Origin of the sequence: Klebsiella sp. S69 (assembly GCF_016516145.1) — a bacterium.
In the GTDB taxonomy this organism is placed as follows: Bacteria; Pseudomonadota; Gammaproteobacteria; order Enterobacterales; family Enterobacteriaceae; genus Klebsiella; species Klebsiella oxytoca.
Map to the genome: position 1 here is coordinate 115344 of NZ_JACVUU010000002.1, position 115343 is coordinate 230686.

Annotated in this window: 122 protein-coding genes and 2 pseudogenes (2 of these 124 cut by a window edge); 51 read left to right on the forward strand and 73 right to left on the reverse strand. The window is 51.1% G+C overall.

Going from position 1 to position 115343, the window contains the following annotated elements; all coding sequences use genetic code 11:
• The 10 genes from phnM to IAE27_RS02820 all read right to left on the reverse strand — a co-directional run.
• On the reverse strand, positions 1-624 hold the 5' portion of the coding sequence (phnM, locus tag IAE27_RS02775) for an alpha-D-ribose 1-methylphosphonate 5-triphosphate diphosphatase (protein ID WP_108704305.1). It extends 513 nt beyond the left edge of the window; 624 of the gene's 1137 nt are visible here — the first part of the coding sequence; its start codon is at positions 622-624; the stop codon falls past the left edge of the window.
• Entirely contained in the window at positions 621-1307 is a 687-nt protein-coding gene (gene phnL, locus IAE27_RS02780) for a phosphonate C-P lyase system protein PhnL (RefSeq protein WP_070557065.1), read from the reverse strand. The genes phnM and phnL overlap by 4 nt, the downstream gene beginning before the upstream one ends.
• 195 nt (positions 1308-1502) lie before the next feature.
• Complete coding sequence (gene phnK, locus IAE27_RS02785) at positions 1503-2261, reverse strand: phosphonate C-P lyase system protein PhnK (RefSeq protein ID WP_017145112.1); 759 nt, start codon at positions 2259-2261, stop codon at positions 1503-1505.
• Positions 2258-3106, reverse strand: coding sequence for an alpha-D-ribose 1-methylphosphonate 5-phosphate C-P-lyase PhnJ (locus tag IAE27_RS02790; RefSeq protein WP_004109398.1), 849 nt, complete (start codon positions 3104-3106; stop codon positions 2258-2260). Before IAE27_RS02790 ends, phnK begins: the two co-directional genes overlap by 4 nt.
• Positions 3099-4163, reverse strand: coding sequence for a carbon-phosphorus lyase complex subunit PhnI (locus IAE27_RS02795; RefSeq protein WP_004109397.1), 1065 nt, complete (start codon positions 4161-4163; stop codon positions 3099-3101). The genes IAE27_RS02790 and IAE27_RS02795 overlap by 8 nt, the downstream gene beginning before the upstream one ends.
• Positions 4163-4747, reverse strand: coding sequence for a phosphonate C-P lyase system protein PhnH (gene phnH / locus IAE27_RS02800; protein WP_004109396.1), 585 nt, complete (start codon positions 4745-4747; stop codon positions 4163-4165). The genes IAE27_RS02795 and phnH overlap by 1 nt, the downstream gene beginning before the upstream one ends.
• Positions 4744-5196 (reverse strand): phosphonate C-P lyase system protein PhnG, encoded by a 453-nt coding sequence (phnG, locus tag IAE27_RS02805; RefSeq protein ID WP_004109395.1) that lies wholly within the window; start codon positions 5194-5196, stop codon positions 4744-4746. Before phnG ends, phnH begins: the two co-directional genes overlap by 4 nt.
• Positions 5197-5922: a phosphonate metabolism transcriptional regulator PhnF gene (gene phnF, locus IAE27_RS02810; protein ID WP_023329131.1), complete on the reverse strand. Its 726-nt coding sequence runs from the start codon at positions 5920-5922 to the stop codon at positions 5197-5199. It abuts the gene before it with no gap.
• A 293-nt stretch (positions 5923-6215) separates the two neighbouring features.
• Positions 6216-6650 (reverse strand): VOC family metalloprotein YjdN, encoded by a 435-nt coding sequence (gene yjdN, locus IAE27_RS02815; RefSeq protein ID WP_108704304.1) that lies wholly within the window; start codon positions 6648-6650, stop codon positions 6216-6218.
• Positions 6651-6820: 170 nt separating this feature from the next.
• Entirely contained in the window at positions 6821-7156 is a 336-nt protein-coding gene (locus IAE27_RS02820; RefSeq protein ID WP_004109392.1) for a zinc ribbon domain-containing protein YjdM, read from the reverse strand.
• 539 nt (positions 7157-7695) lie between these two features.
• Between IAE27_RS02820 and proP the strand changes: the two genes are divergently transcribed.
• Positions 7696-9198 carry a glycine betaine/L-proline transporter ProP gene (gene proP, locus IAE27_RS02825; RefSeq protein WP_004109391.1) on the forward strand — a complete coding sequence of 501 codons (1503 nt, stop codon included), beginning with the start codon at positions 7696-7698 and terminating at the stop codon, positions 9196-9198.
• 51 nt (positions 9199-9249) lie between these two features.
• On the opposite strand, the gene melR is transcribed toward proP, so the two are convergent.
• Positions 9250-10191, reverse strand: coding sequence for a transcriptional regulator MelR (melR, locus tag IAE27_RS02830; protein ID WP_064343618.1), 942 nt, complete (start codon positions 10189-10191; stop codon positions 9250-9252).
• Between the two features lie 238 nt (positions 10192-10429).
• On the opposite strand from melR, the gene IAE27_RS02835 reads away from it, so the two are divergent.
• Positions 10430-11776, forward strand: a complete 1347-nt coding sequence (locus IAE27_RS02835; protein WP_004109389.1) for an alpha-glucosidase/alpha-galactosidase — start codon at positions 10430-10432, stop codon at positions 11774-11776.
• A gap of 382 nt (positions 11777-12158) precedes the next feature.
• Here IAE27_RS02835 and cbpM read toward each other — a convergent pair whose 3' ends face one another.
• The 3 genes from cbpM to IAE27_RS02850 form a co-directional block, all read right to left on the reverse strand.
• The gene (cbpM, locus tag IAE27_RS02840) at positions 12159-12464 is read right to left on the reverse strand and encodes a chaperone modulator CbpM (protein ID WP_004109388.1); all 306 of its coding nucleotides are present in this window, start codon (positions 12462-12464) and stop codon (positions 12159-12161) included.
• Positions 12464-13384, reverse strand: a complete 921-nt coding sequence (gene cbpA / locus IAE27_RS02845; RefSeq protein ID WP_023320189.1) for a curved DNA-binding protein — start codon at positions 13382-13384, stop codon at positions 12464-12466. Before cbpA ends, cbpM begins: the two co-directional genes overlap by 1 nt.
• A 149-nt stretch (positions 13385-13533) precedes the next feature.
• A complete protein-coding gene (locus tag IAE27_RS02850) occupies positions 13534-14217 on the reverse strand; it encodes a TerC family protein (protein WP_004109381.1) in 684 nt (227 codons plus the stop codon).
• Positions 14218-14440: 223 nt separating this feature from the next.
• Here IAE27_RS02850 and IAE27_RS02855 point away from each other — a divergent pair, with 223 nt between their 5' ends.
• Positions 14441-15223, forward strand: a complete 783-nt coding sequence (locus IAE27_RS02855; RefSeq protein WP_108704302.1) for a DsbA family protein — start codon at positions 14441-14443, stop codon at positions 15221-15223.
• 68 nt (positions 15224-15291) lie between these two features.
• On the opposite strand, the gene IAE27_RS02860 is transcribed toward IAE27_RS02855, so the two are convergent.
• Positions 15292-15912: a TetR/AcrR family transcriptional regulator gene (locus IAE27_RS02860; RefSeq protein ID WP_154022934.1), complete on the reverse strand. Its 621-nt coding sequence runs from the start codon at positions 15910-15912 to the stop codon at positions 15292-15294.
• A 115-nt stretch (positions 15913-16027) separates the two neighbouring features.
• On the opposite strand from IAE27_RS02860, the gene IAE27_RS02865 reads away from it, so the two are divergent.
• Complete coding sequence (locus IAE27_RS02865) at positions 16028-16615, forward strand: NAD(P)H-dependent oxidoreductase (RefSeq protein ID WP_004117316.1); 588 nt, start codon at positions 16028-16030, stop codon at positions 16613-16615.
• 408 nt (positions 16616-17023) lie between these two features.
• On the opposite strand, the gene IAE27_RS02870 is transcribed toward IAE27_RS02865, so the two are convergent.
• The 14 genes from IAE27_RS02870 to IAE27_RS02935 all read right to left on the reverse strand — a co-directional run bounded on the left by IAE27_RS02870 (position 17024) and on the right by IAE27_RS02935 (position 24467).
• Positions 17024-17872, reverse strand: a complete 849-nt coding sequence (locus IAE27_RS02870) for a DUF4942 domain-containing protein (RefSeq protein ID WP_200091707.1) — start codon at positions 17870-17872, stop codon at positions 17024-17026.
• 132 nt (positions 17873-18004) lie between these two features.
• The gene (locus IAE27_RS02875; RefSeq protein WP_200091710.1) at positions 18005-18496 is read right to left on the reverse strand and encodes a DUF5983 family protein; all 492 of its coding nucleotides are present in this window, start codon (positions 18494-18496) and stop codon (positions 18005-18007) included.
• Positions 18493-18870, reverse strand: a complete 378-nt coding sequence (locus tag IAE27_RS02880) for a TA system toxin CbtA family protein (protein WP_200091714.1) — start codon at positions 18868-18870, stop codon at positions 18493-18495. Before IAE27_RS02880 ends, IAE27_RS02875 begins: the two co-directional genes overlap by 4 nt.
• 40 nt (positions 18871-18910) lie before the next feature.
• On the reverse strand, positions 18911-19270 hold the full coding sequence (locus IAE27_RS02885) for a type IV toxin-antitoxin system YeeU family antitoxin (protein ID WP_200091723.1): 360 nt from the start codon (positions 19268-19270) through the stop codon (positions 18911-18913).
• Positions 19271-19292: 22 nt separating this feature from the next.
• A complete protein-coding gene (locus IAE27_RS02890) occupies positions 19293-19514 on the reverse strand; it encodes a DUF987 domain-containing protein (protein ID WP_200091726.1) in 222 nt (73 codons plus the stop codon).
• A gap of 11 nt (positions 19515-19525) precedes the next feature.
• Positions 19526-20005, reverse strand: coding sequence for a RadC family protein (gene radC / locus IAE27_RS02895; RefSeq protein WP_200091728.1), 480 nt, complete (start codon positions 20003-20005; stop codon positions 19526-19528).
• A gap of 9 nt (positions 20006-20014) precedes the next feature.
• The gene (locus IAE27_RS02900; protein WP_200091743.1) at positions 20015-20479 is read right to left on the reverse strand and encodes an antirestriction protein; all 465 of its coding nucleotides are present in this window, start codon (positions 20477-20479) and stop codon (positions 20015-20017) included.
• 63 nt (positions 20480-20542) lie between these two features.
• Positions 20543-21361 carry a DUF932 domain-containing protein gene (locus IAE27_RS02905; RefSeq protein ID WP_200091746.1) on the reverse strand — a complete coding sequence of 273 codons (819 nt, stop codon included), beginning with the start codon at positions 21359-21361 and terminating at the stop codon, positions 20543-20545.
• 109 nt (positions 21362-21470) lie between these two features.
• Entirely contained in the window at positions 21471-21746 is a 276-nt protein-coding gene (locus IAE27_RS02910; RefSeq protein WP_200091749.1) for a DUF905 domain-containing protein, read from the reverse strand.
• Positions 21747-21817: 71 nt separating this feature from the next.
• Entirely contained in the window at positions 21818-22030 is a 213-nt protein-coding gene (locus IAE27_RS02915) for a hypothetical protein (protein WP_200091750.1), read from the reverse strand.
• A 79-nt stretch (positions 22031-22109) separates the two neighbouring features.
• Positions 22110-22472, reverse strand: coding sequence for a hypothetical protein (locus tag IAE27_RS02920; protein ID WP_200091752.1), 363 nt, complete (start codon positions 22470-22472; stop codon positions 22110-22112).
• Between the two features lie 83 nt (positions 22473-22555).
• Complete coding sequence (locus IAE27_RS02925; RefSeq protein WP_413785470.1) at positions 22556-23023, reverse strand: hypothetical protein; 468 nt, start codon at positions 23021-23023, stop codon at positions 22556-22558.
• Positions 23024-23133: 110 nt separating this feature from the next.
• Positions 23134-23445 (reverse strand): hypothetical protein, encoded by a 312-nt coding sequence (locus IAE27_RS02930; protein WP_200091755.1) that lies wholly within the window; start codon positions 23443-23445, stop codon positions 23134-23136.
• A 797-nt stretch (positions 23446-24242) separates the two neighbouring features.
• On the reverse strand, positions 24243-24467 hold the full coding sequence (locus tag IAE27_RS02935) for a hypothetical protein (protein WP_200091757.1): 225 nt from the start codon (positions 24465-24467) through the stop codon (positions 24243-24245).
• Between the two features lie 167 nt (positions 24468-24634).
• Here IAE27_RS02935 and IAE27_RS02940 point away from each other — a divergent pair, with 167 nt between their 5' ends.
• The 5 genes from IAE27_RS02940 (at position 24635) to IAE27_RS02960 (ending at position 30137) form a co-directional block, all read left to right on the forward strand.
• On the forward strand, positions 24635-26089 hold the full coding sequence (locus IAE27_RS02940; protein WP_320159725.1) for a YfjI family protein: 1455 nt from the start codon (positions 24635-24637) through the stop codon (positions 26087-26089).
• 183 nt (positions 26090-26272) lie between these two features.
• Positions 26273-27295, forward strand: coding sequence for a DUF6387 family protein (locus IAE27_RS02945; RefSeq protein ID WP_200091761.1), 1023 nt, complete (start codon positions 26273-26275; stop codon positions 27293-27295).
• 131 nt (positions 27296-27426) lie between these two features.
• Positions 27427-27630: a helix-turn-helix transcriptional regulator gene (locus IAE27_RS02950; RefSeq protein ID WP_038423993.1), complete on the forward strand. Its 204-nt coding sequence runs from the start codon at positions 27427-27429 to the stop codon at positions 27628-27630.
• 387 nt (positions 27631-28017) lie between these two features.
• Complete coding sequence (locus IAE27_RS02955; RefSeq protein ID WP_200091763.1) at positions 28018-29028, forward strand: inovirus-type Gp2 protein; 1011 nt, start codon at positions 28018-28020, stop codon at positions 29026-29028.
• Between the two features lie 383 nt (positions 29029-29411).
• Entirely contained in the window at positions 29412-30137 is a 726-nt protein-coding gene (locus IAE27_RS02960) for a ParB/Srx family N-terminal domain-containing protein (protein ID WP_200091765.1), read from the forward strand.
• A 159-nt stretch (positions 30138-30296) separates the two neighbouring features.
• Here the strand turns inward: IAE27_RS02960 and IAE27_RS02965 are convergent, their stop codons facing one another.
• From IAE27_RS02965 to rpiB, 32 genes are all read right to left on the reverse strand, one after another.
• Positions 30297-31166 carry a PocR ligand-binding domain-containing protein gene (locus tag IAE27_RS02965; RefSeq protein ID WP_200091767.1) on the reverse strand — a complete coding sequence of 290 codons (870 nt, stop codon included), beginning with the start codon at positions 31164-31166 and terminating at the stop codon, positions 30297-30299.
• A 366-nt stretch (positions 31167-31532) separates the two neighbouring features.
• Positions 31533-32645 (reverse strand): 1-propanol dehydrogenase PduQ, encoded by a 1113-nt coding sequence (locus tag IAE27_RS02970; protein ID WP_200091769.1) that lies wholly within the window; start codon positions 32643-32645, stop codon positions 31533-31535.
• Between the two features lie 15 nt (positions 32646-32660).
• Complete coding sequence (locus IAE27_RS02975) at positions 32661-34055, reverse strand: aldehyde dehydrogenase family protein (RefSeq protein WP_109240477.1); 1395 nt, start codon at positions 34053-34055, stop codon at positions 32661-32663.
• On the reverse strand, positions 34052-34561 hold the full coding sequence (locus IAE27_RS02980; protein ID WP_011787811.1) for a heme-binding protein: 510 nt from the start codon (positions 34559-34561) through the stop codon (positions 34052-34054). Before IAE27_RS02980 ends, IAE27_RS02975 begins: the two co-directional genes overlap by 4 nt.
• A gap of 32 nt (positions 34562-34593) precedes the next feature.
• A complete protein-coding gene (locus IAE27_RS02985; RefSeq protein ID WP_011918378.1) occupies positions 34594-34872 on the reverse strand; it encodes a EutN/CcmL family microcompartment protein in 279 nt (92 codons plus the stop codon).
• Positions 34873-34876: 4 nt separating this feature from the next.
• Positions 34877-35356, reverse strand: a complete 480-nt coding sequence (gene pduM / locus IAE27_RS02990) for a microcompartment protein PduM (RefSeq protein ID WP_109240478.1) — start codon at positions 35354-35356, stop codon at positions 34877-34879.
• A gap of 13 nt (positions 35357-35369) precedes the next feature.
• Positions 35370-36005 carry a phosphate propanoyltransferase gene (locus IAE27_RS02995; protein ID WP_109240479.1) on the reverse strand — a complete coding sequence of 212 codons (636 nt, stop codon included), beginning with the start codon at positions 36003-36005 and terminating at the stop codon, positions 35370-35372.
• Between the two features lie 4 nt (positions 36006-36009).
• Positions 36010-36876, reverse strand: coding sequence for a BMC domain-containing protein (locus IAE27_RS03000; protein WP_109240480.1), 867 nt, complete (start codon positions 36874-36876; stop codon positions 36010-36012).
• A 27-nt stretch (positions 36877-36903) separates the two neighbouring features.
• Entirely contained in the window at positions 36904-37194 is a 291-nt protein-coding gene (locus IAE27_RS03005; RefSeq protein WP_011787816.1) for a BMC domain-containing protein, read from the reverse strand.
• A gap of 71 nt (positions 37195-37265) precedes the next feature.
• Positions 37266-38093: an MIP/aquaporin family protein gene (locus tag IAE27_RS03010; protein WP_109240481.1), complete on the reverse strand. Its 828-nt coding sequence runs from the start codon at positions 38091-38093 to the stop codon at positions 37266-37268.
• A gap of 34 nt (positions 38094-38127) precedes the next feature.
• The gene (locus tag IAE27_RS03015; RefSeq protein ID WP_109240536.1) at positions 38128-39048 is read right to left on the reverse strand and encodes a glycyl-radical enzyme activating protein; all 921 of its coding nucleotides are present in this window, start codon (positions 39046-39048) and stop codon (positions 38128-38130) included.
• A 138-nt stretch (positions 39049-39186) separates the two neighbouring features.
• Entirely contained in the window at positions 39187-41730 is a 2544-nt protein-coding gene (locus IAE27_RS03020) for a glycyl radical protein (protein ID WP_109240482.1), read from the reverse strand.
• Between the two features lie 24 nt (positions 41731-41754).
• Positions 41755-42570: a propanediol utilization microcompartment protein PduB gene (gene pduB, locus IAE27_RS03025; RefSeq protein WP_011787820.1), complete on the reverse strand. Its 816-nt coding sequence runs from the start codon at positions 42568-42570 to the stop codon at positions 41755-41757.
• Positions 42567-42869 (reverse strand): propanediol utilization microcompartment protein PduA, encoded by a 303-nt coding sequence (pduA, locus tag IAE27_RS03030; RefSeq protein ID WP_011918380.1) that lies wholly within the window; start codon positions 42867-42869, stop codon positions 42567-42569. Before pduA ends, pduB begins: the two co-directional genes overlap by 4 nt.
• 1012 nt (positions 42870-43881) lie before the next feature.
• Positions 43882-44742, reverse strand: a complete 861-nt coding sequence (locus IAE27_RS03035; protein WP_109240483.1) for a mannose/fructose/sorbose PTS transporter subunit IID — start codon at positions 44740-44742, stop codon at positions 43882-43884.
• Positions 44743-44752: 10 nt separating this feature from the next.
• Complete coding sequence (locus IAE27_RS03040) at positions 44753-45550, reverse strand: PTS mannose/fructose/sorbose transporter subunit IIC (RefSeq protein WP_011787823.1); 798 nt, start codon at positions 45548-45550, stop codon at positions 44753-44755.
• 15 nt (positions 45551-45565) lie between these two features.
• Positions 45566-46042, reverse strand: coding sequence for a PTS system mannose/fructose/N-acetylgalactosamine-transporter subunit IIB (locus IAE27_RS03045; RefSeq protein WP_109240484.1), 477 nt, complete (start codon positions 46040-46042; stop codon positions 45566-45568).
• A 1-nt stretch (position 46043) separates the two neighbouring features.
• Positions 46044-46472, reverse strand: a complete 429-nt coding sequence (locus IAE27_RS03050; RefSeq protein ID WP_109240485.1) for a mannose/fructose/sorbose PTS transporter subunit IIA — start codon at positions 46470-46472, stop codon at positions 46044-46046.
• 178 nt (positions 46473-46650) lie between these two features.
• On the reverse strand, positions 46651-49509 hold the full coding sequence (locus tag IAE27_RS03055; RefSeq protein WP_109240486.1) for a sigma-54-dependent transcriptional regulator: 2859 nt from the start codon (positions 49507-49509) through the stop codon (positions 46651-46653).
• Between the two features lie 496 nt (positions 49510-50005).
• Positions 50006-51997 carry a transketolase gene (gene tkt, locus IAE27_RS03060; RefSeq protein ID WP_200091778.1) on the reverse strand — a complete coding sequence of 664 codons (1992 nt, stop codon included), beginning with the start codon at positions 51995-51997 and terminating at the stop codon, positions 50006-50008.
• A 46-nt stretch (positions 51998-52043) separates the two neighbouring features.
• Complete coding sequence (gene pfkA, locus IAE27_RS03065; RefSeq protein ID WP_110276330.1) at positions 52044-53006, reverse strand: 6-phosphofructokinase; 963 nt, start codon at positions 53004-53006, stop codon at positions 52044-52046.
• Positions 53007-53201: 195 nt separating this feature from the next.
• Positions 53202-54293, reverse strand: coding sequence for a glycerol dehydrogenase (locus tag IAE27_RS03070; protein ID WP_109240489.1), 1092 nt, complete (start codon positions 54291-54293; stop codon positions 53202-53204).
• An 18-nt stretch (positions 54294-54311) separates the two neighbouring features.
• Complete coding sequence (locus tag IAE27_RS03075; protein WP_109240490.1) at positions 54312-57011, reverse strand: sigma-54-dependent transcriptional regulator; 2700 nt, start codon at positions 57009-57011, stop codon at positions 54312-54314.
• A 152-nt stretch (positions 57012-57163) separates the two neighbouring features.
• Positions 57164-57724: a 6-phospho-3-hexuloisomerase gene (gene hxlB, locus IAE27_RS03080; protein WP_109240491.1), complete on the reverse strand. Its 561-nt coding sequence runs from the start codon at positions 57722-57724 to the stop codon at positions 57164-57166.
• 1 nt (position 57725) lies between these two features.
• Entirely contained in the window at positions 57726-58361 is a 636-nt protein-coding gene (hxlA, locus tag IAE27_RS03085) for a 3-hexulose-6-phosphate synthase (protein ID WP_109240492.1), read from the reverse strand.
• A gap of 16 nt (positions 58362-58377) precedes the next feature.
• On the reverse strand, positions 58378-59529 hold the full coding sequence (locus IAE27_RS03090; protein ID WP_109240493.1) for a mannitol-1-phosphate 5-dehydrogenase: 1152 nt from the start codon (positions 59527-59529) through the stop codon (positions 58378-58380).
• Positions 59526-59960 carry a PTS sugar transporter subunit IIA gene (locus IAE27_RS03095; protein WP_109240494.1) on the reverse strand — a complete coding sequence of 145 codons (435 nt, stop codon included), beginning with the start codon at positions 59958-59960 and terminating at the stop codon, positions 59526-59528. The genes IAE27_RS03090 and IAE27_RS03095 overlap by 4 nt, the downstream gene beginning before the upstream one ends.
• 13 nt (positions 59961-59973) lie before the next feature.
• Positions 59974-61413 carry a PTS mannitol transporter subunit IICB gene (locus IAE27_RS03100; RefSeq protein ID WP_109240495.1) on the reverse strand — a complete coding sequence of 480 codons (1440 nt, stop codon included), beginning with the start codon at positions 61411-61413 and terminating at the stop codon, positions 59974-59976.
• A gap of 50 nt (positions 61414-61463) precedes the next feature.
• A complete protein-coding gene (locus IAE27_RS03105; protein WP_109240496.1) occupies positions 61464-61763 on the reverse strand; it encodes a PTS sugar transporter subunit IIB in 300 nt (99 codons plus the stop codon).
• 21 nt (positions 61764-61784) lie between these two features.
• Positions 61785-62060, reverse strand: a complete 276-nt coding sequence (locus IAE27_RS03110; protein WP_200091780.1) for an HPr family phosphocarrier protein — start codon at positions 62058-62060, stop codon at positions 61785-61787.
• Between the two features lie 320 nt (positions 62061-62380).
• Positions 62381-63373 (reverse strand): transaldolase, encoded by a 993-nt coding sequence (gene tal, locus IAE27_RS03115; protein WP_227685221.1) that lies wholly within the window; start codon positions 63371-63373, stop codon positions 62381-62383.
• A gap of 16 nt (positions 63374-63389) precedes the next feature.
• Positions 63390-63872, reverse strand: a complete 483-nt coding sequence (rpiB, locus tag IAE27_RS03120; RefSeq protein ID WP_109240499.1) for a ribose 5-phosphate isomerase B — start codon at positions 63870-63872, stop codon at positions 63390-63392.
• Positions 63873-64205: 333 nt separating this feature from the next.
• Between rpiB and IAE27_RS03125 the strand changes: the two genes are divergently transcribed.
• The 3 genes from IAE27_RS03125 to IAE27_RS03135 all read left to right on the forward strand — a co-directional run bounded on the left by IAE27_RS03125 (position 64206) and on the right by IAE27_RS03135 (position 67787).
• Positions 64206-65966: a dihydroxyacetone kinase family protein gene (locus tag IAE27_RS03125; RefSeq protein ID WP_109240500.1), complete on the forward strand. Its 1761-nt coding sequence runs from the start codon at positions 64206-64208 to the stop codon at positions 65964-65966.
• Entirely contained in the window at positions 65963-66721 is a 759-nt protein-coding gene (locus IAE27_RS03130; RefSeq protein ID WP_109240501.1) for a triose-phosphate isomerase family protein, read from the forward strand. Before IAE27_RS03125 ends, IAE27_RS03130 begins: the two co-directional genes overlap by 4 nt.
• A 103-nt stretch (positions 66722-66824) precedes the next feature.
• Entirely contained in the window at positions 66825-67787 is a 963-nt protein-coding gene (locus tag IAE27_RS03135; protein ID WP_109240502.1) for a sugar-binding transcriptional regulator, read from the forward strand.
• A 107-nt stretch (positions 67788-67894) separates the two neighbouring features.
• On the opposite strand, the gene IAE27_RS03140 is transcribed toward IAE27_RS03135, so the two are convergent.
• The 5 genes from IAE27_RS03140 to IAE27_RS03160 form a co-directional block, all read right to left on the reverse strand.
• A complete protein-coding gene (locus IAE27_RS03140) occupies positions 67895-69313 on the reverse strand; it encodes an L-fucose/L-arabinose isomerase family protein (protein ID WP_109240503.1) in 1419 nt (472 codons plus the stop codon).
• Between the two features lie 153 nt (positions 69314-69466).
• Positions 69467-70327 carry a ketose-bisphosphate aldolase gene (locus IAE27_RS03145; RefSeq protein ID WP_109240504.1) on the reverse strand — a complete coding sequence of 287 codons (861 nt, stop codon included), beginning with the start codon at positions 70325-70327 and terminating at the stop codon, positions 69467-69469.
• Between the two features lie 3 nt (positions 70328-70330).
• The gene (locus IAE27_RS03150) at positions 70331-71743 is read right to left on the reverse strand and encodes a PTS fructose transporter subunit IIC (RefSeq protein ID WP_109240505.1); all 1413 of its coding nucleotides are present in this window, start codon (positions 71741-71743) and stop codon (positions 70331-70333) included.
• 22 nt (positions 71744-71765) lie between these two features.
• A complete protein-coding gene (locus tag IAE27_RS03155) occupies positions 71766-72239 on the reverse strand; it encodes a PTS sugar transporter subunit IIA (protein ID WP_109240506.1) in 474 nt (157 codons plus the stop codon).
• Positions 72240-72242: 3 nt separating this feature from the next.
• Complete coding sequence (locus IAE27_RS03160; protein ID WP_265092161.1) at positions 72243-73754, reverse strand: BglG family transcription antiterminator; 1512 nt, start codon at positions 73752-73754, stop codon at positions 72243-72245.
• Positions 73755-74250: 496 nt separating this feature from the next.
• On the opposite strand from IAE27_RS03160, the pseudogene IAE27_RS03165 reads away from it, so the two are divergent.
• A pseudogene (locus tag IAE27_RS03165) lies at positions 74251-75030 on the forward strand (transposase); the annotation flags it as partial.
• A gap of 294 nt (positions 75031-75324) precedes the next feature.
• On the opposite strand, the gene hxlB (IAE27_RS03170) reads toward IAE27_RS03165, so the two are convergent.
• Both hxlB (IAE27_RS03170) and IAE27_RS03175 read right to left on the reverse strand, forming a co-directional pair.
• On the reverse strand, positions 75325-75882 hold the full coding sequence (hxlB, locus tag IAE27_RS03170; RefSeq protein WP_109240507.1) for a 6-phospho-3-hexuloisomerase: 558 nt from the start codon (positions 75880-75882) through the stop codon (positions 75325-75327).
• A complete protein-coding gene (locus IAE27_RS03175; protein ID WP_109240508.1) occupies positions 75882-76577 on the reverse strand; it encodes a ribulose-phosphate 3-epimerase in 696 nt (231 codons plus the stop codon). Before IAE27_RS03175 ends, hxlB (IAE27_RS03170) begins: the two co-directional genes overlap by 1 nt.
• A gap of 288 nt (positions 76578-76865) precedes the next feature.
• Between IAE27_RS03175 and IAE27_RS03180 the strand changes: the two genes are divergently transcribed.
• Positions 76866-77636 carry a DeoR/GlpR family DNA-binding transcription regulator gene (locus IAE27_RS03180; RefSeq protein WP_109240509.1) on the forward strand — a complete coding sequence of 257 codons (771 nt, stop codon included), beginning with the start codon at positions 76866-76868 and terminating at the stop codon, positions 77634-77636.
• 131 nt (positions 77637-77767) lie between these two features.
• Here the strand turns inward: IAE27_RS03180 and IAE27_RS03185 are convergent.
• A pseudogene (locus tag IAE27_RS03185) lies at positions 77768-78766 on the reverse strand (IS110 family transposase).
• A 520-nt stretch (positions 78767-79286) separates the two neighbouring features.
• On the opposite strand from IAE27_RS03185, the gene IAE27_RS03190 reads away from it, so the two are divergent.
• Positions 79287-80024: a hypothetical protein gene (locus IAE27_RS03190; RefSeq protein ID WP_200091782.1), complete on the forward strand. Its 738-nt coding sequence runs from the start codon at positions 79287-79289 to the stop codon at positions 80022-80024.
• Between the two features lie 371 nt (positions 80025-80395).
• Here IAE27_RS03190 and IAE27_RS03195 read toward each other — a convergent pair whose 3' ends face one another.
• From IAE27_RS03195 to IAE27_RS03210, 4 genes are all read right to left on the reverse strand, one after another.
• Entirely contained in the window at positions 80396-81037 is a 642-nt protein-coding gene (locus IAE27_RS03195) for a hypothetical protein (RefSeq protein WP_109240511.1), read from the reverse strand.
• A gap of 141 nt (positions 81038-81178) precedes the next feature.
• Positions 81179-82657 (reverse strand): hypothetical protein, encoded by a 1479-nt coding sequence (locus IAE27_RS03200; RefSeq protein WP_109240512.1) that lies wholly within the window; start codon positions 82655-82657, stop codon positions 81179-81181.
• Positions 82629-83690, reverse strand: a complete 1062-nt coding sequence (locus IAE27_RS03205; RefSeq protein WP_109240513.1) for a nucleoid-associated protein — start codon at positions 83688-83690, stop codon at positions 82629-82631. The genes IAE27_RS03200 and IAE27_RS03205 overlap by 29 nt, the downstream gene beginning before the upstream one ends.
• Positions 83691-83901: 211 nt before the next feature.
• Positions 83902-85158, reverse strand: a complete 1257-nt coding sequence (locus tag IAE27_RS03210; protein ID WP_200091784.1) for a tyrosine-type recombinase/integrase — start codon at positions 85156-85158, stop codon at positions 83902-83904.
• Positions 85159-85461: 303 nt separating this feature from the next.
• On the opposite strand from IAE27_RS03210, the gene IAE27_RS03215 reads away from it, so the two are divergent.
• The 36 genes from IAE27_RS03215 to IAE27_RS03390 form a co-directional block, all read left to right on the forward strand.
• Positions 85462-86337 carry a ParA family protein gene (locus IAE27_RS03215; RefSeq protein ID WP_200091786.1) on the forward strand — a complete coding sequence of 292 codons (876 nt, stop codon included), beginning with the start codon at positions 85462-85464 and terminating at the stop codon, positions 86335-86337.
• Positions 86330-87700, forward strand: a complete 1371-nt coding sequence (gene dnaB-PI, locus IAE27_RS03220; RefSeq protein WP_200091808.1) for an SPI-7-type island replicative DNA helicase — start codon at positions 86330-86332, stop codon at positions 87698-87700. Before IAE27_RS03215 ends, dnaB-PI begins: the two co-directional genes overlap by 8 nt.
• Complete coding sequence (locus IAE27_RS03225) at positions 87697-89397, forward strand: ParB family protein (protein WP_200091811.1); 1701 nt, start codon at positions 87697-87699, stop codon at positions 89395-89397. Before dnaB-PI ends, IAE27_RS03225 begins: the two co-directional genes overlap by 4 nt.
• Complete coding sequence (locus IAE27_RS03230) at positions 89390-90100, forward strand: DUF2786 domain-containing protein (RefSeq protein WP_200091814.1); 711 nt, start codon at positions 89390-89392, stop codon at positions 90098-90100. The genes IAE27_RS03225 and IAE27_RS03230 overlap by 8 nt, the downstream gene beginning before the upstream one ends.
• A gap of 6 nt (positions 90101-90106) precedes the next feature.
• Positions 90107-90703, forward strand: coding sequence for a DUF2857 domain-containing protein (locus IAE27_RS03235; RefSeq protein ID WP_200091816.1), 597 nt, complete (start codon positions 90107-90109; stop codon positions 90701-90703).
• Positions 90700-90948: a hypothetical protein gene (locus IAE27_RS03240; RefSeq protein ID WP_102891651.1), complete on the forward strand. Its 249-nt coding sequence runs from the start codon at positions 90700-90702 to the stop codon at positions 90946-90948. Before IAE27_RS03235 ends, IAE27_RS03240 begins: the two co-directional genes overlap by 4 nt.
• Before the next feature lie 100 nt (positions 90949-91048).
• On the forward strand, positions 91049-92287 hold the full coding sequence (locus IAE27_RS03245) for an STY4528 family pathogenicity island replication protein (RefSeq protein WP_200091958.1): 1239 nt from the start codon (positions 91049-91051) through the stop codon (positions 92285-92287).
• A 319-nt stretch (positions 92288-92606) separates the two neighbouring features.
• On the forward strand, positions 92607-93332 hold the full coding sequence (locus IAE27_RS03250; protein ID WP_200091819.1) for a PFL_4669 family integrating conjugative element protein: 726 nt from the start codon (positions 92607-92609) through the stop codon (positions 93330-93332).
• Position 93333: 1 nt separating this feature from the next.
• Complete coding sequence (locus tag IAE27_RS03255; RefSeq protein ID WP_161616373.1) at positions 93334-93888, forward strand: hypothetical protein; 555 nt, start codon at positions 93334-93336, stop codon at positions 93886-93888.
• Between the two features lie 15 nt (positions 93889-93903).
• The gene (locus tag IAE27_RS03260; protein ID WP_200091821.1) at positions 93904-95913 is read left to right on the forward strand and encodes a DNA topoisomerase III; all 2010 of its coding nucleotides are present in this window, start codon (positions 93904-93906) and stop codon (positions 95911-95913) included.
• Between the two features lie 634 nt (positions 95914-96547).
• Positions 96548-97018, forward strand: a complete 471-nt coding sequence (locus IAE27_RS03265; protein WP_010615554.1) for an STY4534 family ICE replication protein — start codon at positions 96548-96550, stop codon at positions 97016-97018.
• 60 nt (positions 97019-97078) lie between these two features.
• Positions 97079-97615, forward strand: coding sequence for a single-stranded DNA-binding protein (locus IAE27_RS03270; protein ID WP_200091823.1), 537 nt, complete (start codon positions 97079-97081; stop codon positions 97613-97615).
• 64 nt (positions 97616-97679) lie between these two features.
• Positions 97680-97922: a DUF4160 domain-containing protein gene (locus IAE27_RS03275; protein ID WP_016807972.1), complete on the forward strand. Its 243-nt coding sequence runs from the start codon at positions 97680-97682 to the stop codon at positions 97920-97922.
• Complete coding sequence (locus IAE27_RS03280; protein ID WP_029593099.1) at positions 97906-98154, forward strand: DUF2442 domain-containing protein; 249 nt, start codon at positions 97906-97908, stop codon at positions 98152-98154. Before IAE27_RS03275 ends, IAE27_RS03280 begins: the two co-directional genes overlap by 17 nt.
• A 136-nt stretch (positions 98155-98290) precedes the next feature.
• A complete protein-coding gene (locus IAE27_RS03285) occupies positions 98291-98956 on the forward strand; it encodes a PilL N-terminal domain-containing protein (protein ID WP_200091826.1) in 666 nt (221 codons plus the stop codon).
• A 236-nt stretch (positions 98957-99192) separates the two neighbouring features.
• Positions 99193-99699 carry a hypothetical protein gene (locus tag IAE27_RS29545; protein ID WP_320159726.1) on the forward strand — a complete coding sequence of 169 codons (507 nt, stop codon included), beginning with the start codon at positions 99193-99195 and terminating at the stop codon, positions 99697-99699.
• An 11-nt stretch (positions 99700-99710) separates the two neighbouring features.
• On the forward strand, positions 99711-100433 hold the full coding sequence (locus IAE27_RS03295; protein WP_200091960.1) for a TIGR03759 family integrating conjugative element protein: 723 nt from the start codon (positions 99711-99713) through the stop codon (positions 100431-100433).
• A complete protein-coding gene (locus tag IAE27_RS03300) occupies positions 100412-101047 on the forward strand; it encodes a lytic transglycosylase domain-containing protein (RefSeq protein ID WP_200091832.1) in 636 nt (211 codons plus the stop codon). Before IAE27_RS03295 ends, IAE27_RS03300 begins: the two co-directional genes overlap by 22 nt.
• Before the next feature lie 5 nt (positions 101048-101052).
• Positions 101053-101586: an integrating conjugative element protein gene (locus IAE27_RS03305; RefSeq protein WP_200091835.1), complete on the forward strand. Its 534-nt coding sequence runs from the start codon at positions 101053-101055 to the stop codon at positions 101584-101586.
• Positions 101586-102158: a restriction endonuclease gene (locus IAE27_RS03310; RefSeq protein WP_200091838.1), complete on the forward strand. Its 573-nt coding sequence runs from the start codon at positions 101586-101588 to the stop codon at positions 102156-102158. Before IAE27_RS03305 ends, IAE27_RS03310 begins: the two co-directional genes overlap by 1 nt.
• A 10-nt stretch (positions 102159-102168) precedes the next feature.
• A complete protein-coding gene (locus IAE27_RS03315; RefSeq protein WP_200091841.1) occupies positions 102169-102657 on the forward strand; it encodes a hypothetical protein in 489 nt (162 codons plus the stop codon).
• Positions 102650-104749, forward strand: a complete 2100-nt coding sequence (traD, locus tag IAE27_RS03320) for a type IV conjugative transfer system coupling protein TraD (RefSeq protein ID WP_200091844.1) — start codon at positions 102650-102652, stop codon at positions 104747-104749. Before IAE27_RS03315 ends, traD begins: the two co-directional genes overlap by 8 nt.
• Positions 104742-105500, forward strand: coding sequence for a TIGR03747 family integrating conjugative element membrane protein (locus tag IAE27_RS03325; protein WP_200091962.1), 759 nt, complete (start codon positions 104742-104744; stop codon positions 105498-105500). The genes traD and IAE27_RS03325 overlap by 8 nt, the downstream gene beginning before the upstream one ends.
• A 232-nt stretch (positions 105501-105732) precedes the next feature.
• Entirely contained in the window at positions 105733-106104 is a 372-nt protein-coding gene (locus tag IAE27_RS03330) for a TIR domain-containing protein (protein WP_200091847.1), read from the forward strand.
• Between the two features lie 8 nt (positions 106105-106112).
• Positions 106113-107105, forward strand: a complete 993-nt coding sequence (locus IAE27_RS03335; RefSeq protein ID WP_200091850.1) for a caspase family protein — start codon at positions 106113-106115, stop codon at positions 107103-107105.
• 7 nt (positions 107106-107112) lie between these two features.
• Complete coding sequence (locus IAE27_RS03340) at positions 107113-107388, forward strand: hypothetical protein (RefSeq protein WP_200091854.1); 276 nt, start codon at positions 107113-107115, stop codon at positions 107386-107388.
• Between the two features lie 149 nt (positions 107389-107537).
• Complete coding sequence (locus IAE27_RS03345) at positions 107538-107885, forward strand: RAQPRD family integrative conjugative element protein (RefSeq protein ID WP_200091857.1); 348 nt, start codon at positions 107538-107540, stop codon at positions 107883-107885.
• Complete coding sequence (locus IAE27_RS03350; protein WP_003029734.1) at positions 107885-108127, forward strand: TIGR03758 family integrating conjugative element protein; 243 nt, start codon at positions 107885-107887, stop codon at positions 108125-108127. Before IAE27_RS03345 ends, IAE27_RS03350 begins: the two co-directional genes overlap by 1 nt.
• Before the next feature lie 35 nt (positions 108128-108162).
• Positions 108163-108549 carry a TIGR03745 family integrating conjugative element membrane protein gene (locus IAE27_RS03355; protein WP_161616387.1) on the forward strand — a complete coding sequence of 129 codons (387 nt, stop codon included), beginning with the start codon at positions 108163-108165 and terminating at the stop codon, positions 108547-108549.
• 12 nt (positions 108550-108561) lie between these two features.
• Positions 108562-108918, forward strand: a complete 357-nt coding sequence (locus tag IAE27_RS03360; protein ID WP_200091859.1) for a TIGR03750 family conjugal transfer protein — start codon at positions 108562-108564, stop codon at positions 108916-108918.
• Complete coding sequence (locus IAE27_RS03365; protein ID WP_161616389.1) at positions 108915-109574, forward strand: PFL_4703 family integrating conjugative element protein; 660 nt, start codon at positions 108915-108917, stop codon at positions 109572-109574. Before IAE27_RS03360 ends, IAE27_RS03365 begins: the two co-directional genes overlap by 4 nt.
• A complete protein-coding gene (locus IAE27_RS03370; RefSeq protein WP_200091965.1) occupies positions 109574-110524 on the forward strand; it encodes a TIGR03749 family integrating conjugative element protein in 951 nt (316 codons plus the stop codon). Before IAE27_RS03365 ends, IAE27_RS03370 begins: the two co-directional genes overlap by 1 nt.
• Positions 110514-112013: a TIGR03752 family integrating conjugative element protein gene (locus IAE27_RS03375; protein WP_200091863.1), complete on the forward strand. Its 1500-nt coding sequence runs from the start codon at positions 110514-110516 to the stop codon at positions 112011-112013. The genes IAE27_RS03370 and IAE27_RS03375 overlap by 11 nt, the downstream gene beginning before the upstream one ends.
• 10 nt (positions 112014-112023) lie before the next feature.
• The gene (locus IAE27_RS03380; protein ID WP_200091866.1) at positions 112024-112392 is read left to right on the forward strand and encodes a hypothetical protein; all 369 of its coding nucleotides are present in this window, start codon (positions 112024-112026) and stop codon (positions 112390-112392) included.
• The gene (locus IAE27_RS03385) at positions 112392-112802 is read left to right on the forward strand and encodes a TIGR03751 family conjugal transfer lipoprotein (RefSeq protein ID WP_006785978.1); all 411 of its coding nucleotides are present in this window, start codon (positions 112392-112394) and stop codon (positions 112800-112802) included. Before IAE27_RS03380 ends, IAE27_RS03385 begins: the two co-directional genes overlap by 1 nt.
• Positions 112802-115343: the 5' portion of a conjugative transfer ATPase gene (locus tag IAE27_RS03390; RefSeq protein ID WP_200091869.1), read on the forward strand. Its footprint extends 299 nt past the window's final position; only the first 2542 of its 2841 coding nucleotides appear in the window; the start codon lies at positions 112802-112804; its stop codon lies off the right edge, out of view. The genes IAE27_RS03385 and IAE27_RS03390 overlap by 1 nt, the downstream gene beginning before the upstream one ends.

Below are 115343 nucleotides of genomic sequence, written 5' to 3' on the forward strand. Positions count from 1 at the left end.
TGACCAGGCAGCCGCCAGCGCCATCTGCTCCTCTTCGAAGGCGTCCATCTGTTCGTTGGTCAGATGGTATTTGCCCTGGTAGTAGTCGCGGTATTTGCTGCGGTCGGCGTACTGGCGCTGGCCAGGGGAGTGATCCATCAGGGAGACCATGCTCACCGGTTCGCGGCCAACCAGCTTCTCGAACAGCGGCAGAGTGGTGTGATGCGGCAGTTCGCAGCGCAGATGCAGCCGGTGTTCGGCGCGGTTGAGGCCTCGCTTTTGCGTCTCCTCCACGGCGTTGATCATCTTTTCCAGGTTCTCCAGACGATCGCCGCCGTCGCGGACATCGCCAATAGCCACGGCATCCAGCACGGTGGTGATGCCGCTGGCGACCATCAGCGCGTCGTGGCTGCTCATCGCCGAGTGGGCGGGCCAGTCCACCTTCGGTCGCGGGGTGAAAAACTTGTCCAGGTTGTCGGTATGGAGCTCGATAAGTCCCGGCAGCAGCCAGCCGCCGTCGCCGTCAATGGCCTCCGCCAGCCGGCTCTGGCTTTCGGCAAAGGCTGAAATTCTGCCGTCCCGCACCTTCAGCGAACCGTTAACCACCTCGTCTTCGAGGACCAGCTTTACGTTGTTGATAATCATGCTGAAATCCCCATGGGGTGCAGGCGGTCGGCGACCTGTTTACGCGTGGCCTCGTCGTGGAAAATGCCGACGATCGACGCGCCGCGGGCTTTGGCTTCCTGGATCAGTTCCACCACGGCGGCGCGGTTTTTGTTGTCCAGCGAGGCGGTGGGTTCGTCGAGAAGCAAGATCGGGTAGTCCACCGCGAAGCCGCGGGCGATATTGACCCGCTGCTGTTCGCCGCCGGAAAAGGTCGAGGGGGCGAGGTGCCACAGACGTTCGGGCACGTTCAGGCGCGTCAGCAGGCGGGCGGCTTTACCGGCGCTCTCTTCGCGCGGGATGCCCAGCTCGAGCAGCGGCTGCATGACGACGTCGAGGGCGGAGATGCGCGGGATCACTCGCAGAAACTGGCTAACCCAGCCGATGGTGGTTTTACGCACTTCCAGGACTTGGCGCGGCGTGGCAGTGACCAGATCCACCCATTCATCGCCGTGGCGGATATAGATGTGGCCGCTATCGGGGAGATAGTTGGCGTACAGCGAACGCAGCAGGGTCGATTTTCCGCTGCCGGAGTGGCCGTGCAGCACCACGCATTCGCCGACGTTTACGCTCAGCGAGGCGTCGGCGAGTACCGGCAGACGCACGCCGTTCTGCTGGTGCAGAACAAAGGTTTTATGGATGTTTTCCACGCGAATGGCGTTCATTTTTAGCCTCATCGTGCCTGAATTTCCCCGGATCGCGGCGTGAACGCCTTATCCGGGCTACCTGATGCATTAATTCACGAAGCGCGACCGGGGATCGCCGGAGACGGCGCGTTGCGCCTGTCCGTGCTACTGGCTCGCAGACGGTCCGTCACCCGTAGCACGGTCAGCGCAGCGCCGCCGGGAGTGGACATACGCTCAGTTCTGCAATACCGACGACACCAGCAGCTGGGTGTAAGGATGATGGGGATCATCGAGCACCCGGTCGGTTAAGCCGCTTTCCACCACCTGCCCCTGTTTCATCACCAGCAGACGGTTAGCCAGCAGGCGGGCAACGCCGAGATCGTGGGTCACAATGACTACCGCCAGATTGAGCTCCACGACCAGGCCGCGCAGCAGATCGAGCAGGCGCGCCTGCACCGACACGTCCAGCCCGCCGGTAGGTTCATCCATAAACACTAGCTTCGGCTGCGTCACCAGATTGCGGGCGATTTGCAGACGCTGCTGCATGCCGCCGGAAAAGGTGGTGGGCAGGTCGTCAATGCGCGAAGGCGGGATCTCCACCTCCTGTAACCACTGCCCGGCGGTGGTGCGAATGTGGCCGTAGTGACGGGCGCCGATCGCCATCAGGCGCTCGCCGATATTGCCGCCGGCCGACACCTGGCGACGCAGCCCGTCCATCGGATGCTGATGCACCACGCCCCACTCGGTGCGCAGCAGGCGGCGGCGATCCGCTTCGCTCATCGCGTACAGAGAACGATTCTGGTACCGCACTTCACCCTGCTGCGGCCTCAGGCGGGCGGAAATCGCCTGTAGAAGGGTGGTTTTACCGGAGCCGGACTCGCCAACGATACCCAGCACTTCTCCCGGCCACAGCTCGAACGATACGTCGCTGAAGCCTTTACCCGGCGCATAGAGGTGGGTCAGGTTATTCACCGCCAGTAACGGATAGCTCATTTTTTCTGCTCCTCGCACTGTTGGCGGCAATAGTCGGTATCGGAGCAGACAAACATTCGCTTGCCGCTGTCGTCGAGCACCACTTCATCAAGATAGCTGTGGCGTGAGCCGCAGATAGCACAGGGTTCATCCCACTCCTGAACGGTAAACGGATGATCGTCGAAATCGAGGCTCTCCACCGGGGTATAAGGCGGCACCGCATAGATGCGTTTTTCGCGCCCGGCGCCGAACAGCTGTAGCGCAGGCATCATATGCATCTTCGGATTATCAAATTTCGGAATCGGCGATGGGTCCATGACGTAGCGGCCGTTGACCTTCACCGGGTAGGCGTAGGTGGTGGCGATATGGCCGAAGCGGGCGATATCTTCGTACAGCTTCACCTGCATTACGCCGTACTCCTCCAGCGCATGCATGGTGCGGGTTTCGGTTTCGCGCGGCTCGATAAAGCGCAGCGGTTCCGGGATCGGCACCTGGAAGATGAGAATCTGATCTTCGGTTAGCGGCGTTTCCGGGATCCGGTGGCGGGTCTGGATCAGCGTGGCGTCCTCGGTACGTTCGGTGGTTGCGACGCCGGTTACGCGTTTGAAAAACTGACGAATCGATACCGCGTTGGTGGTGTCGTCGGCGCCCTGATCGATCACCTTCAGCACATCATTTTCGCCGATAATGCTGGCAGTAAGCTGAATACCGCCGGTTCCCCAGCCGTAGGGCATCGGCATCTCGCGACCGCCGAAGGGTACCTGGTAGCCGGGGATGGCTACCGCTTTCAGGATGGCGCGGCGGATCATGCGTTTGGTTTGCTCGTCGAGGTAGGCAAAGTTGTAGCCGGTCAGTGCGTTAGCCACGTTGATTCTCCCGTTGCAGGCGTTTAAGTAGCGCCAGTTCGGCCTGGAAATCGACATAGTGGGGAAGTTTTAAGTGCGAAACGAAACCGGCCGCCTCGACGTTATCGGCATGAGCCAGCACAAACTCTTCGTCCTGGGCCGGACCCGCCGCCTCTTCGCCGTACTCCGGCGCCTGGAGCGCGCGGTCAACCAGCGCCATCGCCATCGCTTTGCGCTCGCTCATGCCAAACGTCAGGCCGTAGCCGCGGGTGAAGTGCGGCGGTTCATCCTGAGGGTCGACAAAGCCGTTGACCATTTCGCATTCGGTCATCAACAGTTCGCCAATAGTGACGGTGAAGCCCAGCTCTTCCGGGACGATCTCCACCGCGACGTAGCCGCTGCGAATTTCCCCGGCAAACGGATGGTTGCGTCCGTAGCCGCGCTGGGTGGAGTAGGCCAGCGCCAGCAGGTAACCCTCGTCGCCGCGCACCAGCTGCTGCAGGCGCGACGAGCGCGAACAGGGATAAACCGGCGGATGGCGGGTGATGTCGTCGGGCTGCGCGTCAGTATCCTGCTCCGCCTTCGCCAGTCCCTGCTGGACGAGCAGATTAAAAACGTGCGGCGTGGCTTCCTGCGGCGCGCTATCGGTCGCCAGCGGCGGCGTTTCGCCGTTGGCCAGTAGGGTAAAATCGAGCAGACGGTGGGTGTAATCGTAGGTCGGGCCGAGCATCTGGCCGCCGGGGATATCTTTATAGACCGCCGAGATCCGGCGCTCAAGGCGCATAGCGGCGGTGTCGACAGGCTCGCTGACCGCCAGTCTTTGCAGCGTGGTGCGGTAAGCGCGCAGCAGAAAAATCGCTTCGACGCTATCGCCGCTGGCCTGCTTCAGCGCCAGCGCCGCCAGCTCCCGGTCGGCGATACCACCTTCGGTCATCACCCGATCCACCGCCAGATTGAGCTGTTGGCTAATCTGGTCAACGCTGATTTCAGGAAGCCGTCCATCGCCTCGGCGTTGCTGTTCCTGTAGGGCGTGAGCGGCGACGATCGCCTTCTCGCCGCCTTTGACGGCTACGTACATTAGCAGACCTCGACGTGAGTGGTGCGCGGAATCGCCAGCAGGCGTTCGCCGCAGGTGAGAATCAGATCGATACCCAGCGGGAACGGATGCGGGCGCTCGGTTAACTCTGCAATAATGCATTCCGGCAGCTGCGGGGCGATCATCCGCTCCTCGGCGATCCCGGCGCCGGTCAGGCGCAGCATCCGGCCGCCGCTGAGGCTGGCGAGCTGAACAATCAGCGTAACGCCGGTCTCCGGGGCGACGACGGTACCGGCGGAGAGCACGTTGAGCTGTTCGGCGCTGATGCTGTCACTGGCGACGGCGAAGGTTGCCTGCTGCGGCTGCTCAACCAGCGGCGCGCCGGTATGAAAGCGTAAATTCTGGCCGACCAGATCGTTATGCAGCGTCGGAGCGAGCCAGACCGGCGTCTCGTGATCCACCAGCGTCAGCAGCAGGCTGGTGGTGGCGACGTTCAGCGGCTGCCAGCCGTGCTGAAGCTGCTGCAGGGAGACAATCACGCCCGGCTCGCTCATCGCTTTCAGCAGGCGGCGGAAACTGTGCTGGGCATCCTGCACAGCCAGGGTAAAAGCGGGTTGTAAGGTCATGCGTTATCTCCGCGAACCAGAGTAAAGAAGTCGACCCGGCTGGCGTTGACTTCGGCGCGTCGGGCTTCAATGCGCGCGCTACGTTGTTCTTCCAGCGGGGTTATCAGGGTTTCCATCAGGGTGTGAAAATGGTGTGGCGACTGCATCAGGGCATCGATGGCCGCGCAACGTTCAGCGTGCGGACGATCGCGGCCTAAAATCCAGCTATAGCCGAGCGTGCCGTCGGCCAGGCGGATAGCGGCGCGGGTTAAGGTGGCGTCTCCGGCGAAAAATCGATCGCCGATGCCGCCCATGCGCGCCTGCAGCTGGACCAGCCCGGTTTCCGGGGCGCGAATCAGTTCATACTGCGGCGCGAGCTGCAGCGTTTGCATCCGCGCCGCCAGTTCTTGTGGGTCACTGTGGGCCAGCACGGACATCCAGCGCTGGCGGGTAGCGGTATCAAAGTGCATTCAGTGCTCCATGGTGAATTCAATCATGTCGGCGCGGGTCAGGCTGACGGAGTACTCCGTCGCGCTCTGCTCGCCCTGGCGATGATTCAGGGTGCGCACGCACAGCAGCGGCGCCATATTGGGAATGCCGAGAATGCGGCTCTCTTTGGCCTGCGCGCGGCGGGCGCTGATTTTGGTGCGTACGCGGGTCAGTTCGATATCAAGACGATTGCGCAACAGATCATGGAGCGAGCCGTGGGTAAAGGTTTGCAGAACCGGCCATAGCTGCAGGTCGGCAAAGTAGTGGTCTATCAGACACAGGGCGACGCCGTTCACGCGGCGCAGGGTGCGCAGGTGAATGACGTTATCGCCTTCACTGATGGCAAACGCGTCGGCAACTTGGCTACTGGCCGGACGCAGCACCGACAGCAGCTTTTCGCTGGTCGGGTGGCTGCCCTGTTCGAGAAGATTCTGGCTAAAGCGCGCCTGGGCGCTGAGCGGGTAATCTATCGGGCGCATCAGTACCAGCACGCCGACGCCCTGACGGCGCTGGACCCAGCCGCGCTCGACAAGCTGATCGATGGCCCGGCGCAGGGTATGGCGGTTAACCTCAAAGCGGGACGCCAGCTGCTGCTCGGCGGGCAGATAGTCGCCGCAGCGGTAATGATGGCAAAGCTCTTGCTCCAGTTTGGCGGCAATTTCCTGATATCGCGTGGGGTAACTGGTCGGATGTCTGGATAAGTACATGGCAATCGAGCCTCACTAAGGACAAGAAGGAGTTTTCCTCTGAGCGTGAGCCAATCCTGACGGTTTTTTGTTACGTTTCGGTTAACTCCTGATGACCGGGGGATGAAGAGTTAACGCAGAAGGGATGACAGGTAAGCGGGGATGAACGCACAGATGCCCCCTCCTGAAGGGAAGAGGGGAAACCGGGGGCGGAGTCAGCTGTGCGTGGGGCTGCCGAGCGGCGCAGGGGTAACAAACTGCACCGCCGGATTCTCTTTCCCTTTCGGGGAGAGGGTGAGGGGAAAAGGTCAGCGTTAAGGTTCTTTCACCACGTTGACCATCCACGGGACGCCAAAGCGGTCGATCACTTTACCGAAGCCGTGCGCCCAGAATGTCTCCTGCCAGACCATCTCTATCTGCCCGCCATCGGCGAGGCCGTCAAACCAGCGTTTACCCTCGATAACATCTTGCGGATCAAGCACGATAGTAAACCCGGCGTAGCGCTCCATTTTTCTGGAGGGGCTGTCGCTGAGCATCAGGATGCTGTCGGCGATGCGCAGACTGGCGTGGGCGATGCCGTCGGCGGCCAGATGCTGGCCGGAGGGGCAGCCATCCTCGGCGTCATGAATATCCTGCGGCATTTCGCCCCAGGTAATTTTATGGAGCAGTTCAGCGCCCAGCGCCTGCTGGTAGAACGCGATGGCGGCCGCGCAGTTGCCGCTAAAAGCGATATAGGGACTCAGGGGCATAAGCATTACCTCAGGTAACGAATATTCCATTAAGCGTAGAAGGGGATTGCAAAATTAAGCCAGGCGGCAGCGAGGGAAGACGCAAGAAGAGGCGGAAGACGATCGGACAATTCGCATAACGGCACGGGAAAATATATTTCCCCCCGACGACAGGCGCCGGGGGAATAAAATCAGTTCTTTTTAACAAATTCGGATTTTAGCTTCATCGGGCCAAAACCATCAATTTTGCAGTCAATATTATGATCGCCTTCAACCAGGCGGATATTCTTCACTTTAGTACCGATTTTTAGCATTGAAGAACTGCCTTTAACCTTAAGATCTTTTACTACGGTGACGCTGTCGCCGTCGGTGAGTAAATTACCGTTGGCATCTTTGACCACCAGCGCGTCGTTATCATCCGCAGGCTCGGCATTGTTCCATTCATGGGCGCATTCCGGGCAGATAAACATGCCGCCATCTTCATAAGTGTATTCAGAATGGCATTTCGGGCAGTGTGGCAGTTGCATGACGTTCCTCGCGATTACTGGGTAAAACAGGACGTTGGTCCATTAAATGGCGGCTGATAGCCGAAAGTGTAAGTGATTATAGCGCAATCCCGCACTTTTGTCGGGCCTTTTTTATGAGCTACTGCAGGGAAGAAAATGAATATACCCCGTGAAGAACGACGGGGTTATTTCCATAAAAACCGCCAGATATTTCCGGAAATGTATCGCTAAGTTCCAATATTCATTGAACTTATTGGTTTTCGCCGACTCTGTTTAAGGGTAGGTAAATTTTTGTGAAGTTGATCCCAAATTTAAACGCTGTTAGGGTAAAAAGGCGAGAACGCAAATTCACTACACTTATTAGCGGCCCCGCATATTCATTATGGCCAGAGCAGGCGTCAACAGGTTCGGTTGTACGGACTGTCAGCAGACAGTGCAGGCAAACCTGCTACGCTTGAAATGTGGAGCACAGCAATTCGCCGCTCCCAACGCATGACGCGAATGACCTTGTCATTCGGCGGAGATTCGTGCGCTCAAGGCGAGAGCAAAAGAGGATAATTATGCTTAAAAGGAAAAAAGTAAAACCCATCACGCTTCGGGATGTGACCATCATTGATGATAGCAAACTGAAGAAAGCGATTACCGCAGCGTCGCTGGGTAACGCGATGGAGTGGTTCGATTTTGGGGTATATGGTTTTGTTGCGTATGCTCTTGGTAAGGTCTTTTTCCCCGATGCCAACCCCAGCGTGCAGATGATTGCCGCGCTCGGTACTTTCTCGGTTCCCTTCTTAATTCGTCCATTAGGCGGCCTGTTCTTCGGGATGCTGGGCGATAAATATGGTCGACAAAAAATTCTGGCGATAACCATCGTCATTATGTCGATAAGTACATTCTGTATCGGTCTTATTCCGTCGTATGCCACCATTGGTATCTGGGCGCCGATTCTGCTGCTGCTGTGTAAAATGGCGCAGGGATTCTCGGTGGGCGGAGAATATACCGGGGCATCGATCTTTGTGGCGGAATACTCGCCTGACCGTAAACGCGGCTTTATGGGCAGCTGGCTGGACTTCGGTTCGATAGCGGGCTTCGTGATGGGCGCGGGCGTGGTGGTACTCATTTCCAGCATGGTAGGCGAAGAGAACTTCCTCGACTGGGGCTGGCGTATTCCGTTCTTCCTCGCGCTGCCGTTAGGCATTATTGGTCTTTATCTGCGCCATGCGCTGGAAGAGACGCCGGCGTTCCAGCAGCACGTTGATAAAATGGAGCAGGGCGACCGCGAGGGCCTGCAGGACGGGCCGAAAGTCTCCTTTAAAGAGATTGCCACTAAACACTGGCGTAGCCTGCTGACCTGTATCGGTCTGGTGATTTCCACCAACGTGACCTACTACATGCTGCTGACCTACATGCCGAGCTACCTGTCGCATAACCTGCACTATTCAGAAGACCACGGGGTGCTGATCATCATCGCCATCATGGTCGGGATGCTGTTCGTTCAGCCGGTTATCGGTATGCTCAGCGACCGTTTTGGCCGTCGCCCGTTCATTCTGATTGGTAGCGTGGCGCTGTTCGCGCTGTCGATTCCGGCATTCATCATGATTAACAGTAACGTTCTCGGCCTGATTTTCGCCGGTCTGCTGGTGCTGGCGGTTGTGCTGAACTGCTTTATCGGAGTGATGGCTTCGTCGCTGCCGGCGATGTTCCCGACCCACATTCGTTTTAGCGCCCTGGCCAGCGCCTTCAACATCTCGGTGCTGATTGCCGGTCTGACGCCAACCCTGGCGGCGTGGCTGGTAGAAAGCACGCAGAACCTGATGATGCCGGCTTACTATCTGATGGTAATTGCAGTTATCGGTCTGATTACCGGCCTGTCGATGAAAGAGACCGCCAATCGTCCGCTGAAAGGGGCGACGCCAGCGGCTTCGGATATTCAGGAAGCGAAAGAAATTCTCGGCGAGCACTACGATAACATCGAGCATAAAATCGAAGATATCGATCAGGAGATCGCCGATCTGCAGGAAAAACGTTCTCGTCTGGTGCAGCAGCATCCGCGCATCAACGACTAAACCGTTTTGCTGTTAATCAATGCCGCCGTGGGCTTCCCCGGCGGCATTTTTTTATGCCCCGGCGGGCGCCAGATTATGGCGACGCTGCTGGCTCAGCCTGCGATACTGCTGCGGCGGCATGCCGACATATTTATTAAAAGTGCTGTAAAAGCGGCTGCTGGAGCCGAAACCGGCGGTCAGGGCGATATCGAGGATGGTCTTATCGGTGTCGCTGAGCAGCGCCCGAACGTGATTAATGCGCATCGCGGTAATGTACTGCTTCATGGTTTGCTGCATCACCCGCTGAAAAATCCCCATCGCGTAGTTGGCATTCAGCTTCACATGCTCGGCGACATCGTTGACGGTGAGCGCCCGATCGTAGTGGATGGCAATATATTCCAGCATCTGGCTGACGTAAAACTGGGCGTGGCGCGAAACGCTGTTCTTGTGCGTGCGTGAAGTCTTATTCACCAGAATCGGCTGCCAGCCGGAGAGGCTCAGGCGCTTGAGCATCAGAGCGATTTCATCGATCGCTAACTGGCGGATTTGCTCATTATCGCTGTTCAGCTCCTGCTGCCAGCGCTGGATTTCAAATACGCTGAGCTGCTGGGCAGCCAGCGATTTCACCACCATACCGTGGGTGACGTGGTTAATAAGCTCCCGATCCAGCGGCCAGGATAAAAACAGATGCATCGGCAGGTTGAAGATAGCCATCTGCCTGCAGGCCCCTGGTCGGGTAAGGCGATGGGGCGTACAGGCCCAGAACAGGGTGATATAGCCCTGCTCGATACGTACCGCTTCATCGTTGATCAGATACTCGACATCGCCGTCGAAGGGGACGTTCACCTCCACCTGACCGTGCCAGTGGCTGGCGGTCATGGCATAAGGAGTACGCAGCTCGATATCCATCCGCTGGTATTCAGAGTAGAGCGCCAGCGGGCTGCGGGGCAGTCGATCGTCGCTGCTGCTCATATACGCGTCGGCGGGATGCGCTGCGCGGGGTTTATCGATCATGATGTGGATTCCTGAATCATCATTCTTGCCGATTTTTGACGCCAGTCAGCGCTTATCTTAGTCGAATTAAAGGCCCGTTTTCTCTTCTTTTTCGCCCATTTATTCCCGAAAAATCAGTTTTCATGCTTGCCGGTAGCCGATCTGAGTTTTCGGGAATTCTCCGGCGGGAAGAGGGCAGCCCGCCGGTAGTCCGGCATGCCACTCTATTACCGTTCACTAACCCTACGGAGAGCACCCTATGTCTGCCCCCAAAATTACCTTTATCGGCGCCGGTTCGACGGTATTCGTCAAAAATATACTCGGCGATGTGTTTCAGCGCCCGGCGCTAAAGTCCGCGCATATCGCCCTGATGGATATCGATGCGACTCGCCTGGAGGAGTCGCATATTGTGGTGCGCAAACTGATGGATTCTCTGGGCGCGGAGGGGGAAATCAGCTGCCATCGCGACCAGAAAGCGGCGCTGCAGGACGCGGATTTTGTGGTGGTGGCCTTCCAGATTGGCGGCTATCAGCCCTGTACGGTCACCGATTTTGAAGTCTGTAAGCTGCATGGCGTGGAGCAAACTATTGCCGATACGCTTGGCCCGGGCGGAATTATGCGCGCGCTGCGCACCATTCCGCACCTGTGGCGCATCTGCGACGATATGACCGAAGTTTGCCCGAATGCCACTATGCTTAACTACGTCAATCCGATGGCGATGAATACCTGGGCGATGTACGCCCGCTATCCGCATATTAAGCAGGTCGGACTGTGTCATTCGGTGCAGGGGACGGCGGAGGAGCTGGCCCACGATCTGGATCTCGACCCGGCGGATTTACGCTACCGCTGCGCCGGTATCAATCATATGGCCTTTTACCTGTCGCTGGAGAAAAAGCTCAGCGACGGCAGCTATGTCAGTATTTACCCGGAGATGCTGCAGGCATTTGCCGAAGGACGCGCGCCGAAGCATCGCGAAGATTCGCGCTGCCAGAACATCGTCCGCTATGAGATGTTTAAAAAGCTGGGCTATTTTGTCACGGAGTCGTCCGAGCACTTCGCGGAATACACTCCCTGGTTTATCAAGCCGGGGCGTGAGGATCTGATTGCGCGCTATCAGGTGCCGCTGGATGAGTATCCGAAACGTTGCGTAGAGCAGGTGGCGAACTGGCACAAAGAGCTGGAGCGGTATAAAACCAGCGAGCGTATTGAGGTCAAACCCTCGCGCGAGTACGCCAGCACCATTATGAACGCCATCTGGACAGGCGAGCCGAGCGTGATCTACGGCAACGTGCGTAACGATAATCTTATCGATAACCTGCCGCAGGGCTGCTGCGTGGAGGTGGCCTGTCTGGTGGACGCTAACGGCATTCAACCGACCAAAGCGGGCAAGCTGCCTGCCCATCTGGCGGCAATGATGCAAACCAATATCAACGTTCAGACCCTGCTGACGGAGGCGATACTCACGGAAAATCGCGACTATATCTACTATGCGACGATGATGGACCCGCATACGGCGGCGGTGCTGGGCATTGAGGAGATCTATGCGCTGGTGGACGATCTGATCGACAGCCACGGCGACTGGCTGCCGGCGTGGGTGCATGGCTAATCAGGTATTGTGCCGGATGACGGCTAGCGCCTTATCCGCCTGGAGGTGGCTTTGCGTTTTTCTCCCGGCTCGCGCTGCGCTTAGCCGGGCTACGGGTTCACCACCGTCTTTCCCGATGGCGCTGTGTATGACCGGGCTACGGGTTTACCGCCATCTGCGTACACGTAGCCCGGACAAGGCGCGTCAAGCGCCGCCTCCGGGGAACAGCGCGCAATGTTGTTTCAGATTATCTTCCCGGTGGCGCTGCGCTGACCGGGCTACGGGTTCACCACCGTCTGAGGACAGGTAGCCCGGACAAGGCGCGCAATGCTGCTTCAGATTATCTTCCCTGTGGCGCTGCGCTTAACCGGACTACGGATTTACCACCGTCTGCGGATGGGGTTTAACCATGCGTCAGAAAGCGCGCCAGCCGCTGCTGCAGAATTTGATTTTCACGGCTCAGGCGCGCGTTCTCGTCAAGCAGCGTCAAGGCGACGGCGATCCCCGGCCAGTCCAGCTCCAGCTCTTTGCGTAAGCGTACTGCGCGGTGAACAATTGTCACCGCACTATCGTCAAACAGCCATTTTTCCCGCTGCGGCTGGCGCGGCTCGATCATGCCGAGGCCGACAATTTCGTTCAGCTCCTCCTCGGAAAGGCCGGTGTGGAGACAAAACTCGGTAATCGTAAACGTCACTGTTATCTTAGCCATCAGGCTTTCCCCCATGTCTTACGCGGCTCGAAGCTGGATTGCGCATCGGCCAGCTGCTGCCAGAGCTCGCGGCTCTTCTCATCCGGTTTTGGCGGCATAACGATTTTAATCACGGCGTACAGATCGCCAGTGGTGGTTTTGCTGGCCAGCCCTTTGCCCTTAACGCGCAGGCGCTGTCCGGCCTGGCTGCCCGGCGGGATGGTCAACAGAATGCTCTCTTTGAGCGTCGGGATAGTGACTTTGGTGCCTAATGCCGCTTCCCATGGCGCCAGCGGCAGGACAATTTCAAGGTTATGGCCGACGATATCAAACAGCGGATGCGGGGCGATATGTATCACCAGCCACAGGTCGCCGTTCGGGCCGCCATTCTCGCCGGGGGTACCCTGACCTTTCAGGCGGATGCGCTGGCCGTCGACGACGCCTGCGGGAATTTTTACGTTCAGGGTTTTCGGCGTTTCGCTTTCAACCATGCCAAAGACGTTATACACCGGCAGCTTATAGCTGATAGTGCGCGTCTGTTCGGCTAAAGTCTCTTCAAGGAAAACCGCGACTTCTATCTCTAAATCATGGCCGCGCACGCCCTGCTGGCGGCGGCTATGATGCGCCTGCTGGCCAAACATGGAGGAGAAAATGTCGTCAAAGTCCTGCTGGCTGTAGCTCTGCTCGTGGGAGTGTTGTTGCTGACGGCCAAAGTGCGGATCGTTGCGGTGCTGCCACAGTTGGTCGTATTCAGCGCGGCGCTGGTCATCTTTAAGCACTTCCCAGGCTTCGGCGAGATCTTTGAACCTGGCTTCGGCATCGTTTTCTTTACTGACATCGGGGTGATATTTGCGTGCCAGACGGCGATAGGCGGTCTTAATGGTTTTCAGATCGTCCGTTGGCTGAACCCCTAAAATGGCATAATAATCCTTTAATTCCATGATGTTATCTCATTTATGCGCAATATTACGGTTACAGATCCCTGGAACAGGTGTCTTTATTAAGCGTAGGGCAAATGAGGACGGATGTGGTGGAAAAGTGGCGCAAACTTGACGCCGTCGGGATCGACGGCGACAGAACGTGGCTAACCCTATTCGGCAGAAGGCCTGCTGCGGTTCCTGCGCAGCCCTTCCAGCAGCACCAGGGCAGCGCCAATGGCGCCGCCGATCAACGGAAGGGCGGCTGGCGCGTTGGGGAACAGATGAACGATGGTGACATCGCTCACCATCATTGAGCCGGCTATCCAGCCGATAAGCGCGCCTCCCAGCATCACCACCGACGGGAAGCGGTTAAGGATCGCCAACACCAGTTTACTGCCCGCGACAATAATCGGGATGCTGATCAGCACCCCCAGGGCAACCAGCAGCAGATGGCCTTTTCCGGCGGCGGCGACGGCCAGTACGTTGTCCAGCGACATAATGACATCGGCAACGGTAATGGTGACCGCAGTACGCCACAGGCTGCTGGAGCTGCTGATTTCATTCTCTTCTTCCTGATTGGTGACCAGCTTGATACCGATCCACAACAGCATCAGAGCGCCAACCACTTTCAACCACGGCAATGAGAGCAAATAAATAGCCACGGCCAGCAGCAGCACGCGCGCCGCTATCGCACCAAAGGTGCCGATAATAATCGCTTTGGTCCGCTGATGCGGCGGCAGCTTACGGCAGGCCATCGCGATCACCACCGCGTTGTCGCCGCCTAATAACAGGTCGATAGCGATAATTTGCAGCAGGATAACCGCTACGTCCCACTGACTGAAAAACTCATTCATACCTAACTCATCTAACTAAAAAGAGGCCCTGGGGGGAAAAGCAGGGGGCGAAGCGTACTCCCGTTCACGCGCGTTGACCACCCGCTAAATCGCGAGGGCGCGTTGAGTTATTGAAAAATATAGTTACTAATCATTGCCTCGTCCGGGGATGATTCGCGGGCAAAGGATGATATTTTGTTCGTAAAGACACACCTGCCGTTCACCCATCGCAAGGACTACCCACATGCCCGGCCATAAGAATTTACTGACACTCGCCTTTATTAGCGCCGCACTGCTTCCGGTGATGGCAACTGCCGCTGATGCACCCACCTTCACGCCCGAACAGGAAGCCCGTATCGGCAAAATTGCCGCGGACTATTTAGTCGCGCATCCGGAAGTGCTGCTGCAGGCCAGCCAGAAGCTGCAGCAAATTCAGGAACAGCAGCAGGCCAGCGCTGCGACGCAGGCGGTACTGAAGAACGCGGCTGCGCTGACGCAGGATAAAAACACCCCAACCTATGGCCCGAAAGAGGGCAAAGTGACCGTTATTGAATTCTTTGATTATCAATGCGTTTACTGCAGCCGTCTGGCTCCGGTCATGGAGCAGGTTATTAAAGAGAACCCGCAGACCCGCTTTGCTTTCAAAGAGTGGCCAATTTTTGGCAGCCGTTGGGAAACCTCGCTGGAGGCGGCGAAAACCGGGCTGCAGATTTATCAGCAGAAGGGCGCAGAGGCCTATTTGACCTACCATAACGGCATCTATTCCACCGGGCATAACGAAGGCAAGCTAACTGCCGCTGACGTGCAGCAGCAGGCGAAGAAGGTCAATTTCGATGCGAAGAAAGCGGCGGACGTTGAGTCGGTACTGGAAAGTACCAACCAGCTGGCGCAGGAGATCGGTTTAAGCGGTACGCCCGGCGTTATCGTAATGCCGACGACCGGCGCCACGGAGGCGACGATCACCGTATTCCCTGGGCTGGCGGATAAAGCCTCGCTGGATGCGGCGATTAAGAAAGCGGGCGGCTGATAATTAAAGCCGCCCACGGAAAACTCATCATCAGATGATCTGATAAGTTTTGTCGGCCATATAAAGCGCTAGCCGCTACCCGGTAGCGCTTCTTCGCCACGGCAGCAGCGCTGCAGCATCGACATAATCACCTGAAATAGCTCATCTTTCGCCTGCAGCTCCGTGATGACGCCGTTTACTACCGCAGCCGATAGCCCGTCGGCGGATCCAAGCATGGCGTGAATGGCTGCTTCGCTGAGGTTTTCACTCTCGCAAAGCGGCGAAAAATATTGCCGGCATTTCGCGGTAAATGCGGTTATGCACTCCTGCTTGATCTTCTCCAGCTCAGGCGTCCCGGCCAGCGCGGCCATCACGCTGGGCATTTCGCGGCCCTGGAGCAGGACGCACTCAATGTAGGCATTAGCGATCGCCGAAGCCAGTGTCTCTGCCCTGGGTTCGGTGTTGCGCAGAATTTCATCCATCTTTACGCTCTGACGCTGGTCGTATTCCTCATACAGCGTCGCGAAAAGCCCCGAACGGCTGTCAAAATGATCGTAAACCACCGGTTTAGTCACCCCCGCCTGGGTCGCCAGATAGCCCAGCGTCAGGGCATCGGTTCCTTCCTCGCGAATAATATGCCAGGCGACGTCTATTAGCTGCTTGCGCCGCTCTTCTCGCGTTAAACGCTGCCGTACGAGGGGTTGAGACATAAAAGGATTCTCCCGTTGACATGCTAATATACCAAAGGTAAGTTACCATGAGTAGGTTACTGTTAGTATATTAGACTACGTCCAATATCGTTATCGCGCAACTGGGGTATCCGTCATGCATGCATTAATCGTGGTTTCTCATCCTCTTAATACTTCTCTGACTCACAGCGTAGCGACGGCTATTGCGCAAGGGATTGCCGAATCCGGCCAGCAGCACACTGCTGAAATAGCAGATTTAACGCAGGAAGGCTTTAACCCGGTGTTTACTGAGCCGGATATCGCCGCATTTCTGCAAACCGGCGCCACGCCGCCCGATGTGGTTGCTGAGCAGGCCAGACTCGATCGAGCCGACGCACTGGTGCTGGTCTTTCCCGTTTACTGGTGGTCGATGCCTGCGCTGCTGAAGGGCTGGATCGACCGCGTGTTTGCCAACGGCTGGGCCTATGAGGAAACCGCCGGGGGCGAGGTGGTGAAGAAGCTCGGGCGCCTGCGAGTGCACCTGGTTGCGTTAGGCGCAGCCAATCAGAAAACGTATGATAAGCATGGGTTTACCGCTGCTTTTCATGCGCAGATCGCCCACGGCATTTTTGATTACTGCGGGGCGACGGTGGCCAGTTCGCAGCTGCTGCTGTTACCGGAGCTGGAAACGGCGAAAGCGCATCTTGAGGCGGGGTATCAGCTAGGGAAGACGATATTTAACTGAAAGCATAAAAGCAAAAACCCAGCCATAGGCTGGGTTCTCTGAATAGTGGTGCCGGACTCGGAATCGATGTTTTGGTTTATTTTGATGATTTATAAATGAATTTCTTGATTTGATTAAATTTGTACCCTCATTTGTGCCCTCGGTCCCGGTTGATATGAATCGGAAACTCGAATCGGGGACGGTAAGGGAATGGTCATCTGAGGATGATGTGTAGGTACTTCATGGTGGTCTTTTATCTGGCGACGCACCTGGTGCGTCACAAGGATCCAGTAACAAACCACCAGAAGAAAAGCACCAGGTGCACCAGCATTATTTTGGCCATAAGTAGAAGAGCCTGGCAAGGAATTTGTTTAGTCCCTGCACTGGTAATGAAATTCCACTTATGCGCAGGCCGGTAAATCATCCTGACTACCGTCTGGATGCCAGCATGCCAGGGTAGTGGCGGGCGATGATGTTATTCAGCTTATCGACCAGTTCTGGCCGCTTAAACATGATATGGACTGTTCCCTTCTGAAAGTATTTGATCGCAAACATCTCATCCTCGTAACGGTTGCTGTGCCTGTTCTCATGGATATGATCGCCGAGACGACGGATAACGTCAGCGCGATTGTCGGGAACCGGTTTCCCGTCCAGAAGCATCAGCATGCGTTCAAGATCAGCTAATCGGTCGCGCTGCCTGCCCCAGTTCAGCCCAAACCCCCACCTGTCGAATTTGACCAGCCCTGTGACGATGATTTTCACCCCAAACTTGCAGGGCGAGTTCGTCTTAAAATTCCAGCTTAAGCCTTTGAACACATTAATCACTCCGCGCTCAAACACCTCGCCTTTATTCAGATGCAGTTGCTCAAACGTGCTCAGAATATTGGCTTCACTGACTGCAGGAATATCGTCCTTTTCCAGGCTGTTGTACCACTCGTCACGGGCCTGTGCGTCCATCAGGCTCAGCATACCCGACTTCTCCATCAGGTCTCGCCATATACCGCGATCGAGATTGCGGGTAATGGCTTTCATGGCTGCTTCTGGTTTTCCCATCAGCCAGCAGCCACAGCGAAAGTCCTGTTTCATGGCCCAGTCGATGGCAGCTTTCCCCCCGATACTGCGGGTCAGCGTCGAGATATCATTGAGTTGTTGTATCAGCGCTTCAATCTGCGCCAGTGCGGCGTTACGCCCGCTGACGATGCGTTCAATACTGGTTGAACAAATCACGTCGGTATTGTCGGTTAACACTTCTGGTTCGGTGAGAGTCAGTTCTGACATAGTTTATGTCCTTTATATAAAGCAAAACGCCAGCCGGTGAGGGCTGGCGTTTATGCGTGTGGCGAATACAGGGAGGGCTGTGATTCTTCTGAGTGGATGTGTTGCAGAGACTGGGCATGCTGGAATGAGGGCCTACCAGTTGAAGGTGCTAAAACCCGGCAACAGATCACCCGCTGCATCCAGATGTAGCATATCGATCCCGTAACGTCGTATCAGCGTGGTCACTAACATACGGCAGCCCTTTGAAAGCCCCATTCTCTTTAGTTCCAGTACCGGGTATAAGCGAGCGTTAAGTCTGAGCAGGTAACCGTAGCCGGTGTACAGTATCCAGTCGCTGTTGCCGCCGTCATGGCGTTGAAGAGTGACGTGGTCGAGGATAGCGTTATCTTCACACGTGATATGCGCGGTACTGCACTGGATCCCGTTCAGGCGGGCAGTACGTGGTAGCGGATCTTCAAAAACCAGCTTTCCGGGAGTATCAGCAACACGAAGCGAATAACCGTTATCACTGATCTCACTAATCAGGTCGGCCAGTTCAATCCCGTCAATATCTACGGCGATCCGGCCTATATTGAGGGCCAGTACGTTGATGGCATCCGCTTCCATTGTCAGAGAGAGTTTCATTGCCCGGCCTCACTGTATTTACCCGTCGTGATGTCGGTAACCGCTCTGTAGTCATGACGGGTCATCAGTCCGGTCGCTTTTCGGGCCCGTAGGATATCGATACTGCCGATAAGCGGTGACTGTGTGTCTGCGCTGAAACCGTGACGATCGAGACGGATCAGTTCGTACTTTTCAACGATAAAATTCACCGCATCATACAGGGCGATCCCGGCGCCAATGTGCTCCTGGATCACGCCGTCGTGGCCAAACGGTGTGTCGTTAAGCGTAAGACCGTAGTGCTGATCCAGCAGGTATGTCAGCAGAGTCTGCCAGATTTCAACGGGAGACGGGCGTGACGATGCCGCCCGTGTGGGGGAGTCAGATCGTGTTTTCATGGTGTGTCTCTTTATAGATGGTGCTCTACGGCGCAGGGGGTTATGCGGTTGTTGTCAACGTTGGGTAAATCGCGAGGTAAAGGTAACCGTGTGAGCCGAGGGTGTCGGCTTCGCAGGTCAGCCCCTTTGCATACAGCGTGACACCGTGCTGATGGCGGGGATTAAGCTCACCGCGGGTCAGCATGAGTTCAAGTTGTTTTAACAACAATGGAAAGGCCTGGTCGAGATGACGCAAATCCGCCTCGCTGAATGTCCCGCTGATATTGCTGCGGTCAGCCAGGTAATGGAGCCGGTTGCCCTCCTGTACCAGTCGCGCACCAAAACAGGGGGTGACATGGCGTTGCAGCCCCCACCAGGGCTCTGCAGCATCATGAGTTGTTACGGGGGTTGTATGAGACAATTGTCGTTCTCCTTACATCAAGTTAATTCAGGGTTACGCTGCGCAGGATGACATAGGGACCGTTGCGGTCCTGGCGGCGTTCCGCGAAGACGGCCAGCACACCGCTGATATCCGGAACGTCCCGGCCTGCGTAGTGGCAGATACTGCCTGACCATGTGTATTTGCCGGTACAGAAGCGAAACAGCCGGGACTGCGGATGCTGACGGTAAATCGCCATGGCCTGACGTTTACTGATAATTTTCATCACCGCTCCCCTTACAGCCAGCCACGTTCAGCGAGCGAGACGATTTCCATGCCGCCCACCACCAGATGATCCAGCAGGCGGATATCCACCAGAGCCAGCGCCTGCTTAAGCCGTTCTGTGATCCGTCTGTCTGCATCGCTGGGCTCTGCATGTCCTGAAGGATGGCAGTGCGCAACGAGCATGGCTGCAGCATTATGTTTCAGTGCTGCCTTCACCACCTCCCGGGGATGGACCTGCGTATGGTTGATGGTGCCGGTGAAGAGGGTTTCATGCGCAATCAGCCGGTGCTGGTTATCGAGGAAGAGCGCGGTAAATTCTTCGCGTTCCTGTGTGGCAAGCTGCAGGCGTAACCAGTCCCGGACGACGTGGCTGGAGGTAAATGACGCGCCGGGTTCGCGTAGCTGACGTTCCAGCAGGGTGAGTGCCTCCCGGATGGTCCGCTGTGCAGAGGCTGGAAGGTCTGAGGCAAATAAAGGTAACTGTTGTTCCATGGGTATTCCTCAGTCGATGATGTGCATGATGGCGCTGCATTCCGGATGGTTGAGCGCGTGGTCACGCAGACGGTAGTAGTGTTCTGTCATGGCATCGCATTCGGTGCGCATGGCATGGTGGCTGTAAGCTATCAGACAGACCGCTATACCGGCAGCCTCCGGGCTCATCTCCGTGCCGTTACCGTTCATCGGGTTAAACAGCGTCCATTTTTCATTGTCGTCACCATCGGGCTCCGGGGCCATAAACGCACCGCCATTACTGAGTGTGTAAAAGTTCCAGATGCCCCCGCTGTAATCCGCGCAGAAGCGGTCCATCCAGGCGAATATATGTGGCTCCAGGGTTATCCACTGTGGGATGGAGCCAAAGTGTTGTGGCCAGAAGCCGATTCGCTGCTCATCGGGCAGTAACGTGGCGGTGAGAGGACTGGCGTTTTCGGTGTCTGGAAATGTTTGCAGATTTTTGGTGTTATTCATCGGTTATTCCTTTTGAATGTCTATAAGTGCGGTTCAGGTGAGCATTCGCAGAAACTTGCTGCATCAGCTCAGTGCCTGCTGCAGTTCTTCTGCCATCACCCACAAGGCACGGTTTAGCCTGATATCGCCGTCGATACCGTTGACGGCGCGGGTACGGCTACGCTTACCCTGCGCGGAACGTCCGGTCAGTCCGCCTTTGCTCAGGTTCTCCTGCAGGCGGTTGTAGACGGTCCACAGGTCATTGCTCTCGTCCTGCCAGCGTCGGGCACTCAGTGTCTGGGATTCAGTAACGGGCTGGTGCTCTTCGCCAAATCGGTAGGCCAGCGCCGCTTTCGCAAACGCCAGTTGCGCCGGTGGTGGTAACTGCAGTGACTGCATGGCATCACGTTGCTCCTCCACCCGGTCAAACACCCCGAGTACCTCGTAAGCCCCCTCAATGACTTTTTCCACCACGTCGCCCTTATGAGGCACCCTGACTTCACCAAACGACTGACCGCAGACCAGACCGTTGGCGCAGACTGCGCGGAATAATCCCGGCAACATCTGGTAGCTGGAACTGCCGTCATGGCTGTTGAGCAGGATGATTTCCGGCACCTGTTTGTCGGCTATCTGCCCTGCGCGTCGCAGGCGCACCATATGTTTAGTATGCTCGCGGCGACTCTGGTCTCTGACGCGGGTCTGACAGGCGAAGAACGGCTCAAAGCCCTCCCGTTTCAGGTTCTCAAGCAGAGTGATGGTGGGAATATGGGTGTAGCGTTCACTGCGGGAGGTGTGTTTGTCGCTGCCGAAGACGCTGGGAACATGGAGCATCAGCTCATCGTGGGTCAGCGGGCGGTTGCGGCGGATCTGGTTGATACGGCCAAAGTGGCTGGCTAATCGCATAATAAAACTCCTTGATTAAACGACATAAAAGTAAAAAGGCCACACTCCCGAAAGGAAGCGTGGCCCGGTGGTCTGCGTGGCGATGAGGAGGAAAGAACGGTTGTTGTCGTTATTGCGATAGTGGGGACGAGCATGCCTTGATGCCAGCAGCGGGTGCCATTGGGATACCATGGCTGGCAATATAGCGGTTGAGCATTACTCCGGCCTCCGGGGCAAAGTTCCAGTCCCGCCAGATAAGCATGCCGTCGGTATCGCGGATAACCAGACGAAAGTGGGTGCCCTGATCATCTTCAATGGCCACGTTGGTGTACTTTGCTGCAATGGCGTCCGCCTGTGCCCGGGTGAACGGGCCGGGAGGAAGTGGTATATCGTCAGTGTGTGTCATATATGAACCCGCGTTGTGGGAAAGAAAAGACCTCACCCGGAGGGGTAAGGTCCTGTCGGGCGGTACCGGTGTCAGGTGCGTCCCAGTAACCGGAGTATCTGTGTCATCAGCGCGGTCATCAGCGCCGTGACCAGCAGGGTCACCGCTTCCCGGGCATTATCCAGGGCGTCATCGTCATAACCGGCCTGACGAAAACAACGCTCGATAAACTGCCGGGCCCGGTGGCTGCCCCACCAGGACAGGGCCTGTCCCAGTGCGGCTATCAGCATGTTCAGAATGGTCATAAAACGAGCCTCCGGGCAGCGCCAGGGCCGCCCGTGATGGAGAGAAATAAAGGGAAATTCAGGAGTGTGCGGGCAGGGTTCAGTCGTAGGTGATGCGCCAGGCACCTTTATCCGTGGTGACCACCACTTCGGAGGCCACGCAGTTATTATAAAAATTCACTTTGACCGACTCACCGTACTGCAGGGTGGCGGGCAGAATGGTGTCCTTTTTACTGGAATACAGGTATTTCTGGTTATCAATGCGACAGTGACCGCGGTTGACGTCGATGTTTTTGACGGTCACGGTGTCATCCCGTGCCGTCACGACCACGGTGGCATAGCGGGTGCCCGCCGGGTGGACATGGTTGCTGGTTTCGACTTTGACGGGAACAGGGGGTTGCGCTGCCATTGCCGGGACTGAGCAACACAACAGCGCGGACAGCAGAGACAGAGGGAATTTCATTGCGGTTCCTTAATGTGAGCGGGAGTGGAAGAAAATATGCCGGGTATACCCGGAGTACCGGGGTGACCGGTACCCGTTGACGGTCAGACCGATGCGGCGGAGACGCAGCCATGCGTGCCGAATGCCGGCAGTACCTCGCGGGCACCCTTCAGCGTGAAGGTGGTGGGGGTAACACCGGTTCCGGAGACCGTCACCTGTTTACCCCGGCGCAACTGACCCCAGGCAAAATCGAGATTGTTCTCACCCACCCGGCTACCTGAGTCACTGATATCGACGGGCTCCTGCTGGTCGATTCTGACCTGCAGTTCGGCATCTGTATCCATACTGACCTGGCGTCCCCGGGCATCGGTCAGGGTGATGGTGGCCGCTCGGAGGCCCTCATCCTCACAGGACAACAACAGCTGTGACAGTCCCTTCCCGGTGATGACAAACTCTGAGACTCCCTGACCCCAGCCGCGGGTCCAGGTGTCAGGATTACCGAAAGCGTGTGACGTGACGGGGAGCAGCGCGGTCAGACAGAGGGCCATCAGCCCTGTTTTCTTCATATTCATGGTGTATTTCCTTTGTGTGAGTGGTCGAAAACGCGGTCCAGCCGGCGAGAGAACGGCACCGGCCGTCGCGAAAAGTCAGAGGAGGATGTGCCGCATCAGGGAGTGGCGGTTTACATCAGCTGTTTTCCCACCACCATTAACCCGGCCAGCCAGCCGAGGCTCTGGGGGCCTGCCAGCCAGAACAGGCGGGCTTTCAGCATCCCGGTCATGCCTTCACTGGTGTATACCGCATCCGGCATCAGCCACTGGCGCAGTGCCGCCCCGATGGTCATGCCGGCACCGGGGCCAAGGGTCATCCAGAACAAATAGCCCAGCCCCTGCCCGAAGCTGCGGATTTCGCCGGTGGCGCTGAACACGTTAAACAGCACAACGGCCAGCGCAATCACCAGCGCGATAATGAAGTACTTAATAATGAGAGCCATTAAGCGTTTACCTTATTTTCTGCACTGTCTGGCTGCAGACAGCATGTTGTCCATAAACCCCGGGGGGACATAACCGGTCCGCTGGTTCATTTTCTCCAGCTCCCCGGAGGGATATTTCGTTTTAAGGTCATCGTAAATACAGCCGCAGATAGCGGTGGTTCCACCACCTGATTGACAACCGCGGATAAATTCGCGTTCGGTTTTGTCGCCGCAGCCACTCAGGAAAAGCGCTGAAAGCAGAAGACCCGGAAGCCACCCTGTAAATGACCTCTTTTGTGTGGTGTACATCATTGTGTCCTTACTGATTAAGAAGAAAGAAGGTGACGGCAGTGGTCTGAGCCACCCGGTTCCTGAAACCCCTTAAAATAAGAGGCCTTTACGGGGGAGTAAAATGGTTAAAACCGATCGAATTACGATAATCGATCGGTTTAATCTATAGTTTTTAGTGATCGTTGTGTTTATATTGATTTGTATAGGCTATCAAATAATGACATTCGATCGTTTATACAGATCAATACAGTAGCCTGATGCCCACCGGAAAGAGAGAAAGGCGACAGTGAAAATCACCATCGGGCCTTATCGGTTTTGTGTGAATGACATTAGGCCTGACTCAGGGCGGGCTTGCCAGGGCCCGGAGGTTAAATGACGGGGCCGGTGGAGCGCCATTTCTTCGCCCGGGAGAGAGCGTCTCATCCGGCTAAAACAGCTCACCTTATTATCTCATGATGGTGTCATTATTCTGGCCTCTGTATTTCATGTTATTTCCAGAAGTATGTTGCTAATACATTCTGGTTATTTTAAGGGGGGGGTGGAAAATAATTAATCCGTAATGCAGGAAGGGTTTGGTTATACATGAGAGTAATATATATCTGAATGTTTTCTGAAACGGGATGGGGATATTCCATCAGCAAATGGAAGGTTTTTCGGATGGCTTCAGGATTTGTTATTTGATTTCCATATTCTGTGATTTTTATTTTCTTTGCGAAAATAAAACCGTAATGCAGGGCCTTAGCTTCAGTCACTATCTGAAACAGACTCCTTCTTCCTCAGATTCTGTGGAAATATACCGATATCCACCGGTGTCAATAGCGTAAAACGGATACCGGTAATGTGTTGTAAAAAATAAACGATATGCTTTCAATACAGGTCAGGAGGTGCTGTTCATTAACAAAAAAAGAAAGGAGATTTTGTGAGTCATTTATATACGTCAGGTTTATTACATGGAGGATCCTCTTTCCCTCTGGAGTGTGTACCGGACATTATCCGTGATGCCATCAACGGTGCGGCCAGTAAAACCAGGGCACCGGTACCGCTGATTTTTGCATCCGCCATGGCGCCGGTTTCTCTGCTGTGTCAGGGACTCACGGATGTCAGTCCGGCTGAAGGGCTGACCTTCCCGGTATCCTGTAATTTTTGCACCATAGCGGAATCAGGAGAGCGTAAGTCTACGGTGGATAAGCTTTTTATGGCCCCGGTACATGAGTTCGAATATGAGGCCGGGATACGGTACGAAAACGCCATGCAACAGTATGCGACTGAACTGGATATATGGGAGGAAGAACTGAAGGCGCTGAAAAGCGTGTTGAAAAAACAGACAAAACATCAACAACCACTGGAGGAGATAAAAGAACGTATCCGGGAACACCGGAGTGACAGGCCGGAGGAGCCGGCACGGGAACAACTGCTCGGCAGTGATATCACTCCGGCAGCACTGCAGTATCAGTTGTACAAAGGCGGCGGCTCAATGGCGTTGCATTCTGCAGAGGGCGATATCATTCTGGGTGGGCAGGCCATACAGAATCTGGGGATGCTTAATGACCTGTGGGATGGCGCTCCTTTTACCGTCACCCGCCGGAGCTCAGAAAGCTTCACCGTCCATGACGCCAGACTCAGTGCGAGTCTGATGGTTCAGGATGCGCCGCTGCGTAAGTATTTCAGCCGGGCACAGCAGCAGGCCAGGGGCAGTGGCTTTCTTGCCCGTTTCTTTTTTGCCCGCCCGGAGAGCGCTATCGGGACCCGGACGGGTCACACTCCGGAGAATTACCGGCAATTACTGGTGCCGTATCACGGACGTCTCGGGGCTTTACTGGAGGCTTATTCGGCTGAAACCGCAAAAAACGCCCCGTCTGATCGACAGAAGCTGACATTCACGCCGGAGGCTCAGTTGCGGTGGATGGATATGTGTGACTATTTTGAACGGCAGATGGCAGAAAATGGCTGGTATTACCATTTACGCGATTTTGCTTCCAAAGAGGGAAACAAGGTGGCGCGACTGGCAGCTCTTTTTCACTATTTCAGTGGTGCTGAAGGGAATATCCCGGAAGCTACCGTGATGAGTGCACAGAAAATCAGCGAATGGTACCTGAACGAGGCACTTGCCCTGTTCGGCCCGGTACCGGAGGTGCCGCAGCATATTCAGGATGCAGAGTTGTTATGGCAATGGCTGGATGAGCATTTTATGGATAATAACGGTCAGCCTTTAAAGCGTAGCTGGGCCACCCCCCGCGTACCCCAAAGGATCCGTTATTCCGGGCGACTGCGGCCGGCGTTACAGTATCTTTGTCAGATCCAGCGCATTACGTTCTGGCGGGAGCACAAGACGACATGGATTGCCCCTTACGGCTGGATGCCGTATGCCCGCTGAGCGTTCAGGCAGGCTCTCTCTGGCATTTCTGAAGTAAAGCGAGGGACATAACGCTGCTAAATCTGCTAAATAAAGCAGATTTAGCAGCTTACTGATGTGGCACAGGATTGAAAAGCGTTCATCTGCGATACCATTGGCTGCTGATTTCAATGCCTTTCAGCGCAGGTGCATAGAGGAGAAGACATGCAGGAGACCGGAAAAGCGAAACAGCCAGGGCAGACACACGCTCACCCGGACTGCTATTACCAGCAGTTATTACATCAGGCCCGCTGCCGGAAGAATATCGCCGTCAGACCCGAGGAGCTCGCCTGGTTTGATATCGGACATTATCAATACGTGCGTCACCTGACCCTGCGGGAGCTCATGACCGAACTGGTGGTGCGGGGAAGCCTGTGTACCGCGCCTGACATCGTGACATGGGACGGGGCGGTGCTGGGACCGGGTGAGGTCTTTCAGACCTGCTACCCGAACATCATTGCGGGTGAGCCGGCGCTGCACAAGCTGTTTATCTCTCATGAGAAGATACCGGAACTGAATTACCTTCGCCCCACTGAAGATGTTGCTTCTCCGGCGCTGGACCTCCCGGTGCGGGAGCTGAGTATCGGTGATATCGACGCCTGCTATCATGCGTTGTCTGCGGCGGAGACGGACGAGGCGACATTTTCGCTGGAAACATCCCGGCATCCCTGTTACCTCGGGCATATCCGTAAAAGCGAACTCGAGCCGGAGACCCGGCTGACGCGCCTTCAGACACAGGCTTTTGGCAGTCATATTGAGCAGATATACCTGGCGGTGGACCCTTCCTTCTCAAAGTCCCAGCTTATCGATGCGTTCAGCGCGTTATTAACTGACCTCGATAACCAGTACGGGTTGTTTACACCGTCTGCCGCGCGTCATGGCGGGTTACGCAAAAAACTCCTTTACGATATCCAGGCATGCCACCTCATTCCGTTGATTGATTTGCTGCTGTGGCAAATCAGGAACGGAAAGATCCTCCCGTTAAGGGTTGTCGGTAATTTGCTGGAAAAGCGTCCCTTTGATGCCTCGTCAGCCAGCACGGGCTATTCCGAAACCAATTTCCGCAACCGTTATCTGAGGACCTTCAATCAGGTGATGAACCAGGGCAATCCCGGAGAGATACTGAGTCGGCTGCTGGAGAACACGGATGATTATGATGCATCGTATTATGACACCACGCATGCCTGAACCTTACCGCTTCCTGATTCATAAAAAAGGTCTGATGGCAATCTTTTTTTGACGGGAATAATACAGAAAGAAGCGCTCTCCTCTGTCTGAAAGAATGGCCGTGTATTCAGAACACGACAAAGGAGAGCCTGATGAAAGACGATAAGCTGAACGAGAGCAACCCACTCAAACTGGTGGACTTAAAATTTATCTGTGAAAATACCGGGCTTTCCCGGGCGTATATTTACAAACTGATGAGTAATGACCTGTTCCCGAAACCCCTGAAACTGGGGCGTGCCAGCCGCTGGTACCTCAGTGAACTCAGGGGCTGGCTGGAGAGTCGTGAAAGGATGTAGATGCGGTGCACTAACTTGCCATGGTATCGGTACGGGTCCGTTAGTCTCCCGTAATGGGTATAGACATGGTTTTATTAATATAAGAGATAAAGTTAATAGCCCGGAATTATGGTTCTTATATTATTAAATTAAATTAATTACATCTAACTAATATTGATTAATGCATTATTGATATCAGTATTAACTGGTATGTCACTGGTATTGATATTAATTGGTGTTGGCTACCAATGTCATTGGTATCGTACATTATCAATGTGGTGTTGCATTGATTTTTATAGAGCTATAAGTACTGCTATTTCATATGATGTTAACCCAGGTATTGTCACTATCGTAATGGTATGCCGGTTATCAATGATAAGGTTGTAGTAATACAGAGACAGGATATTTATGGACATTATCACCGACAGTTATCTGGATTTTGAGTCAAGCAGTATGCATGATGCTGACCATGATACTACATTTATTATTACTGAAGACTGGGATATCGTGCAGACACAACGCCAGCTGCTTTCTGTGTTAAATAAACTGGTCAATGCTGACACTGAAATATTCAGGCTTACGAAATCCGGGCGTTATAATAAAACAGGTTATTTGCTTCAGGAAGCCTTCAGCGCACTGGCTGAACTGGAGGGCTGTATCAGTGAGTGTCAGCAGTTACACCCCACGATACAGCTCTTCAGTACGATCCTTAAAGCCTCCGGTCTGACTGCGCTACCCGAGTCCGGTGATGATGTAATCAACAGCCTGTTGAAACGGTTTCGGGAAGAAGCACAATCAGTGGCCCATAAGCGACGGCTACGTAACTTCCAGCGGGCAGCCAGTAAAAACCTGGCGGGTGCATTATCTTATGTAGACAACCTGTTTGAGCATCATGCCCGTTTGCTGGTCGTCCGTGTTGATTTGTCCTGGCAGAAGGACATGGTCAGGCATAAAACCATTTCTGCAGACCTGGTCCGACTGCATCGCAGGCGCTTGTTTAAGCGGGTACAGTCACTCCCTTTGTTTAAGCACTGTCTGGGGTATATCTGGAAACTTGAATACGGGCAGTACAAAGGATTTCACTACCATACGTGCTTTTTCTTTGACGGGAGTCAGGTCAGGGGGGATGTCACACTGGCCCGATGCATTGGAGAATACTGGAAAAGGGAAATCACAGCCGGTCAGGGGCTGTACTTTAACTGCAATGCGATAGCGAGTACTTACGCTCAGTCAGGCATCGGTGACATTCATTACACAGACCTGGCGAAGCGTAAGGTATTACAGAAGGTTATCACTTATATCGCCAAAGTTGATACCGCTGTGCGTTTGAATTTACCGGAGGGGGCGAGGACATTCGGGCGTGGCGAATGTATTGTACAGATCGGAGAAAAACGGGGGCGTTCACGCTCAGGTAAATAATGAGGGAGATAAAGATACCTATAACCTACAATTTAGCGCATCATTCATCACTCTCCAACCTGTTCTTACCACAAGGAAAGTAGCAAGGATTCGATCACATTGATGCTGCTCCCTGAAAATTAGCTCTGAATTTAAAACAAACACTTAAAAATTTGCTAAATTATTGGCTGAAGAAGCGCACTCTACTATTATAGGAAAGACGTTAGGAAACATACTGGCAGATCAGTAGTAAACGCGTCTCTGCATGGAAAAACCAGCTCGCATGTCGGGATTGTGGGGTCACTCCAAGCCCTGTCTACGGATGTCCACAACGATGCGGCGCTTTATATTTACACACTGCTTTGATAGTTTAGGCATTCTACACACAGTAAGGATGCCTATTCGTGAAAAGAGATATCCGATCAATAAATTTCAATCTCATTAAACTTGACCAAGAAAATGTCAGGTTTGGTGGCGATATTGCACAAAATCAACGTGAAGCTATTGAGTTGATGCTTGCAGACCCTGAAGATGCAAAGAAAATTCTAAAATTGGCAGAGCACATTGCTCTTTATGGTCTTGATCCCACAGAATTACAGCTTGTAACTCCTGATCATGAGGGAAACTACATCGTGCTTGAAGGAAACAGGCGATTAACTGCGTTGAAGTTGTTACAACGTCCAGATTTGTGCACACAAGAAAAATACTACAGAGATTTTCTGGCTGCCCATAATGAAATTGTAAGGAACTTCCCTAACGAAATCGAATGTAGTGTAGTTGCTACTAGAGAAGATGGTGATGTTTGGATAGAGCTGAAACATACTGGTCAAAACGGTGGCGCTGGACGTGTACCGTGGGATAGTGATATTCGTGATGAGCGCCGAGCAAGGCAAACTGGTGTTGAATCTATAGGGCGACAAATACGAGAGATTGTCCGAGATAATCCTGCAATATTTAATGAAATAGCCATCAGCGACATTTATCAAATCCCTGTAACTACACTCACACGTCTTTTTGCTTCTAAAAGGGCTCAGGATGCCTTTGCAGTATTTATCAACGGGGAGCAGGTCATCGTTTCATCGGAGTTAAGAATGTTATGGATGAGTTCCTCACATTCCAGTTGCTTTTGAACTTCCAAAAGTAACTGAACGGAAAAGCGGTGTACTGGGAGTGAAGTACTCAGGATAGGTGGAGGGGCTGAGCTGATATTCGGTGAATCATATCCTCAGGAAACATAATAAATTTGTTGGAGGATCTCTAAAAGTGAATGGACAGGTTAATCGAGATATTTACACGGAAAAGCCTGAAGAATGATTTCGGAATTCTGATGCAGACCTATTGAACGTTTTCTTAAAGAGACGGGAAAAATAATGGACATCATTATAACCGACACTCCGTGCTATTTTTTCAATACTCCAGTTTGTTTGTTCAAGGAGGCAATGAGCTTCCGTCATCCTTTTATTTGTTAAATAAGCAGTGAAGCCAGTTCCTGTTAGCTCCTTAAACGTTCGGGAAAAATAAAACATGCTTAGATTTGCTTTGGCGGACATTTGTTCAAGATTGAGATTGTCAGAAAAATTCTGATTTATGTGATTGAGTATCATTTCCATTGTTGCCTGATGTCGACCCAATGTCTCCAGTTTCTGATTTTTAACAGGACTGACATTTTTTACTATACGTAAATTAAGGTAGTTCTCTATAATAAGGTTCAGGAGCTGTGCAGCAGACTTGATTTTCATCAGGCTCAGTTCAGGCACCTCATGATATAGTTCGATAAGTTTTGATTCTGTTGGTAAGTTTTTATCGTTTTCCACTATTTTTGGTAATGGTAAGTTTTCTGCAACACGTGCTTGTCCACAAGAAACAAACCCTGTCAGATTACCGTTAATGAAAATAGGAATGGAAAAATCTACGAGTCCGGCGTGACAGCGATAACATTGAATCTGTTTTGCTTTCGTACTTTCAAAACCACCACAGCGATCGCATTGTTGGCAATAGGGATGGTAAGCTGCGATTTGCCTGACTTGCTGGCAGAAAGAAGTAAAATTATACCATGGGGATATCTCTTTGCCATTCAGATCTACGGCAACAGAACCCAGACCGGTGGCATTGGCAAAGTCGTATACAATATTGTCAAGTATATCGTGGGCGTTTCTCATTTTTTACCTGGCAATAAAAGTTGTAATCCGTTAGTTATTCTTGGTTTTTCACAAAGATAAATCCATTACATTCGTGACTATATCATATAAAAATTATACTCTTTTTAAAATCGTTGTAAATTGTACTACATCACATTTTCTTGCCTGAGCTTTAAAGTATTGATTTATTGATCTGAGTCATTTTCATTGAATGACCATCATTTAGTTGGATTGATTTAAAGGGGGTTATTCTGTAATGGTAATCCAGTATCTAGGAAACGGATATGATTTATATAACATGTTCGGAGGATTGAAAATTAAAAAAGAAGCCGGAAAAAATCACGTAACTTAACAGTTTTTTCCGGCTTAAATTTTCTGATCCTGACTCTATATAATCGCTCTAAGAATAGCACGTATATCCGTATCCGATACGGTTACCGGATTGGTGGATAGACAGGCATCTTGTAAAGCGGCTGTAATCATGGCATTTTCAGCAGTCGTTACCTGTTCGCGAGTGATGTTTAATGCGCTAAGGTTGTCCGCGACATTAACCTGCTTCATGAGATTGTGCAGATGGGTGATTAGACTCGCGACACAATACTCATCCGCCGAATGGAAGTTTGCCAGGCCACACAGTTTACTTAACCGTGCATATTTTGCACGAACGGCTAAATCACGACTGTTGAACCGGATCACGTGGCACAGCAACAGCGCGTTGGCAAGTCCATGGGGTATGTGCAGTTGACCACCCAGTTGATGAGCAATGGCATGGTTCATTCCCAGCCCGGCCTGGCTGAAGGCAATACCGGCCAGCGTGGAAGCATTATGCATCCGGGTTCGAGCTTCCAGTTCATTACCGTCCCGATATACGACGGGCAGGAAACTGATGACCAGTTGTGCTGCTTTTTCTGCCAGTGCATCAGTAAAGTCCGTTGCGCCTTTGGCCACATATGCCTCAAGTGCATGCGTCAGTACGTCAAGCCCGGTATTGGCTGTTACAGCTGGTGGTACGCTTAGCACCAGTCGCGGTTCAAGAAGCGCTATATCAGGGTAAAGACTGTCATCAAACAACGGGTATTTTATTCTGCTGGCCGGATCGCTGATAACACTGGCGCTGGTGACTTCAGAACCCGTACCACTGGTAGTGGGGATTGCAACGAAGTTCTCAACCATAATGCCAAGCTTGCGGCCAAAGAAAATTATCGCCTTTGCTGAATCCAGTGCCGACCCACCGCCGAAACCGATCACTACATCCGGCTGTATCGCACTCATAGCCTCAATACCAGCCGCCACTGTAGCGATAGGCGGATCGGGGATGATATCGCTAAACAGACCGACAGTGTTGTCCTCGTGGATATTGTCGGTGACCATTTTCAGATTGGGGCTGCCAGCCAGAAAACCATCGCAGACAATCCAGATCTTTTTACCGTGGAGCGTTCTGAGCCAGGCTAAACTGTCGGCTCCGCTATATACCCGCGTTTTTACCGTGAACAGGGACATCTTCACATCCTCCACTTAGCGGATGGAAAATCCATTGGTCAGCACACAACGGCGTTTACGGGCGAAGCTCCGTGCTGATGTTGTCCCTTCGCCAGTGGGTGTCGCAATAGTAAAGGTGGTAAAACCCTCGGCACCTATGCCCAGTCCGGCATAGGAAGGGCCATTTTTCACAAATATTGAAGTCTGCATGGTCTTCGCAGCCAGGTTCAGACGGGTAACATTCTGAGAATGCATTATGGCGGTATGGTGCTGCTCGTTTTCCACCTTCAGAGCCAGTGCCAGCCCGGTCTCGAAATCGCTGACCCGTACAACAGGCAGAACTGGCATTAATTGTTCGACCATCACCAGCGGATCGTCCTGCTCCACTTCCACAATAATCAGTCGCGGTGCTGTTGATGTGTTCAGATCAGCAGCCTGCAGGATCACTGCCGGACTTTTACCTACCAGTTTCTTGTTTGCTTCTCCTTTGTCATTGATAACGACCTTGCGCAGTTTGGCAATATCACCGGGCGTTTTTACCAAGAAGGCATCGTTTTTCTGCATATTATCCATGAGGCGATCGGCGATGCTATCTACTACGATGACGCATTTTTCGGCGATACAAAGGACGTTATGATCGAAAGAGGCACCATCAACGATATCTTTGGCTGCCTTGACCGGACAGGCAGTCTCATCCACCAGTACAGGGGGGTTACCAGGGCCAGCACCGATAACTTTTTTACCGGTTTTCATGGCCATATTGACAATTGCCGGACCACCTGTGACCGCAAGCAGAGCAATGCGCGGATCTGACATCATTTCGCGAGTAGCGTCAAAGGTGGGCTCTGCTACGGTGGTAACCAGATTGCGGATCCCGCTTACCCGATAAATGATGTCTTCGATTTTTTCAATAAGCCACAAGGATACCTTTTTTGCGCCCGGATGGGGGCTGAAGTAGACAGCATTACCAGCGGCCAGCATACTGATGGTGTTGTTAATGATAGTTTCGGTCGGATTGGTGCTGGGGGCGATAGCGCCAATGACTCCGAAGGGAGATAGTTCGAATAAAACCATGCCACCATCACCAGTCAGGGCGCTTGTGGTCAAATCCTCAATCCCCGGAGTATTATTCAGTGCCGCAGTGTTTTTACTGATTTTGTCGGGTGCATTACCCATGCCGGTTTCTTCTGCGGCGCGTTCGGACATCTCTTTGATCCAGGGGGCCAGCTCTTCCTTCAGGGCTGTAATGATCCTGGTTCGAAGTGCCAGAGGTTCTGCCATGTATTTTTTATAGGCATCGTAGCTGGCAGTGATAGCATCTTCCACACGAGCGAAGATAGTGTGCTGAATGTTTCCAGGGGCAGTAGCGGTCCCTTTCAGATTATCAGCAAGAATATTGCGGATCATATTCTCCAGTTCAATGGTATTCATTTTTGACTCCCTGATTTAAGGCTGTCGACAGCCCGTAATGCAATAAGATGATTTTTTTCAGCGGATGCGCCGCTAATTCCGATCCCGCCGATCACTTTCCCCGCACAATACACGACACAGCCTCCGCGGGAGGTATCAATCCCGCCAATAACGTTATGTAGTGTGGGGTCAATGATCTGTTTATTTTCTTTAGCGAAACTTACCGCGGCTTCGGCTGCACGCCCGGCGACAGCAATATCTTCTGCCGATGTACCTGGCATGCGGTAAGTCAGAACACATTCGCCTTTTTCGTCACACAAGGTGATAACTACCATGGCGCTTTGCTGCCACGCCTCTGCCAGAACAGTATCGATAATGTTTTTCAACTGCTCTGAACTGAAAATGTGCTTACTGAAGTTTTCCGATGGCGAAAGTGACTGCGGGTACCGACGGATAACTTCGCGGACGGCCTCCTCCAGCAATATGCGATGCTCGCTGATAAGGGATGCTATATCCTGTTCTGGCATAGCTCTGTTTCTCCTGTAACAGCCGACCGGGGCTAAAACCGGTCGATGGTATCGACGATGCCGACGATGGCAAGATCAATGGCCTGATTTGGTTCCGGAAAGATCTTTCTGGCTGAAGAGCCACGGCTGACCAGAACCAGCTCACCTTCACCTGCTCCCATAGAATCCACAGCAACCTCCTGGGTGTTTTCCTGGAAAAGCGGTGTGGAGCCGTCCAGATTAACTAAAGTAACGACCATCAATTTTTTACCTGTCAGGGACGCAGATTTTTGCGTCGACACCACTGACCCTACGACTTTCGCCAGTTGCATTGCATTACTCCTGCCATATTAGTTTGATGTTCTGTCTTTCCATTACTTCCCGGGCGAGGGCGGTAATCAGCGTCTGCTTTTCCAGTAAAACCCAGCAATCGTGCCAGTGAATAACGCTGGCATAGCTGAGGCCAGCTGCAGCTGCCAGTTGCACCGGTGTACTCATATGGTCAGTGAGTGTGACCGGAAGGCGGCGTAACTCTCGCAGTGGCAGTGCGGTCAGTAATTGCTGGTGGATCTGAAGGTGTAACCTTACGCCATATGCCCATGCTTCCAGGACAGTCGCCACTGCCGGGTGGTGGTGATCATAGGCAACCAGACTCTGAATAAAAGCCAGATCAGGTAAGGGCAATATCAGTTGTGCATTATGCAAATAAACCGTTTTTGATAAGCCTGCCGCCAGCTCGGCCTGGGTCACCCGTAAACTCCGGCTTTCCCTTCCCTGTAAAAGTGTAATGACCCTTGAGACGATCATGTCCAGCATAGACACACCTGCATTAGCGTTTTGTCAGGAGAAGTCTTGCCACTGCCTGGCCTCCATCAATACCGGCAGCATTCGCTTCATCAGTATCAATATGCATTTCAAGACGCATATCCTCAGCAACCCGGATACAGACATCATCAAAAATCAGTTTTCGATCGGTGCCCTCAATCCCGACTTTCACCGTTTCTCCTTGTGTTACGCCAAATATTGCAGCGTCCAGTGGCGACATATGAATATGTCTGCGAGCGATGATTACTCCCTCGGTGAGATTAATTTCTCCGCCCTCGCTTTTGAGTGTGACAGAGACACTTCCGGTCAGATCACCTGACAGGCGGAGTGGCGCCGTCAGGCCAATTTGCCTGGCATCGGTGTACGAGATTTCCACCTGTGTTTGTCCCCGCAACGGCCCCAGTATCCGTACGTTTTTCAACTGACCTCTTGGACCGATTAAGGAAACGGTCTGCTCTGCCGCAAATTGCCCGGGCTGACCAAGGGGCTTTTTAATTTTCAGAGTCTGCCCGGGAAACAGACTCTGGTAATCTTTTTCCGACAAATGAACATGCCGGTTTGATATACCCAGCGGAATCGTTCGTTGCCGCATCTGCGCAATTACCTGACCGGTCAGTTTTGTGATCAGATCGTGATCCATTGATTTACCTCAATACCGATTTCTGATTGTGAATACATCTACTGCGTGGCTGGCCCTTATGTCGCGGACATGAAGGATCTCCACAGATTTTGCATGTCACCAGTAATTTTGCTGATATGGCGACAGCCTGTTTTGTTTCACCTGTCTGTTGGCTACCCGCATCTGCAGTTTCATCATCAGGTTTTTCCTGATAATGAAACTGATGCAGAGATATTCCGGGTTTGACCTGCTGCGCAACGGCAACGGATCTCGCTGACGCTGTCGGAATATCGTGGTCAGCAGCGATATCTCCCATGACCGGAAATGCTTTGACCGTCGCCACAGATTGTTTTTCACCATATTCAGCAGGAGGAGACTTTGCTGAAGCGTTTGGTTTACTGATTTCCCTGGCCGTTTCCACAGGATCATTGATAGCATCGACCTGAATGATATTGTCTGTGCTTCCCTCGACAGCCTCCCTGATCGGGGGGACTGCCTTTTCTGCGTCCGGATCCTCCTGAACGGATTCAGGTCCGGTTGTGGTATGGGCGGCGGATGCCGTGAGGGCAACGGCCGGGAGAGCGGTTATCTTCTGAACAGGCTCAGCTCGGGGCGGTTTAGTTGTTGAAACCAGTTCACCGGTTCCTTTTGCTGGCCGGGCGATTGTGGTGCAGGCAACAAATCCCTGGTGTGCTCTGGCTGTTTCTTCTCCGGCCGATAGAGCCGTACGCACTGCAGCAACATCGCCTGCAATTTTCACCAGCATCCAGCCAGACCCGATGGTTCTTTCCACGCCGATCAGTCTGATCTGGGCAGTTTTCGCCATCACATCAGCAACAGTTATCGCCAGAGACATACCCGAGACTTCGATAAGGCCAAGAGAATGTTGCACAAGCTCCCCCTTTTCCTTGTTAATTTTTCACTCGGCTGTTGCGGTCTGATAAACCGGCAAAAGCGTTTCCACCTCATTATGAGGACGTGGGATGACGTGAGTTGATTTCACCTGGCCCACACCGGCTGCAGCTGCGGAGCCCGCCTCCACCGAAGCTTTTACCGCACCGACATCACCTCGTACCATGACGGTAACCAGGCCGGAACCAATTTTTTCGTAACCCACCAACTGGACGTTTGCCGATTTGACCATGGCATCTGCACCTACGATGGCGCCAATCAGTCCATAGGTTTCGATCATTCCAAGCGCATTGTTCATTTCTCTTTTACTCCTTAGTTTCTTGTGTAAAGTTCATCTTCAGCTCCCGTCCCTGACGGGACGGGAGATAATTATTCCGGCAGCGACAGACTTTTTCCCTGGCCCCCCTTGCCCGGCAGAAGTGGTAACCTGGTCAGACCGCGATACAGCGCGGCGCCAAGGCAGGCTCCGAAGATCGGTGCGACGAGTGGTATAATGAAGTAGGGGAATGCACGTCCGCCTGTTAAAGCATTACTACCCCAGCCAGCCAGATAGCTGAACAGACGGGGCCCTAAATCCCTTGCCGGATTCAGCGCAAAACCCGTCAGTGCACCGATGGCAACCCCAATCAGGGCCACGGAAATCCCAATCAGTAGCGGCGCCAGCGGACCGCGAGGAACACCGTTGCCGTCGTCGGTAAGCGCCATGATCAGGCACATCAGCGTCAGCGTTCCGATGGTTTCACTGGCAAAAGCCTGAAGCAGATTAATTTCCGGATGGGGAAACGTCGTGAAAATACCCGCCTCTGCAAGGCTGTCCATGCTGCCGCGTTGAATATGGTGTGTTAGTTCATAATCAATAAACAGATTGTGGTAAAGCAGGTAGACCACCATGGCGCCGCCAAAAGCGCCCATAATCTGGCACAGGATGTAAGGTAAGACCTTATGGGCACTGAAATTGCCGAAAAGCCACAATGCGATAGTGACTGCCGGATTAAGATGCCCTCCGGATATTCCCGCAGTGAGGTAAACACCGAGTGCGACACTCAGTCCCCAGACAATACAGATCTCCCACAAACCGAAACTGGCGCCAGCCAGTTTCATCGCTGCGAGGCAACTGATACCAAGAAACAGAAAGAGTCCGGTGCCCAGAAATTCGGCAAGGCACTCCTGCTTTAATGTCGGTAAGGTTGTGTTCATAATCGTTTCCTGCAAAAGTTTAAAAAACTACCGGTTACCCACCGATGACGCAGTCGATTCCTAGGGATGTCACAATATCTTTATATTTATGCATACGACTTTCTTCCGGTGGTTTTATTTCAATCATGTCGTACGTTCTGCCAAGCAGGTTATATTTATTCTGGCCATAGTTGTGATAGGGTAATAAATGTAATCGCGATACATTTTTCATGTGCGTAACAAATCTGGCAATAGCTTCGATACTTTGTTCATCATCATTAAATCCAGGAATTACCGGGATCCGAACGGCGACATTCTTTGCCAGTTCTGAAATTGTCAGTGCATTACGTAAAACCGTCTCATTCGGATGTCCCGTAAATTCCTTATGCCGTTCACTATAAAAGGTTTTGATGTCGAGCAATACGATATCAAGCAATGGGATAACCTTTTCCAGCACGGCCCGGGAGGCTATTCCGGTGGTTTCCATCGCTGTATGCCATCCTCTGGCTTTGCAGGCGGCCAGCAATGCTGCTGCAAATGCTGGCTGAGCCAGTGCCTCGCCACCGGACAATGTAATACCTCCACCGGAGCGGCGGTAATGCGTCTCATCTTTACGCAGTTCGTCTATAACCTCCACCACCGACATTCTCTTACCTGACTGAACCATCGCACCAGCCGGGCAGGCCTCAGCGCAAGCTCCACAATGAATACAGGCATTCCGGTCAATAAGCCCTTGACGTGAGGCATCGATAGCCCCAACAGGGCAGGCGGATACGCAGCGTCCGCAATGGATACAATTGCGATCGTAGTAAAATATTTCCGGTTCAGTGTGCTGTGATTCCGGATTACTGCACCATTTACATGCCAGATAACAGCCTTTCAGGAATACAATGGTGCGTATTCCCGGGCCATCATGTAAGGAGAATTTTTGTATATTAAATACGGTGCCAGTCTGCGCGTAATCAATTTCCGCCATGTCAATACCTTTATTTCTTTTCTTCATGCTGATGTTCAGCATGTTATTGGCCGGATGTGTTTTCCTTGTCTGTAAAAACAAGGAAAATAATCATCATCAGATAATATCCTTATGTTGAAAAATCCGGCCAACTGTCAATTAAAAGACATGTTCGGTTCGCAGGATAATATCGTCCTGTACGCTTTTATCCAGTGAGACAAATTGCGCACTGTAACCCGCCACACGCACAACCAGATCACGATATTTTTCTGGTTCTTTTTGTGCTGCCAGCAGTGTATTACGGTCGATCACATTGAACTGAACATGCATGCCTTTCTGATCGAAATAACCACGCAGTAAGGCCGCCAGATGGTGTAATCCCTCATCGCCTTTCAGAGCTGCCGGATGGAATTTCTGATTAAACAGCGTGCCATTTGAGGCCAGGAAGTGATCCAGCTTGGCTACTGAGTTGGCGGCAGCGGTTGGACCTTTTGTATCCATGCCCCTGCTGGGCGACACCCCATCGGGAAGCGGCTGGCCGGCCAGACGGCCATCCGGAGTTGCCCCGACGCTCTCACCGAGAGCCACATTAGCGGATACCGGATATAAGCCAGCCTGGAATAAACCGCCACGTGGGTTGGTGTATTTTTCTACCTCGCGACAGTAAATTTCAGCACCAGTACGGGCCAGCATATCCACTTCGTCAATGTCATTACCGAACTTGGGGGCGCCATTAATGAGTAACTGACGCACTGCTGTCAGCCCGGCATCAGCCCCTTTGACAGGCTCCGGTGGGTTGCTATTGAGTGAGGTGAGTGCAAGTGCGCCGCTTTCGCCCAGCACTTTCTTCACGGCCTCAAGGACTAGTTCATAGGTTGCATCCTGTTTCGGCGCACTTTCAGTGGCTATAGTGTCAGGTTTCTCTATCCCGCCAGATACACCGAAATTGGCATCCAGTGCTTCTTTCAGATGACCCAACGATAATTGGCCTTCTTCAAATACCAGACGTTTGATAGCCATCAGCGAGTCGCCCACATTGGCAACTCCGACACCTTGGGGACCCGTGAAGTTATAATGGGCACCGCCTTCCTGAACGCTTTTACCGCGACTAATACAGTCATCCACCATACAGGACAGGAACGGCAGGGGGGCCCGATCCATATGAGCAAGGTCAACACTGTTATCGGCCATTGCCAGATGATAGACAAAATATTCGTTCTGTTTACGATAAGCTTCAATGATGTCTTCAATACTCTGGAATGAATCCAGCTCACCAGTTTTGGGGCCGAGTTGTTTATCCCCGCAGCGCCCGTTGTTCAGGGTTATTTCCAGTACCTTACTCATGTTATAGAACGCGGCGTCGTGCCAGCCTTCTGTTTTTCCCGGACGTTGAGGTTCGACGCAGCCGATGATGCCGTATTCCCGCGCATCTTCCAGGGTCAGGCCGCGGTTAATCAATGCAGGGATAACAACTTCATCGTTGTAATAGGCCGGGATCCCCATACCAAGACGACTGACTTCACAGGCTTTCAGTAACAAATCGTCCGGAGATTTTGACCAGACACGTACTGACAGTGAAGGTTCATGCAGACGAACATGGGCGGTAGCCGTCATGGCCATAAAGGACAGTCTGTTAGTGGCGTCCTGTCCGCCGCTGGTTTGACCGCCAACGATCAGGTTCTGGAACATCGGATAGCCACCAAAACCTTTGGTCGAGCCTTCATCACGAACCTTGTTAACGTCGTTGAACTTGAGCCACAGACAATCCAGCAATTCCTGCGCCTGTTCCTCGCTCAGGGAGCTGTCCTTTTCCAGGTAAGGGTACATGTACTGATCGAAACGCGCCGGGGAGATAGAATGCCCGTTGGATTCAAGTTGAATAATGGCATGGGCAAACCAGAATGACTGGCAGGCTTCATAGAAATTACTTGCACCATTTTCAGGTACTTTGTCACAGATTTCAGCAATTTTCAGCAGCTCTTTTTTACGGACTGGTGAGGCCTGTTCCGCGAGAGTACGAGCTTTAACCGCGTAACGATGAGCAAAATTGATTGCTGCGTTACAGGAAATAATGACCGCCTTGTAGAATGATTCTTTTTTCAGAAAAGCGGGGTCTTTTTTATCAGCACTGGCCATTGCGGCGGCAACATCCTGGATGATGCCTTTGTATCCACGAGCGAGAACACGCGCGTAGTCCACGGCTATATGACCGACGCCATTAAAGTAATAGTTGCCGACAGTGAAGACATTTTCTGCCATGCAATCAAGCGTTTCAGGCAACATATAGGATGTAGCCAGTTCATTCGTCGTTTTCCCTCGCCAGTAGCCAAATACGCTATCCAGCTGCTGTTTCGCTTCATCGGTTATGGTAAAACGGTCACCTTTACGCAGATTCAGACGATCGAATTCATCCTGAAGCCAGCTATTTGAGTACTCCGGGTAAATTTGTGTGGAATGAGGAGTGACCGTCAGACTACCAACGATCAGTTCACCTGCCCGGATGGTGACCGGCAATTCCGCAAGGATCTTCTCAAGCGCTTTGGCACGACGGATGATCATGGGCAGGGATTCCGTTTCCTTATAGGACTCGGTGATCAGGCGGGCACGATCCGTCTCAATGCAGGGGGTCGTATCAAGGATTTGTTCCCGTAAGGCACAAATTCGGTCAGTTGGTTCACCAAAAGCCTGTGATATTTGGCTCATTTCTTGTTCTCCACTACATGGAAATCAGATATAGGGGGTTGTGGCTGAAGGCGCTTTGCCACCCATCGTTTCCAGCAGAGTCAGACCTACATCACGTGCAGAACGCACCGCCTGGCGCACAGCACCGGAGTCACCGGAAACAATCAGAATAACTTCGTTAGTAAAGCTGGTGCCTTTTGCCGGGGAGTTGTAAGCCACCACATCCACATTGGCAGATTTAATCGCCGTGTCTGCCATCAGCACACCAATCGCTGCCGGGGCACCGACAATCACGCCACAGGCGCGTCCAAGGGGGGCGCCAAATGCTTTTTCCAGAGCGTAGCTGGCGCGTGCGGTGTACTGGAGTTCCACATGACCTGCTGCGTTGGCGTAAATGTCACCGAAAGTACGCTCAAGTTCGCCTAGCGCCACTTCCACAGCCCGTTTCACATCGGAAACATCCTGACCACCGAACAGCACCAGTGAACCGTGTCCTGCGCCGCCTTTAGTGTCGCGGGCCAGTTCAATTGCAACGACTTCAGTATTTGTGGCTTTGACAGCTTCATCAGCCGCCATGATCTGTGGGCCCGCACCAGTACGTGCACCAAGGATGCCTATTGAACGGTATTTCTTCTCCAGATGCATGGCATCCAGCAAGGCGCTGTCAACGTTGGCAATTACAAGGCCGATACTGTCGCCCGTTGCCGTCCCGACGAACTCGGTTAAACCGCAAAGTTTTCTTGGGATAGCGGGCTCCTGCTGAGATATCCCCGGCTGGGATGCGGCGGACGGGGTTTTCAAATCCCCGACTTTTCCGAGCACCTCGGCGATAATATTTTCTACGAGGTTATCGCTACTCATTGTTTAACTCCTTCAGATGGTTTAAGGCCTGCTGGCAGGAGTTTTTCAACATCAGAATGCGGACGTGGAATGACATGGGTAGCGATGACATCGCCGATCTGACGAGCAGAGGCACAACCGGCATCGGTGGCGGCTTTGACTGCACCCACATCTCCGCGTACGAGCACTGTTATCAGACCAGAACCAATTTTTTCGTAACCAATGAGCACGACATTGGCTGATTTGACCATCGCATCAGCAGCTTCTATTGCTGCAGTCAGACCTTTGGTCTCGACCATACCTAACGCTTCTTGTTGCATATTGTTCTCCTTCCGGGAGGAAATCGTCTGTGGGGGATAATTCACCCGGAAAGGGTAAGGGATTGGATTTTAAAATAATTGCGGGGATCTTTTTTTTTGAAGCATCATTATTGCGTTTTCAGGTGTTGATTTGCCATTTTTTAATGTATGTGATTGTTTTTTAAATTAAATAATATTTAACTGATGGTGTGTTCTTGCGTTGGCGAAGAAAATAATTTTAATTTATTTGTTGCATTATGTTGTCGAGTGTGGTTGCTTCTGCCCACGAGGCAGAGCTTGTATGTCCGCGGTTTAGCATAGAAAAGAGGTCTCTGATTATTTCGTAGATGTTGATATTGCCAGACCTTCTCTTTTTCATGATTGTATTATGACCAACCTTACTTGCGAATAGTGAGGCGACAGGAGGATACAAATATCAAAAAATGAATATATATAATCTTAGAGGTAATACCAAATTTAGGTAAAGTCATGAGACAAGATAATGGATGCGTGATATGCGCGGTATGCCATTGATATCTAATGATTTAATTTTATAGCAGCGTCAAAATTTATTCTTATTAAATAAATGTACCCCCAGGATCGTTTCTCAATATTTAATTTTCATGAGTGTTTAATGTTAAATAAAATATAATAATGGCCGCGTGTCAAAATACTGCTGCTGAGGATGTGTGTATATTAAGGTGATGGGGGTTTTCTAAGAAATAGAAATACTTTTTGGTATTATATAAAAATCGTCTGTGGGTAGGTCTGAATTCAGTCTGGAATTCCAATTCATGCTTTTTTATGTTTTGCGGTACATCGGAGTTACAAAAGGTTGTGCTAGCGTCACAAAACTTAAACCCTTCTCGTCACACGTATGATTTTCATTGGGGATAAATCTTTAATGAATTTCATATTGAGAGTAAGTAACAATTTAATAAAACAGGTGTTGTTTATGGAGTTGAATTTTTTATGAAGAAATGATGGAGGCTCCCCCGATGACAGGGGAGCTCCAAGTTTTTGTGTTTTATTATTAAGCCAATATTCCAGCCCAGTAACCCAGAATACCGAATGCAAAAATAAGCATAATCAATAGTAGGGGACTCAGTTTCTTCCTGAGCAATCTTGCAACTAACAATGTAAGAGCCAAAGGAAGCATTCCCGGAAGTAACTGATCGAAGATGTTCTGCAGCGTTGTTACTGTGACATGGCCATCTGCCTGTGTGACACGGGATACAACAATCGGTACATTAATTGTCGTCCACTTACAAACCAGGGCGCCAATAACGAACAGTCCCAGAATTGATGCACCTTCTGTCAGTTTCTGAAGGCGATCCCCACCCAAATCCTTAAGAATTTCTCTTCCTTTCTGGTATCCGTAATTTAAACCATAGTATTTCAGTGCTAAACGGATTGCGTTGAACAATACAAAAAAAATGATTGGGCCAAGGATATTTCCGGTTAACGCAAGAGAGGCTCCCAGGGCAGCAAGAACGGGTCTGATAGTCCCCCAAAAAATAGGATCTCCAACACCTGCGAAGGGACCCATCAAACCGATTTTTACACCACTGATACTATTCCCTTCAATCTGTGCACCGTTTGCTTTTTCCTCTTCCATCGCCGCCGCAACACCCAATATGGGGGAGGCGCAGTAGGGCTGAGTATTAAACCACTCCAGATGTCTTTTAAGAGCTTCTATTCTTTCCGGACCCGGCGCATACAACCGTTTTATGGCAGGAATCATGATATAGCAAATACCCAGATTCTGTACACGTTCAAAGTTTGCTGAAGCCAGAAGGACGTTTGATCTTAAAAACATACTGCTAAGGTCGCCAGAGGTAAGGCGTTTATTTTCGGTAACAGTAGTGTCTTTATTGGTATTATCGATTGACATGATTGGCTCCTCAGGAATCGAGATCGTCTTCATCAGACAAGGTTGCTTTCGATGGGCTACTTACCGCTTTACTGGCCGCAGAAAATCTTGGATTTACCTGAAGGTAAATAATGGCGGCAACTAACCCCATCCCTCCAAGTCCAACCAGATTGAAATTGGTGAAAGCCGCAATCAGAAAACCCGCAAACAGGAATGGCATCAAATGTCTGACATTCATCATATTGACAACCATTGCATAACCCACAACGACAACAATGCCACCTCCGATCTGGAGACCTTTTGTGACGACTTCCGGGATACTGTTGAGAACGTTCTGAACGGTGGTAACATCAAGCATCAGTACGGCCAGCGTGGGGAGTGCAACGCGTAATGCCTGTAATGACAGCGCACTGATATGCATGAACTCGATACCTCGAATATTGCCGGACTCGGCATAGGTATCTGCCTTGTGGACAAAGAATACCGCTATCGTTCTGATAAAAATAGTTAAGACCTGACCTGCTGCTGCCAGGGCGACTGCGATGGCAATACCTTGCCCAATGCCCTGATGGGTCGTAATGACGAGGATAGTTGAAATGACGGAAGCAATGGCGGTATCTGGCGCCATTGCAAGCCCGACGTTCATCCAGCCCAGGGCCATCATTTCAAGTGTACCGCCTAAGATAATACCGGTTTTAATATCACCCAGAACGATCCCGACCAGCGTACAAACCACAAGTGGGCGGTGGGTCTGAGCTTCGTCCAGCACACTCCCTATCCCCGCTAAAGCAGCTACCATGACCAGTGCAATAATTTGATATGTTTCCATGTCATTTAACCTTCATTATTCAATTTTAGAATAAAAATCAACCGCGGAATCAGAGGGTAATTGCCGTAGTTCAAGCTGAACACCTTTCTCATGCAGTTTTTTAAACGCCGCGATGTCTTCAGGAGTTGCGCTGACGGATTTCGTGAGTTGTTTACGACCCTCTTCATAAATCATTCCTCCAATATTTACTGAAGGAATTTTAACTCCGCCCTCAACAAGATGAAGAACATCTGTTGGATTACCAAATAAAAGAAAAGCGGTAACACCTTCATAACGTTCACTGTGATATGCTTTTATCATCTTTTCAACGGTGACCACGCTGGCCTTCATGTGGCTGGGAGCAACAGAGAGTAGCAGCGACTTACGTAACTCGTCGTTAGCCACCTTATCTGAAACGACAATAATTCGCTCTGCCGGATAGTCTTTTACCCAGCGAGTCACAACCTGGCCATGAATGTATCGGTCATCAATTCTGGAAATTAAGATATTCATATTATAAATCTTCCTCCTGGTTATTAAATTCCATGTCCTGGTTCATACTCAATATTCCGGCTATACCGGAATTTTTGGCGATATCAGCAAGGTCAGAGAAATTTTGCACCGTATTTCTGTCCATAAAACAATCAATTAACATTGGGATATTTACCCCACTCACTACATCAGAGTGATTTTGTTCTGAACTTACGAGCATTGCGGCATTGAACGGACTGCCACCAAATACATCTACAAGGAACAAAACACCATTATCTGTGTTTAACGGGGGCAGTGACTGTCTGATCTTAATGGCGAGAGAATCAACATTTTCGCCAGGGAAAAAATCCAGTACGGCCAGATTCTCCTGCTGACCAACGATCATCTCTGCCGTTTTGCAAAGAGGCGCGGCACTCGAACCATGGGTAATGACGACAATAGCTATTTCCATCTTCGTTCCTTTGAGGTTTCTTCATCCCTGTAAGTAATGCAAAGAGAGGGCCAGTTTTGTGCTTTAATAAATTATGCAATAAATCAGTGGGTTACAAGAAGAAAAACAGAAAGTTGATGAGATGAAACACAACCAGATACGCAGGTCAGGAGACTGTACCTGCGTACCGGGATATGTTCTAAAGGTCAGGGGCTTCAGAAGAGGAATTATTTTTGCTGCTGTGTAATTCATCAATCATTTCGATGACGAAAGCGAGTTCGGTATCATTAAGCCGGAGGCCTATTTTTTGTTCAAACAATGAAGAAGCTGTTTTATATTCGGCAAGTCTTTCCTGGAGGGATGCCGGGACCGTGGAGGTAAGTTGTGTATTCAATATCACTCTTTCCAGAGCATTAGCCACATGTAATCCAAGGCTAATTTTGAGGGCGGTGGAAAAATTTTTGCATTCTATTTTTTCGATACACTGTATGAAATCAATAATGATATCCACGACTTTATGAGGGTTTAAAAAAGTCATGACTTCGCGTAATGACTCATGCAGTACGTTACGAATCATTGTAGGTTGCCTTTGTATATGATGGATAAGCTCACCAGTATTCATCAGTGATTTTATCGTTGACTCGCCCTCCGCTGTAAATATTTGCTCCAAAGAAACAAAGGGAGCGTTATATTCTGGATCCTTAATCCCGATGGTAAATATCACATTGTATTTTTTAAGAATATCTGTTTTTCTGAGATTTGCATTAGCCAGAGACAAAGTGATGACTTGTATGTCACTATCACCCGACTCTTCCAGAATATCTTCAACAAGCTTTTTCAGCTTAACAGCGGTCCCGACACCACTTGAACAGATAGCGACAATCGCTCTGGCTTTTTCGGAGCTAAAGGGCGTGGTGAGAGTGACACTTGCGGGAATTGTATGAGTAATGTCATAACCACGGAAATTTTGCAATGAAGTATAAACATCATTAAGTTCTGAACCATTTAACGTGGCTTTCCTGACTGCTTCGATAAGCAACGGTGTTGAAACCATAGGGATGGTACGGATTTTAATTCCGGTATCATGAGTTATCATGTCTCCAAAATTAACCAGAGACCCCATATCAACCAGTAAAAGGACACCTTTATTATTGCTGATTTTTTGGATTTTATTCTTTACCAGTTCCAGAGCAACATCCGGGCTCATATCGAGAGGCATATCAACAGCATACACTTCTTTTTCATCGAGAAGTTCCTTGACCACGTTAACCATGCTTGTCGCGGTGGTGGAACCATGCATAATAACCAGTACTGATACGTGTTCGGAGAAACTATCTGATCTGAGTGCATTAATCAGTAGGGCAATATAGCAAACTTCATTTTTGTGGACTGTTATATGGTATTCGAATTCAATGTATTCAACAACTTCTCGGGCGCAATTTTGAATATTGATAGGGATTTGATCGTACGTATTCTGAAACGTAAGGGGGCGATAGTCTTTTTTCTGACGCGATTCCATGTATGCACTCAGATGCAGGCTAAACGCGACCAGAAAACGATCGTCGAAAAACTGATTTAACCTTGCAGATACCATCTGGCGAACATTCTCAGCTGAGTGCAGTAAGTCCGGACTGACCAGTCGTAACAGTTTTTCTCGTGATGATTCACTGTTGTTGAATTTTTTAGTAATTAATGACAGGCTTTGTTCAATGTCAATAGTGATATATTTGAAAGCATCTTCTTTAGAAACTCCCAGATGAGTCAGAGTCTCATTCTTTTCTTCAATGATACGATATAAATTAAACTTCAGTTCATACTCATCATTAATATGTTGTGGTGGTGTATCAATGTATTTAATTTCAATGTCAATCTGATCATTTATCAGCCTTGTAAGCTCCCGGGTTTCGTCAGATGTCCGGTTGAGTTCATAAATCCCCTTTTTTAGGTGGAAAGGCAGATCCTCGAAATTGATATGTAATCTTTCTTCATTGATTGCACGCATAAACACATTTGCACAAATCAGTTGAATATTGGATTTCATTTGGCCGACGTTACCGGTTCGAGTGTTGCCTATGATGGATTTTAAAGAGGCAGAGTCGATGGTGATAGGTTTGTTGACACGCAGTGCTTCTTGTTTCAGCAAAGCACATGAGAGCTCAAATTTCTCTTGTGCGCTTCTGGCATGTAAGGCTGGGAGAGTTATGATTGCCGGCAATCTACGTACAAATGTTTTTAATAATGCTGATTCAGGATCCTCAGTAGTTGCACAGATAAACCGGAATCTTGATGTTCTGGTTCTTTCCGTTTCGCCAAGACGTGAAAAATTTCCGCTGTCCAGAGTGTAAAAAACCATCTCCTGGCCTTCTGGGGGTAATCGATGGATTTCATCGAGGAAAAGGACGCCACCGTTAGCTTTTTCGATTAACCCCTCCTTATCCGAAGTGGCGCCAGTAAATGCCCCTTTGATGTGGCCGAATAAATGGCTTATCAGAAGCTGAGGGTTATTATAATAATCAGCACAGTTAAACAGGATAAAATCGCCGTTAATTAAATCTTCGTCCCTGGCAAAATCATACATAAGCCGGGCGAAAAGACTTTTTCCCACCCCTGTCGCACCGATAATGAGTGTAGGTAAGCCATAGGGTGGGTACATTACCGCTGCTTTTGCCTGCTCAACCGGTGTTTTAAGACTTTGATCGCATCCTATCATTTCGGAAAAAACATCGTTTCCGGACACTGACTTACCGGGAGGAGGAATAATATCATGCTTCTTCAGCATTTCATTAATATCATGGTAAATCGCGGTTCCTTCTATACTTACGCCAAATAAATTTTCAACTTTTTGTTTATCGATAAACCTGACCGGACGTTTTTTTATTTTGACAACCAGACCATCCTCTGCCAGTTTATTCAGATCAAAGCTGACATTACTGCGCAGATAACCCAGAGCCTCACTGAGTTCCTCTGTCGTTATCCCCTGTGTTTCCAGAATTTTCTTCTTGTCCAACCCTTCAGATAATGAAATCAGTAACTGATGTATTTTATTGATTCTTTTCATTTTTATTCACTTCAGATGTTTTTGTTGTGTAGGGGGTATGACTGGGTAAAGTTACGGTACTACATTACGGCATTAGCTTTAAAGAAAGGATTGTTGGATAGAATATCAGGCATGGCAGGCTTCCATCCTGCCAGTAAGAATCAGGATGGCTTAGCGGTACTGCAGTTATCCGCGAGATAGCCCAGAGAGGTCTGGTAAATTTTATCGATACAGGCCTCCAGTTCTGGCAGGCTTTTGTTAAATTTCATAAATTCCTCAACAAGCCATAGTATCTCTGCGTGAGTAATCCTGGAAAAAGACTTTCTCTTCTGTGCGGTATATAACCAATTGATGATGAATCTTTTTCTTTGATTATCTGATTCAAAGGGTACGATTTTTTGTCGTAATCGCAGGGCAACTAACAGACAGTAATAAAAATGGTTAATGTCCAACAAATCTTTTTGCAGATTCATAACTCAGATTCATGAATTGCCCCCGTCAGGGGGCAATAATTTAGTTACAGAAGTGAGACAGCAGCATTAAATACTCTGTCTGCAGTGATGCCAAATACCTCGAACAGCTGTTCTGCAGGTGCTGATTCCCCAAATGTAGTCATTCCGACAACGATGCCGTTCAGACCAACATATTTATACCAGTAGTCAGCAATGCCGGCTTCCACTGCCACGCGGGCAGTAACCGCCTTCGGCAGCACTGATTCACGGTAAGCCGCATCCTGTTTATCAAACGTATCAGTTGATGGCAGGGACACCACCCGTGCTCGCACACCTTCCGCGGTCAGTTTTTCCCATGCAGTGACAGCCAGCTCTACTTCAGAGCCTGTAGCAATGATAATGACTTCTGGCTCCCGGTTGCTGTCTTTCAGCACGTAGCCGCCGCGGGCGACATTCGCCAGCTGCTCTTCCGTACGCTCCTGCTGCGCCAGGTTCTGACGGGAGAGGATCAGCGCAGTTGGGCCGTCCTGACGTTCAATCCCATATTTCCAGGCTACCGCCGATTCCACCTGATCACACGGACGCCAGGTGCTCATGTTCGGGGTCAGACGCAGGGAAGCCACCTGCTCGACCGGCTGGTGCGTCGGGCCGTCTTCCCCCAGTCCGATGGAGTCGTGGGTATAGACCATCACCTGACGTTGTTTCATCAGCGCCGCCATACGCACTGCGTTGCGCGCGTATTCCACGAACATCAGGAACGTGGAGGTGTACGGCAGGAAACCGCCGTGCAGGGAGATACCGTTGGCAATCGCGGTCATCCCGAACTCACGCACGCCGTAGTGGATGTAGTTACCCGCGGTGTCTTCGTTGATGGCTTTCGAACCGGACCAGATGGTCAGGTTGCTTGGCGCCAGGTCAGCCGAGCCGCCGAGGAATTCAGGCAGCAGCGGGCCAAAGGCTTCAATCGCATTCTGCGACGCTTTACGGCTGGCGATTTTCGCCGGGTTAGCCTGCAGCTTCGCAATGAACGCGTTCGCTTTCGCGTCGAAGTCTGCCGGCATCTCGCCTTTCATACGACGAGTGAATTCGGCTGCGTCCTGCGGGAAGGCGTTGGCGTAGGCCGCGAACTTCTCATTCCACGCCGCTTCTTTCGCCTGACCGGCTTCTTTTGCGTCCCACTGTGCATAGATGTCAGAAGGGATTTCAAAGGCCGGGTGATCCCATCCGAGATGCCCACGCGCAGCAGTGATTTCACTGTCGCCCAGAGGGGCACCGTGGACATCATGGGTACCCGCTTTATTAGGAGAACCGAATCCAATGACGGTTTTACAGATGATAAGCGTTGGCATGGTCGTGATCGATTTTGCCACATCAATGGCAGCACGAATAGAATCTGCGTCGTGGCCGTCGACACCACGTACGACATGCCAGCCATAGGCCCCAAAACGTTTCGCGGTGTCGTCAGTAAACCAGCCTTCAACATGACCGTCGATGGAGATGCCATTGTCATCATAGAACGCAATCAGTTTACCCAGCTTCAGGGTACCGGCCAGGGAACATACTTCGTGGGAAATGCCTTCCATCATGCAGCCGTCGCCCATGAACGCATAGGTGAAGTGGTCAACGATATCGTGGCCCGGACGGTTGAACTGCGCCGCCAGGGTTTTTTCAGCAATCGCCATGCCGACCGCGTTGGCAATCCCCTGGCCCAGCGGGCCGGTGGTGGTTTCCACGCCGGCGGTGTAGCCGACTTCCGGGTGGCCCGGGGTTCTGGAGTGCAGCTGACGGAAGTTTTTCAGTTCTTCAATCGGCAGATCATAACCGGTGAGATGCAGCAGGCTGTAAATCAGCATTGAGCCGTGGCCGTTGGAGAGCACGAAACGGTCGCGATCGGCCCAGGACGGGTTCTGTGGGTTATGATTCAGGAAATCACGCCACAGGACTTCGGCAATGTCAGCCATCCCCATCGGGGCACCCGGGTGGCCTGATTTGGCTTTCTGTACGGCATCCATGCTCAGAAATCTGATTGCATTTGCCAGCGTTTTTCTGTCTTTCATAACCAACCTCTGTCATTTAAGTGATCACACTATTCATAATTACGGTTCAATATAACCGTTGCGCACACGCCAACCAGTCACTTTTAAAGGGACGTTTAAGCGAAGTCACAGCTTCTGTAATATCGTGGTGTACTAACTGCTCATTGCAGATACCAATGCAACGTCCGCCGTGGCCCTGTAATAACAGTTCAACAGCATATGCCCCCATCCTTGAAGCAAGAATTCGATCATAGGGTACCGGTGCCCCGCCTCGCTGGACGTGACCCAGAATAGTGGCTTTGGTTTCCCGGCCGGTTTTTTCCTGAATGTATGACGCCAGTTCATTCACATCACACATATGTTCAGTGATAACAACCAGCGCATGCTTCTTACCTTTTGAAATACCAAGATGGATCTGTTTGACCAATTCATCCGGGTTAAACTCGATTTCAGGGACGGCAACAAATTCACATCCCCCTGCGATGGCAGAGGAAAGGGTCAGATCGCCACAATGTCTTCCCATAATCTCAATGATATAGATCCGTTGATGGGAGCTGGAGGTGTCACGTATTCGGTCAATCGCTTCAACAGCGGTGCTCAGTGCAGTCATATAGCCGATCGTATAATCGGTACCCGCGACATCGTTATCGATGGTGCCTGGCAACCCAATGCAGGGAAAGCCCATTTGGGTAAGGCAATGGGCCCCCATATAGGATCCGTCGCCGCCGATGACCACCAGGGCATTTATGCCACGCGCCTGCAGATTTTTTATCGCGACTTGCCGAATGTGTTCTTCACGGAATTCCGGAAAACGAGCGGAGCCAAGAAATGTTCCGCCTCGATTTATCACATCGGAAACACTATAACGATCCAGCTGGATCATCCTGTTTTCGTAAAGTCCCAGATAACCGTCATAAATACCGAACACCTCCAGCCCTTCAGATAAGGCCGAGCGGGTGACGCTGCGTATGGCCGCATTCATGCCGGGGGCATCACCACCGCTTGTGAGAATACCAATCTTATTAATCACGGTTGCTCCTGAATCATTATGTGTTTACTCAACTGATGGCAGCGCCTTCAGAAAAAATCAGTTCATATCAGCATACGTTGCAGAGACCGGTTTTCCTGACAATCAGGACTGCTCAGTGCACTGTGAAAAGACTTATCCAAAGACGCTGACATAAGCCTGGTACGGCCGGTAAATCATACCGGCCTTACAGGGTCTTTACTGACGACGCACGCCATACGCATCAGCGGCTCGTAAAGCAGCCAGAATACGTTCAGGGGTCACAGCATAGGGCTCATTGTGCATTGTCTCTCCTTCCTGGCAGGAGGCCGTTGCTACGGCCAGCAACTGCTCATCAGTCACATTATTCAGACCAATTTGCGCGAGGGTCGTTGGCAAACCGACTGATTCACAGAAGGTGTATACAGTGTCAATAAGCTCAGGTTCCCTGTCGGTCAACATCAGCATGGCGAGTGTACCGAAAGCCACTTTCTCTCCGTGCCAGTAACTGTGTGTCTCCGGTAATACGGTCAACCCGTTATGAATGGCGTGAGCTGCAGCCAGGCCACCGCTTTCGAATCCGAGACCGGACAACAGCGTATTGGCTTCAACAATATGCTCCAGGGCAGGGGTGACCATCTTCTGTTCGCAGGCTGCTTTAGCAAGTACCCCATATTTCAACAGGACGTCAAAACACATACGAGCCAGGCCAAATGCTGTCATAGGCCCGGGACGCGTGGTCATATTACCGGCCCCTTTAATGCGGCAATCTTCTGCTTCAAACCAGGTCGCCAGTGCATCCCCCATTCCGGATACCAGGAAGCGGGCAGGGGCGTTCGCGATGATCTGTGTATCGACCAGAACAAGAGTGGGGTTCTGCGGGATCATCAGATAGCGTTTAAATTTGCCTTCCCGGGTATAAATCACAACCAGAGAGCTGCATGGGGCGTCGGTTGAGGCAAGCGTCGGGACGATAACAATAGGCAGGCCCAGGGCTGCACCTGTTGCTTTAGCGGTATCAAGGGTTTTTCCGCCACCGATACCGACAATAACGTCCGCTTCAAATGCTTTAGTTAAGGCCGAAATACGCTCAATTTCTTCATCACAGCATTCACTACAAAAAACCTCTGATTTTGTTGCAATTTTATTGGCCAGTAATGCATCAATACGGGGGCCAATGAGTTTATTCACCGTGGGATCCTGTACAATAAATGCACGCTGCCCCAGCCGTAAAAGCTCGTCCGCAAGGCATTCATCAATAGCATTAGCTCCTTGTACATAACGTCCCGGGAAAATCGCTGTAGTTACCATAATAATTTCCTTAAGTAATCACTTGTTGGATTGTTTAAAAAATTTCGCGATGACGTCCAGCTCCGCATTATTAACAACGACTGAATATTTTTCACATAACGGCATGATGTGGTTCATCAGTATGTTGTTGACAGGCGAGTCAGGTTTTTCCATATGCTTACAGGGATTATTATTTTTTGATGATGAAAGACGATCAATCAGACATGCCATATGCATGCAAATGCCGATGATCATATTGCTGGTAACGCTAATGTTAAGACTTTCCGCACATTGCTGAATGAAATACCGGATGTCCGGAAGGATATCGCCCGGTGAAATATTATTCAGCATGCTGCGTAAGGGTTCAATCATCAGTTGAGCCGTCGTCTCAATATCAATTAATTGCTGCAACTGATTGATACCGGCATCAGTCGACACGATATTGACGTTAAATACCGGAACCGTTAAAGAGAGCTCTAAAGGTGATATAGCAGCAATAATGATATGGGTTGATGCAATTTTCTCATACTCAAGCACAAACTGTTGTGCATCTGTGAATTCAACTGGGATCACATCCAGATAATTTTTCCGGTATGAGAACGATTCCTCAATAATGTTCTGGAGTACTTTTGCCGACCCTTCACCTGACGTACAGATAGTGAGAATGGCCAATTTCTGTTCTGCATCACCCGGTGACGGAATTGTTTCTGTTGCCTGATCAAGAATACTGAATACATTCAGCACTTCGTTATACAGGTCATCCTCTTTCAGGCCGGAAATGGATTTTTGAACAGCCTCAATGACATGCAGGGTACTGACAAGCTGGAGCGTTCTGGTCCTGATACCGGTATGCTCTTCGATAACGTTACCAATATGCGTCAGGGAACCCATATCCACAAGGAGCAGAACATCAGAGATGTGCTCTTCGCTGTTAATGAAGTCAATAATATTGTCCGTAATCAGTTGAGGCTTAACATCTAATGGCAGATTAAACCCGTGTGCAATGTTCACCCCCATCAGATGATTAGCCGTTTCAGCAATGGAAGATGCTGCCGCTTCACCATGCATCACAACGATCACTTTGGTATGCGTATCTTTCCGGTTACTGACCTCATCATAGAGTAAAATCATGGCCAGAAAACCAGCCTCATCGATTGGCAGGGTCACTTCAAGCTGACGTTCGATTAAACGTAATGAATCCAGTGCCAGATTGAACAAGCGGGGGAGTTCGACGCGAATTTTATTAAGATTAGGGTGATAAATCTTTTTGTTCGCTTTGACTCTTTCAAGCGTACTTTCGATGTGTTTAGCGAGAGCATACTTAAACTCAGGACGGAAGTTTTTATGTAACTCAGATTCACAAATCGTAATAATATCGTCAGCCAGGGTGAGAATGTTTCCGCTGATTAAGTTTTCTATTTTGTAGTTCGAGTGCTTATTGGCATGATTATAGTTTTCCCGGAAGAATGTGGTGATCGCATTCTCGACATCAACCAGTTCAGGCATGCTTTCAGGCGAGGAACTTTCAAACAACTCGTGTAAGGCATCATAGACCGTGTTGTCAGGTAATTCCCCAGTATAATCAAAGGCCTGGTCGGGATAATAAATGGATACCGAGGTTTTGGCTGGCATATAGCCATTCCATACCTTCCGGTGCTCAACATTTTCAAGCAAGGCTGCTTTCACATGCTCAGGCAGAATACGACTTACTACTGAAATGTTAGGCTTTTTACCTGAAATATATTCAGCGTATGCATTTGCACATGAGAATTTTATATCAGTACGAAGCTGACCAATATTATTTTCACACTCATAACTCATGAATGCATTCAGGCTGTTTGCCGAAACATGAATGGGTGCATTCAGGTGTTGAGCCTCTGCATTAATAAAGAAGTTGACAAGATTATTTCTTTCCTGGAAAGTTCTTTCTTTCAGAGAAGGTAATCGTAAAATCATCGGGAAGCGACGAGTAAACGTTCGCAAAAGATGCGACTCAGGTTTTTCTGTCGTTGCAGCAAAAATACGTACATCAGCCTGACGTAATGTATCCGTTTCTCCCATGCGACGAAAAGTGCCTTTATCAATGAAGGTAAAAAACATTTCCTGCCCTTCAGGTGGGAGGCGATGCACTTCATCAAGGAACAGTATTCCACCATGGGCTTTTTCAATTAATCCCACACGGTTCTCATCCAGGCCGGTGTAGGCGCCTTTTTTACTGCCGAATAGCTGGGAAACCAGTAACTGAGGGTTGTTTGCATAATCCGCGCAGTTAAAAACGATGAGATTAGAGTTATTTTTAACCAGCTGATTGTCTTTCGCAAAATCGTATAGTAATTCTGCAAACATGGACTTCCCGACACCGGTTTCGCCCAGAATAAGAATGTTCATGCCATTCGGTGGATACAGTACCGCTGCTTTAGCCTGCTCTATCGCTGCATACAGACTTGGATTATCCTGACTGAATTTCCCCAGTATGGATATTTTCTTGATATCTTTATTTTCTGTATTCAGTGACTTAAGGACTGATACAGGATGGTTTTCACTTTGACGCGGCTCAACAGGGAAGAAGCGAACGGGTTTCCCGTGAACTTTTTTCACTTTTCCGGACAACGTCAGTTTATTCAGCTCATGGCTGACATTTGCTCTTGAATAACCGAGTAAATCAGCAAGCTCCTGGGCTGTAACACCGTCCGGCACCTGCATCGACTGAAGTTTTTTAAAAATACGGTCAATTCTCATCACAAATGTTCCATCTAACGTGTAGGTAACTTACTAAAATATAACTCAATTCTAATATTTTTAATGTTAGTAATGTCGGGTATTTTGCATACTTATGTTGTTAACATTTGGCATGAGAATCAGGAGGAGGGCTAAACCCTCCTCCCGTAGAGCTACTCGAGATTGGCGTGTCGGGAGAACATTTCCTCATCCGTCATGTTTTTGCGTACCTTGATAGTCAGGATGACGCTTTCACAGGCGAGAAGAAGCAACTGCTCAAACAGAGAGCCAATGGGTTGGATCGTTTTCACAGTTCCGGTACCGAGGGTACTTTTTTGTGTGGAACCGGGCAGCACAACGGTGGTTGAAGACAACTTACCAATTGTCGACCCGGGACAAACGGTCACCAGCGCAATATTTGCCTCTTTATCAGCCGCTTTCTTCGCCATGGTAACAAGACTACCCGTTTCACCAGACCCGGAACCAATAATTAACAGGTCCCCTTTCTGGATAGACGGCGTAGTGGGTTCTCCCACAAAGAATGCAGTATACCCGAGGTGCATCAGACGGTTAACGAACGCACGAACCATAAAACCTGAACGACCCGCACCGGCAACAAAGATACGATTTGACTTTTCAATCAGATCGGCAAGGTTGTCGACGTCTTCCTGTTTTACCAGTTTTGCAGACTGCTGCAGTTCTTCAACAATCGATAACAGTACGGTGTCAGTCATATTATTTAGCTCCGTTCATGATCTGTTTGATAGCTGCAGCTTCAGCACGCGGATCTTTCTGGTGCGTGATGCCTGTACCAACAATCAGGATAGAAGGTTTCAGATCGACGTATTTCTGCGCAGTACGTGAACTGATACCACCGGCAACTGACATTTGTGCAGATTTTACGTGCTGCGCCATAATGCGCAGATCATCAATCGGCTCACGGCCAGCAGCCTGTTGATCGGCGCCAGTATGTACGGCCAGAATATGGGCACCAGTTGCTTCCATTTGTGCAATTTTGCCCGGCATATCTTCGACACAGATCATGTCGACAACAATTTTACGGTTGTATTTCTCAGCAACTTCGACGCAGCCTTTTACGGTCAGTACGTCGGTAACACCCAGAACTGTCGCGTAGTCAGCACCGGCTTCGAATGCCAGTTCCGCTTCATAATAGCCTGCGTCCATGATTTTCAGGTCGGCGAGGACTTCCTTTTCCGGGAAGAAACGCTTAATTTCGCGGACGGCACGCATCCCTTCATCGATAACAAACGGTGTTCCAACTTCAATGATGTCGATTGAGTCGTGAACTTGCTCGATCATACGAAGCGCTTTAACTAAATCCAGGTCATCTAAGGCAAGTTGTAATTTCATGATTTTTTATCCTTTTTCAATGATTAAATTTGTTAAATTCAGCCAGAACTTTTGTGAAAATGGCAGAGCCTTGTTCAAGTCCGGTGAAGTGAGTAATTGATTTTTCGATACCGTTTGCAGAAATATAATCCTGCAATTCCACGGCTTGAGCGTCATCGCTGTTTTTAAAAAGAAACACTGCCGCAATAGCTTTAGGTAAATATTTCACTTCACCAACAAGTGATTCATAAGCTTCACAGGGAGCAACCAGACGGTCTGTTTTATCCAGTTTACGGATAGGAGAGCGGCAGACGCGTTTGGTATCATCCTGTACCACGTCCATCGTGAAGCGTTTAATATTTTTCTTGATGAAATAGTCCAGTTCGTCAAATTCAAAGCCGAATTTTTTAATTAACGCATCGGCAGATTCATACATCATACCTTTGACATCTTCGAAAATATCTTTATCAGCAAAGGACTGTTGAACATACTGGTATCCTTTGATGAACCCTAAATATCCTGCAGCCGCATGCCCGCAGTTACAGATATAAAGTTTTCTTTCCAGGTACATAGTCAGGTTATCAGTGTAATCTGCACCTTTAATCGGTTCAGATTTGGTATCGACCAGACGATTCTGTTCGATGACCAGCTCAAACATAGTATCGATATCCAGGTACTCCACACCGTCTCGGACATTTGTCAACGCCAGACGGTCTACGGAGACGTTGGCGAAACAGGCAATTGCATCCAGTTCCGCTTCAGTGATGATATCGGTATGTTTAAGGACCTCGTTGCGTAAACGGTCGGACGCGTACAGCGCATTCTCACAGGCGAGTACGTTAACCTTTGGCATCCCTTTCAGCTTTCTTTCTTTCAGGCCTTTCGCAAGGATTGCGGAAATCTTCGGTAGGTTGTCAGCCCAGACCGAGGTGGTGATCAGATCAGCACCCACGACTGACTTAACCACCTCTTCGGGATGACTCACCGGAGAAATCGCACATACATTGGTTATAGTTTTCTTTTCATAGCCTTTATCGAGAAAATAGATGTCATAAGAATTGGTAGTGTTCAGGCTATCAACGATCTTCTGACCAACTTCAACAAATGTAATATGGTAGCCGCTGTCATGTAACAGGTCACCAATAAATCCACGACCGATATTTCCCGCTCCGAAATGAACTGCTTTCATTCTTCATACTCCTCGAAAATTTTCACGATTTCTTCTGCAGATTCTGCATTCAGTAATTTTTCGACATTGTCTTCATCGGAACACACCATGGCGATTTTACCGAGGATATCCATGTGAGTTCCATCTTTACCTGCAATACCAATTATGATTCGGGCCTCGTCGTCATCACTCCATTTAATTCCATGCGGGAGGCGAATCAGAGATATTCCGGATTTAAAAATCAACCCATCAGAACCTGCGATACCATGAGGAACAGCAACGCCGTTGCCAACATAGGTAGAAATAACCCCCTCACGTTTAAGCATCGCATCAATATATCCGACATCGACATAGCCATTATCGGAAAGCAATTTACCAACGGTAATGATTGCATCTTTTACAGAGTTAGCATCTGTGGTCAGATTGATGTTTCCGGCGTTGAAAATAGTCATACTTTCCTCTTGATTATCCGTTTTTCTGCACGTGTTCTAAGACACGATCATATTGTTTAGCTTCAATGAAGTTTTTGATGGATATAAACTGCGTATCTGGATTTTTGTTATTCTGACGTGCGCGATTCAGAAGGTCAGCGTGTGTTACAACGAGATCCGTGTCTTCTGGAATACTACTGACAGAAGCGTTCGCTACCGTCACGTTCAGCATGGCTTTTTTCGCTCGCGTTCTCAGCACGGAAGCCCCCATGGCACTTGAGCCCATACCCGCATCACAGGCCACAATAATCTTGTTGATTTTCCGGTCTGTCAGGTGTTCACCACCAGCGATGGTAGCACTTTCACTATTTGTAGCCGCAACAACTGGTGCCGTAGAGATGTGTGGAGTTGTTGTTTCTTCCTGGTATTCTTCCCCGTCTTCGACAGGAGATTTATCAAGTTTTAAAAGGATCCCGGCAACAATGGCCGAGACAATGAGACCTGCGAAATATCCGGCCAGGTTAACCGTGAAGTAACCTTTTGGCGTCATCATCGCAAAGGCAATAACACTGCCCGGAGACGGGACGGCTACGGTACCGCCATCGAAAGTCTGGAAAATAAATAGGGAGACCATGCTTCCCAGAATCGGAGCAAGAACCAGCTTAGGTTTCATCAGGACATATGGGAAATAAACCTCGGCGATCCCACCGAACATGACGATGATGGTCGCAGCCGGAGCGGTTTTACGCGCCAGTCCTTTTCCAAACAGGCAGTAGGCAACCATTACACCAACTAATGGACCACTGTTGCCTTCTACAAGGAACAGGATAGAACGGCCATGCTCAACAACCTGTTGTATGCCAAGTGGGGCCATAATCCCATGGTTAATGGCGTTATTCAGGAAGAGGACCTGAGCGGGGGCAACAAAAATACTCGCCAATGGGATCAGGCTGTGATTCAGTGCCCAGTTGACACCGGCGGATAAAAAGCCAAGGATGACGGAAAAAATCGGCTCAACAGCGGCATAGCCAATGACCATTAGGATCCCGCCAATAATCCCGATACTGAAGTTATCAACCAGCATTTCAAAACCGGGCTTGACCCGACCAACCAGCCAGCCGTCAAATTTCTTCATTACCCAGGCGGCCAGCGGTCCCATGACCATACCACCTATCAGCATGGTTACTGAGGCTCCAATGACAACTCCCATGGTTGCCAGAGCACCAATGACTCCCCCACGACGGCCATGGATAGCATAACCGCCCGTATAACCAATCAGTACTGGTAGAAGGTAGGTAATGGTTGGACCCACCAGTTTGGCAAGATATTCATTTGGGTACCAGCCGGTAGGAATGAAAAGAGCAGTAATAATACCCCATGCAATGAATACACCTATATTAGGCATAACCATTCCGCTAAGGAATGCGCCAAGTTTTTGGATCTTTAACTGTAAGGTATTCGGTGTTGAACTCATTTTTTATTACCTTTTTGAGGTTGGTTTGAATTCTTAAGTCCGTATTAGTTCTATTGGCTATCAGTTATTAATTTCAGTAACTGACAACCGTCCATAGTTGCGTATATGTAGTACGGGATGACAGCTAACTTCCCTTTCAACTGGTATCGGGAGGGAAGCTCTTCCTCCAGGAAAGAAAGATGAGGCCCGATTAAAATATGGTCATAGGTCTCAATCTCTTTTGTTAACGCTGTTTCAGGGCATACCGACACTTCAATGTGTAGTCCTTTTTCCTTCACAGCTGCCCGCAATTTCACCGCCATGAAACTGCTGGATGCTCCTGTACCACATATCAAAGCGACTTTAATCATTTTCAATTCTCAGATTGGGGGTTATTCACCCAGTCCACTGGCAATACCATCACTGATCGCTGCCAGCGCATGCTCTGCATCCTTGCCTTCTAAAGTGATGAGAATTTTATGACCACACTTAATTCCGCAAGTCATCAATTTCATCAGGCTTTTTGCGTTTGCCGGCTTTCCCTGTGCTGTCAGGTTTGTGATGGTAATATCGCTTTCATATTTTTTGGCGATATTCACCAGCATGGCGCCAGGTCTGGTGTGGAGACCACTTTTGTTAGCGATTACGAATTCTGCTTTCAGCTGCATAGCATTCTCACTCATCTTTAATTTCCAATATAAATTGAATCAGTTGCCATATATATAGCAGATAACGTGCCAACTTTTTTTAATCCTTTAAAATCATTGTATTGCATAAATGTGTTTCATTGGTGGGGCAATGTGTTTCGTTATATTGGGTGATCTATTTCACAAACAAAACGAATGAATCAGTGTGATTTGCGTCACATCCAAAACGCTTCCAGCTGTTTGTATTCTGGAGTCAATCCTGCTGAAATGATCAAACAGAGGCCGGAAACGGAGGAGTAGGTATACAGGGAGGAAGGTGAACTACCTCTCCCCTGTAAAGTTTACGACAGAGAGAATTGAACTGTTGCTGTTGGTTGCATTTTTGCTATTTCGTTTAACAACTTTTCTTCAAGCTTTTCCTGAGCTCGTGCGAACGAACGGATACCTTCGGCTAACTTGTCAACCGCCATCGGATCTTCGTGATGAAGCCAATAAAATTCGGATTCAGAAAGGGGGGCTGGCGGTGTCTCTGCCTGTACCGGTGGCGTCAACATTCGGATAACCTCACCCTCCTGATGAGAGAGTTCTGCAAGCAGGTCAGGAGAAATAGTCAATCGGTCACAGCCGGCCAGAGCCAGTATCTGCTCCACCTTACGAAAACTGGCTCCCATAACGATGGTCTGATACCGGTATTTTTTAAAATAATCATAGATACGGCGGACTGAGTGTACCCCAGGATCTGTCTGTATATCGTCCTTGTTAATACTTCCTTTTTCCTTATGCCAGTCGTAGATACGCCCGACAAAAGGCGAAATGAGCCACACCCCGGCTTCTGCACATGCCCGTGCCTGAGCAAACGAGAACAAAAGAGTAAGATTGCAATGAATGCCTTCACGCTCCAGTTGTTCAGCGGCTTTAATACCTTGCCATGTCGCCGCAAGCTTTATCAGGATCCGGGAACGGTCAACACCTTGCTGCTCATACAGACGAATTAACTTTCTCGCTTTCGCTACACACATCCCGCGATCATAAGATAAGCGCGCATCGATCTCCGTTGACACCTTCCCAGGAACCACCTTCAGCAATTCGGTTCCAATACTTACGACCAGTCTGTCGCTGGTGTTCAGTAAGATAGTTTCTTTTGACCCACCTTGTTCAAGAGCCCAGCTAACCGCCTCTTTGATGTGAGGGAGGTACAATGGTAGTGACGCAGCATTCAGTATCAGAGAAGGGTTGGTCGTTGCATCTTCAGGTAAGAACTGCCGTATAGCCGAAATATCACCCGTATCCGCAACGACTGTCGTGAACCTTCTCAGATTATTGAGGATGGACATAATTGTGGCTTCCTTATCAATTCTGGTTTTCCCGTGTCAGGCGGCCAGATTTAATTAACGTTTCGTAATGTTCGATTCGTTCTACTTTAGGTTGTGAGCGACCCGCTTCAAATTCAGAATCCAGCCATGTATCTACCAACATTAATGCGAGTTCTGTACCAATGACCCGTGCACCCATGGTCATAATTTGGGCATCATTACTTTTTCGCGCTCTTGATGCGGAATAAGTATCGTGGCATTGCGCAGCCCGAACACCGGGAACTTTATTCGCAACAATCGCCATTCCGATCCCCGTACCGCACAACAAAATGCCACGTTCAAACTCCCCATCATGGATTGCTGTCGCAAGGTTAAACGCGATATCCGGATAAATCAGATCGTTTCCTGAAACATCGTGACTGAAATCAATAACTTCAATGCCTTTGTACTGAAGATGTCCCTTAACTGCGTTTTTGAGTGTGGTAGCTGCATCATCTGCGCCGATTGCGATTTTTAACATATGACTTTCGCCTCATTTAGTATGGCTTGAAGGTGTCGTTCGATTGTTCTCTCGTAGCCATGTGATGATTGATAACTGGAGAGGATATTCAATAAATCGATCGTATGTTCAATGCTAGATCTTATGGTCATTATTTATCAATAGCAAAAATATGCGAAAGCAGCTTTTAAGTGCTAATTTGGTAGATTTTAGATTGAATTATGAACTAAATCACATTTTTAACGGGTGTTCATATGAGCTTGTGTTGTTAATTGGTATTGTTGGCTTGTGATGATTGTGTACATGCCCTGCAACCGGGTAACTGGAGATAACGCAAACATTGGGGAGTAAAAAATGACCTGGATTTATAACCGTCCATCGGAATTTGCCAAAGACATGATCGAGGGGTTTGCCAGTGCTCATGCCTCTTTGGTTCGCCGTGTTCCTGGTGGCGTCGTCCGGAACACATTAAGCCAATCAAACACGGTAGCCGTCGTGGTAGGAGGAGGGTCTGGTCACTATCCGGCCTTCGCCGGTTTTGTGGGGCAGGGGCTTGCGCATGGTGCGGTGATGGGAAATCTGTTCGCATCTCCTTCAGCCCAACAAATATGCTCCGTCGCAAGAGCAGCGAATAACGGCGCTGGGGTCCTTTTACTTTACGGTAACTATGCAGGAGATGTGCTTCATTTTGGTCTGGCCTGCGAGCGACTTCGATCTGAAGGCATTCCATGCGAAGCCCTTGCGATAACTGATGATATTACCAGTGCCTCTTCACAGGAGCGAAACAAGCGCAGGGGCGTTGCCGGGGACTTGGTCATATTCAAAATAGCAGCGGCAGCTGCAGAAAAAGGCCATTCATTAGCTGAGGTCTTCGCTATCGCGCAACATTCAAATGAACGCACACGGACTCTGGGCCTTGCGTTTAGTGGCTGCACTTTGCCGGGCGCGGAACACCCGTTGTTTACCGTACCCGAAGGGATCATGGGATTTGGCATGGGGATCCATGGAGAACCCGGAATAAGTGAGATGCTGGTTCCACGCGCGGAACCGCTGGCAAAAATGCTGATTGACTCTTTAATGGGCGAAGTTCCGGATGATGTAGAGACAGCAAAAGGCGCACGTATTGCCGTCATCATAAATGGACTGGGCTCTGTAAAATATGAAGAGCTGTTTGTGCTATGGCGTTTTGTTCGCCCCCTCTTAATCGAGACAGGCGCCGAGATAGCTGATGTGCAGATCGGCGAGTTTGTCACCAGTTTTGACATGGCCGGCATGTCTCTGACAGTTGCCTGGCTAGATAATGAACTGGAAAGCTTATGGTTGGCTCCAGCCTGCAGTCCTGCATTCACCCGCGGCTCAGCAATACAACATATCCCCCTTACTACTGAGTTGCTCCAGCAAAACACAGCAACTGTTCTGGCGAGGGGAAGCGCAGCATCCCAGAAAACCGCTCAGCTAATAATGGATATTCTCAGCGCTGCTGCAGAAACGATCACACACAATGTTGATGAGCTGGGACGAATCGATGCTATTGCAGGCGATGGTGACCATGGTATAGGGATGGAACGAGGTATTCATGCGGCCCGAAATGCCGCCGAGAAGGCAGTGAAAGAAGGCGCCGGTGCTGGTGCGCTACTACAATTCGCTGCCGATGCCTGGGCTGATGATGCTGGCGGAACATCGGGTGCGATCTGGGGAGTCATTCTGAATACAATAGGAACGGTACTTGGCAATCAGTATGAACCTGACGCCGGAACTGTTTCCCGGGCAGTGAAGCAGGCAAGTGATGGAGTAATGCATTTCGGGAAAGCCAAACCGGGCGATAAAACGCTGGTTGATGTATTACACCCATTCAGTAATGCATTATCGGAAGCTGTAACGTCAGGCGCATCGCTCAGCGACTCATGGAAAAAAGCTGCAGAAGTGGCCAGAAAATGTGTGAGTGAAACCGCTGACATGGTTCCGAGAATTGGTCGAGCTCGGCCGCTGGCCGAACGAAGCGTTGGCACACCGGATGCAGGCGCTGTTTCCATGTCAATGGTCATTGACGTAGTCAGTAGATTTTTTATGAAGGAACAGCAAAAACAGACAAATAATCAGGAAACTCATCTATGAGCATTGTGATTGGGGTTAGTCATAAAAGCTATTTTGGCTGGGAGAGAACGCTTGAGTGGAATCAGAAAGTGGTAGAGATCATCAGGAAAGGCCCTACCGACGGTTCTCTGGAGCTTTTTACATTTCCTGCAATTCCAGCCATATCAGCATCATTAGAATGTTTTGCTAATACCCCAATGGCTATCGGGGCGCAAGACATCTGTGCAGAAGCGCCTGGAGCGTGGACGGGGGAAATCAGTGCAGCAATAGTTCAGGAAATGGGATGTCAGTATGCAGAAATAGGGCACGCTGAAAGACGCCGTTTTTTTAATGAAACGATCGACATTATCAATAAAAAAATTGATATGGCATTTTCCTGCCACTTAACCCCTGTTATCTGCATTGGTGAACCAGAGCGGATGGCGCTATCTGATGCGGCAGCATATGCGATAGCCCAGGCTAAAGAGCTGCTTGATCAACGCTCCGGGCCGGTTCCAGGGGTGGTTTTTGCCTGGGAGCCTCAATGGGCGATCGGGGCTCCCAAACCAGCCAGTGATGAATATATCAAATATGTCTGTCACGCTTTGCGTGGTTTTTTGCATCAACATTATGGGACTCAGTGTAAGGTCATATACGGTGGGAGTGCTGGTCCCGGTCTTCTGGAGCGACTCTGGCCACATGTAGATGGATTGTTCCTTGGACGCTTTGCCCATCAGCCTGATTCGTTTGCTCTCATACTTGAAGAAGCGCAACGTCTTCTCTCTGAGTCAACCTGATGAGAAAAGGGAAGGGAATCCCTCTCTTCCCTTACCATCCCACATAAATCAGTATGACGGCTGTTATACTGTCCGGAAATTAGTTACGTCAAAAGGTGTCTGAATGGATAAGACAGGAGTGTCGCAAGAATACGAGCTGTTAACAGAAATAGCCGTTGCCTACTACTGCGATGAAATTACTCAGGAAGAGATCGCCAATAAATTTGGATTCTCTCGTATAAAAGTAGGGCGTCTGCTCAAAAAAGCAAAAGAAGAGGGGATTGTAGAAATTAGTGTCAGATACCATCCCGTCTTCAGTACGCAGTTGGAAAAACAGCTGAAAGAGCGCTTTCCTATCAGCCGCGCTCTGATTGCACTGGATCATCAGGATGTCGATGAGCAGCGTCGTCAGGTTGCCGCACTGGTTTCCGCTCACCTCAATAACGTTCTTAAAGATGATATCGTTATCGCAGTCGGCCAGGGGCGCAATGTGGCCTCCGTTGCTGAATTATTCGGCACTGTACAACCTAAAAATTGTCGTTTTATTTGTGGGATCGGAGGAACTCATCGACCGGGTGATGTGATCAATGCAGATCATATCAGCAGATTACTGGCCAAAAAGTATGGGGGTAGCAGTGAATCTTTATATGCGCCGGCTTATGTGGAAAATATGCAGCTAAAAGAACTCTTGTTACAGAACAGTACGATAAGGAAGACGCTGGATCGTGCCAGAAAAGCTGACATTGCCCTTGTAGGGATAGGTGATATGAATGAAGAGAGCTATATGGTCAAGCTTGGCTGGTTTACACCGCAGGAGATCAATGACGCCAGCCTCAATCAGGGGGTGATTGGTGATATCGCGGGATATGACTTCTTTAATTCGCGTGGTGAACATGTAAATACCGTGATGGATAACCGGGTTATTGGCCTCAGCATTGATGAACTTCGGCAAATTCCTTGTGTTATTGCAATTGCATCAGAAAACACGAAGGCTATGGCAATCATGGGTGCATTACGCACGGGAGCTATAGATATTATTGCTACCAGTGTAAGAAATATCAGAACGATTCTTAACCTGAGCCAGTAGGTCTTACGGCGTATAAAATGACTGTGGATTTCAGGGAAGTAGATCAGAATAATTTGGTCCATCTCCCTGAAAAGGTTACAAAAAGTCACTTTCTACATCGGTAAAGATTATTTATGATGATAAGTCTCAATACCCAGATAGAGGGTGAATGCTTCGTAAATCACCTCAGCACTGGCCGAATGATTCATGGCAACATGATGTTCATACCCCTGACGACAAATCCATGACAGCAGGTCCTCAAGATGAGGCACCTGGATCACGGCCCAGCAGCCGAATGTTTCCAGTGGATCGTCCACTGAGCGTCCTTCTCCTACATAACCCTTTATTTCCCCTGTCAAATCATCCGTACTCAGGCGCAGGTAGGTCAGCGGCCCGGTCTTCATCCGGCCATGCACGGCACCACAGGTATTTTCCTCACCAACCGACGTACCGATAAGACCGGCCGTCCCCATACGGGAGGATTCCAGACTGGCGGCAGGAAAATTACCGCAGTGAAACAGCACGCATTTATCCCGCTCATCACCAAAATTGTTATTCCAGTCAGCGATAGAAGCAGGCGCCATATTAACGCTGGCCAGTGCATACATCGAGAGTGCTCCCATCACATCGACTTCACAGGCACTGGGCATGAGTTGACCTGACATCACACTCATAATGGAGCAAACATTGATGCCAAGATTTTCCTGCAGGGATGTCCAGCACTGGATCGCCGTCGTATCAATGTCATTGGCAATAATCCAGTCACTGAGCACCACAAATAATTTTGCCATTGTGACAAGTTTATCGGCAGGTACCGATCTGGCATCAGCATTGTCCAGCAACAGCCGGCGTTTTTCGTCAACCCGGATATCGTCATTCTGCAGTCCTTTCATTCTGATAAACACCTCAGATAAATCCAGTGTTTCCACGGAAATCCCAAGGCGTTCCAGCAGTTTTTCGCTGTAGCGCACTGTATTAAATCCGGCAGGACGGGCACCTATAGCCCCCACCCGGGCACCGCGCATACTGCTGACGACCCGACAGACCTGCTGGAATCTGATCAGGTCTTTTTCAAAGACCTCACTCTTGAGCGCACAGACGTGCTGCGTTGTCAGTGAAAAGGGAATGCCGTACTGCCGTAAGTTATTACAAAGGGATATCTTTCCACAAAAACTGTCCCGGCGTGTGGCTTGCTTCATTTTGTCAGGATTGTCCTCTTCAGCCTGTATCAGCACAGGTACATTCAACCCAGACAGGCGAAGAGTTTCAGCAATCGCTTTTTCATCACCAAAATTAGGAAGCAAAACCACAACACCATGTATCTCTTCCCGGTGCCGGCGAAAGAGTTCGGCACAGGCCTTGGCATCCTGACGCGTTTCAACGCCACCAAGTTTGGTCCTGTTTTCATCTGGCATGATGATATTAATGCCCAGACGGGAAAAAAGAGCTGTAGCTTGTTCCCGTGCTTCGGTGACAAGGTGATTGGGAAAGAAACCTCTGTTGCCAATAATGATGGCCATTGTTAGTTTTTCAGGGATTCGGGCCATTATATTCTCCAGTATTATTAATAAATAACTCACATGATTTTCTATAAGATGAAAAAGAACTGAAGGATTCGTATAGAATCACATGTGGGTTATTGAAAAACATTATTAATCATGAAAGTAGTGGGAGCTATTTTAAAATAGCCCCCGATTGAATTAATTATATAGCTCAGCTTTACCGTCCGAGGAGAATAGTCGCATTTTGTGCTCAACGACTTTCCTTGCAGCCTCCATTGGCTTGACATAAAGGAACATTGGCTCATGTCCGCCGGATTTAAGTTCTTCCTCGAGGGATACAAAGAACGCTTTTTTCATATCGCTGGAAATATTAATTTTACCTACGCCATATGTGATGGCTTCCGCAACTTCGCTGTCTTTGTTGCCTGAGCCACCGTGAAGGACAAGTGGGATACTGAGACGTTTCTTGATTTCTTTTAAACGCTCGATATCAAGTTTTGGTTGCATGCCTGCAGGGTAAAGACCATGAGAGGTACCGATGGCCACAGCCAGGGTATCTACACCGGTTTCTTTGACAAACTGCTCTGCTTGCGCCGGATCTGTATAAAGAATTTCACTGTGCCCACCTTCAGCACTGCCTTCTGCAACACCAATCGTACCCAGTTCAGCTTCAACTGAGACATTCACAAGATGTGCAATGTCAGTTACCTGACGAGTAATTCTGATATTTTCTTCAAAGGGATAAGCGGAGGCATCAATCATGACAGAGGTGAACCCTGTCCGGATAGCACGCATAACCTGTTCAAGCGACTGTCCGTGATCCTGATGAATCACGACAGGCACTGATGCTTTAATACCTAACTCACGTAAATACTGGATAAATATATCCCCAGTAAACTCATGCTCATCCGGGTGAATTTCAAGAATAACCGGAGAGTTTAATTTTTCAGCAACTTCAATGACAAGTCGGCCAAACTCAGCAGACGAAATATTAAAAGCACCGACACCAAACTTATGTTCATTTGCGACTTTTAGTACATCTTTCATATTCATTAACATATGTTAGACCTCTTCAGTGGATTCCAGACTGTCTTTTTTGATTACACGGAGTATTAATGCGGTTACCACCGCACCAATGATAATGGAGAAGGCGTAGGCTAAGACATTCGTGATGACATTAGGAATGAACATAACAAATACCCCACCATGCGGTGCACGAGAAGCACAACCTAGTGCCATCGAAAGAGCGCCGGCTACACCAGAACCTATAACAATTGCCGGGATAACTCTTAAGGGGTCGGTGACTGCATAGGGAATCGCTCCTTCAGTAATAAATGACAAGCCAAGAATATATGTGACTTTTCCCGTCTCTCTTTCCTGAGATGTGAATTTACGTTTGAAAAGCGTTGTGGCCAGAGCAATTCCTAGCGGTGGTACCATTCCTGCAGCCATACATGCAGCAATAGGTTCGTAGATTCCAGTGGACATTAACCCAATCGCAAACATAACAACTGTTTTGTTAAGTGGCCCTCCCATATCAAATGCCATCATCATACCCATCAATAATCCCAGGAATGCAGCATTGACATTTCCCATATTAGTTAAAAAGGTTGTAAGAGTTTCCAGTAGATATTTAATTGGCTCCCCGACAACAACAATCATCAAGATCCCGGTCATCAAAACACTCAGAAGAGGGATAATTAAAATCGGTTTCAGACCAGCAAGCGATTTAGGTAAATTAATATATTTAGCTAGTAAAAAAGTTATATAACCCGCAAGGAAACCCGCGAAGATTGCACCCAGAAAGCCCGAACCTGTATGAATGGCCAACATGCCGCCAACAGCTCCAGACACTGTACCAATATTACCACAGATGGAACGGCTAATCCCCAGAGCTAAAATTGGAAGCATGAGGGCAAATGCAGCACCTCCTCCAATATCCGACAGCATCTTTGCGATTGGATTAAAATGAGGATCTCCAGGAGTTGATGCTGTGATCCCAAACGTAAAACTAAGTGCAATCAGAATACCACCGGCAACAACGAACGGAATCATTAAGTTAACACCGGTTACCAGATGAATATATATATTAGACAAAAAAGTAGATTTGTCATTTTCACGAGATGTTGTTTCAGATATATTTGTTCCTGATTGAACCATCATCTCCGGCACAATATTTCCTGATATAATATCATTCAATAACCCGAAAGCATCTTTTGCAGCTCGCGTCACTGACACCTTAAATATTTTTTTTCCTGCGAATCGCGACATATCGATGACTTTATCTGCCGCTATTAATACAGCGTCAGCGTTTCTGATATCATCCGAAGAAAAGATATATTCACTATCGACAGCCCCTTGAGTCTCGACGAGTATATTTAATCCCAATTTTTTTGCATTTTTCTTTAAGTTTGCTTCAGCAAGATATGTGTGGGCTATGCCTGTAGGGCAGGCAGTAATGGCAATGATGTTCATTATTCTCTCCTGAGGAAAGTATTTATTGGTCTGTGCTGTTTACTATTAAATCGTAAAGCTCCTCACTTGATTCTGATTTTATTAATTGTTCAACGATATCATCATCTCCTAAAGCAACCGAAATTTTCGCGAGTGCTTTAATATGGGCGGAGCCCTTGTCAACATCCCTTACCGCGAACAGGATAACCAGTTTTACATCAGAATCATCCATTGTTTCCCAATCTACTGAGTTTTTGAGTTTTGCTATAGCGATTCTCGTTTCTTTTACCCATGGAGATTTTCCATGTGGGATCGCAATTTGATTTTCGAAACCGGTTGAACCTAGTTCCTCTCGTTCGAGAACATCCTGAATAAACCCCTCTTTATTAGATATAATCTCTTCTGAATATAAACAATCAGTCATCTTTTGAATAACTTCAAGCTTATTGTTTGCGACAAGATCAGTAAGCACACATGATTTACTTAATAAATCAGTTATAGATACAGCATTCAGCATATTTTACTCCTTAACATTATTAATCGAACCTAAGCATTCGATCACTCTTACAACATCCTTTTTGCCAAATAATGCAGATACATAGGCGACAGGAACTTTCATCCCTTCAAGGCGAATTGTTGATATAACTAAATCACATGTTTTATTTTCTAAGGTCTCTTTTAGTTTACTCCCGGAAACAATATCAATAATATCCCACTCGGGAAAAGTTCGGATAATTCTACTGGATAACAATTGTGATGCACCAACTCCACTGGAGCATACGAGAATAACTTTCTTTCTTTCAATTGTTCTCTCTATGGCTGATTGAATATATATCGTAAGATAAGCAACCTCATCATCAGATGGAATACTTGAATTTCGCACTGAGTCAATTTTCATCACGGAGATTTTAACCGCATCAAAAACCATAGTAAGCTCGTTCTTAATATCTTCCAGTATAGGGTTGTGTATTGTGATGCCATACATCAACCGATTTAACATTGGTTTTATATGTGATATTAATTGATTCTTTAACTCATGATCACCATTAAGATCTATATTTATCAGCGTGGAAATGTTTTTTATTAATAATTTCGTATATTCCATAACAACTAAGTCAACCGGTTTATTTTGTGACAGTTCGTTATGATTCCCACCAGAAGATACAATGTATTGATAAATATAACTCACCTCAATTGCAGGGAAGGCTATTTTATAATGATCACTTAACCATTGAACTGACTTTTCAGCTACCGTCCATTCTGTTCCTTGATGTTTAATATATTCGTGTTGAATATCGATATCGTCGCTCATATTCATCACCCGTCTGATTGAAACGAGGAGATGAGAAAATAAATTTGTATAATATGGGTCGCTAATTATGCAACCTAACTCATTTTCTATAAATGAAATGAGTGATATGCAATTTGATACATTTTTCTCCCCAAACTCAGCAATGAGTTGGCTTCGGGAAAAACGGTCAATTCTGCTATCCGTTAGTTGGTAGTGACTTACAACACTTGATGTAATAATTTCTTTTAATGCCATCCTTATATTATAGTCATTTCCTTCAATAGACGTACCATTATGATTTTTTATCATCTTTAATGAAAATCTGCCTACCCAAACATCAATTTTTTTTAGGTCTTCGACTATTGAAGAACGACTTATTGAAAATTTCTCCGCCAGGTAAGTTATCGAAAATGGTGTAGGTGAATACGAAAGTAATTCAGTTAAAATGCTCACAAGCCTTCTGTTAGTTAATACGCTCTGTACCTGCACAAAATCATCTTCTGGACCATGAGGTGATGGTAAAATCCCCTGGGTTTCCAGTTTCAAACCGAGTCCAGGTTTTGTAATTATTCTGTTTTCTTTTCTTACATAAAAAGAATTTATCGACTCAACATCTCTGCGAAGAGTGCTCACAGAAATATTCAATTTTTCAGCAACTTTTGTGGCTGGGATCCAGTCATCTTGCTCTGTCAGTAAGTTGAATATTTCAAGTTGTCTTTTATTAAGCACTTTCACAATCATCCTCTCATCATATCAAAAGTAATGTTGGTGCCTGCTATGTTGAAGTTATAGTCTCTGAAATAAGTACAAGAAATACTAAATTTTGAGCACAGTATGATCATATGTATGAACACAATGAACCCATAGTGTGTGCTAACTATTTGATAAGTAAGTATTAAAATGTATATCATTATAAGTAAAGTTCATCAGGATGAGATAGTGGTCACAATATTTAAAAAATATCATTCATTATATTGAGATGACAATCACATTTTAAAATGCAGATGAAAGACTTTACTATTAGTTACTTCAACAACAATATCATTTCCAACTTATTAGCTTTGTCTAGTAAACATTCTACTAATAAATGGTTTTTAAAGAACAGCCGAGACATTTCTCAAATGCGCCCTTACGCTTATGAAACAGCACAAAAATGAATGTAAGTATCCCGGTAAACCGAACCATTCACTTTTAGAGATCTTCCGACGTACTGATTATGTCCTGTGAGCAGATCACCATGCGTAAAGCCCGATTCACCGAGAACCAGATCATTGCCGTTCTGAAGTCCGTCGAAGCCGGACATACCGTTAAGGATGTCTGCCGTGAAGCCGGTATCTCTGAAGTCAGCTATTACAACTGTAAAGCGAAGTTTGGCGGTATGGAAGCCTCTGATATCAAAAAGATGAAAGACATGGAGGATGAAAACCGTCGACTCAAACAGATGTTTGCTGGTCTCAGCCTTGAATGCCGTGCACTGAAAGACGTTATCGAAAAAAAGCTTTAAAACCAGCGATAAAACGTGAGCTCGTCGGTTACCTGATTGCGCAATTTACCATGAGCATCCGCCAGGCCAGCAGGGCGTTATCGCTGAGCAGGACGGTCTATTTTTACCAACCCGATACCCGGCATGATGATCCGGTGATCCAAGTGCTGACTGAGTTGGTAGAGCACTACCCACGGTCTGGTTTTCAGAAGCTATTCCAGTTGCTACGCAGGCAGGGTAAGGCCTGGAACCATAAACGCGTTCACCGCATTTACTGTCTTCTGAAACTGAATTTTCGCCGCAAGGGAAAGCAACGTTTGCCAGTACGCAACTCGGCGCTATCCGCTGAAGATGCGTATGGACAACGGACCAGAACTGGTCTCACTGGCGCTGGCCCAATGGGTTGAGGAACATGGTGCGTTGCTTGAATTTATCAAACCGGGAAAGCCGACAGATAACCCGTTTATTGAATCATCTTACGGTAGCCTGCGTGATGAATGTCTGAACATTCACTGGTTCCTGTCGTTGGACGATGCGTAAGGCAAACTCGATAATTGACGCAGAAATATAATCATGAGGGACGCATTTATCATTAATGGCATGACGCCAGCTGAATTTATCCAGAGTTTACAAAAAGACGAAGATGCCTGATTTAGCGTTGTACTGATTTGGATCAATATCATCTATTCAGGTGGCCAAATTAACTATGCCACTACATATCACCAGCAACTGAAGCGGAATGCAAACCTGCATTCCGGCGCCCCTCTATTCATAATATCCATCATAGGAAACATCATGATGCCTTCTGCGTATCATACGAGTGACTTTTTACTCCAGGTTAGCATGAAACTGCCACAGCGAATGAATATTAAGTTGACGTTTCTCAATAATCATCAGCGCAATGATATCCCCGACCAGCAGAAGTGACTGTTCAAAGAGACTGGTCATAGGTTGCCGTGAAACAATTTCATCAGGCAGATGTAATTTGCTGGAAACGGGTATACGAATAAAATGATCCCGGTACTCCTTCATTGAACAATCCGGGTTTGCTCCAATATGCACTACCATCGCTTTATAGGTTTTGGCTTTCCGGGCGATACCCAGAGGAAACAAAGTTTCACCACTTCCTGAGCCCACAATAAGGAGGTCATTTTCAGTAATTGCTGGTTCTGTAATTTGTCCGACGACAACAGTATTTATGCCCAGATGTGCCAGACGTTTGGCAATTGCCTGCAGAGAAAGCATGACACGACCAACCCCAACAAAAAAAACCTTATCTGCCTTCTCCATCAATCCAATCAGAAGTTCAACTTCTGCCGGGTTAATCTGCTCCATAGCATCACTAATTTCCTGCACAACACGACGTTCAGTAGTGACATAATCCATTATGCATGTCCTCCACTTTGTTGAATCAGATTTCGCAAAGCCTGTCGGTTTTCCAGAAGCGAATGGCCCTTGCGGTATAAACTGGTACTACCCAGGACAAGATTGTCCGCCCCCGCAGCAATCAGTTGAGGTATAGTGGCAAATGAAACACGTCCATCCACCTGAATACGTGGAGGTGTTGCAAGTGATTTGAGACGTTCTGCCAATTGCTGCACTTTCGTGGCGGCATAACTCACCTGCTGCTCATCTGGATTATCGGCATAACCTGGATTAATCAGCATCAACAGAACATTATCCAGCTCAGGCAGCAGAAAGTCGCAAGCTGCCAACGATGTAGCCGGATTTAGTGCTAGTCCCGCTTTTACCCCACGGCCTTTAATCATATTCACTAGGCGGTCGGTATGTAGAGCGGTCTCATAGTGAAAAGAGATTTGTTGTACTCCGATTTCAAGGATTTTCTGGACAAAAAATTCATTATCTCTTGCCATAATGTGCACATCAAAATCCAGAGTAGTGATATCCCTGAGCCGTTTGATAGTATCCAATCCAAGCGGCATTGCCGGACTAAATACCCCATCAATAATATCAATATGGAGGGCATCGATCTGCGCTTCCTCCAGTGCTTTGACAGAGGTTTTCAGGTCCAGCAAATCCGCACACATAACAGATGGTGACAGTAAGATTTTTCGTTTCATCTTGTTCCTCTCGACATCCCTTCAGAGGGATATATTACCGACAAACACAATCGCAACATAACGCAATAATTCGCAATTTTGATTTGCAGTATTAGCAATAACCCACCTCAAAACAAGAAGCTAAAACCAAAAATGAGACATTGATCACGTTATTTTGGTTGCGAATGGTTGGGCTTTCTCTCCGTGATGACAGTTATTCAGGTCTTGCACATGGTAGAATTCCTGCTAATCTTGCTCTCTTAATATTATGAGTTGGGATTGGTTGGTTTTTCTTGACAAGGTGTTTTGATGGCTTCTTCTTTGACGATTGAAAGACGAAACAAGCTTGCCCAAATCCTGATCGCGGAAGGTAGCGTGAAGGTTGGGAAAATTGCGGAAATGTTTGGGGTTTCTACCGAGACAATTCGAAAAGACTTAATTTATCTTGACAAAAAAGGTATCGCCACAAAGGGTCACGGAGGCGCAATAGCCTCCGGGAATATTCTTGCCATCGAACAACCTCTGGCCCTGAAAACCAGTGAACATCTTCAAATTAAAGAGCAAATTGCACAAATTGCAATTCAGTTGATCCCTGAACGGGGCGTGGTGATCCTTGATACAGGTAGTACTGTCCAATGTGTGGCAATGGCTTTGATGAGCAAAAGTAAATTAACAGTTATTTCTAATGCCATTAATACCATCCAGCCACTTGCTCATACAGATAATGATGTTTTTCTCGTGGGAGGGAAACTGCATGCAAACAGTCAGGCGTTGGTGGGAATGTGGGGAATTAACGCTTTTCAGTTGATTAATGCCGATATTGTCTTTCTGGGAACTGACGGATTAAAAAGCCGTAACGGTCCCTGTACCGCCTCTTATGAAGAAGCGGAAATAAAAGCTGCCATGGTGAAAAGTGCCCGCCTGAAAGTCGTCGTCAGTGACAGTACCAAGTTCACAAGTTCCGGATTGTTCCAGTTCTGCGGCTGGTCTGATATTGATTACTTCATTACCGATTCCGATATATCAGAAGATGAGTTAAATCATCTTTCAAAATTGACGGAAGTTATAGTTGCTGATTAACCTGAAAATGCTCCATACCTGAAGGAAAGTGAGCAGTTCAGTCAAGGAATGTTTCAGCTCCCCTTCCGAATAACAGTTTTGTTTTTAGTTGCGTCTCCTTTTACCTGTTTGCGGTACAGATTGCTTGCCCTCTAAGGAGTGATCAGCACCGTGCCTATAGGGGTTGGACATTGTCTGTCATCGCGCTTTTTCACACAGCGCATTCCAGACGGTGCACCATGAATAATGAGCGTTCTCAGACTCCGGTTGCCATTTTTCGTCACAGAAGACAGGAGCTGTTTTCCACCCGAACTGTGCTGGCGTGGAACCAGTCCGCACTACGCCGATAATTCTCGCCCACTCGAGAACTGTGTGGCATCAACTTCACTGAGAAACGCTGCTGCAATCAGGGGACCGACGCCTGGGATTGTTAATAGATGGAGGTACGCGATTTGTTGTGATGACAGCGCGGCAATTTCGTTATCCAGACCGGTAATTCGTTCATTTAATGCCTGCATATCTTCCCGTAGCGAGGACAGTAGTCGACGAAGGGGGAATGTCAGGCTGTTTGCGGTATCTTCAAGTAGCTCCGGTAGCTGTTGCTGGAGACGCAAGATCCCAACAGGAATAGTGAAGCTATATTTAGCGAGCAGAGAACGAAGCTGATTGACCAGCGCCGTTCTCTGCTCAACCATCAGTTGATGAGTGTTCCGAAGCGCCTTGATATCCTGTTGTTCTGTGGTTTTTACAGAAACAAAGTGAATACCCGGGCGAGATGCTGTCTCGCATATTGCCAGCGCATCATTGGCAGCATTTTTCTGGCTACGGACAAAAGCTTTTACGTGTTGTGCGGAGATGAGTCTGACGCAATAGCCTATAGATGCGAAGGTTCGCCCCCAGAAATGCGAAGTGGTACAGGCCTCCATAGCAACAAGAGTTCCAAGTTCAAACTGGCGAAGCGTATCCAGCAATTTCTGACGTGATATTTTTCTGTTCCAGACAATGGAACCATCAATCATCCAGACGCAGACCTGAAACACTGATTTGGCGATATCAATACCAACAGCTCTGATCGTACTCATGTGATTTACTCCCGTAGAAAACGCAGACAGTAAAAGTATGGCACTGGCTACGTCAGGAAGGACGTCCATCACATCACTACAGTTCCATATTTATCAACTAGAATAGGGCGATGAAAAGGTCAGTGAGTTTTACGCTATTTGGTCCGGTGATGTTAAAGAGGATAGCGTTAGGGGAGTGCTTACTCATACCCATAATGTTGTTTCTGACAACATTTCCGAAGAAGCATCTGAACGAAAATGAAGGTTATGAGCTGTTAGTCTGCTGCGGCAAATCATCTGTTGTGAGCCTATCATTCAGTGTAATTGCCGCCGTATTGGAGGTGAGCGCTCAGGTGGTCACCGAATCCGATAACAAAACGATTCATTACCATCCGTCAGTTTTATGCATCTATTCTTGCCGCTGCCAACGTGGTGCCCGTATCCGCATCTGTCGGTTTAGTACCTGACTTTTAGCTCCTACCCTCACTACCTCCTGTACTCTTCATTGAGTTACCTGACATAGTGTTGTTTTTATCGCCAATTAAGTGTGTGTTTAACCAGTACTGTATACGATCCCAGTGTCAGAGTTTAATCCAGGACAGGAGAACTAATGACCACATGCTCTGAGCGTTTTTTAAGCTACGATGATATTTGTAAACGCCCTGCTTTTGATCAAAATTATGAGATCAGCCCTGATAATTTTCATAAACTCATTGGTAAATATTCTTTTAAAGAAAGACATATTTGTCAGGTACGTACAAATAAAGGAATTTGTCGTCAGAAACATAATAATGGTTGGCTGGGTGTTTCACTGGAAGGAGTTGAAGCACTGATTGGTTGTGATTGTGCGGTAAACTATTTTTCAGCCCATAATGATTTCATCCGGGAAAAAAATCGTATTAATGATGAACTTGACCGGAAAGAAGCACTTGAGAAAATATCATTATTAATCGAAAATAAGCTGGAAACGGCGAGCTATATTGTGGACCTTGAAAAGACAGTCAAAGAGGAAGAAGGTAAGCTAAGAAAAATTTATAATACCTTCCCCAATGAGGTTTTGAGTTTTATCTACGATGCTCAGAGAACAAATAACTGGGATGTGTTTGTTGATGTGCAAAGATTAAAAACGGTTGAAGATGAAAATGGAGAATTACATACCCAGGAGATCTGGGTTAAAACTAAATTGGGAAAAATTAGTGCCATCTCTTCATCAATGGCTTTAAAACGTCTTTTAGATAACGTGACAGACCTCAGGAAATTTTATAACTCATTTGCCACGGTCAGACTTGATGATTTGGCTGACATAAAAACACCGAAGCTTAAAAACAAGTTAAGCGACTTGGTCTGAGAGATGAATATGCACAGTTGATAGTAAAATATAATGAGGAAGTTAGTGCATTTTTAAAAGAATCCAATATGGAACTTCTAATATATGTCTGTGATAGTAATAAAGAGCAATTCTTAACTACGCAGGCGTTGATGAGATTGTCTGGTTTAAAAGCCGCTCATAGTACCTATGTTGACAAACGTTTAAAAAGTATTAAAGACAAAATGGAAAAATTATTCGGGGCGATTATATAAGGAAGAGTGTTCGCTAATTACAAAAAAGAACATGCTAAAGCTCAGTCCTTTAGGGCTGAGCTTTTATGCTGCTGTATTTGTATCTTTCTGCTCATCATTGTAATCAGAGTTTCCTCGAGGTCCTTTAGGGCTTGCGGATTACCAGAGTTGTACGACAGGTTTTACCATCACACCTGTATCCGATATTTTTATAAAACCCATTTTCTTGTAATAACGAGTCAGCCGGCGTAAGGCCTTTTTTTGTTCCTGACAAAAAAGGTCGTTGGCCATTTTTTTCTGCCATTGGATATGCTCTTCATCTTCTGATGGGACCTCAAATTGCAGCGGGAACGCCTTGAGGGCAATTAACTCAGCCTGACCGCCAATACAGCGTATCCCGTCGTTAATAACCTGTAAAAAGACGTTTTTCCCTCTGAATGGTGGTAATATCTCGATACGGTCGACCAGGAGCAGGTCTGAGTTCAATATTTCAGTATCAAACAGGTTTTGAATTTTTTGTCTGAAATAACATCCACCGTTATCGAAGATTGTCCCCAGAAAATGGGCAGTATTGCTGGTGAGATCGAGGATATCCTCCGGTCGGTAGCCATTATCCATCGCATCATTAGCGTGAATCCGGTAATATTTCACTCTCCCCGCAAGTCGTTCTTCTCCGTCATCGTTACTGGCAATAATATCGCCGGTGATTGTTGTGATCCATCTGGTCTCATCGTTACCCAGAATCGATCTGGCCTGATAATTAACTGACCAGATTTCTGTGTCCTGTATTTTATTTTCCATAATGGCATTCCTGTTTGCTGAGGTGAAGGTATTACCGACCGGTCAAAATAGAACTTCTATTTGGCCACCTGAGGACTGATTACCATGAATGTTGTCCATTACCAGAGCCAGTGATGATCTCCGATTGTTTCATTTCAGCCCTTAAGGGTACACAAGAAATCCGTTCGGGCCGCACAGGGTCGTGGGTGTCAGAAGCTGTAGCGCACTCATAACCCAAGTGTAGCCAGACTGCAGAAGCATACTGAGCGACCAGAATTCACTTGCTGCTGCCGTGAGTAATAGCGTAACCAGAATGAGCACGATGGCTGACGTTATTCGCTCAACCCGGTGATATGACCGCATTGCGGTATTAACGGGAAAACCCGCCAGTTCCTGATAATCCTGTTCATCCAGAAAACCATATAACTTATTTCTCCAGGTGGTTCTGTTTTTTCCCTGCAGGGAAAGGGCATGCCGGTTGATATAGACCGACATCCCGTATGAGATGACGATATACAGGGCTAGTGCACAAAAAGCCAGAGCATACACTTTTTGCGGACCACTTGCCTTCAGAGCCTCCAGGCTGTAGCGAAGAACCAGAGTGCTGATAACCAGGGCCATATCTTTCCACAACGCGGAAGACAGGTCCCGCGACTGCTGCAGAATTTTTTGGGTATCCTCTGTCAGGCTTTTTCGCAAATCGCCCAGCGATTTCAGGGTGTCTTTTCCCCCTGTCCGGATATGGGCTTTGTAGAGCAGTCGGGCTGACTCCAGTGCCGGGGGGAGTCGACACACAATGCCTTCACAAAACGTGACACCCTCGGGCCATTCTCTGGCCAGTTCGCTGGATAGAAAGGTATGTTTAAGCTCAGTTTCGTTCCCTTCCAGAAAAATCCATTTTGCCGTTTCCTGAATGACGTCAAAGGCGGGTAGAGCCGCATGTTCTTCCCCGAAAGGGATTTTTCGTGGCGGTTTTCCGGACAATCCGACTTTTTTTATTTCGGCGGAAAAAAGCTCATTGACGAAACACTTCAACAACTCCCGGCAGGCGAGGGACGCCCAGAGCTTCATTGGTTCACCGGTCATTTTATCGCCGAATATCAGGATCCAGGGAGCAATAGTATCCGGAGGAAGAAAGTCGGTTGAAAAACATCTGATAATACTTTTTGTGACGGAGACGGTCCGAATAGGGGCGTTGGTTTCACTCCCCTCCGGCTGCATCTGTTTCCATGGCACGACCTTCCACTGTTGTGTTTCAAACGATTCGTTGACAAACAGGGCGCAGATGCGGTGATACTGACGGAGTCTGGGATCCTGGAATAAAAACGTGCGCCACCCTTCCAGGGTGAAGAGTCGCAGGATCCCGGGGATTTCATCGCTGATTATGGTGATAAAATGCTTCTGACCGGGGACACCCTGAGCGGGGTGGATATCATCCCGGCTTTCATCAACAAAGGTGATCCGGAGGTTTTCTGCATCAGTATCTATCACTTCCCCCCATAACTGAAGGGTGTCATTATCCATGCTTCCGGAAATGAATAGTTTCCGGGTGGTTGCCTGCTGATCTTCTGTGATCACCAGATCAGATGCGCGGCGTGAGCAGTCAATTGCCTTACCGATTTTTTCCAGTATCGATGTCATCTGTCACCAGCCCTGCAGTCACTATCACTATACGTTTTCGCCCGTCTTCCATCGTTTGGATATCCGGTGCATTATCCTCATCGTAGATAACAATAACATCTTCCAGAGTTTCCAGTTTTCTTTTCCGTGGCTTAGGAATGTTCTCAGGGGTGATCCGGAAAGATTCACCTGAAATTCCCAGGTCTTTTATTTTTCGGGTAAAGGATTTGACCAATGGATGATCTTCTTCCATTGGTCCAAAAATTTGGTTCAGCAGGGAAAGGGGTTCATCGGTGTTAAAATCCTGCGCCCCGTGATGTAACGTTTCATAAATCTTGTTAATACCGCTGCGTCTGATGTCGTCCGGTAACAGGTCTCGATGCTTTTTGAAGACATCCTTGAGTGCGGCAACCAGTTTGTCGCTGAGATCGGTTGTACTGTTGACGCGCTGTACCTGTAAAAAACGCTCAAAATAAACGGAGATATTGGTTCGTTTGCTGCGATCCCGTACGACAACCCGCCCTCCCTGAGAATCTTCCGTCAGGCGGACCAGAGCAATTTTCTGCATGGCTTCAGCTTTCTTGACGAAGCTTTCGCGGAAACGTTCGAGTCTGGGAACCTGAAACTCGTCTCCCTCCGCATCCAGCACGTAACGTACCACATCCTCGTTATCATATTTAATGAGGGCAAACAGTTTTTCATCGTTGAGGGTGTGAAGCTCAAAAAGAAAAAATACCCCCATACTGGCATTTTTTGTGTGGTGGTGAGACTGAAAATCGTTTGCCAGAAAGGTGGACTGCTCGGTGAAGCAGTCCGCGTCGGTATCGGCATTGTTCCTGATGAGGCGCAGAATACGCTCGGTATTGGACAATTCCGTAAAACGGAACATGTTACCGCTTAATGCAGATTTAATCCGTTCCAGGAAAAAATCGACGTGTTCAGGCGGTGATATTTCACTGAGCAGCACGGGGATCTCCAGTTCCCCACCGACGACATGAAAAATCATTCGTTTTATTGTCAGTGCATTAATTTCTTCATCCGTTAAAAAACTCATAGTGATGCCCCATTATTTCGTGTCTTATTTTATTGTTAATTGCTGTGACAATCTTTAAAGCGGGTAGTATAGGTAATCCCCCGTACATACGTAAAATATTTCAGTGCGGGGTCATGTCCCAGTTAACCCTCACCCTGTCTGTGAATAAAGGTATACCGGGAAAAGAAAAAATGAGGGAACATTCTCCCGGCAGAGATGCCGGGAGAATGGATTATAAGTATTGTTGTCTGGCGTAATCGAAAGGTGAGACCGGATTTTCACTATTTGCATCGAGAAAATCAGCCCACCACTGCAGCATCAATTTGCGTTCGTCTAAGAACTCTGCTTTATGAATATAGGCAGCCCGGACACCATTACGTTCCTGATGGCTCATCTGGCGTTCAACAGCATCCCTGGACCATAGACCAGATTCAATCAATGAACTGCAGGCCATTGCTCTGAAGCCGTGACCACAGACATCGACTTTTGTATCGTAGCCCATCAACCGCAATGCGTTATTCACGGTATTTTCACTCATAGGTCTCCAGGGATTGTGGTCGCCAGTGAAAATCAATTCATATTCTCCACTGATGGCGTGGATCTGCTTCAGTATATCCAGCGCCTGTCTGGAGAGCGGGACCAGATGCTCTGTACGCATTTTGGAACCACGGTGCGAGTACTTAACCCCTTCAATAGGTTTCCGCTCTGGAGGAATGGTCCACATGGCTTTCTTGAAGTCGATCTCTGACCATCTGGCAAAGCGTAGTTCACTGGAACGGATGAAGATAAGCAGGGTGAGTTTTGTTGCCAGTCTTGTAAGAGGCTGGCCTTTGTATGCATCAAGACGTTCAAGGAGTTCTGAAATACGACTCAGGGCAAGAGCAGGGCGGTGCTGGCGTTTCACCGTTGTTAAAGCGCCGGCCATATCCACGGCAGGGTTATAGCTGATGATGCCTGACTGGGCAGCATAGCGCATGATTGCTGTAATACGCTGCTGAAGACGGGCTGCAATTTCGTATATCTCTTTGGTTTCGGCCGCTTTGACGGGTACCAGCAAATCTGGTGTTCGCAGCGTGGTGATATCGCGTAAACCTATATAGGGAAATACGTGACCCTCAAGACTTTTGAGCACCTTCTCGCTGTGAGCTTCGGACCATTTTTTATTGCTCTTATGCCATTGACGGGCAATGAGCTCAAAAGTGTTTACGGCCTCCGGTGCAGCTTTCTTCGCTCTCCGTTGTTCACACGGGTCAATACCTTCAGATATGAGTTTTCTGGCCTCATCGCGTTTATCACGCGCTTCAGACAGTGAAACTTCGGGATACTGACCAAGCGCCAGCGTTTTCTCTTTACCAAGATGACGATAGCGCAATCGCCAGTAGCGGGAGCCATTAGGGTGAACGAGCAAAAACATGTTGCCACTGTCGGCCAGCTTATAAGGTTTTTCATCCGGTTTGGCTGCGCGGATTTTAGCGTCAGTCAGTGCCATTGCTATGTTCCTGATGTTGGATGAGGGTACAGAGTTTTATCGAATCAGACTATACCCTCATATGTACCCGCACAAGAGACTTGATGCAGGTGGAATTCGATGGAGTTCGGTGGAAACGGATGATTCGCGAGGAGCGTATTTTGGCGGGCGCAGAATGCAAAAACGGACCTCCGTGGAGGTCCGTTGATATGAATTTGGTGCCCGGACTCGGAATCGAACCAAGGACACGGGGATTTTCAATCCCTGAGTCAAAGTTAATAGTTTGTAAACAGGCGTATTTGCATACTGTAAAGAGTGTGCAAAATGACAATACTTCCCGTTATCTCTCCCAAAGGTGGAGAAGGCAAATCCACGTTTGCTGCTTACCTTGCTGGCTTTCTTGCCGATGCCGGCCTGAACACCCTTCTTGTCGATGCGGACTATTCCCAGCCGACTGCCAGCAGTATCTTTGCGCTGGAGCATGAATCCCCTTTCGGCCTCTATGAACTGCTGATGCAGATGGTCAGTGACCATACGCAGTGCATTTCTCAGACCGCCATAAAAAATCTCGATGTCATCTACTCTAACGACCCGGACGAACTGTTGCCGACCGCGATGCTCCACGCTGCAGACGGGCGTCTGCGTCTGCGTAACATACTTCAGCATCCTTTCTTTAACCGTTATGACGTCATTATTGTAGATTCGAAAGGCGCAACAGGCGTCATGACCGAGCTTTCCCTTCTGTCCTCTACCGGTAATGTGATGGGCGTTGTTAAACCCATCCTTCCGGATGTCCGGGAATTTATCCGCGGCTCCCTTCATATGCTTACCCGCCTGAAAACCTATGAAAATTACGGTATCCGCCTTCCTGATATTTCCATTCTCGTCAACTGCATCGAAAACACCCTGCTTGACCGTGAAGCGATGGACGGTCTTGCCACCATCATTAACGAAAAACACTACGATGCCGCGGCGCTGGGCAACCGTGACGTGTATCGTCTGCTCGACACCCGTATTGAGGCGCTGGATATTTTCAAACTGGGTCACGTGAAGCAGCAGCCCGTGCATCGTCTGGAGTACAAAACGCGGCGCAAAGGCCCGGCCGCAGCCGTCACTATGCACGATCTCGCGAGTGAACTGTTTCCTGAGTGGAAATCCCGCTTCAGTGACGTTCTGACCCGGGAGGTGCGCCATGTCTGAGATGATAATGCCCTGCTCCTATGAGGCAGAGCAGGCCGTGCTCGGTGGACTGATGCTTGATAATGACCGGTGGGATGAGGTGATACTGCAAATTTCCCCGGAAGATTTGTTTTCCCGGCCGCACCGTATGGTCTTCCGCGTGATGGCCGAGCTGGCCGGAGAAGGGCTACCGCTCGATCTCATCACTATTACGGAACGGCTGGAGAACAGAGGCGACCTTGAACAGTGTGGCGGCTTTGCCTATCTGGCTGAAATGAGTAAAAACACGCCGTCTGCGGCCAATATCCTGGCTTACGCCGGTGTGGTGGCGGAGAAAAGCCGCCTGCGGCAGCTGATGACGGTGGGTAACAGTCTTCTTGCCGATGTGCAGGCCCCGAAAGCGAGCTCGGCGGGCATTCTTGAGTCAGCTGAAGGTAAGCTGTTTAACATTGCCGAACAGGGAACCATGCAGCTCAACAGTGAGACCGGTGTTAACGAGTCGCTGGATAAACTGCTGACGCATCTGGAAAGCATGTCCGCCAGTGACGGCCTCACCGGGACACCGACAGGGTTCAGTGAACTGGACGCGATGACATGTGGTCTGCAACCCGGGGATCTGGCGCTTCTGGCGGCGCGCCCGTCAATGGGGAAAACCTCACTGGCGATGGCGTCCTGCACTGCGGCCGTAAGAGGAAAACCTGACGATTTCGTCTTTGTGTTCAGCCTTGAAATGCCCGCAGAGCAACTGATGATGCGCCTGCTGGCGATGGAAGGCCGGGTGGAACTGTCCCGGCTTCGCAGCGGCAACATGGATGATGAAGACTGGGCTCGCGTGTCCGCGGCTACCGGTCGCATTATTGAGTGGAAAAACCGTCTGATCATTGATGATACCAGTTACCAGACCCCGGCTACACTGCGCGCACGCGCCCGTCGCTATGTCCGCAAATACGGCAGACCCTCTCTCATCATGCTGGACTATCTGCAGCTTGTTCGCTCCCCCGAGCAGGAAAACCGCACGCAGGAAATAGCGGAAATTTCCCGTTCGCTCAAGGCGCTCGGTAAAGAACTGGGCTGTCCGGTACTGGCGCTTTCCCAGCTCAACCGGCAGGTGGAGCAGCGAGCCGATAAACGGCCCAACAATGGTGACCTGCGTGACTCCGGTGCGCTGGAGCAGGATGCGGACCTCATCATGTTTATCTACAGGGATGAGGTTTATAACCCCGGCACCCCTGATGCCGGGGTGGCTGAGATCATTGTCAGCAAGCAGCGTCAGGGTCCAACCGGCACGGTGAAAGTCAAATTTGACGGGCGCTATACGCTTTTTTCGGCGTTTCAGGAAGGCAGCTATGACTTCGGTTACCGCAGCGGGAGGAAACAGGCATGAGTCGTAAACGTTCTGAGGTGGGGGCCGCCATGCTGCAGCCGGGACGCCAGTCGCAGGCGGCCGGCAATATCAGCGTTATGCCGGCAGCCGAAATGCCCATGGTCCTGACGCTCGATCAGTTAAGCCCGAATCCTGATAATCCGCGGACTTCACGCAATCCGCGCTATGACGATATTAAGGCTTCCATCCGCTCGCGCGGGCTGGACACCGTGCCCAAGGTGACCCGGGATCCGGATGGTGAACCCGATATTTACATTTTCAGCGACGGCGGCAATACCCGCTATCAGATCCTGTCCGAACTGTGGCAGGAGACCGGCGAAGACCGGTTTTTCCGGGTCCACGTGCTGTTCAAACCGTGGCCGGGACGGCTGCAGTGCGTTATCGGCCACCTGGCTGAGAATGAAGTGCGCGGGGACCTGAGCTTTATTGAAAAGGCGAAGGGTATCCACAGCGCGCGCGCTATCTATGAAGAGCAGATGGGGAAAACGGTGTCGTTGCGTCAGTTGTCAGAGCTGCTGACCCTTGAGGGTTTGCCGGTCCATTATTCTACAGTCAGCCGCATGGAAGACGCGCTGAAATATCTTTATCCGTGGATCCCTGACCTGCTCGAATCCGGGCTCGGCAGGCCGCAGGTGGCGGCCCTGCTGGCGCTCCGGCATGATGCGGAACGCGTGTGGGATACGTTTTGCCTGATTTCAGACACAGGCGAAAAATCTTTCAGCGACGTTTTTGGTCAGTGTTGTGGCCGTTTCAACTCGCCGGAACTGTGGTCTCAGGAGATGTTTCGGGATGAACTGATCGGTGATTTACTCCAGGCCTTGCCCCATCCGGAGCTGGACTATGACCGCTGGATGATGGAGCTTGACCCCAAAGAACGCAACCGCCGGCATCACTTTGGTGACCCGGAACCGGTTGCCCTGCCTGCTACAGACAAACCTGTAAATGCTGAACCCGACCTCCCTGCAACAAAGTCAGATGAGGATGAGGGCGTCCCGCTGGCTGTCTCCGGTTCACGTCCTGAAGCCCCTGAAGGGGCGGTATCGCCCGATCAGGGTCATGCGTCTTCGCTTTCTGAAACACCGGTTAGTGAGTCTCCCCGGCATGAGGTTCAGCCGGATATGTACGGTGCGGCACCGGTTATTTCAGGTGATAGTGGGGTTATTACCGGGCTGATTACCTTCTCTGAAGGAAATGGAGAAGAGGATGGTGCGGAAGAGAATAGTGGAGAAGATGGCCTCCTTTCCCTGCTGACACCTGAACCAGAAGTTGTCCTGCAGGATGATGCGCCGGTCATTAATGACAGCATCTGGCATGTGCCGGCCCATCAGGACGATATTGAGCACCTGCAGAATACCGCCTTTCGTCTGGCATGGGAGCTGGGTGAGGTCCTTGGCTGCGAAGATGAAATTCTACCGCAACGCGACAACGACATGTCTGCCGGTTACGGCGCGGCAGGTGAGGTGTGTTCTGAAGCTGCCGCATTTCTGCTGGGCATGACCGGCGAAGCGCCTGCACTGCATCCTGCGGCAGGGGATTGTGGTCTGCCGGAGCTTTTCACCGGCGGGCCGGGTGAGGGGGAAGCACCTGCCCTGACAGATGAAGATGCTCTGAAACTGCTGCGCCTGATGCGCGTTATGCGCCGTCTCCGGGAGCTGCAACGCGGTCTGACGTACGGGGAGGATAACAGTGATGAGTAACTCACAGCGACAGTTGCGACTGCTGAATCTTGTCAGGAAACTGCTGAAGCTGGGCCGCAGCAACAGTAATGCCCATGAGGCAGGACTGGCCCTGCAGCGTGCCCAGAAGCTGATGGCCAGATACGGTATCAGCGAGCTTGACGCCGGTCTTACATCTGTGCGCGAAGCGTCTTCCCGCACGGCCCCTTCGGATGCTGAAAAAGTTCCGGAATGGATGGTGACCCTTGTCTGGGGCGTCTGTCATGCCTTTGGCTGCCGCGCTTATTACTCATGGCGTCAGACCTCTGCCGGGTATCGCCGTTCGGTAACCTTTTACGGATTCAGTGAAAAACCTGAGATAGCAGCCTATGCCTTTGATGTGCTGACGCGCCAGCTGAAAGATGCCACAAATTCTTATCTCAAAACCCAGAGCAAGCGGCTGAAACTGGCCACGCGCCGGGCGAGAGCGGAACAGTTCCGTGACGGCTGGGTATGGGGGGTGCGTGAGGTGATATCGGCGACTGACCTCAGCCGCGAAGAGCAGCAGGTGATGGGCCACTGGCTGGAAAGCCGCAGTATGAAAACAGTCACAACCCGCGAGCTGAAAGCCTGCCGCGGGGCAGATACAGCACGTTATCAGGGGTACGAGGCCGGGCAGAACGCCCGGCTTCATCAGGGTGTCAGCGGCCGGGGTCCGGCAGCCATCGGTTACCATGAGGATTAAGGGGGAATGATGAACAGTTTATCTCAGGCTGCGAACGGGCTTCTGATGCAGCTGGTAATGGATCTCAGAAGTGGCTATCTGCGCCGCTGCGAATCGCTGGGACTCAACCGGGAAGAAATGCAGATGCTGCAGGGGCTCTCGCTCGAAGAGCTGCACTACCTTTCCGGCAGTGAGGTGTCGATCATCAGTGTGGGCATCAATCACGGCAATCTGGTGCGTATGCTGCAGCAGGCCCGGACGGAACAGAAACGCCTTCAGCGAATCGACCGGGCGCTGGCGCTGGGCGGCTCCATTGAGCTGATGGCGCACTATTTCGGGCTGTCGAGCACGGACGTGGCGGCCCGCCGGCGTATTGCCGGTATCGACGTCCGGCCGGGGCGCGGTAATGCGCTCGGTGATGACGATAATGCTGCGCTCTGGCGACAGTGGCAGAAGTCAGGTGTTGACGATGCGGAAAGTGCTGACGGGCTGGACGTGATGATGCTGGCTGCAGAGCAGATGAACGTCTCGCTGACGTCGGTCTGGCACGCCGTCCGCGGCTGGCACCGTACCCGGGAGACGCAGACTCACCCTGCCCGGGCGGCGGTAAGGAAAACGGCATGAAATACAGGGTGGTTGCGCCGGGTCTGCGTGCCCCTCACGGTACGCCGCCACAGTGCTGTCAGAAGGCGTTACGGCAGGTTCGCCGCTTCCGTCAGGGGGCGCGTAATTACACCCGGCTCGATGAAAAAGGGTGTGGTTACTACAAAATCGATCTTGGCCCGTTCTGGCGGCTGCTGAGCCGCAACGAAGGCCGGACTTGGCTTCTTCTCAGCCACGAACGCTATAACAGCGCCATACGGAAATAGCGGCATACCAGTCTGTTTACCCTGCACCCGTCCGCGGGTGCAGTACTAAGCATACTGACAGAACAGAACGGCCGCGAGGGTGGCCAGAAAAGGAAGAATAATGACTCTGCCTGCAGAAAGCCTGATAGCTTACACGCTGGACAAGATGAATGCCCGTCTTGCGGCCAATCCCCGGCGGGATGAGGGGCGGATACGTAACGGCCTGCTGTTTACCGGCAATGTGCATGATGCCATTCCCCGCCGGCTGTTGCTCGACACGCGCCTGTCCCCGCTGGACAAAATGGGCTGGATGATGATCCGCCTGTATGCACAGAATAATGAAGGGGCGGTTTTCCCGAGCTATGATGAACTCCAGCTTCAGCTTGCGTCGCCCGGAAAAGGAAAGGCTTCAAGGGAGACGGTCAGCCGCGTCCTGCTGATGCTGCGAATAACCGGCTGGCTCAGTCTCTGCAAACGCGTGCGGGATGATAAAGGGCGGGTGCGGGGTAATATTTACGCCCAGCATGATGAGCCGCTGACATTCAGTGATGCGGAAGCGCTCGATCCCCGTTTTCTTGACACAGTGGCAGACGCCTGCCTGAGTAAAAACCGCACCGTCAGCCAGACCGCCCGTGACGTTCTTGACGATATAAAAAACGACCCCACCATGCGCCATTACCGTAGCCATCTTACCCTGATTGAATCGCGTCTGGGCCATCCACAGACGGCCAGCCAGATGGCAAAACGTCACGCCCGAATACCCCACCCTGCACCGGGTTCGGAATCCGGACTCAGTCAGGGCCGGCAAAAAAATGCCGCCAAAAAACCGGGTTCGGAAACCGAACTCAGTACTGAATCGTATGGAAACTTACTGAGTTCGGAATCCGTACTCCCAGTAAAATCAGGCGGTTATGACCGGGTTCGGAAACCGAACCATTACGTACGTAGTATCACACACAGTGTGAATAAAAATACGTACGTACCGGGCAAATCTGTGCTGCCTGACAGTCTGAAGGAACTGATCCCGGCAGAAGACATTGCCATGTTGACCGCTCAGCTGCAGGGACTGCCTGAGGAGCAGGCGGAACTTGTGCTGCTCAGCCTGCAGAAAGTGATGGCACGCCAGCGGCTCAGTAATCCGGTTGGCTGGTTGCTGGCCGTGATGAAAAAGGCCCGTGAGGGCAGGTTGTATGCGCCTCGTCAGGCTGATGATCTGCGTGAGCGTGCTGGGGAGAAATCCGCCCGGCGTCCTGAACAGCAGCTGTGGAAGCCAGAACCACGCACCTCTGCCCGACAGGTGTCAGAGGAAAGTATCAGGGATCTGGTCAAAAAAATCCGGAAAAAAATAATAAATTCATAATGTTGAAGGTTTTTTGAAGCAGTTGATAACGATGTCGTTCGCTTTAGCAATCAAAAGTACTGTTTAAAAAGTGAGCGCTGTTGCCAGTGGCAACACTGGTTGAAAAATGAGCGCTGTTGCCAGTGGCAACACTGGTTGAAAAATAAACACTGTTGCGCCTGACTTAAATTCGGGAGATACAGCGATTGCCATAAGACAACAGAAGGCTCTGCAAATTTGTAACGGTGACGATCTGGTTTTAGGTTGTTCATATACCCTTCTGGCCCGGACTATCTCAAGCGTGTCAAAACTCATTACCCATTAAAGAGAGGTGCCAGACATGTCTGATGGTAAAACAAAGGGCGGAACAACCGCTTCACGAGCGGGGGCACTACAGTCCTCTGTTAATATTTTGCTCCATACACATTATGCAATCCGGCTCTGGGAGGGCAGGAAACGTGATGCTCCGGACGAGGCAGGGGTGAAAAAAAAGAGACCTGAAATAATCAGCATGCCGCAAGCCATTGCGCGAGCTGGTAATGCTTCAAGAGACTCGGCTGCAGATAATCCCTATGCCGATATGGTTCTGGTACGGCTCGAAGAAGCCCTGCAACGAGCAACACGTAAAATTGATGAAAATGTCAGTTCCCTCGATGCCATATTGTCAGCCGTACCCAAAGGGGTAACGCTCTCGGAAGTTGAATCGGCCCATCCGTTAAATGTCAGTGTTTTCAGCCGTTCACCCTTAGGATACCGGTGCGTATGGCTTCTGGTTGGATATGATCAGTTAGCAATGAAAGCTTTCCAGGCCTTTCATTATGGACTGATTTCGCGTTCGCAACGTGACGCTATCCTGGACAATGGTGGCCATGCTGTCCGTCAGGTCTATGGCGTGATTCAGCCTTACAGAACACTTGCAGTGACTCGCCGTGATATTGCAGAAAAAACCACGCAAGGGCTTGTTGCGATTGAGCGAAATGGCGAACCTGATCCTGATGTGTTAAGCGGTAAAAAACGTTCTTCGTTCTCACCTCCGCTTAAAAACACCACAGCAGAGGAGGAATAATATGATTCGCTCTGTATTCCTCTTCTCTTCATTCTTTCTACTGAGTGGATGCGCAACAACAGACTGGGCTGCGATTAATAAACAGGTCAGTGACACAGCCGCAAACCTGACCAGGACTCTGGGTGGCAGCAGTAGTGGTGAAAGTGGCGGCATGCAACTGATGAGTCCGGCGGGGCAACAGGCCATGCAGTCCGTCGACAAAACGTTCTCCGTGCCGGTCGATGTGGATACTGCGGCGGCCCGCCTGAAACGACATTATAAATTTATCTCCACGCAGGAGCTTGAGACACTGCGGCAGTCCTCTAATGACGGGGACTGGAAAGCAGCGGCTGAGGATGATGCGCATCCCGTCTGGGATGCCATGCCGGGCAGCTACTACAAAATGGGGTCTGACTGGAACGGACGTGATCACCTGGATATCGAAATCGAGAAAAACGGGTCCGGCAGCAGGCTCTATGTTGTCTATCGCTCATCGTCATCCCAGCGTCTGGCCGGGTCCGGCGTCACGAAGCTGATGAATGATGTCCGCGCTGTGGCTGCGGGCGAAAAGCGCTGATGCGGGAGGCACTATATGCAACTCTTTCTGTGTGAAAAACCCTCCCAGGCAAAGGATATCGCCCGCGTGCTGGGCATCAGCAAGCGGGAGCAGGGCTTTATCAGCGGGGGTGATACCGTGGTGACCTGGGCGATTGGTCATCTGCTCGAAACTGCCAGCCCTGAAGCCTATGGCGAGCAGTATGGCAGGCCATGGCGTGCCGATGTACTGCCTGTGCTGCCTGAGGCCTGGAAAATGGTCGTCAAGGAGCAGACAAAATCGCAGTTCGCCGTTATCAGTAAGCTGCTCAAAAAGGCGTCTGAGGTGGTCATCGCAACCGACGCCGACCGCGAGGGCGAGGTGATCGCGCGTGAGCTGCTGGAATACTGCCGCTACAGTGGCGCGGTACGCCGGCTCTGGTTATCAGCCCTGGATGAGACCAGTGTGAAGGAAGCACTGTGCAGTATTCTTCCGGGAGAAAAAACAGCCCTGCTGTATGATGCCGGCAAGGGCCGGAGCCAGGCTGACTGGCTCATCGGCATGAACCTGACCCGCCTCTATACCCTCAAAGCCCGTGACTCAGGGGTGTCAGAAGTGCTGTCCGTCGGGCGGGTACAGACCCCGACGCTTGCCATGGTGGTAAACCGGGATAATGAAATCACGTCCTTCGTGCCCAAACCCTGGTGGCAGGTTCATGCGCTTATTGAAAAAGAGGGCGTCCGGTTCCGGGCGGGCTGGGTGCCCGTTGAGCAGTACTGTGACGAGGAAAAGCGTTGCATCAATCCCCAGGCCGCCCGGGCGGTGGGACAGCTGTGTCAGCAGCAGGGCAGGGCCGCGGTTCTTGAGGTAACACAGAAGCGGGAGAAAACGGCAGCGCCGCTCTGTTTTGACCTGGGCACTCTTCAGCAGGTCTGTTCCCGAAAATTCGGCATGGGCGCAAATGATGTGCTCGCTATTGCCCAGTCACTTTACGAAACCCACAAAGCGACCACCTATCCCCGGACAGACTGCGGTTTTCTGCCAACCTCTATGCAGCAGGAAATACCCGACGTGCTGGCAGCAGTGGCAAAATCCGATCCCGCTGTGGCCCCGGTACTGAATCAGTTGGACAGGCAGTTTGTCTCGCGTGTCTGGAATGACAAAAAAATCACCGCGCACCATGCCATCATTCCCACCCGACAGGCATTTGATTTGTCGCGCCTCAGCGCCGATGAGATGAAGGTTTACCAGCTGATTCGCCAGCATTATTTCGCCCAGTTCCTTCCGCTGCAGGAATCTGACGTGACGGAGACCTCTTTCAATATCGGTGGCCAGCTTTTCCGCACACGCGGGAAGGTTGGTGTGGTGACAGGCTGGAAGTCATTGTTCCAGGCTGAAAAAGATGACGATGAAGAAGACGCTGATGGTGACAGTATGGCGCTGCCGGCGCTGGCAAAAGGGGATATCTGCGCTGTTACCGGGGCTGAGGTTAAGGATATGAAAACCAGTCCACCGAAACCGTTCACGGAGGGGACGCTGATAGCTGCCATGAAGAACGCGGCCAGTTTCGTCAGTGACCCGAAGCTCAAGAAAGTGCTGCGTGATAACGCCGGTCTGGGCACAGAGGCGACGCGTGCAGGCGTGCTTGAAACCCTCTTCAAACGCCACTATCTGGAGAAAAAAGGGAAGCATATCCACTCAACGCAGATGGCCCGGGAGCTGATTGCGGCGCTGCCGGAAACGCTGACGAGCCCGGGCATGACGGCATTATGGGAGCAGGCGCTGGATGATATTTCTCAGGGAAAAATGTCGCTTGCGGTTTTTATGCAAAAGCAGTTGCAGTGGACCCGTCACCTTGTCGAAAAAGGCCGCCAGGACAGTGTGAAAATTACTGCTCCCGTCACGCCTCCCTGCCCGTTATGCAAAGGCCCCACACGTAAACGTAAAGGTAAAAATGGTGATTTCTGGGGGTGCATACGCTATCCGGACTGTGAGGGAATTATCAGTACAGGTAAGAAGAAAGCAGCGAAGCGTAAAAAAACATCGGTTAAGGCTAAAACAGAATAATCCGCGCAGTATTGAACTATTTCACTGTACAACCTCGGGTCGGGTTCTGCTATTGTTGCCAGGCTTTGATGCATAGGTGTCCCGCTGGCCACGGTGCTGTAAGGTAAACTTTAACGGGATTTACCCGCAGCAGGCCTGACAGGAAGTTATTGCACACTAACTGACCTGTAAGACGCATGCACTCCGTGAAAACCGCGTCGGGATTATTCCCCGGAGACAGATGAGACGACCGCAGGTTAAGGCACTGACCCCAGGGCACCGGAAACGGTGCCCTTTTATTTTTATGGATCACGTTTTCCATTTTGACCGTTGACATTCCGGGAGGACGGTTTAATTATAAAAGTGCTAAACCGTCGTTCATACGACCACCAATGATTCAGTAGCCTGTGAGAATCGCCTTCGGGTGGCTACAACGAAAGCTCCTGTAACCTGAAAGGGAGCAAACTTTGGTACATCTGCGCACCTTTGAAAGCAGATATCGCCTGTACAAGCGCATTACGACGCGGCGATGAAGGTTCCTTCAACATACCAGACTATCAGGATTTGCCGATCCTGACCCCCGACGGGAAACCACTCCCGTCAGGGCAGATGGTTTCTCCGTCGTACCTATTTTTACCTCCATGGAGAAAACATCATGTCTGCAAACAACACTTCTGCATCTGCAAAATCTGAGTACTTCAACCTGACTATCAAAGGCATTGGGTATCTCAGTAACATCCGCCAGGTTAACCATCAGAATGGCTCGTTCCTCAGCTGCGTAATCAATGCACTGAGTGGTCCGACTGATAATCCGGCCTACGTCCGTTTTGACATTTCTGTCGCAGGTAAAGAGGCTACCAGCCTTATCGCCCGCTGCCAGAAAGCCGTCGATGAAGACAAGAAAGTCCTGTTGGGCTTTAACCTGAGTAACCCGTCCACGGACATATTTACGCTGAACAAAGGCGACCACGCCGGCGAACAGCGCGTCAGTCTGAAAGCCCGCCTGATAAAGGTGGACTGGATCAAAATAGGCCAGGAAATGGTTTACAAGACTGAAAAATCTGACTCCGTGCCGCCACAGAATGGCTCTGCCGCACAACGCGACTACGCAGAAAACTCATTCTGATGCGCACCTGACACACCCCGTTCGCGGGGTGTTTCTTTATTCCTTACAGGAGAAATGATTATGTCCTCACGCGGCGTTAACAAGGTTATTCTTGTCGGAAACCTCGGCCAGGATCCTGAAGTTCGTTATATTCCCAACGGCAGTGCAGTTGCCACCCTTTCTCTGGCCACGTCTGAGAGCTGGCGCGATAAGCAGTCCGGCGAACAGAAAGAAGTGACCGAATGGCACCGGGTGGTTATTTTCGGCAAGCTTGCAGAAATTGCGGGTGAATATCTGCGCAAAGGCTCCCAGGTTTACATCGAGGGTCAACTGCGCACTCGCAAATGGACCGATCAGGCCGGCCAGGATAAATACACCACAGAGGTGGTGGTTAACATTGGTGGCACCATGCAGATGCTTGGCGGCCGTCAGTCCGGCAGCGGTCAGAATACGTCTTCCCGGAATGACTGGGGGCAGCCTCAGCAACCTCCAAGACCGACTCACAGTGGCCAGGCTTCCGGCAGCAGTGCCGGTGCGCCACCGATGGACTTCGATGACGATATACCGTTTATTGGATTCGGGTATGGAGTACCAAAATCAGCAATCCATGCACTCTGAACAGCCTTTATGGCAGTTGCTCTGAACTTACACATAATCCGGTCAGCATTTAAGGATAACTGACATGCCTGTTATACTGAGGATCAACGGTTTCCGGTTCTTTTTTTATTCTAATGAAGGTAACCCGCTCGAACCTGCACACATTCACGTAATGAAAGCAGGTAGTGAAGCCAAATTCTGGTTAACGCCCTCAGTGGCACTGGCCAGTAACGACGGGTTTAATTCACGGGTATTAAAAGAACTGACGGGGATCGTTGAAGATAACCAAGCATTGTTTCTGGAGGCCTGGAATGACTATTTCAGCTAAACGGGTCAGCTTCGATGAGGCCACGATGTGGGTTGAACTCAACGACGCCCGTACCATCGGTGTGCCGCTGGCATGGTTTCCACGCCTGTTGCATGCTTCAACTGAACAGCTTAACAGCTATGAACTGAGTCCCCGTGGTATCCACTGGGACGCGCTGGACGAAGACATTTCTGTTGCGGGTTTGCTTGAAGGCCGTGGCGATGTGACCCATCGTCCCCATAAAGTAGCCTGACAGCGCGCTAATAGTGAAAAACGCTGGCTTTTGCCGGCGTTTTTTTTCATCAACGGAAAATCAGTTGTTAATTGAGTGAAACCGGACCGATTCCGCACAGTGAGGGCTGTTTTATCACTGTACAGGAAAATTCCGGATGAAACGTAACACCTCTCACAACGTATTTTCACCAGGCAGGCTTGCCACGGTTCTTCCCCTGTTGTTTCTTGCGGGCTGTGTTTCCCAGCCGCAAAAGCTGCAACAGCGTGCGCCTGCCGACCCGACACCCGGCACTACCGTCACCCGCAACGTTCAGCCGGTCTCTCCCGACGAGTATGCGCGGACGCCGGAAGTGGTACGCTACGATCGTTATCTGCTGGTCAGTACCGATCCGCAGGCGGCCCAGCGCGACCCTCTCTCGCAGATTATTGATATTCGCATCCCCTCATCCCTGCATCCTACCGTGGCGGATGCGCTGCGTTACGCCCTGCGCCAGTCCGGTTATTCCCTGTGCGCGACCGGCTCCGCCAACGGCGTGCTTTACCGCCAGGCATTACCGGCAGTCCAGTACCAGCTGGGTCCGATGCGCCTGCGTACTGCCCTGCAGGTTATGGCCGGTCCGGCCTGGCAGCTGGAAGTGGACGATGTGCAGCGGGTGGTCTGCCACAGCCTGCGCGACGGCTACCAGCTGCCGGCCTCCCAGCTTCCGCCGCCGGTCAGCAGCGGGTACGTGCCTGCGCCGTCAGCCGTGTCACAACCGGCCATCAGCGCACCTCAGTCCGTACCGATTAAACCTGTCAGCGGAGGGTTTCTGAGAAAATGAGCGAACAGCAACCCTTCCATACGGACCCCGCGCCGGCCCGTAAAAGATTCAGCTGGCGTCCCCGCCGCCGCCTCATCTGGGGCGCTGCTGCAGGTGTGGGACTGGCCGGCATTGTGGCGCTGGGCTACACCGCCTTCAGTCTGGGCATATCGAACCTTGATGAGCGCCTTACACGCCTTGAATCTCAGGGCAGTACTGCGGCCACTGTTGAGACAGTCGCGGCCCTGCAGTCAGATGTGGCCACGCTCAAAACCGGTCTGCAGGATACCCGGAAAAAACTTGGTGAGATGCAGCAGGAGCTCAGCGCAGCAGCGAAACAGGCCGCCAGCGACGAAGCGGTGCGTCAGTCATTGCGAACCCTTCAGGACGCCCAGCAGGGGCTGGAAGCCCGCCTGAGTGCGCTCACTGAGCAGCTGACAGCGCTGAAATCACAGCCGGCACCCGCACCCGCCGCACCGGTCAAAAAAACTGAGCCTGCTGCAAAAAAGCCCCGTCCCGCTGACACACGTCGTGCTGCTCCGTCCCGCCGCGTGGCCCGCAGCGCGCCTTTTGTGCTGACGGGCGTGGAGAAGCGGGGGGCAGAGTCCTGGGCTGCCATCGCGCCCCGGGGCTACAGCAGCCTGTCGCAGGTGGCCCTGGTCGGAGAGGGCGAAACCGTGGCCGGATGGACGCTGGTCAGTGCCGGTTATGGTGAGGCGACGTTTCGGGTTAACGGCCGCCTGACCGTGCTCAGAGCAGAATAACGGAGCGAATGATGAAACTGAAACATGCCTTTTTAGCCGCCATGTCGCTGAGTTCCCTGACCCAGGCCGCGACCTCATCAGGGCAGACGGATGTCAGCCGGCAGGAATCAACACAACGGGCGGACTCCGCACAACAAAACCTGCAGCAGCAGGCCGGTCAGTGGGGACTGAGTGCCGACGATTATCAGCGGTATCAGCAGCTGATGAAGGGCCCCCGCGGTATCCAGTCGCCGGGCCTCGATCCGCTTTCCACCCTGGGTATTGAGGCGCAGACACCGGCAGAGCGCCGTAAGTTTGCGGAAAAGTGGGTGAAGGAAGAATTTGCCCGCACCCAGAAGGAGCTGGATTTCCAGCGTGAGGTGAACGCGGCCTGGCAGCGTCTGTATCCGGGCGCACTGCCGGTCAATATGGGGAACGCCTCGGGCGTTGCGCACGACAGCGGCGGCCGGCTGGCGCTGTTCGTCAGGTCAAAAGACTGCGCCACCTGCGACGCAAAACTGTCTGCCGTGCTGGCTGACAACCGGCCGGTCGACATCTATCTGGTTGACAGCCAGGGCAGTGATGATGCGCTGCGCAGCTGGGCGCGGGACCATCACATTCCCGTGGAAAAGGTCCGCAAGCGTCAGGTCACGCTGAACCACGACGGCGGCCGGTGGATGCGCTTTGGTAACGGCCTGATGCCGGTATTACTGCAGCAGGCGGGAGACGGTAAATGGGCAATCGCAGCATTCTGACCGGCGCGCTGGCGCTGGGCGTACTGATGGCCGCCGTCCCTGACGGCCATGCTGACCAGACGGTGCCGGAGGGTTACGTCCGCGTGGCCATGGCGCACGGCGTGCCCCCTGAAGCACTTTACTCGGTATCACTTAGCGAGTCTTCGCGCAAACTTCCCCGCGGCGTGCGGCCATGGCCCTGGACCATCAATGTGGCAGGGAAGGGGTATCGCTATGAGACGCGCCTGCAGGCCTGGCAGGCGCTGCAGGTCTTTATGAAGCGTCACCCGCTGAAGCGCATTGATGTCGGTATTGCCCAGGTCAATCTGGGCTGGAACGGTCATCATTTTGCCTCGACGTGGGATGCGTTTGACCCTTACACCAACCTGAACGCCGCCGCCGCCATTCTGCGTGAGTGCTGGGTGCGTAAGCCCGGCAGCTGGCTGGATGCCGCCGGCTGCTACCACCATCCCGCAGGAGGTCAGCCTGCTGCGCGTTACCGCGCCATTGTGAGAGGGCATCTGGCAAAAATCAGCCCTGCACCCCGCATTTCTGCGCCAGCAGCTGAAGCACCCCGTTCGGTTGCTGCGCTCACCCCCGATCCAGGCTTCGTCTGGACTGAACCCGGGAGATAACCCTGATGAAAACGCTGTCCTTATTGCTGTTTATCCTCCTTCCGCTGACCGGCCATGCTGAACTGAACGTGATTGCTGATCTGGGCGGTGAAGATGCTGCGCCGTATTTTGAGGCCGTTAATAAACAGCCCGGCATGCCCGGCGTCAGTGATTCGCCGCTTTCACGCCAGCCGGGCCATGGCGTCCCGCTGGCTGACGGGATGGCGGGTATGTTACCCGTTACCACGCCTGAACTGAGCCCGGGGAATACAGCAGACCGGCCACTGCAGTTACCCGGCATTGGGGCGTTATTTCTGATCGGGGATGATGCCCTGTCCCGTGACTGGCTGAAGGCCAATGCCGGCGCACTGGCTGAACAGCATGCGGCCGGGATGATAGTCAACGTCACGGACATGGATACCGTGCGCGAGCTGCGCGAGCTGGCACCCGGTGTCAGCCTGGCCCCGGCTTCCGGCAGCGAGCTGGCCCGTCGCCTGCAGATTGCGCATTATCCGGTACTCATCACCGACACCGGCCTGACGCAGCAGGTTAAGCCGTAATGATCGCGCCACATCTCAACGGTCTGCTGATGGCGCACCCTTTCAAGGCGGTCATACTGGCCATCCTGTTCCTGATGGTGATGGCCTTTCTCAACCTGCGCCGTCGTGAGAACGCCAGCACCCGTCGTCACCGTCGATACCGGGCAACAGCGGACCGGGTACTGAATAAGCTTAACAGCCTGCCGGGAGACGGGCAGCGTCTGACCTATCTGCGCAAAATCAGCCCGTATGTGTTTGAAGAGCTGTTGCTGTCTGCCTTTGAACGCCAGGGGCTGACTGTGGTGCGCAATGCCTCTTACAGCGGTGACGGCGGCCTTGATGGTCAGGTCATCATCGACGGTGAGCACTGGCTTATCCAGGCCAAACGGTACAGCCGTGCTGTGTCCCCCGCACATGTTGAGGACTTTGACCGGCTTCTCCTGCAGTGCGGCCGCCGTGGGATGTTTGTCCACACGGGCCGCACCGGGAAAATGAGCCGCACCCTTCGCACGGCGTCACCCCGCCTGCGCATCATCAGCGGGCAACGCCTGCTGGCCATTCTCGCCGGGCAGGACGTCCGGCAGTATCTCTGAGGACTCTCTTATGCACATCATCCTGAACAGCCTGCGTTACGTGTTGTGGCTTCTGTTCTGTTTATTCCGTCATGCCGTGTTCCTGCCTGCCGCTTTCGGCGGTGTCCTCCTGCTTGCCTGGCTTGTTCTGGGCCATCCGGTCAGTGACCTGAACGACCAGCTGCAGAAGGAGGCAACGGCATGGCGCACCGCGCCGCCCGGACACTACATGTGGGAGGAGTGCCCGGTGCCTGACAAAGCGGCTCCGCCTGAGGCAAAGCAGGCTGCCTGTACCGTCACTGCCGTCTCCACAGAAACTGCGGCGAACAATTACCTGCTGTCATTGCGGGCCGTATGGATCATTTTTTTCTTTCTGTCGAATGTTCTGTATGTGCTCTGGCGCTTACTGGCGGATGCCCTGCGTTACCACTTTCAGCCCCGCAGGGAAGCCGGCTACCCAAAGGGGACGTATACCCGCATGGCCGACGGTAAAATTATAAAGGAGGCAGACGATGAGTAACCGTTACGTCATTGAAGCCCTGCTGCGCCCGGCCGTTGAGCTGAATACCGCCGTGGTATCGGGCATGGCGGCGTATGTCTGTGTGCAGGCACCCTGGGCTGTAGCCCTGGCTCCGTCTGTCAGCTATGTCACCGCTGCCGGGTTTGCGGCTCTGGCCGTCACCCGCACGCATCAGGGGATGAAGATTATTCGCTACCGCCGGAATCTCCGCCGCCTGCCGCGCTATGTTATGAGCACTAAACAGATCCCCGTCAGCCATCGTCGCCTGTTTCTCGGGCGGGGGTTCCGCTGGACCCAGAAACATACCCAGCGCCTGCAGGATACGCTGCGCCCGGAAGTCGCCCGTTACCTGCAGCCGAACCGCTTTTATCAGGGCGCGCGTCAGCTTGAAATGCTCACAGAGCACCGTATGCCCTGGCTGGGTAAGCTGCTGAGTGCTGATACGCCGCTGAACCCGGTGCGGCCGTTGCCGCCGGTGGGCGGGAATCCGGCGCTGCACGGCATCGAGCCCGATGAAAAAGACGTCACCCTGGCCCTGGGGGAGAGGGTTGGCCATACGGTGGTTTATGGCACCACGCGCGTCGGTAAGACCCGGCTGGCAGAGCTGCTGGTCACACAGGATATCCGGCGGGGGGAAGTCACCATCGTGTTTGATCCGAAAGGCGACGCAGACCTGATGAAACGCGTCTGGGCAGAGGCCCACCGGGCCGGGCGCGGGGACGAGCTGTATATCTTTCATCTCGGCTGGCCTGAAATTTCAGCCCGTTATAATGCCGTCGGGCGTTTTGGTCGCGTGTCAGAGGTGGCTTCACGTGTGGCCGGTCAGCTGTCGGGTGAGGGGAACAGCGCGGCATTCCGTGAATTTGCCTGGCGGTTCGTCAACATCATCGCCCGTGCGCTGGTCGCCCTGGGGGAGCGCCCTGATTACACGCTGATTATGCGCTACGTGAACAATATCGCAGATCTCTATATCCGCTATGCGGAAAAAATCATCCAGGCGCAGCTGCCCTCCCTGCAGACACAGATTGAGAATAATCAGCAGGTGCTGGGCGAGGATGACGTGCCCCGTAATATGCAGGGACAGCCGGATGCCTTACGCATCTGGGCCATCGAGGTTGCCCTGAGTTCAGAAGAAGGCAAGAAGCTCTATGATCCCATTCTCGACGGGCTGCGTTCAGCGGTGCGTTATGACCGCACTTACTTTGACAAAATCGTAGCCTCCCTGCTGCCGCTGCTGGAAAAACTGACCACCGGCAAGACCGCTGAACTGCTGGCCCCTGATTATCTCGATATGGATGACTCACGGCCCATATTTGACTGGGAGCAGATCATCCGTAAAAAGGCCGTGGTGTATGTGGGGCTCGATGCGCTCAGCGACAGTATGGTGGCGAGCGCGGTCGGTAACTCCATGTTCGCCGATCTGGTGAGCGTGGCCGGCCATATCTACAAACACGGTATTAATGCGGGCCTGCCGGGCGGGAACGAAGGGAAGTCCCTGATTAACCTGCACTGCGATGAGTTTAACGAGCTGATGGGGGATGAGTTTATCCCTCTCATCAACAAGGGTGGCGGTGCCGGCATGCAGGTGACGGCCTATACCCAGACCTCTTCTGATATTGAGGCACGCATCGGGAATGCGGCCAAGACGGCCCAGGTACAGGGTAACTTCAACAACCTTATTATGCTGCGTGTCAGGGAAAACCGCACCGCCGAGCTGCTGACCACGCAGCTGCCGCAGGTGGAAATTTACACCAAAACGCTGGTCTCCGGGCACCAGGACACGGCAGATGTCAACGCTGACCAGGACTTCACCTCAAGCACCCAGGACCGCGTCGGGACGGTAAAAGTCCCCCTGCTGGAGCCGGCCGACATTGTAACGCTGCCGAAAGGGCAGGCGTTTGCCCTGCTGGAGGGCGGGCAACTGTGGAAAATCCGCATGCCGCTGCCTGCCGGGGATGCTGATGATGTGCTGATGCCGGACAGCATCGAGAAAATCGCGGAGGAGATGCGGCGCAGCTATCACAGCGGCGAGTCCTGGTGGCGGGATGGTCCGGCCCTGAATGTGCCGGTCACAGGAGGGGAGAATGGCTGAGGTAAAACGTCCCCCGCAGCAGCAGACGCTGCCGGAGCGCAAACACGGCATTCTGTATAATCTGCTCTGGGGCTGGCCATGGGCCCTGGTGGGTGTGGTGCTGTCCTCGCTGCTGCTGAGCCTGCTGATTGAATATATCGGCATCGCGTTCTTCTGGCCGGAAGCCGGGGCGGCGCACAGTGAAGCAGTCATGAACACTGAACTGGGCTGGCTGTCCACAGAGTTCACCCGCAGCCTGTTGCTGTCTGAGCCATCGGTAACGGTTGTGCGCTGGGTGACCACTGCTTATCAATGGGCCTTTGTGGACAGTGGCTTCCTTGACTGGGTCCGGCAGCAGTATGCGTACCAGATGCACAGTGACAATGCCGTCACCCGGGAAATCAACAGCTGGAGCGGCTGGCTGGCCGGCTACCTGCGTGAATACCTGCTGGCCACGGTCTGGATCAGCATTATCACCCTGGTCCGCGTCACCATCCTGGTGCTGTCCGTGCCGCTGTTTGTGCTGGTCGTGGTGGTGGCGCTGGTTGAGGGGCTGGGGCGGCGTGATCTGCGGCGTTACGGGGCGGGGTACGAGAGCTCCTTTGTCTATCACCATGCCAAAAAGCTGGTCAAACCGGCAGCAGTGGTGCCCGCCATGCTGTACCTTTCCTGGCCCACTGCAGTTTACCCCAATCTGCTGTTGTTGCCGGCGGCTGTCCTGTTGGGGATCGCCGTGACCGTGACCACTGCTTCATTCAAGAAGTATCTTTAAATCAGGGCTGGACGGAGGCGTGCAAAACTTGTTTTGCGCGCCTGCCGTCAGCAGACAAGCCATGAAACGACCGTTACTGGCGCGTCAGTTTAAAGAAATTATACATTGTGCATTGAATGCGACTTTAATCACATATCAGAACAATTTGTGTCCACTCACATGGAAGTATATGTAATGAGGAGTAACAATCGTAACGGTAGAACCTCATTTCATCCCCTATTAGGAAACATTTATGGCTGATAAAAAAGTAGTGTTTATAGCATTTGCAATTGAAGATGAACGTCAAAGAGATTTTCTTAAGGGACAATCTCTTAGTCCCCGTGCCCCTTATGAATTTATTGACATGTCAGTTAAGGAACCCTACGACGAAGATTGGAAAGAGCGCGTACGCGCACGCATAAAACGCTCCCATGGCGTTATAGTTTTAGTGAGTAAAAATTCTTTAGAGTCTTCTGGGCAAAAATGGGAAATTGAATGTGCTAAAGAGGAAAAAAAACCTATCCGTGGTATTTACGCTTATACAGATGACAGAACGAGTGTAAATGGTATCACCACTTATACTTGGAGTGATTCGAATATCAGTAATTTTATCGATGCTTTGTGAGGCTGTGTATGCGTAAAGCTTTGATTGTTGGAATCGACTATTATCAACATATAAATTGTCTTAGCGGCTGCGTTAACGATGCTCATAATGTCAAAAATATGTTAGAGAGACATGCTGACGGTACGGTAAATTTTGTTACTCCTCGTCTGATTACGGGTACTGGAACTCATGATGTTGTGACGAAGCAAAGGCTTAAAGATGCAGCTCGCGAATTATTTCAAGGTGATTCATCTATAGCATTATTTTATTTCGCTGGGCATGGTTACATTGAAGATACAGGTGGTTTCCTTTGCGCCGGAGATTGCAGAGACGGAGATGATGGGTTTTCTCTCAATGAACTCATCACAATTGCCAGTGCTTCCAGCGCAAAAAATAAAATTATAATACTCGATAGCTGTCATAGCGGTGTGGCTGGAAATCCTCCGAATATTGGTGAGTCAGCTTTGATTAAAGATGGGATGACTATTTTAACAGCATCTACAGCTGAGCAATATGCAATGGAAGTTCCGGGAGGAGGCGCTGGAGTATTTACAAATCTTTTTGTAGATGCATTGGGAGGAGCAGCAGCAAATTTAATCGGTCATGTTACTCCTGGTGGTGTTTATGCCCATATCGATCAATCGCTTGGACCTTGGGCTCAGCGTCCAGTATTTAAAACAAATGTTAAAACTTTTGTTTCGCTTAGAAAGGCTGAGCCACCGATCGCACTTGAAGATCTCCAAGCTTTGACAGCACACTTTCCTACTGCCGACTACAACTTCAATTTAGATCCATCTTTTGAACCTGAACGTAGCAATGAGCAACTTCATGATAACTCTTTGCCAGAACCTAATCCGCTCAATACATCTGTATTTGCTATCCTACAGCGTTACGTGAAAGTAAATCTTGTTCGTCCTATTGGGGCCCCCCACATGTGGCACGCCGCAATGCAGTGTAAATCATGCCAACTTACGGTATTAGGGCAACATTACTGGCGGCTTGTAAAAGATGGTTTGATATAGGGTAAATATGCCAAATAAAATACCAGACAGTCTTAGAGATGAACTCATCGAAAAACTCGCTGACATAGAGCATCAGCGCTGGGCTCATTGGCAAGAATATTTGCATAGCAAATGTATTCCTAACCCAGATGGCTCCTTAACGATTCCATCTAATCTTGTGTCACGTTGGAAGAAACAAATTGAAACTCCTTATGCTTCTCTTAGCCCAGAAGAGCAATTTAGTGATAAAGAACAAGTTGAAAAAGCGCTTATAGCCATTGAAGCAATGGTAGGAAAGTTATGACTTGTACTAGTGATGCAGTGCAATTCAGTTTTCTCAAATTGACCATACCTCGCTAAATAAATTTTAAAAATGCATTTAGGGTTTATCGCTGACCCGGCCTCTCTCCTTCCGCATCCTGTCCGCACCCCTTAATCCTTCTGGAGGTGCGTATGAACTCAAATCGTCCGGCCATGCGGCGCAACCGTCGTGTCCCGGGCATCACGGGCCTGGTACTGCTGACCTGTCTGGCGTCAGCTGCTGCACAGGCATCCGAGAAAGACGAGCTTGCGTCTGTTCAGCGTCAGCTGGACCAGGTGCAGGCGTCGCTTGAGCGGGCCCGCGTGGCGGCTGCACAGGCCGACCCGGCTGACCGTGGCCGCTTTTTCTTTGATTACCGTCAGGCCACATCCGATCTCAACACCATCCGCAGCGGCATTGACCGCTATCTGGAGCCCTCCCGCGCGCAACCGCGTGACCCGTCTTTTGTGGCCGGTAATTACCGGCGGGAGCGGCCCTGATGCCCATGACATCCGAACAAACGAACGCGTTTAAAGCCGGCTCCGGCAGTCTTGATGTGAACATTCTTCATCTGCTCTGCATCGGGGCACTGCTGGCGTTTCTTTTTCTGTGGGCCGCGTGGGCGCTGTCGGATGTCTGGACCGGCTGGAGTAACACAAAAGTGCGGGACGCTGCGCTGGGGCGTTTTGCTGTCCGCACCGTGCTGCTGTTGCTTGTGTGTATCTGGATGTTTGCCAGTTAACCCGATTATTAACGTTACGTCAGGAGATTAATTCCATGCATCAATCTGAGTCTGTTGTTGCCCGTCTGCGCCGCCTCGCCAGCCGCACGATGAACCGGGCCGGTACGCTTGCCATTCTGGGCTGGATCACCTGCAGGCCGGCTTTTGCGGATTTGCCAAGCGTTGAAGCGCCTCAGTCCAGTGGCGGAACCGGCCTGATGGGTCAGATCAAGGGCTACCTGCAGGACGGTGTGGTCATTGGTGGTCTGGTTGTGGCAGCCATCGCCTTCATCAACGTCGCGATTGCTGCCGTCCATACCTTCACGGAAGTCCGCAATGAGCGGGCAACCTGGACCAAATTTGGCTCCATCATCGTGGTGGGTGTGGTGCTGCTGGTTGCCGTTATCTGGCTGCTGGGCAAGTCCGCAGAAATCATTCTGTAGGAGTTCACGACGATGCAGACCATTCGTTTTTTACCTGACCGTCTCAACAGTGAACCCGTGGTGTTTCGCGGATTCACCACCCATGAGATGGGGCTGGCTGCCCTTGCCGGCGCGGGTGCGGGTCTGCTCCTGTCACTGCCATTTATCCCGCTTGCCGGCTGGGTTGTTGTTCCCACCGGCCTGCTGGTCATGCCGCTGCTGCTCGTCTGGTTCGGTGGCCGCTGGATGGCCAGGCTCAAGCGCGGTAAGCCCGAGAACTGGCTCTGGCAGCGACTGGAGACTAAAAAACGCCGGCTGGGGATGGGCAATCCGAAACTGATTGTGGATGCCCGGGGCTGGTCAGTGAAACGAAACAGGAGATCCTCATGAGCCGTTTTCGCCATGCGGTAAAAGACCGCGACCAGCATATTCAGACGCTGCGCATTGCCTGCGCCGTGCTCGCCTTTTTTCTTTTATTCACCTGTGCCGGCTGGATGCTGGCACCCAGCAAGCTGACCGTACATAACCCGCCGGATTTACGTACCGGCAGCACGCGTCCCTGGTGGGAAGTGCCGCCCCCGACGGTCTACTCCTTTGCGTTTTACATTTTTCAGCAGCTCAATGCCTGGCCGAAAAATGGCGAGGTGGATTATGCCGCCAAAATCAATGCGCTGTCGCCGTATCTGACGCCGTCCTGTCAGGATTTCCTGAAAGCGGATGCAAAGAAACGCGGTGACGCCGGGGAGCTCACCGACCGCGTGCGCGTGGTGTATGAGGTGCCCGGCCGCGGTTACCAGTCACAGAGCGTGACCGTACAGGATCGCGATCACTGGATTGCCCGCCTGGACGTGGTGGCCGATGAATATTTCCATGCCGAGCCGGTCAAACGCGCCCTGGTGCGTTACCCGCTGAAAGTGGTGCGCTGGGAAGGCGATGCGGAGCGTAACCCGTTCGGTCTGGCGCTGGACTGTTATGCCGGTGTGCCCCAGCGTCTGGAGGCGGCACCGCCTGCACCCAAACCGGAGAAGTCAGGAGTGTTTCAGTGATGAGTAAAAAAAACCACTACCGCGCCGGGCTGATGGCGCTGTCCTTCGCCCTGCTGCCTCTGGCGACACTGTTATCACGTCCTGCCGGCGCAGATGAGCTGATGAAATGGGAGCGTATTCCGCTGCAGATCCCCCTGAAGGTGGGGCAGGAGCGGGTGGTCTTTGTGGACAAAAACGTCCGCGTCGGTTTTCCGCCGGCGCTTAACGGTAAACTCCGGGTGCAGAGCACCGGCGGGGCCGTCTACCTGAAAGCCGACAGCGCCTTCCCGCAGACGCGGGTGCAGCTGCAGGATGTGGAAAGCGGCGAGGTTCTGCTGTTTGATATTGCCGCCGGTGAAAAAGGGCCGACCGAACCGGTCCGGCTGGTCTACAGCGGTGATGTCAGCACGCTGAGTCACGCCGGCGATGCGGCCGGTCAGCCAGGTGGTGCAGACCGGGCTGCTTCCGGATCAGGCTCACCGGCTCCCACCGGCAGCGATGATGGCACGCAGGCAAAACGTAAAAAAATCCGTTACAGCGCCCCCATACCGGTGCTGCTGACCCGCTATGCCGCCCAGAGCCTTTATGCGCCGGCCCGTACGGTCGAGGCGGTCCCGGGGATTCATCCGGTCAATCCTCATCTGCCCCGACGTGTCAGCACGCTGTATCCCTCTGAACCATTAACGGTCACGCCGCTGGCTGGCTGGGGCGTGGCAAACCGCAGCGTAGTGGCACTCAGGCTCACGAATACCGGCAGCCGTAAAGTTGTTCTGGATCCGCGTGCGCTGCAGGGACAGTTTGTGTCCGCCACCTTCCAGCACCGCTGGGTCGGCCCGGCCGGCACGCCGGAAGACACCACCACGGTGTATGTGGTGACCGCCGGTCGTCCGGAGAGCGCATTTATCGCTGAGCCGTCTGCGCTGCGTAAAGCGGCCCGCACGGTAAAACAGGAGGCCCGCCATGCAGATTAAATCTAATGCCCTGGTGAAGTTTATCGTGCCGGCCGTGGTGATTGCCGGGCTGGCCGTGGGGCTTAAAAGCTGTAAAAACGAACCGGCAGAACAACCTCAGGCAAAACAAAGCGGCTCCCTGAAAAACCTCTCGCCGGATGAACTGAAGGCGCTGGGCGTGGAAGGCGACACGCCGGAGGACACGCTGCGCACGCTCATCGGGCGGCTGAACGATGTGCGTGACCGTCAGAAAACGCTGGATAAACAGAATGCTGAGTTAGTGAAGGAGAACGAGCGCCTGCGTAAGCGCAACCAGGACGTGTCAGGTCAGGTGAATGAGGCCGTTAACGGCCTGCGTGAGCAGTACGACAAACGCCAGGCACAACTGCAGGATGAGCAGCTCAGTCTGACGGCGAAGATCCAGAGTCTGACCGACAAGCTGCAACACCCCGATGCTGAGAAAAAGACGGCAGACAGCGATATCCCGCTGGGGCTGGGCCTGGACGGCATGGGCAGCAACACTGGCGGGGCGGCGTCTCAGGGCGCAGACGGCATGATGTGGGTCGCGCCGACGGACCAGAAAGAGACGGATCCGCGGGATGCGGCCAGCGGCAAAGCGTCCCCTCAGTTCCCGACCTCGTTTCTGGGGGACAATGAGCTGACCCGCCAGAAAGCGGCCTATGAGGAGAAAGTGAAGGGACGTACGAATGAAAAAGGCGCGGAAGAGAGCGCTGAGCCGGTGTACACGCTGCCGGAAAACTCCACGCTGGTCGGCAGCCGGGCCATGACGGCACTGCTTGGCCGTGTGCCCATCAACGGGACCGTGACCGATCCTTACCCGTTCAAGGTGCTTATCGGTAAGGATAACCTGACGGCAAACGGTATCGAGCTGCCGGACGTTGAAGGGGCGATTGTTTCCGGGACGGCCAGCGGCGACTGGACGCTGTCCTGCGTGCGCGGCCAGGTGACCAGCGTCACGTTTGTCTTCTCCGACGGTACGGTGCGCACCCTTCCCAGACCAGACACCAGTAACAACGCCGGCGGGCAGAATAATAACGCTCAGGCTAAACAGGATACCGGCACCGGTGGCGGTATCGGCTGGATTTCGGATGAAAACGGCATCCCGTGCATTGGCGGCGAACGTAAGTCCAATGCCTCCACCTACCTGCCCACCATCTTTGGCCTGTCGGCTGCCGGTGCAGCCGGTGAAGCGATGAGCCAGGGGCAGTACACAACGCAGAATAACGTGAATGGCATTTCTGCCACCATGACCGGCGACGCCGGACAGGCGGCTCTGGGCAAAGCCATTTCCGGCGGCATGTCTGAAACCACGGACTGGATCAAACAACGCTACGGGATGACGTTTGATGCCATCTATGTACCGCCGGGTGCCCGTCTCGCCGTGCATATCACCCGTCAGCTGGCCATTGATTATGAAGATAAGGGCCGTAAGGTGCGCTACGACTTCACCCTGCCGGGTGGCGTCAGCGACAACGGCGGACTGGACTGAGTACACGGCCATGGCGGGACAGATAACGTTTTTCCCTCTTTCATCCGTGTGCTGGACGTTCAGCGACGGGGCAGGCTGGCATATTGATGTGATCCCTGCGTCTTCTGCGGTTCTGTTGCTGCGACCCGTTGCGCTGTTGCCAGCAGGTGCACCTTTACTGCGCTGGCGCGATGGCCTGCTTTTACTGGATATCGGCAGGTTCTCTCTGCCGCTCAGTGCCCGGGACTGTGCCGTTTCGTGGCGCAGCCCGAAAATCCCGCGGCGGCTTTACTGCCCGCGTATGACATTACGGGAGCTGGGTCATCTGCTGAATGTCAGTGCGTTCGTTTTCATCTGCGGCGGTTACGATCCGGCCGCCTCACAAAGGAGATACCGGTAATGTACAGAACGGTTTTCATTCTGGCCCTGAGCTGTGTGATGCTCAGCGGCTGCTCAACCTCCAAAGAGGAAATGCTGCCGGCGGGCGATAACACCATGCTTGAACTGTGGAACGGTGCGGACGGGGGAGGCAGTACTTCCCGTCAGTCTGCGGCGGCCCGCGACACGCTGCGACGCCCGCTGACGGGCAGCGAAACGCAGGCGGACGCGCAGGCCGACCGCAGCTACAGCCGGACTCAGGAAAGCGAAATCACCCAGCAGTTTCCCCGGCTGCCTAACCCTGACATGGTGATGTACCTGTATCCCCATCTGGCCGACGGTAACACGCCGGTGCCTGGTTACAGCACCGTGTTCCCGTTCTACAGCCAGACGCAGTATGCCATGCCTGGCGAGCGTACGGAGGCCCTGTAATGCTTTCACTGTTTACACGTAACAAAGCCACCGACCGGCAGACGCCGGTTGACGACGACATTTCCGTTCATGGAGGCGTTGATGGCCGCCAGGCGCTGAAACGCCCGGGAAAAATGACGCGCCAGGACGAGGCGAAGGTCTATCACGCCAATCCGTCCATCATTGACTTTCTGCCCTGGGCGGAATTTCTCGATGAAGAGCAGTGTCTCCTGCTTGATGACGGCGTGTCGGTGGGGGCGGTCTATGATGTGACACCGGTAGCGACCGAAGGGCGAACTGAAGAGCGTCTGGAGCAGATCCGTGACTCGGTTGAGGATGCACTTCAGGACAGCTTTGATGAACATGACGTGAATCCCTGGGTCGTGCAGTTCTTCTGCCAGGACGAGGACGACACTGACGCGTACCTCGACAGGCTGCGCGGGTATGTCAAACCGCATGCCCAGCGCACGGCGTTTACTGACGCCTGGCTGGGTGAAATGGAGCGCCATATCCGCAGTATCTCCCGGCCTGAGGGCCTTTTTACTGACTCGCTGATTACCGGCCAGCCGTGGCGCGGGCAGCAGCGCCGCACCCGGATGGTGATTTATCGCTGGCTGGGAAAAAGCCGGGATCCGATGCCGCCGGTGGCGATGCTCAATCAGGTCTGCGACCGGGTCGTTAATGCACTGGGCGGGTCGGGGATCCGCTGTACCCGGCAGAACGGCCTGCAGGTGCATGGCTGGCTGCTGCGGCTGTTCAATCCCTCACCGGACTGGGTGGAAAAAACCACGCTCTATCGTCAGGCCGCTTACGCAGACCCGCGCGATACGCCTGAAGGCACCGTACCGGTCAGCAATGACTTTGCCGAAACCCTGTGGTTCACGCCGCCGGTCTCAGACCCGGAAAACGGCGTGTGGTGGCTTGACAACAAACCGCACTGCGCGGTGGCGGTGGAAAAACTGCGTACGCCGCCGGAGCCGGGCACCCTGACCGGGGAGAAAAGCCGGGGTGAAAAGAAAATTAATGCCCTGATGGATATGTTTCCGGAAGGGACCATGGTGTGCATGACCGTGGTGGTCCAGCCCCAGGACCGGCTTGAAGAGCAGTTTAACCGGCTGTCGAAAAATGCGGTCGGGGAAAATACCGAATCGGGTCGTGTCCGCCAGGATGTGAAGACGGTCAAAGAGTACCTGGGCAACCGGCACAAGCTGTACCGGGCGGGGATCACCTTCCTGCTGCGCGGCGATGACATGACCAGCCTGAAGCGCAAGCGGCTGGAGCTGTCCACCGTGCTGCTCGGGGCCGGTCTGCAGCCGGTACGTCCGGAATTTGAAGAAGGTCCGCTGAACAGCTGGCTGCGGGCGCTGCCGATGTGCTTTGACCCTGACAGTGACAAAAAACACTGGTATACCCGTCTGACCTGGGTTCAGCACCTGGCCGGTCTTCTGCCGGTGACCGGGCGGGAAACCGGCACGGGGCACCCCGGCTTCAGCTTTTTCAACCGCGGCGGGGATACCCTGACATTCGATCCGCTCAACAAGCTCGACCGCACCCAGAACGCGCATCTGCTGCTGTTCGGCCCGACAGGGGCGGGGAAGTCGGCCACGCTGTGTGCCGCGCTCTCCCAGCTGATGGCCGTCCACCGTCCGCGGCTGTTTATTGCAGAGGCCGGGAACTCGTTCGGCCTGCTGGCCGACTTCTTTGACAGCCTCGGGCTGACGGTGAACAAAATCAGCGTTAAACCCGGGAGCGGCGTCAGTCTGCCGCCGTTTGCTGATGCTCACAAACTGGTGGAAGAAGGCCTGGCCGCCCAGGCCGTGGATGAGAGCGACCTGCCGGATATCGATACGGACGACGAGGGCGAGGATGACAAGCGTGACATTCTCGGTGAAATGGAAATCTCCGCGCGCATGATGATCACCGGCGGCGACCCGAAAGAAGAGGCTGACCTTAAGCGCGCCGACAGGGCGATGATACGTGAGGCGCTGCTGATGGCGGCGCATGCCACGTATAAAGAAGGGCGGCAGATGCTGCCGTCTGACCTGCAGAAGGCGCTGTATGACATTGCCTCTGACAACGATGAGGGCGTCATCAATGTCCGCAATGCCCAGCGCAAGGCGAAAGCGGCGGAAATGGCGGAATCCCTGGGCATGTTTACCCAGGCCGGCAGCTTTGAAGCGGAGCTGTTTAACCGCGAAGGGGCGCTGTGGCCGGAAGCGGATGTGACGCTGGTTGACCTGGGGCATCTGGCGCGTGAAGGCTACGAGGCGCAGATGGCCCTGACCATGGTCTCGATGACCAACATGATTAACAACATCGCGGAGCGTGACCAGTTCCTGGGCCGGGATATTGTCTTCACGGTGGATGAGGCGCATATCGTCACGGTCAATCCGCTGCTGTCGCCCTACATGACCAAGGTGGTCAAGATGTGGCGTAAGCTCGGTGCCTGGCTGTGGCTGGCCACCCAGAACCTTAAAGATTACCCTGATATTGCCGAAAAAATGCTGAACATGGCGGAATGGTGGATTTGTCTGACCATGCCCCCGGAAGAGGTTAAAGACA

Bases quoted from the DNA above. Each gene is read 5' to 3' on its own strand.
- phnL (WP_070557065.1), bottom strand. From the start codon at position 1,307: ATGAACGCCATTCGCGTGGAAAACATCCATAAAACCTTTGTTCTGCAC.
- phnK (WP_017145112.1), bottom strand. From the start codon at position 2,261: ATGAGCTATCCGTTACTGGCGGTGAATAACCTGACCCACCTCTATGCG.
- IAE27_RS02795 (WP_004109397.1), bottom strand. From the start codon at position 4,163: ATGTACGTAGCCGTCAAAGGCGGCGAGAAGGCGATCGTCGCCGCTCAC.
- phnH (WP_004109396.1), bottom strand. From the start codon at position 4,747: ATGACCTTACAACCCGCTTTTACCCTGGCTGTGCAGGATGCCCAGCAC.
- phnG (WP_004109395.1), bottom strand. From the start codon at position 5,196: ATGCACTTTGATACCGCTACCCGCCAGCGCTGGATGTCCGTGCTGGCC.
- phnF (WP_023329131.1), bottom strand. From the start codon at position 5,922: ATGTACTTATCCAGACATCCGACCAGTTACCCCACGCGATATCAGGAA.
- yjdN (WP_108704304.1), bottom strand. From the start codon at position 6,650: ATGCCCCTGAGTCCCTATATCGCTTTTAGCGGCAACTGCGCGGCCGCC.
- IAE27_RS02820 (WP_004109392.1), bottom strand. From the start codon at position 7,156: ATGCAACTGCCACACTGCCCGAAATGCCATTCTGAATACACTTATGAA.
- proP (WP_004109391.1), top strand. From the start codon at position 7,696: ATGCTTAAAAGGAAAAAAGTAAAACCCATCACGCTTCGGGATGTGACC.
- melR (WP_064343618.1), bottom strand. From the start codon at position 10,191: ATGATCGATAAACCCCGCGCAGCGCATCCCGCCGACGCGTATATGAGC.
- IAE27_RS02835 (WP_004109389.1), top strand. From the start codon at position 10,430: ATGTCTGCCCCCAAAATTACCTTTATCGGCGCCGGTTCGACGGTATTC.
- cbpM (WP_004109388.1), bottom strand. From the start codon at position 12,464: ATGGCTAAGATAACAGTGACGTTTACGATTACCGAGTTTTGTCTCCAC.
- cbpA (WP_023320189.1), bottom strand. From the start codon at position 13,384: ATGGAATTAAAGGATTATTATGCCATTTTAGGGGTTCAGCCAACGGAC.
- IAE27_RS02850 (WP_004109381.1), bottom strand. From the start codon at position 14,217: ATGAATGAGTTTTTCAGTCAGTGGGACGTAGCGGTTATCCTGCTGCAA.
- IAE27_RS02855 (WP_108704302.1), top strand. From the start codon at position 14,441: ATGCCCGGCCATAAGAATTTACTGACACTCGCCTTTATTAGCGCCGCA.
- IAE27_RS02860 (WP_154022934.1), bottom strand. From the start codon at position 15,912: ATGTCTCAACCCCTCGTACGGCAGCGTTTAACGCGAGAAGAGCGGCGC.
- IAE27_RS02865 (WP_004117316.1), top strand. From the start codon at position 16,028: ATGCATGCATTAATCGTGGTTTCTCATCCTCTTAATACTTCTCTGACT.
- IAE27_RS02870 (WP_200091707.1), bottom strand. From the start codon at position 17,872: ATGTCAGAACTGACTCTCACCGAACCAGAAGTGTTAACCGACAATACC.
- IAE27_RS02875 (WP_200091710.1), bottom strand. From the start codon at position 18,496: ATGAAACTCTCTCTGACAATGGAAGCGGATGCCATCAACGTACTGGCC.
- IAE27_RS02880 (WP_200091714.1), bottom strand. From the start codon at position 18,870: ATGAAAACACGATCTGACTCCCCCACACGGGCGGCATCGTCACGCCCG.
- IAE27_RS02890 (WP_200091726.1), bottom strand. From the start codon at position 19,514: ATGAAAATTATCAGTAAACGTCAGGCCATGGCGATTTACCGTCAGCAT.
- radC (WP_200091728.1), bottom strand. From the start codon at position 20,005: ATGGAACAACAGTTACCTTTATTTGCCTCAGACCTTCCAGCCTCTGCA.
- IAE27_RS02900 (WP_200091743.1), bottom strand. From the start codon at position 20,479: ATGAATAACACCAAAAATCTGCAAACATTTCCAGACACCGAAAACGCC.
- IAE27_RS02905 (WP_200091746.1), bottom strand. From the start codon at position 21,361: ATGCGATTAGCCAGCCACTTTGGCCGTATCAACCAGATCCGCCGCAAC.
- IAE27_RS02910 (WP_200091749.1), bottom strand. From the start codon at position 21,746: ATGACACACACTGACGATATACCACTTCCTCCCGGCCCGTTCACCCGG.
- IAE27_RS02915 (WP_200091750.1), bottom strand. From the start codon at position 22,030: ATGACCATTCTGAACATGCTGATAGCCGCACTGGGACAGGCCCTGTCC.
- IAE27_RS02920 (WP_200091752.1), bottom strand. From the start codon at position 22,472: ATGAAATTCCCTCTGTCTCTGCTGTCCGCGCTGTTGTGTTGCTCAGTC.
- IAE27_RS02925 (WP_413785470.1), bottom strand. From the start codon at position 23,023: ATGAATATGAAGAAAACAGGGCTGATGGCCCTCTGTCTGACCGCGCTG.
- IAE27_RS02930 (WP_200091755.1), bottom strand. From the start codon at position 23,445: ATGGCTCTCATTATTAAGTACTTCATTATCGCGCTGGTGATTGCGCTG.
- IAE27_RS02945 (WP_200091761.1), top strand. From the start codon at position 26,273: ATGCAGGAGACCGGAAAAGCGAAACAGCCAGGGCAGACACACGCTCAC.
- IAE27_RS02950 (WP_038423993.1), top strand. From the start codon at position 27,427: ATGAAAGACGATAAGCTGAACGAGAGCAACCCACTCAAACTGGTGGAC.
- IAE27_RS02955 (WP_200091763.1), top strand. From the start codon at position 28,018: ATGGACATTATCACCGACAGTTATCTGGATTTTGAGTCAAGCAGTATG.
- IAE27_RS02965 (WP_200091767.1), bottom strand. From the start codon at position 31,166: ATGAGAAACGCCCACGATATACTTGACAATATTGTATACGACTTTGCC.
- IAE27_RS02970 (WP_200091769.1), bottom strand. From the start codon at position 32,645: ATGTCCCTGTTCACGGTAAAAACGCGGGTATATAGCGGAGCCGACAGT.
- IAE27_RS02975 (WP_109240477.1), bottom strand. From the start codon at position 34,055: ATGAATACCATTGAACTGGAGAATATGATCCGCAATATTCTTGCTGAT.
- IAE27_RS02980 (WP_011787811.1), bottom strand. From the start codon at position 34,561: ATGCCAGAACAGGATATAGCATCCCTTATCAGCGAGCATCGCATATTG.
- IAE27_RS02985 (WP_011918378.1), bottom strand. From the start codon at position 34,872: ATGCAACTGGCGAAAGTCGTAGGGTCAGTGGTGTCGACGCAAAAATCT.
- pduM (WP_109240478.1), bottom strand. From the start codon at position 35,356: ATGCTGGACATGATCGTCTCAAGGGTCATTACACTTTTACAGGGAAGG.
- IAE27_RS02995 (WP_109240479.1), bottom strand. From the start codon at position 36,005: ATGGATCACGATCTGATCACAAAACTGACCGGTCAGGTAATTGCGCAG.
- IAE27_RS03005 (WP_011787816.1), bottom strand. From the start codon at position 37,194: ATGAACAATGCGCTTGGAATGATCGAAACCTATGGACTGATTGGCGCC.
- IAE27_RS03010 (WP_109240481.1), bottom strand. From the start codon at position 38,093: ATGAACACAACCTTACCGACATTAAAGCAGGAGTGCCTTGCCGAATTT.
- IAE27_RS03015 (WP_109240536.1), bottom strand. From the start codon at position 39,048: ATGGCGGAAATTGATTACGCGCAGACTGGCACCGTATTTAATATACAA.
- IAE27_RS03020 (WP_109240482.1), bottom strand. From the start codon at position 41,730: ATGAGCCAAATATCACAGGCTTTTGGTGAACCAACTGACCGAATTTGT.
- pduB (WP_011787820.1), bottom strand. From the start codon at position 42,570: ATGAGTAGCGATAACCTCGTAGAAAATATTATCGCCGAGGTGCTCGGA.
- pduA (WP_011918380.1), bottom strand. From the start codon at position 42,869: ATGCAACAAGAAGCGTTAGGTATGGTCGAGACCAAAGGTCTGACTGCA.
- IAE27_RS03035 (WP_109240483.1), bottom strand. From the start codon at position 44,742: ATGTCAATCGATAATACCAATAAAGACACTACTGTTACCGAAAATAAA.
- IAE27_RS03040 (WP_011787823.1), bottom strand. From the start codon at position 45,550: ATGGAAACATATCAAATTATTGCACTGGTCATGGTAGCTGCTTTAGCG.
- IAE27_RS03045 (WP_109240484.1), bottom strand. From the start codon at position 46,042: ATGAATATCTTAATTTCCAGAATTGATGACCGATACATTCATGGCCAG.
- IAE27_RS03050 (WP_109240485.1), bottom strand. From the start codon at position 46,472: ATGGAAATAGCTATTGTCGTCATTACCCATGGTTCGAGTGCCGCGCCT.
- IAE27_RS03055 (WP_109240486.1), bottom strand. From the start codon at position 49,509: ATGAAAAGAATCAATAAAATACATCAGTTACTGATTTCATTATCTGAA.
- tkt (WP_200091778.1), bottom strand. From the start codon at position 51,997: ATGAAAGACAGAAAAACGCTGGCAAATGCAATCAGATTTCTGAGCATG.
- IAE27_RS03070 (WP_109240489.1), bottom strand. From the start codon at position 54,293: ATGGTAACTACAGCGATTTTCCCGGGACGTTATGTACAAGGAGCTAAT.
- IAE27_RS03075 (WP_109240490.1), bottom strand. From the start codon at position 57,011: ATGAGAATTGACCGTATTTTTAAAAAACTTCAGTCGATGCAGGTGCCG.
- hxlB (WP_109240491.1), bottom strand. From the start codon at position 57,724: ATGACTGACACCGTACTGTTATCGATTGTTGAAGAACTGCAGCAGTCT.
- hxlA (WP_109240492.1), bottom strand. From the start codon at position 58,361: ATGAAATTACAACTTGCCTTAGATGACCTGGATTTAGTTAAAGCGCTT.
- IAE27_RS03090 (WP_109240493.1), bottom strand. From the start codon at position 59,529: ATGAAAGCAGTTCATTTCGGAGCGGGAAATATCGGTCGTGGATTTATT.
- IAE27_RS03095 (WP_109240494.1), bottom strand. From the start codon at position 59,960: ATGACTATTTTCAACGCCGGAAACATCAATCTGACCACAGATGCTAAC.
- IAE27_RS03100 (WP_109240495.1), bottom strand. From the start codon at position 61,413: ATGAGTTCAACACCGAATACCTTACAGTTAAAGATCCAAAAACTTGGC.
- IAE27_RS03105 (WP_109240496.1), bottom strand. From the start codon at position 61,763: ATGATTAAAGTCGCTTTGATATGTGGTACAGGAGCATCCAGCAGTTTC.
- IAE27_RS03110 (WP_200091780.1), bottom strand. From the start codon at position 62,060: ATGCAGCTGAAAGCAGAATTCGTAATCGCTAACAAAAGTGGTCTCCAC.
- tal (WP_227685221.1), bottom strand. From the start codon at position 63,373: ATGTCCATCCTCAATAATCTGAGAAGGTTCACGACAGTCGTTGCGGAT.
- rpiB (WP_109240499.1), bottom strand. From the start codon at position 63,872: ATGTTAAAAATCGCAATCGGCGCAGATGATGCAGCTACCACACTCAAA.
- IAE27_RS03125 (WP_109240500.1), top strand. From the start codon at position 64,206: ATGACCTGGATTTATAACCGTCCATCGGAATTTGCCAAAGACATGATC.
- IAE27_RS03130 (WP_109240501.1), top strand. From the start codon at position 65,963: ATGAGCATTGTGATTGGGGTTAGTCATAAAAGCTATTTTGGCTGGGAG.
- IAE27_RS03135 (WP_109240502.1), top strand. From the start codon at position 66,825: ATGGATAAGACAGGAGTGTCGCAAGAATACGAGCTGTTAACAGAAATA.
- IAE27_RS03140 (WP_109240503.1), bottom strand. From the start codon at position 69,313: ATGGCCCGAATCCCTGAAAAACTAACAATGGCCATCATTATTGGCAAC.
- IAE27_RS03145 (WP_109240504.1), bottom strand. From the start codon at position 70,327: ATGTTAATGAATATGAAAGATGTACTAAAAGTCGCAAATGAACATAAG.
- IAE27_RS03150 (WP_109240505.1), bottom strand. From the start codon at position 71,743: ATGAACATCATTGCCATTACTGCCTGCCCTACAGGCATAGCCCACACA.
- IAE27_RS03155 (WP_109240506.1), bottom strand. From the start codon at position 72,239: ATGCTGAATGCTGTATCTATAACTGATTTATTAAGTAAATCATGTGTG.
- IAE27_RS03160 (WP_265092161.1), bottom strand. From the start codon at position 73,754: ATGATTGTGAAAGTGCTTAATAAAAGACAACTTGAAATATTCAACTTA.
- hxlB (WP_109240507.1), bottom strand. From the start codon at position 75,882: ATGGATTATGTCACTACTGAACGTCGTGTTGTGCAGGAAATTAGTGAT.
- IAE27_RS03175 (WP_109240508.1), bottom strand. From the start codon at position 76,577: ATGAAACGAAAAATCTTACTGTCACCATCTGTTATGTGTGCGGATTTG.
- IAE27_RS03180 (WP_109240509.1), top strand. From the start codon at position 76,866: ATGGCTTCTTCTTTGACGATTGAAAGACGAAACAAGCTTGCCCAAATC.
- IAE27_RS03190 (WP_200091782.1), top strand. From the start codon at position 79,287: ATGACCACATGCTCTGAGCGTTTTTTAAGCTACGATGATATTTGTAAA.
- IAE27_RS03195 (WP_109240511.1), bottom strand. From the start codon at position 81,037: ATGGAAAATAAAATACAGGACACAGAAATCTGGTCAGTTAATTATCAG.
- IAE27_RS03200 (WP_109240512.1), bottom strand. From the start codon at position 82,657: ATGACATCGATACTGGAAAAAATCGGTAAGGCAATTGACTGCTCACGC.
- IAE27_RS03205 (WP_109240513.1), bottom strand. From the start codon at position 83,690: ATGAGTTTTTTAACGGATGAAGAAATTAATGCACTGACAATAAAACGA.
- IAE27_RS03210 (WP_200091784.1), bottom strand. From the start codon at position 85,158: ATGGCACTGACTGACGCTAAAATCCGCGCAGCCAAACCGGATGAAAAA.
- IAE27_RS03215 (WP_200091786.1), top strand. From the start codon at position 85,462: ATGACAATACTTCCCGTTATCTCTCCCAAAGGTGGAGAAGGCAAATCC.
- dnaB-PI (WP_200091808.1), top strand. From the start codon at position 86,330: ATGTCTGAGATGATAATGCCCTGCTCCTATGAGGCAGAGCAGGCCGTG.
- IAE27_RS03225 (WP_200091811.1), top strand. From the start codon at position 87,697: ATGAGTCGTAAACGTTCTGAGGTGGGGGCCGCCATGCTGCAGCCGGGA.
- IAE27_RS03230 (WP_200091814.1), top strand. From the start codon at position 89,390: ATGAGTAACTCACAGCGACAGTTGCGACTGCTGAATCTTGTCAGGAAA.
- IAE27_RS03235 (WP_200091816.1), top strand. From the start codon at position 90,107: ATGATGAACAGTTTATCTCAGGCTGCGAACGGGCTTCTGATGCAGCTG.
- IAE27_RS03240 (WP_102891651.1), top strand. From the start codon at position 90,700: ATGAAATACAGGGTGGTTGCGCCGGGTCTGCGTGCCCCTCACGGTACG.
- IAE27_RS03245 (WP_200091958.1), top strand. From the start codon at position 91,049: ATGACTCTGCCTGCAGAAAGCCTGATAGCTTACACGCTGGACAAGATG.
- IAE27_RS03250 (WP_200091819.1), top strand. From the start codon at position 92,607: ATGTCTGATGGTAAAACAAAGGGCGGAACAACCGCTTCACGAGCGGGG.
- IAE27_RS03255 (WP_161616373.1), top strand. From the start codon at position 93,334: ATGATTCGCTCTGTATTCCTCTTCTCTTCATTCTTTCTACTGAGTGGA.
- IAE27_RS03260 (WP_200091821.1), top strand. From the start codon at position 93,904: ATGCAACTCTTTCTGTGTGAAAAACCCTCCCAGGCAAAGGATATCGCC.
- IAE27_RS03265 (WP_010615554.1), top strand. From the start codon at position 96,548: ATGTCTGCAAACAACACTTCTGCATCTGCAAAATCTGAGTACTTCAAC.
- IAE27_RS03270 (WP_200091823.1), top strand. From the start codon at position 97,079: ATGTCCTCACGCGGCGTTAACAAGGTTATTCTTGTCGGAAACCTCGGC.
- IAE27_RS03275 (WP_016807972.1), top strand. From the start codon at position 97,680: ATGCCTGTTATACTGAGGATCAACGGTTTCCGGTTCTTTTTTTATTCT.
- IAE27_RS03280 (WP_029593099.1), top strand. From the start codon at position 97,906: ATGACTATTTCAGCTAAACGGGTCAGCTTCGATGAGGCCACGATGTGG.
- IAE27_RS03285 (WP_200091826.1), top strand. From the start codon at position 98,291: ATGAAACGTAACACCTCTCACAACGTATTTTCACCAGGCAGGCTTGCC.
- IAE27_RS03295 (WP_200091960.1), top strand. From the start codon at position 99,711: ATGAAACTGAAACATGCCTTTTTAGCCGCCATGTCGCTGAGTTCCCTG.
- IAE27_RS03300 (WP_200091832.1), top strand. From the start codon at position 100,412: ATGGGCAATCGCAGCATTCTGACCGGCGCGCTGGCGCTGGGCGTACTG.
- IAE27_RS03305 (WP_200091835.1), top strand. From the start codon at position 101,053: ATGAAAACGCTGTCCTTATTGCTGTTTATCCTCCTTCCGCTGACCGGC.
- IAE27_RS03310 (WP_200091838.1), top strand. From the start codon at position 101,586: ATGATCGCGCCACATCTCAACGGTCTGCTGATGGCGCACCCTTTCAAG.
- IAE27_RS03315 (WP_200091841.1), top strand. From the start codon at position 102,169: ATGCACATCATCCTGAACAGCCTGCGTTACGTGTTGTGGCTTCTGTTC.
- traD (WP_200091844.1), top strand. From the start codon at position 102,650: ATGAGTAACCGTTACGTCATTGAAGCCCTGCTGCGCCCGGCCGTTGAG.
- IAE27_RS03325 (WP_200091962.1), top strand. From the start codon at position 104,742: ATGGCTGAGGTAAAACGTCCCCCGCAGCAGCAGACGCTGCCGGAGCGC.
- IAE27_RS03330 (WP_200091847.1), top strand. From the start codon at position 105,733: ATGGCTGATAAAAAAGTAGTGTTTATAGCATTTGCAATTGAAGATGAA.
- IAE27_RS03335 (WP_200091850.1), top strand. From the start codon at position 106,113: ATGCGTAAAGCTTTGATTGTTGGAATCGACTATTATCAACATATAAAT.
- IAE27_RS03340 (WP_200091854.1), top strand. From the start codon at position 107,113: ATGCCAAATAAAATACCAGACAGTCTTAGAGATGAACTCATCGAAAAA.
- IAE27_RS03345 (WP_200091857.1), top strand. From the start codon at position 107,538: ATGAACTCAAATCGTCCGGCCATGCGGCGCAACCGTCGTGTCCCGGGC.
- IAE27_RS03350 (WP_003029734.1), top strand. From the start codon at position 107,885: ATGCCCATGACATCCGAACAAACGAACGCGTTTAAAGCCGGCTCCGGC.
- IAE27_RS03355 (WP_161616387.1), top strand. From the start codon at position 108,163: ATGCATCAATCTGAGTCTGTTGTTGCCCGTCTGCGCCGCCTCGCCAGC.
- IAE27_RS03360 (WP_200091859.1), top strand. From the start codon at position 108,562: ATGCAGACCATTCGTTTTTTACCTGACCGTCTCAACAGTGAACCCGTG.
- IAE27_RS03365 (WP_161616389.1), top strand. From the start codon at position 108,915: ATGAGCCGTTTTCGCCATGCGGTAAAAGACCGCGACCAGCATATTCAG.
- IAE27_RS03370 (WP_200091965.1), top strand. From the start codon at position 109,574: ATGAGTAAAAAAAACCACTACCGCGCCGGGCTGATGGCGCTGTCCTTC.
- IAE27_RS03375 (WP_200091863.1), top strand. From the start codon at position 110,514: ATGCAGATTAAATCTAATGCCCTGGTGAAGTTTATCGTGCCGGCCGTG.
- IAE27_RS03380 (WP_200091866.1), top strand. From the start codon at position 112,024: ATGGCGGGACAGATAACGTTTTTCCCTCTTTCATCCGTGTGCTGGACG.
- IAE27_RS03385 (WP_006785978.1), top strand. From the start codon at position 112,392: ATGTACAGAACGGTTTTCATTCTGGCCCTGAGCTGTGTGATGCTCAGC.